General features: G+C 65.5%; 102 protein-coding genes, 1 pseudogene and 2 riboswitches (1 of these 105 cut by a window edge). Of the genes and pseudogenes, 27 read left to right on the top strand and 76 right to left on the bottom strand.

Translation table 11 applies throughout. The features are described from left to right. Positions 1-680 carry the 3' portion of a LysR substrate-binding domain-containing protein gene (locus VK98_RS01325; protein ID WP_048412310.1) on the top strand. 247 nt of this gene lie to the left of the window's left edge, so the window shows 680 of its 927 coding nt (coding positions 248-927); its start codon lies beyond the left edge, outside the window; its stop codon occupies positions 678-680. Positions 681-778: 98 nt separating this feature from the next. Here VK98_RS01325 and VK98_RS01320 read toward each other — a convergent pair whose 3' ends face one another. The 9 genes from VK98_RS01320 to VK98_RS01280 form a co-directional block, all read right to left on the bottom strand. Continuing rightward, complete coding sequence (locus VK98_RS01320) at positions 779-1,051, bottom strand: zinc ribbon domain-containing protein (protein ID WP_048412309.1); 273 nt, start codon at positions 1,049-1,051, stop codon at positions 779-781. Positions 1,052-1,061: 10 nt separating this feature from the next. Continuing rightward, on the bottom strand, positions 1,062-2,285 hold the full coding sequence (fmdA, locus tag VK98_RS01315; protein WP_048412308.1) for a formamidase: 1,224 nt from the start codon (positions 2,283-2,285) through the stop codon (positions 1,062-1,064). Between the two features lie 192 nt (positions 2,286-2,477). Continuing rightward, entirely contained in the window at positions 2,478-2,714 is a 237-nt protein-coding gene (locus VK98_RS01310) for a formate dehydrogenase subunit delta (RefSeq protein WP_048412307.1), read from the bottom strand. Continuing rightward, entirely contained in the window at positions 2,711-5,584 is a 2,874-nt protein-coding gene (fdhF, locus tag VK98_RS01305) for a formate dehydrogenase subunit alpha (RefSeq protein ID WP_048412306.1), read from the bottom strand. Before fdhF ends, VK98_RS01310 begins: the two co-directional genes overlap by 4 nt. Next, positions 5,581-7,149, bottom strand: a complete 1,569-nt coding sequence (locus VK98_RS01300; RefSeq protein WP_048412305.1) for an NADH-quinone oxidoreductase subunit NuoF — start codon at positions 7,147-7,149, stop codon at positions 5,581-5,583. The genes fdhF and VK98_RS01300 overlap by 4 nt, the downstream gene beginning before the upstream one ends. Continuing rightward, positions 7,143-7,628 carry a formate dehydrogenase subunit gamma gene (locus VK98_RS01295; protein WP_048412304.1) on the bottom strand — a complete coding sequence of 162 codons (486 nt, stop codon included), beginning with the start codon at positions 7,626-7,628 and terminating at the stop codon, positions 7,143-7,145. The genes VK98_RS01300 and VK98_RS01295 overlap by 7 nt, the downstream gene beginning before the upstream one ends. Before the next feature lie 39 nt (positions 7,629-7,667). Continuing rightward, positions 7,668-8,291 (bottom strand): hypothetical protein, encoded by a 624-nt coding sequence (locus VK98_RS01290; RefSeq protein WP_048412303.1) that lies wholly within the window; start codon positions 8,289-8,291, stop codon positions 7,668-7,670. 19 nt (positions 8,292-8,310) lie between these two features. Further along, complete coding sequence (gene fdhA / locus VK98_RS01285; RefSeq protein ID WP_048412302.1) at positions 8,311-9,504, bottom strand: formaldehyde dehydrogenase, glutathione-independent; 1,194 nt, start codon at positions 9,502-9,504, stop codon at positions 8,311-8,313. A gap of 302 nt (positions 9,505-9,806) precedes the next feature. Then, positions 9,807-10,745, bottom strand: coding sequence for a choline ABC transporter substrate-binding protein (locus tag VK98_RS01280; protein ID WP_048412301.1), 939 nt, complete (start codon positions 10,743-10,745; stop codon positions 9,807-9,809). Between VK98_RS01280 and VK98_RS23565 the strand changes: the two genes are divergently transcribed. Continuing rightward, positions 10,726-10,965 carry a hypothetical protein gene (locus tag VK98_RS23565; protein ID WP_156187722.1) on the top strand — a complete coding sequence of 80 codons (240 nt, stop codon included), beginning with the start codon at positions 10,726-10,728 and terminating at the stop codon, positions 10,963-10,965. The two genes, VK98_RS01280 and VK98_RS23565, sit on opposite strands and share 20 nt — an antisense overlap. Positions 10,966-10,973: 8 nt before the next feature. Here the strand turns inward: VK98_RS23565 and VK98_RS01275 are convergent, their stop codons facing one another. From VK98_RS01275 to VK98_RS01195, 17 genes are all read right to left on the bottom strand, one after another. After that, positions 10,974-11,960, bottom strand: coding sequence for a GlxA family transcriptional regulator (locus VK98_RS01275; protein ID WP_048412300.1), 987 nt, complete (start codon positions 11,958-11,960; stop codon positions 10,974-10,976). A gap of 182 nt (positions 11,961-12,142) precedes the next feature. Further along, positions 12,143-13,006, bottom strand: a complete 864-nt coding sequence (locus VK98_RS01270; RefSeq protein WP_048412299.1) for a proline/glycine betaine ABC transporter permease — start codon at positions 13,004-13,006, stop codon at positions 12,143-12,145. A gap of 80 nt (positions 13,007-13,086) precedes the next feature. Further along, entirely contained in the window at positions 13,087-14,133 is a 1,047-nt protein-coding gene (locus VK98_RS01265; RefSeq protein ID WP_048412298.1) for a glycine betaine/L-proline ABC transporter ATP-binding protein, read from the bottom strand. A gap of 470 nt (positions 14,134-14,603) precedes the next feature. After that, positions 14,604-15,725, bottom strand: a complete 1,122-nt coding sequence (locus tag VK98_RS01260; protein ID WP_231589185.1) for a hybrid-cluster NAD(P)-dependent oxidoreductase — start codon at positions 15,723-15,725, stop codon at positions 14,604-14,606. A gap of 1 nt (position 15,726) precedes the next feature. Further along, a complete protein-coding gene (locus tag VK98_RS01255; RefSeq protein ID WP_048412297.1) occupies positions 15,727-16,992 on the bottom strand; it encodes an aromatic ring-hydroxylating dioxygenase subunit alpha in 1,266 nt (421 codons plus the stop codon). 25 nt (positions 16,993-17,017) lie between these two features. Further along, entirely contained in the window at positions 17,018-17,788 is a 771-nt protein-coding gene (locus tag VK98_RS01250; protein ID WP_048412296.1) for a hypothetical protein, read from the bottom strand. Continuing rightward, on the bottom strand, positions 17,785-18,888 hold the full coding sequence (locus VK98_RS01245) for an electron transfer flavoprotein subunit alpha/FixB family protein (RefSeq protein ID WP_048412295.1): 1,104 nt from the start codon (positions 18,886-18,888) through the stop codon (positions 17,785-17,787). The genes VK98_RS01250 and VK98_RS01245 overlap by 4 nt, the downstream gene beginning before the upstream one ends. Then, positions 18,885-20,816 (bottom strand): DUF3483 domain-containing protein, encoded by a 1,932-nt coding sequence (locus tag VK98_RS01240; protein ID WP_048412294.1) that lies wholly within the window; start codon positions 20,814-20,816, stop codon positions 18,885-18,887. Before VK98_RS01240 ends, VK98_RS01245 begins: the two co-directional genes overlap by 4 nt. Before the next feature lies 1 nt (position 20,817). Next, positions 20,818-22,878 (bottom strand): NADH:flavin oxidoreductase, encoded by a 2,061-nt coding sequence (locus VK98_RS01235; RefSeq protein WP_048412293.1) that lies wholly within the window; start codon positions 22,876-22,878, stop codon positions 20,818-20,820. 64 nt (positions 22,879-22,942) lie between these two features. Further along, positions 22,943-23,476, bottom strand: coding sequence for a DUF5943 domain-containing protein (locus VK98_RS01230; RefSeq protein WP_048412292.1), 534 nt, complete (start codon positions 23,474-23,476; stop codon positions 22,943-22,945). Between the two features lie 179 nt (positions 23,477-23,655). After that, complete coding sequence (locus tag VK98_RS01225) at positions 23,656-24,504, bottom strand: glycine betaine ABC transporter substrate-binding protein (protein ID WP_048412291.1); 849 nt, start codon at positions 24,502-24,504, stop codon at positions 23,656-23,658. A 108-nt stretch (positions 24,505-24,612) separates the two neighbouring features. Further along, a complete protein-coding gene (locus tag VK98_RS01220; protein WP_048412290.1) occupies positions 24,613-25,674 on the bottom strand; it encodes a phosphorylcholine phosphatase in 1,062 nt (353 codons plus the stop codon). Positions 25,675-25,927: 253 nt separating this feature from the next. Next, entirely contained in the window at positions 25,928-26,896 is a 969-nt protein-coding gene (locus VK98_RS01215) for a dipeptidase (RefSeq protein ID WP_048412289.1), read from the bottom strand. A gap of 9 nt (positions 26,897-26,905) precedes the next feature. Then, positions 26,906-27,607, bottom strand: coding sequence for a sarcosine oxidase subunit gamma (locus VK98_RS01210; protein WP_048412288.1), 702 nt, complete (start codon positions 27,605-27,607; stop codon positions 26,906-26,908). Beyond that, the gene (locus tag VK98_RS01205; RefSeq protein WP_048412287.1) at positions 27,600-30,614 is read right to left on the bottom strand and encodes a sarcosine oxidase subunit alpha family protein; all 3,015 of its coding nucleotides are present in this window, start codon (positions 30,612-30,614) and stop codon (positions 27,600-27,602) included. The genes VK98_RS01210 and VK98_RS01205 overlap by 8 nt, the downstream gene beginning before the upstream one ends. Then, complete coding sequence (locus tag VK98_RS01200; RefSeq protein WP_048412286.1) at positions 30,611-30,907, bottom strand: sarcosine oxidase subunit delta; 297 nt, start codon at positions 30,905-30,907, stop codon at positions 30,611-30,613. Before VK98_RS01200 ends, VK98_RS01205 begins: the two co-directional genes overlap by 4 nt. An 11-nt stretch (positions 30,908-30,918) precedes the next feature. Continuing rightward, positions 30,919-32,172, bottom strand: coding sequence for a sarcosine oxidase subunit beta family protein (locus VK98_RS01195; protein WP_048412285.1), 1,254 nt, complete (start codon positions 32,170-32,172; stop codon positions 30,919-30,921). Positions 32,173-32,404: 232 nt separating this feature from the next. Between VK98_RS01195 and purU the strand changes: the two genes are divergently transcribed. The 5 genes from purU (at position 32,405) to VK98_RS01170 (ending at position 38,962) form a co-directional block, all read left to right on the top strand. Next, positions 32,405-33,271, top strand: a complete 867-nt coding sequence (purU, locus tag VK98_RS01190; protein ID WP_048412284.1) for a formyltetrahydrofolate deformylase — start codon at positions 32,405-32,407, stop codon at positions 33,269-33,271. Positions 33,272-33,510: 239 nt separating this feature from the next. Beyond that, positions 33,511-36,051: a DUF3141 domain-containing protein gene (locus tag VK98_RS01185; RefSeq protein ID WP_082158711.1), complete on the top strand. Its 2,541-nt coding sequence runs from the start codon at positions 33,511-33,513 to the stop codon at positions 36,049-36,051. Between the two features lie 136 nt (positions 36,052-36,187). Then, positions 36,188-36,274: riboswitch (glycine riboswitch) on the top strand. Position 36,275: 1 nt separating this feature from the next. Further along, positions 36,276-36,458, top strand: a riboswitch (glycine riboswitch). A 56-nt stretch (positions 36,459-36,514) separates the two neighbouring features. Continuing rightward, a complete protein-coding gene (locus tag VK98_RS01180) occupies positions 36,515-37,249 on the top strand; it encodes a trimeric intracellular cation channel family protein (protein ID WP_231589184.1) in 735 nt (244 codons plus the stop codon). Positions 37,250-37,606: 357 nt separating this feature from the next. After that, positions 37,607-38,452, top strand: a complete 846-nt coding sequence (locus tag VK98_RS01175) for an aminoglycoside 6-adenylyltransferase (RefSeq protein WP_048412283.1) — start codon at positions 37,607-37,609, stop codon at positions 38,450-38,452. A gap of 216 nt (positions 38,453-38,668) precedes the next feature. Further along, on the top strand, positions 38,669-38,962 hold the full coding sequence (locus VK98_RS01170) for a hypothetical protein (RefSeq protein ID WP_048412282.1): 294 nt from the start codon (positions 38,669-38,671) through the stop codon (positions 38,960-38,962). Positions 38,963-39,039: 77 nt separating this feature from the next. Here VK98_RS01170 and VK98_RS01165 read toward each other — a convergent pair whose 3' ends face one another. Then, positions 39,040-39,351 (bottom strand): hypothetical protein, encoded by a 312-nt coding sequence (locus VK98_RS01165; RefSeq protein WP_048412281.1) that lies wholly within the window; start codon positions 39,349-39,351, stop codon positions 39,040-39,042. A 370-nt stretch (positions 39,352-39,721) separates the two neighbouring features. Between VK98_RS01165 and VK98_RS01160 the strand changes: the two genes are divergently transcribed. Next, positions 39,722-40,159, top strand: a complete 438-nt coding sequence (locus tag VK98_RS01160; protein WP_048412280.1) for a hypothetical protein — start codon at positions 39,722-39,724, stop codon at positions 40,157-40,159. Positions 40,160-40,447: 288 nt separating this feature from the next. On the opposite strand, the gene VK98_RS22605 is transcribed toward VK98_RS01160, so the two are convergent. The 5 genes from VK98_RS22605 to VK98_RS23560 all read right to left on the bottom strand — a co-directional run bounded on the left by VK98_RS22605 (position 40,448) and on the right by VK98_RS23560 (position 45,734). Next, entirely contained in the window at positions 40,448-43,066 is a 2,619-nt protein-coding gene (locus VK98_RS22605) for a DUF29 family protein (RefSeq protein ID WP_082158710.1), read from the bottom strand. 387 nt (positions 43,067-43,453) lie between these two features. Next, on the bottom strand, positions 43,454-44,362 hold the full coding sequence (locus tag VK98_RS01150; RefSeq protein ID WP_048412279.1) for an alpha/beta hydrolase: 909 nt from the start codon (positions 44,360-44,362) through the stop codon (positions 43,454-43,456). 252 nt (positions 44,363-44,614) lie between these two features. After that, a complete protein-coding gene (locus VK98_RS01145) occupies positions 44,615-45,055 on the bottom strand; it encodes an RES family NAD+ phosphorylase (RefSeq protein ID WP_048412278.1) in 441 nt (146 codons plus the stop codon). Further along, entirely contained in the window at positions 45,052-45,516 is a 465-nt protein-coding gene (locus tag VK98_RS01140) for an antitoxin Xre/MbcA/ParS toxin-binding domain-containing protein (RefSeq protein ID WP_048412277.1), read from the bottom strand. The genes VK98_RS01145 and VK98_RS01140 overlap by 4 nt, the downstream gene beginning before the upstream one ends. Continuing rightward, positions 45,513-45,734 (bottom strand): hypothetical protein, encoded by a 222-nt coding sequence (locus VK98_RS23560; RefSeq protein ID WP_156187721.1) that lies wholly within the window; start codon positions 45,732-45,734, stop codon positions 45,513-45,515. Before VK98_RS23560 ends, VK98_RS01140 begins: the two co-directional genes overlap by 4 nt. A gap of 352 nt (positions 45,735-46,086) precedes the next feature. Here VK98_RS23560 and VK98_RS22600 point away from each other — a divergent pair, with 352 nt between their 5' ends. Beyond that, positions 46,087-47,736, top strand: coding sequence for a methyl-accepting chemotaxis protein (locus tag VK98_RS22600; RefSeq protein WP_053077163.1), 1,650 nt, complete (start codon positions 46,087-46,089; stop codon positions 47,734-47,736). A 125-nt stretch (positions 47,737-47,861) separates the two neighbouring features. Next, positions 47,862-48,407 carry a hypothetical protein gene (locus VK98_RS01130; RefSeq protein WP_053077162.1) on the top strand — a complete coding sequence of 182 codons (546 nt, stop codon included), beginning with the start codon at positions 47,862-47,864 and terminating at the stop codon, positions 48,405-48,407. Between the two features lie 46 nt (positions 48,408-48,453). Here VK98_RS01130 and VK98_RS01125 read toward each other — a convergent pair whose 3' ends face one another. From VK98_RS01125 to VK98_RS01105, 5 genes are all read right to left on the bottom strand, one after another. Next, positions 48,454-50,154: an ABC transporter ATP-binding protein gene (locus VK98_RS01125; protein ID WP_048412276.1), complete on the bottom strand. Its 1,701-nt coding sequence runs from the start codon at positions 50,152-50,154 to the stop codon at positions 48,454-48,456. Positions 50,155-50,170: 16 nt separating this feature from the next. Continuing rightward, a complete protein-coding gene (locus tag VK98_RS01120) occupies positions 50,171-51,235 on the bottom strand; it encodes an ABC transporter permease (RefSeq protein WP_048412275.1) in 1,065 nt (354 codons plus the stop codon). A 16-nt stretch (positions 51,236-51,251) separates the two neighbouring features. Then, entirely contained in the window at positions 51,252-52,193 is a 942-nt protein-coding gene (locus VK98_RS01115) for an ABC transporter permease (protein WP_048412274.1), read from the bottom strand. 54 nt (positions 52,194-52,247) lie between these two features. Then, positions 52,248-54,053: an ABC transporter substrate-binding protein gene (locus VK98_RS01110; protein ID WP_048412273.1), complete on the bottom strand. Its 1,806-nt coding sequence runs from the start codon at positions 54,051-54,053 to the stop codon at positions 52,248-52,250. 211 nt (positions 54,054-54,264) lie between these two features. Then, positions 54,265-55,098 carry an SDR family NAD(P)-dependent oxidoreductase gene (locus VK98_RS01105; RefSeq protein ID WP_048412272.1) on the bottom strand — a complete coding sequence of 278 codons (834 nt, stop codon included), beginning with the start codon at positions 55,096-55,098 and terminating at the stop codon, positions 54,265-54,267. Between the two features lie 240 nt (positions 55,099-55,338). On the opposite strand from VK98_RS01105, the pseudogene VK98_RS01100 reads away from it, so the two are divergent. The 4 genes and pseudogenes from VK98_RS01100 to VK98_RS01085 form a co-directional block, all read left to right on the top strand. Then, positions 55,339-55,587 (top strand): annotated as a pseudogene (locus tag VK98_RS01100) (exodeoxyribonuclease VII small subunit); the annotation flags it as partial. Beyond that, positions 55,577-56,473, top strand: a complete 897-nt coding sequence (locus VK98_RS01095; protein WP_048412270.1) for a polyprenyl synthetase family protein — start codon at positions 55,577-55,579, stop codon at positions 56,471-56,473. The pseudogene VK98_RS01100 and the gene VK98_RS01095, both read left to right, overlap by 11 nt. 13 nt (positions 56,474-56,486) lie before the next feature. Continuing rightward, positions 56,487-58,337 (top strand): 1-deoxy-D-xylulose-5-phosphate synthase, encoded by a 1,851-nt coding sequence (dxs, locus tag VK98_RS01090; RefSeq protein ID WP_048412269.1) that lies wholly within the window; start codon positions 56,487-56,489, stop codon positions 58,335-58,337. Between the two features lie 173 nt (positions 58,338-58,510). Then, entirely contained in the window at positions 58,511-59,320 is an 810-nt protein-coding gene (locus tag VK98_RS01085) for a hypothetical protein (RefSeq protein ID WP_048412268.1), read from the top strand. Between the two features lie 69 nt (positions 59,321-59,389). Here the strand turns inward: VK98_RS01085 and VK98_RS01080 are convergent, their stop codons facing one another. Then, positions 59,390-60,172 carry an alpha/beta fold hydrolase gene (locus tag VK98_RS01080; protein ID WP_048412267.1) on the bottom strand — a complete coding sequence of 261 codons (783 nt, stop codon included), beginning with the start codon at positions 60,170-60,172 and terminating at the stop codon, positions 59,390-59,392. A gap of 209 nt (positions 60,173-60,381) precedes the next feature. Here VK98_RS01080 and dsbD point away from each other — a divergent pair, with 209 nt between their 5' ends. The 3 genes from dsbD (at position 60,382) to VK98_RS01065 (ending at position 64,032) form a co-directional block, all read left to right on the top strand. Beyond that, positions 60,382-62,178 (top strand): protein-disulfide reductase DsbD, encoded by a 1,797-nt coding sequence (dsbD, locus tag VK98_RS01075; RefSeq protein WP_156187720.1) that lies wholly within the window; start codon positions 60,382-60,384, stop codon positions 62,176-62,178. 90 nt (positions 62,179-62,268) lie between these two features. Then, positions 62,269-63,381 carry an AI-2E family transporter gene (locus VK98_RS01070; protein ID WP_048412266.1) on the top strand — a complete coding sequence of 371 codons (1,113 nt, stop codon included), beginning with the start codon at positions 62,269-62,271 and terminating at the stop codon, positions 63,379-63,381. Between the two features lie 27 nt (positions 63,382-63,408). Next, entirely contained in the window at positions 63,409-64,032 is a 624-nt protein-coding gene (locus VK98_RS01065) for a LysE family translocator (protein ID WP_048412265.1), read from the top strand. Between the two features lie 204 nt (positions 64,033-64,236). Here the strand turns inward: VK98_RS01065 and VK98_RS01060 are convergent, their stop codons facing one another. The 21 genes from VK98_RS01060 to VK98_RS00960 form a co-directional block, all read right to left on the bottom strand. Further along, positions 64,237-64,572 carry a 2Fe-2S iron-sulfur cluster-binding protein gene (locus VK98_RS01060; protein ID WP_048412264.1) on the bottom strand — a complete coding sequence of 112 codons (336 nt, stop codon included), beginning with the start codon at positions 64,570-64,572 and terminating at the stop codon, positions 64,237-64,239. 3 nt (positions 64,573-64,575) lie between these two features. After that, the gene (gene glp, locus VK98_RS01055; RefSeq protein ID WP_048412263.1) at positions 64,576-65,769 is read right to left on the bottom strand and encodes a gephyrin-like molybdotransferase Glp; all 1,194 of its coding nucleotides are present in this window, start codon (positions 65,767-65,769) and stop codon (positions 64,576-64,578) included. Continuing rightward, positions 65,756-66,277 (bottom strand): molybdopterin-guanine dinucleotide biosynthesis protein B, encoded by a 522-nt coding sequence (mobB, locus tag VK98_RS01050; protein WP_304413548.1) that lies wholly within the window; start codon positions 66,275-66,277, stop codon positions 65,756-65,758. The genes glp and mobB overlap by 14 nt, the downstream gene beginning before the upstream one ends. A 220-nt stretch (positions 66,278-66,497) precedes the next feature. Then, positions 66,498-66,710 carry a hypothetical protein gene (locus tag VK98_RS01045; RefSeq protein WP_048411263.1) on the bottom strand — a complete coding sequence of 71 codons (213 nt, stop codon included), beginning with the start codon at positions 66,708-66,710 and terminating at the stop codon, positions 66,498-66,500. A gap of 57 nt (positions 66,711-66,767) precedes the next feature. Further along, positions 66,768-67,259 carry a DNA-deoxyinosine glycosylase gene (locus VK98_RS01040; RefSeq protein WP_048412262.1) on the bottom strand — a complete coding sequence of 164 codons (492 nt, stop codon included), beginning with the start codon at positions 67,257-67,259 and terminating at the stop codon, positions 66,768-66,770. Next, complete coding sequence (gene rnhB, locus VK98_RS01035) at positions 67,256-67,858, bottom strand: ribonuclease HII (protein WP_048412261.1); 603 nt, start codon at positions 67,856-67,858, stop codon at positions 67,256-67,258. Before rnhB ends, VK98_RS01040 begins: the two co-directional genes overlap by 4 nt. Beyond that, positions 67,855-69,027: a lipid-A-disaccharide synthase gene (gene lpxB / locus VK98_RS01030; RefSeq protein ID WP_048412260.1), complete on the bottom strand. Its 1,173-nt coding sequence runs from the start codon at positions 69,025-69,027 to the stop codon at positions 67,855-67,857. The genes rnhB and lpxB overlap by 4 nt, the downstream gene beginning before the upstream one ends. Before the next feature lie 5 nt (positions 69,028-69,032). After that, positions 69,033-69,809, bottom strand: coding sequence for an acyl-ACP--UDP-N-acetylglucosamine O-acyltransferase (gene lpxA, locus VK98_RS01025; RefSeq protein ID WP_048412332.1), 777 nt, complete (start codon positions 69,807-69,809; stop codon positions 69,033-69,035). 2 nt (positions 69,810-69,811) lie between these two features. Then, positions 69,812-70,264 carry a 3-hydroxyacyl-ACP dehydratase FabZ gene (fabZ, locus tag VK98_RS01020; RefSeq protein ID WP_019100286.1) on the bottom strand — a complete coding sequence of 151 codons (453 nt, stop codon included), beginning with the start codon at positions 70,262-70,264 and terminating at the stop codon, positions 69,812-69,814. After that, the gene (gene lpxD / locus VK98_RS01015; RefSeq protein WP_048412259.1) at positions 70,257-71,321 is read right to left on the bottom strand and encodes a UDP-3-O-(3-hydroxymyristoyl)glucosamine N-acyltransferase; all 1,065 of its coding nucleotides are present in this window, start codon (positions 71,319-71,321) and stop codon (positions 70,257-70,259) included. The genes fabZ and lpxD overlap by 8 nt, the downstream gene beginning before the upstream one ends. 251 nt (positions 71,322-71,572) lie before the next feature. Further along, complete coding sequence (locus tag VK98_RS01010) at positions 71,573-72,058, bottom strand: OmpH family outer membrane protein (protein WP_048412258.1); 486 nt, start codon at positions 72,056-72,058, stop codon at positions 71,573-71,575. Between the two features lie 18 nt (positions 72,059-72,076). Continuing rightward, positions 72,077-74,365, bottom strand: coding sequence for an outer membrane protein assembly factor BamA (gene bamA / locus VK98_RS01005; RefSeq protein ID WP_048412257.1), 2,289 nt, complete (start codon positions 74,363-74,365; stop codon positions 72,077-72,079). 9 nt (positions 74,366-74,374) lie between these two features. Further along, positions 74,375-75,718 carry an RIP metalloprotease RseP gene (gene rseP / locus VK98_RS01000; RefSeq protein WP_048412256.1) on the bottom strand — a complete coding sequence of 448 codons (1,344 nt, stop codon included), beginning with the start codon at positions 75,716-75,718 and terminating at the stop codon, positions 74,375-74,377. Further along, the gene (gene ispC / locus VK98_RS00995) at positions 75,712-76,896 is read right to left on the bottom strand and encodes a 1-deoxy-D-xylulose-5-phosphate reductoisomerase (protein ID WP_048412255.1); all 1,185 of its coding nucleotides are present in this window, start codon (positions 76,894-76,896) and stop codon (positions 75,712-75,714) included. The genes rseP and ispC overlap by 7 nt, the downstream gene beginning before the upstream one ends. Before the next feature lie 18 nt (positions 76,897-76,914). Further along, the gene (locus VK98_RS00990; protein ID WP_048412254.1) at positions 76,915-77,721 is read right to left on the bottom strand and encodes a phosphatidate cytidylyltransferase; all 807 of its coding nucleotides are present in this window, start codon (positions 77,719-77,721) and stop codon (positions 76,915-76,917) included. Between the two features lie 3 nt (positions 77,722-77,724). Beyond that, positions 77,725-78,414, bottom strand: coding sequence for a polyprenyl diphosphate synthase (gene uppS / locus VK98_RS00985; protein ID WP_231589187.1), 690 nt, complete (start codon positions 78,412-78,414; stop codon positions 77,725-77,727). Between the two features lie 79 nt (positions 78,415-78,493). Beyond that, a complete protein-coding gene (frr, locus tag VK98_RS00980) occupies positions 78,494-79,051 on the bottom strand; it encodes a ribosome recycling factor (RefSeq protein ID WP_019104407.1) in 558 nt (185 codons plus the stop codon). 76 nt (positions 79,052-79,127) lie between these two features. Beyond that, positions 79,128-79,847 carry a UMP kinase gene (gene pyrH / locus VK98_RS00975; protein WP_048412252.1) on the bottom strand — a complete coding sequence of 240 codons (720 nt, stop codon included), beginning with the start codon at positions 79,845-79,847 and terminating at the stop codon, positions 79,128-79,130. Positions 79,848-79,939: 92 nt separating this feature from the next. Continuing rightward, positions 79,940-80,806, bottom strand: coding sequence for a translation elongation factor Ts (gene tsf / locus VK98_RS00970; RefSeq protein ID WP_048412251.1), 867 nt, complete (start codon positions 80,804-80,806; stop codon positions 79,940-79,942). A gap of 69 nt (positions 80,807-80,875) precedes the next feature. Then, the gene (gene rpsB, locus VK98_RS00965; protein ID WP_048412250.1) at positions 80,876-81,604 is read right to left on the bottom strand and encodes a 30S ribosomal protein S2; all 729 of its coding nucleotides are present in this window, start codon (positions 81,602-81,604) and stop codon (positions 80,876-80,878) included. A gap of 145 nt (positions 81,605-81,749) precedes the next feature. After that, positions 81,750-81,941 (bottom strand): hypothetical protein, encoded by a 192-nt coding sequence (locus VK98_RS00960; protein ID WP_082158708.1) that lies wholly within the window; start codon positions 81,939-81,941, stop codon positions 81,750-81,752. A gap of 116 nt (positions 81,942-82,057) precedes the next feature. On the opposite strand from VK98_RS00960, the gene VK98_RS00955 reads away from it, so the two are divergent. Then, the gene (locus tag VK98_RS00955) at positions 82,058-83,095 is read left to right on the top strand and encodes a nitronate monooxygenase family protein (RefSeq protein WP_048412249.1); all 1,038 of its coding nucleotides are present in this window, start codon (positions 82,058-82,060) and stop codon (positions 83,093-83,095) included. A gap of 59 nt (positions 83,096-83,154) precedes the next feature. Here VK98_RS00955 and typA read toward each other — a convergent pair whose 3' ends face one another. Next, a complete protein-coding gene (gene typA, locus VK98_RS00950; RefSeq protein ID WP_048412248.1) occupies positions 83,155-84,975 on the bottom strand; it encodes a translational GTPase TypA in 1,821 nt (606 codons plus the stop codon). Between the two features lie 139 nt (positions 84,976-85,114). On the opposite strand from typA, the gene VK98_RS00945 reads away from it, so the two are divergent. After that, on the top strand, positions 85,115-85,993 hold the full coding sequence (locus VK98_RS00945; protein WP_048412247.1) for a hypothetical protein: 879 nt from the start codon (positions 85,115-85,117) through the stop codon (positions 85,991-85,993). A gap of 120 nt (positions 85,994-86,113) precedes the next feature. Further along, positions 86,114-87,421, top strand: coding sequence for a hypothetical protein (locus VK98_RS00940; protein ID WP_048412246.1), 1,308 nt, complete (start codon positions 86,114-86,116; stop codon positions 87,419-87,421). 218 nt (positions 87,422-87,639) lie between these two features. Here the strand turns inward: VK98_RS00940 and VK98_RS00935 are convergent, their stop codons facing one another. Then, complete coding sequence (locus VK98_RS00935) at positions 87,640-88,626, bottom strand: NAD(P)H-quinone oxidoreductase (RefSeq protein ID WP_048412245.1); 987 nt, start codon at positions 88,624-88,626, stop codon at positions 87,640-87,642. Between the two features lie 173 nt (positions 88,627-88,799). Between VK98_RS00935 and VK98_RS00930 the strand changes: the two genes are divergently transcribed. From VK98_RS00930 to efp, 6 genes are all read left to right on the top strand, one after another. Continuing rightward, the gene (locus tag VK98_RS00930; protein ID WP_048412244.1) at positions 88,800-89,465 is read left to right on the top strand and encodes a 7-cyano-7-deazaguanine/7-aminomethyl-7-deazaguanine transporter; all 666 of its coding nucleotides are present in this window, start codon (positions 88,800-88,802) and stop codon (positions 89,463-89,465) included. A gap of 88 nt (positions 89,466-89,553) precedes the next feature. After that, positions 89,554-91,989 carry a heavy metal translocating P-type ATPase gene (locus VK98_RS00925; protein ID WP_048412243.1) on the top strand — a complete coding sequence of 812 codons (2,436 nt, stop codon included), beginning with the start codon at positions 89,554-89,556 and terminating at the stop codon, positions 91,987-91,989. Continuing rightward, positions 91,989-92,171 carry a cbb3-type cytochrome oxidase assembly protein CcoS gene (ccoS, locus tag VK98_RS00920; protein ID WP_048412242.1) on the top strand — a complete coding sequence of 61 codons (183 nt, stop codon included), beginning with the start codon at positions 91,989-91,991 and terminating at the stop codon, positions 92,169-92,171. Before VK98_RS00925 ends, ccoS begins: the two co-directional genes overlap by 1 nt. Positions 92,172-92,453: 282 nt before the next feature. Continuing rightward, the gene (locus tag VK98_RS00915) at positions 92,454-93,755 is read left to right on the top strand and encodes a NupC/NupG family nucleoside CNT transporter (RefSeq protein ID WP_048412330.1); all 1,302 of its coding nucleotides are present in this window, start codon (positions 92,454-92,456) and stop codon (positions 93,753-93,755) included. Between the two features lie 278 nt (positions 93,756-94,033). Then, positions 94,034-95,179 carry an elongation factor P maturation arginine rhamnosyltransferase EarP gene (gene earP, locus VK98_RS00910; protein ID WP_048412241.1) on the top strand — a complete coding sequence of 382 codons (1,146 nt, stop codon included), beginning with the start codon at positions 94,034-94,036 and terminating at the stop codon, positions 95,177-95,179. Between the two features lie 62 nt (positions 95,180-95,241). Further along, on the top strand, positions 95,242-95,805 hold the full coding sequence (gene efp / locus VK98_RS00905; protein ID WP_048412240.1) for an elongation factor P: 564 nt from the start codon (positions 95,242-95,244) through the stop codon (positions 95,803-95,805). Between the two features lie 79 nt (positions 95,806-95,884). Here the strand turns inward: efp and VK98_RS00900 are convergent, their stop codons facing one another. The 15 genes from VK98_RS00900 to VK98_RS00835 form a co-directional block, all read right to left on the bottom strand. Beyond that, positions 95,885-96,817 (bottom strand): alpha/beta fold hydrolase, encoded by a 933-nt coding sequence (locus VK98_RS00900; protein WP_048412239.1) that lies wholly within the window; start codon positions 96,815-96,817, stop codon positions 95,885-95,887. A gap of 38 nt (positions 96,818-96,855) precedes the next feature. Then, on the bottom strand, positions 96,856-97,434 hold the full coding sequence (locus tag VK98_RS00895; RefSeq protein ID WP_048412238.1) for a uracil-DNA glycosylase family protein: 579 nt from the start codon (positions 97,432-97,434) through the stop codon (positions 96,856-96,858). 12 nt (positions 97,435-97,446) lie between these two features. Next, on the bottom strand, positions 97,447-98,610 hold the full coding sequence (gene zapE / locus VK98_RS00890) for a cell division protein ZapE (RefSeq protein ID WP_048412237.1): 1,164 nt from the start codon (positions 98,608-98,610) through the stop codon (positions 97,447-97,449). Between the two features lie 328 nt (positions 98,611-98,938). Continuing rightward, positions 98,939-99,562, bottom strand: coding sequence for a thiol:disulfide interchange protein DsbA/DsbL (locus VK98_RS00885; RefSeq protein WP_048412236.1), 624 nt, complete (start codon positions 99,560-99,562; stop codon positions 98,939-98,941). A 79-nt stretch (positions 99,563-99,641) separates the two neighbouring features. After that, entirely contained in the window at positions 99,642-99,974 is a 333-nt protein-coding gene (locus VK98_RS00880) for a hypothetical protein (RefSeq protein ID WP_048412235.1), read from the bottom strand. Between the two features lie 291 nt (positions 99,975-100,265). After that, the gene (locus VK98_RS00875; protein ID WP_156187719.1) at positions 100,266-100,577 is read right to left on the bottom strand and encodes a DUF1484 family protein; all 312 of its coding nucleotides are present in this window, start codon (positions 100,575-100,577) and stop codon (positions 100,266-100,268) included. Between the two features lie 11 nt (positions 100,578-100,588). Then, positions 100,589-101,920, bottom strand: a complete 1,332-nt coding sequence (locus tag VK98_RS00870; RefSeq protein ID WP_048412233.1) for an amidase — start codon at positions 101,918-101,920, stop codon at positions 100,589-100,591. A gap of 213 nt (positions 101,921-102,133) precedes the next feature. Beyond that, positions 102,134-102,424, bottom strand: a complete 291-nt coding sequence (locus VK98_RS00865; protein ID WP_048412232.1) for a hypothetical protein — start codon at positions 102,422-102,424, stop codon at positions 102,134-102,136. Between the two features lie 554 nt (positions 102,425-102,978). Continuing rightward, positions 102,979-103,692 carry a hypothetical protein gene (locus VK98_RS00860; RefSeq protein WP_048412231.1) on the bottom strand — a complete coding sequence of 238 codons (714 nt, stop codon included), beginning with the start codon at positions 103,690-103,692 and terminating at the stop codon, positions 102,979-102,981. A gap of 68 nt (positions 103,693-103,760) precedes the next feature. Further along, a complete protein-coding gene (locus VK98_RS23975) occupies positions 103,761-104,315 on the bottom strand; it encodes a hypothetical protein (protein WP_048412230.1) in 555 nt (184 codons plus the stop codon). A 14-nt stretch (positions 104,316-104,329) separates the two neighbouring features. Further along, complete coding sequence (locus VK98_RS00850) at positions 104,330-106,828, bottom strand: fimbria/pilus outer membrane usher protein (RefSeq protein WP_156187718.1); 2,499 nt, start codon at positions 106,826-106,828, stop codon at positions 104,330-104,332. Beyond that, entirely contained in the window at positions 106,829-107,539 is a 711-nt protein-coding gene (locus tag VK98_RS00845; RefSeq protein ID WP_048412229.1) for a fimbria/pilus chaperone family protein, read from the bottom strand. Between the two features lie 132 nt (positions 107,540-107,671). Continuing rightward, positions 107,672-108,352 carry a hypothetical protein gene (locus tag VK98_RS23555; RefSeq protein WP_156187717.1) on the bottom strand — a complete coding sequence of 227 codons (681 nt, stop codon included), beginning with the start codon at positions 108,350-108,352 and terminating at the stop codon, positions 107,672-107,674. A 153-nt stretch (positions 108,353-108,505) separates the two neighbouring features. Continuing rightward, positions 108,506-109,342, bottom strand: coding sequence for an alpha/beta hydrolase (locus tag VK98_RS00840; protein ID WP_197082925.1), 837 nt, complete (start codon positions 109,340-109,342; stop codon positions 108,506-108,508). Positions 109,343-109,609: 267 nt separating this feature from the next. After that, the gene (locus tag VK98_RS00835; RefSeq protein WP_048412228.1) at positions 109,610-110,242 is read right to left on the bottom strand and encodes a response regulator; all 633 of its coding nucleotides are present in this window, start codon (positions 110,240-110,242) and stop codon (positions 109,610-109,612) included. 115 nt (positions 110,243-110,357) lie between these two features. Between VK98_RS00835 and VK98_RS00830 the strand changes: the two genes are divergently transcribed. After that, a complete protein-coding gene (locus VK98_RS00830; RefSeq protein ID WP_082158704.1) occupies positions 110,358-113,309 on the top strand; it encodes an ATP-binding protein in 2,952 nt (983 codons plus the stop codon). Positions 113,310-113,476 lie beyond the last annotated feature (167 nt).

Genomic DNA, 113,476 nt, shown 5'->3' with positions numbered 1-113,476 from the left:
TCGCTCGCAGCAGCGCCGAGCCGCGCGGCCTGATCAAGGTCAGCTGCCCGGAACTGCTGTCCAAGACCCTGCTGGCCCCGGCGCTGCCCCGCTTCATGGCCCGCCACCCGCTGCTGCGGGTGCAGCTGGACTCCAGCAACCGACGGGTGGACTTGATAGAAGAAGGCGTGGACGTCGCCATTCGCGTGCGCAACGTGATAGAAGACAGCGCCAATCTGGTGGTGCGCCGGCTGGCCACCGCCCAGACCTCGCTGGTGGCCAGCCCGGCCTTGCTGGCCGAGCGCCCGGCTCCCAGGCATCCGGCCGACATGGCCGGCTGGCCGGCGCTGACCATGAGCCGCCCCGACGGCCGCGGCCAATGGGCCTTGCTGGACCAGGCCGGCCACGCCTACACCGTGCAGATAGACAGCCCGCGGCTGATGACCGACGACCTGATCGTGCTGCGCGACGCCGCCATCGCCGGCCTGGGCGTGGCCGCGCTGCCGGAACTGGTCTGTCACGAGGCGCTGCAGGCCGGCCAGTTGGTGCGGCTGCTGCCGGACTACGACATCCCCTGGGGCATTCTGCACGCCGCCTTCCCCACCCGCCGCGGCCTGCTGCCGGCGGTGCGCGCCTTCATCGACTTCCTCGCCAACGAGCTGATTCCGCCGGACCACCCGGTTTATCAGGTCGCGCCTTAGGCTCTGTCCAAGCGCCGACGCAACGCTGCATCGGGACGTGGTTAACTGCTCTTAGAGCCTGTTCAAAGTCTCGCGAGCTAAAGCGTTTGAACCGATGCTCAGCCCAGCATCCACGGCCGTCTCCCGGCGGCCGCCCCTCCGGACGGGCGCTCCCCGGCGGACGCCGCGCAGCCAGGATGATGACAGGCCCGCTCATTGCGCGCCGCGGCCCGGCTGGCCGCGCCCGGCAAGCTCAGCGCAGGCGCCGACAGCAGACGCTCCAGGCTGGACTGGCCGCAGCCGGGACAAACCGCCGGCTCGGCGCGTGCCGCCACCGCGCGCAGCAGCACGAAAGGACCGCAAACCGGACAACGGTATTCATAGCTTGGCATCGCGGCATCCTCAGTTCCGGTCATAAGACAGCGGCAACGGCACGCCGTCCAACGGCCGCCGTTGCGGCCCGCCGGCCTGCGGCCGGATGTCGAAATCGAAGATGTCCGTCGGCAACCACAAGGTGGCGCAGGCATTGGGCACGTCCACCACCCCGCTGATATGCCCCTGCACCGGCGCGCAGCCGAGAATGCTGTAGGCCTGGGCGCGCGAATAGCCGAACTTGCCCAGATACTCGATGGCGTTCAGACAGGCCTGGCGATAGGCCACTTGCACGTCCAGATAATGCTGGCCGCCATGCTCGTCCACCGACACCCCCTCGAAAATCAGGTAGTCGCCTTGCCGCGGCGTCAACGGGCTGGGCTGGAACACCGGGTTGCGGATACCGTAGGCCGCCACGCCGCCCTTGATCAGGTCCACCTTCAGATGAGCCCAGCCGGCCATCTCGATGGCGCCGCAAAAGGTGATTTCCCCGTCGCCCTGGCTGAAATGCAGATCGCCCACCGACAGGCCGGCGCCGTCGACGTAGACCGGCAGGAACACGCGGGCGCCGCGCGACAGATCCTTGATGTCGCAGTTGCCGCCATGCTCGCGCGGCGGCACCGTGCGCGCGGCTTCTTCCGCCGCCTCCCGCGCCGCCGCGCCGGCCAATTGCCCCAGATGGGCGCTGGAGGCGAAAGGCAGGTGGGCCACCGCGCGCGGATTGTCGCGCAGCAGCTCGGCCTCGCGCCGGTTCCATTCCCGCAGCAGCGGCCGGCTAGGCAGGCAGCCGATCAGCCCGGGATGGATCAATCCGGCGAAACGCACGCCGGGAATGTGGCGGCTGCGGGCGTAAAGCCCCTGGAAATCCCATACCGTCTTTTGCGCGTGCTGAAAGTGCTCGCTGAGGAAACCGCCGCCGTTGCTGCGCGAAAAAATGCCGTTGAAGCCCCATTGCCGTTCCGGCAAGGCGCCGATGTCCAGCAAATCCACCACCAGCAGGTCGCCGGGCTGCGCGCCGGACACGCCCACCGGGCCGGACAGGAAATGCACGGTGCTCAGGTCCAGGTCGCGGATGTCGTCGGCGCAATCGTCGTTGCGCACATAGCCTCCGGTCCAGTCGTAGCACTCCAGCACGAAATCGTCGCCGGGCCGCACCCAGCACGCCATCGGAATGTCCGGATGCCAGCGGTTGTGAATCTGCGGATTGTCGTACGGGGATTGATCGAGATCGATCTTGATCAGGGTGGTCGCCATGACGCTTGCTCCTGCACGGTCGGGGCCACGCGGGTCCCGATTGCGAATGCCCGCAACCGGCGGCCGCCGGTTACGGTCCGTCCCCGCGCCGATGGCGCTGACGCCACGGCAATCCGCGGCCTGCGCCGCTTGCTTTTCTTTGTCCGCCACCCACCCAGCCGGCAGGCGGCGCCAAGCCTCGTGAACCGCGACTTATCGCGCCGCCTTGCCGGGCACGTCCTCCAGACACGCCAGGGCCCGCGCCGCCAGCGGCGTCAAACCGCTGTCCCCGCCGGCGGCGCGCCAGTGCGCCAGCAGGCCTTCCCGCATCGCCGGCGTCCAGAAGCGCCGCAGATGCTGGGCGACTTCGGCCGCAGCGTCGTCGCCCTGCGCGTCCTCGAAGAAGCGCGCGATTTCGTTGGCCATCTTCACCAGCGGCTGCGGCCTCATTCCGCCTCGCTCCCCGCCCGCCTGGCGGCGGCCAGCAGCTTTTGCTGCTCGTCGCCGAAACCATGGAAGCGGCGCTGCCACTCCGACGGCCGCGCGGTCTTGTTCACTTCCACCGCGGTGACCTTGTACTCCGGACAGTTGGTGGCCCAATCCGAGTTGTCGGTGGTCACCACATTGGCGCCGGACTCCGGATGGTGAAAAGTGGTGTACACCACGCCCGGCGCCACCCGCTCCGTCACCTTGGCGCGCAAGGCGGTGTCGCCGGCGCGGCTGCGCACCGCCACCCAGTCGCCGTCGACGATGCCGCGGTCCTCGGCGTCGGTCGGATGGATTTCCAACCTGTCCTCGGCGTGCCAGACCCGGTTATCGGTGCGTCGCGTCTGCGCGCCGACATTGTACTGGCTGAGAATCCGCCCGGTGGTCAGCAGCAAGGGAAAACGCTTGCCGGCCCGCTCCGTCGTGGCCACGTAGCGGGTGAGCACGAAGCGCCCCAGCCCGCGGGAAAAACTGTCGACGTGCATCACCGGCGTGCCCTCGGGCGCCGCCTCGTTGCACGGCCATTGCAGGCTGCCCAGCCGGTCCAGCTTGTCGTAGCTGACTCCGGCGAAGCTGGGCGTCAGCCGCGCGATCTCGTCCATGATCTCGGACGGGTGCGCATAAGCCATCGGATAGCCCAGCGCCGCCGCCAGCGCCGCGGTCACCTCCCAGTCCGCCTTGCCAGCCAAGGGGCGCATTGCCCGACGCACCCGCGAGATGCGCCGCTCGGCATTGGTGAAGGTGCCGTCCTTTTCCAGGAAGGAGCTGCCCGGCAGGAAGACGTGGGCGTACTTGGCGGTTTCGTTCAGGAACAGATCCTGCACCACCACGCACTCCATCGCCGTCAGCGCGGCGGCCACGTGCTGGGTGTTGGGATCGCTCTGCGCGATATCCTCGCCCTGGCAGTACAGGCCCTTGAAACCGCCGTCCAGCGCCGCGTCCAGCATATTGGGAATCCGCAGCCCCGGCTCCGGCTGCAGCGAGACGCCCCAGTCCTCCTCGAAGCGCGCGCGCACGCCGTCGTCGGACACATGGCGGTAGCCGGGCAGCTCGTGCGGGAAGGAGCCCATGTCGCAGGAGCCTTGCACATTGTTCTGGCCGCGCAGCGGGTTGACGCCGACGCCGGCGCGGCCGAGGTTGCCGGTGGCCATGGCCAGGTTGGCGATGGCCATCACCGCGGTGCTGCCCTGGCTGTGCTCGGTGACGCCCAGGCCGTAGTAGATGGCGGCGTTGCCGCCGCCGGCGTACAGCCGCGCCGCCTCGCGGATCAGCGCCGCCGGCACGCCGCAGACTTCGGCGACGCGCTCCGGCGCGTTGTCCGGCTCGGCGGCGAAATCGCGCCAACGCCGGAAGGCCTCGGCCTCGCAGCGCCGGTCGATGAAGTCCTGATCCAGCAGCCCCTCGCTCACCACTACGTGGGCCAGCGCGTTGAGCACCGCCACATTGCTGCCGGGCCACAGCGCCAGGTGCAGCGCCGGCGCCGCGTGCGGCGAATCGGCCAGATCGATGCGGCGCGGGTCGACGACGATCAGCCGCGCGCCCTCGCGCAGCCGCCGCCGCAACAGCGAGCCGAACACCGGGTGGGCGTCGCTGGGATTGGCGCCTATCACCAGGATCACGTCCGCGCTCAGCGCCGAATCGAAATCCTGGGTGCCGGCGGATTCGCCCAGCGTCTGCTTGAGGCCGTAGCCGGTGGGCGAATGGCAGACGCGGGCGCAGGTGTCGATATTGTTGTTGCCGAAGGCGGCGCGCACCAGCTTCTGCACCAGATAGGTTTCCTCGTTGGTGCAGCGGCTGGAGCTGATGCCGCCGATGGCCTCGCGACCGTAGCGCGATTGCAGGCGGCGGAACTCGCTGGCCACATGCTCCAGCGCCTGCTCCCAGCTCACTTCCCGCCAGGGTTCGTGGATGCCGGCGCGCAGCATGGGTTTGACGATGCGGTCCGGGTGGGTGGCGTAGCCCCAGGCGAAGCGGCCCTTGACGCAGGAATGGCCGTGATTGGCGCGGCCGTCCCGGTCCGGCGTCATCCTCACCACCCGCTCGCCCTTGAGTTCGGCGCGGAAGCCGCAGCCCACGCCGCAATAGGCGCAGGTGGTCGCCACGCTGCGCTCGGGCTGCCCCAGTTCGACCACGCTTTTCTCCACCAGCGTGGCGGTGGGACAGGCTTGCACGCAGGCGCCGCAGGACACGCACTCCGAGCCGAGGAAATCCTCGCCGCCGGCGGCGCGGACGCGGGCATCGAAGCCGCGTCCGACGATGCTCAAAGCGAAAGTGCCCTGGGTTTCCTCGCAGGCGCGCACGCAGCGGTTGCAGACGATGCACTTGGCCGGATCGTAATCGAAATAAGGGTTGGACTCGTCCTTGGCCTCGGCCAGGTGGTTGGCGCCGGCCAGGCCGTAACGCACTTCGCGCAGCCCCACCTGGCCGGCCACGGTCTGCAGTTCGCAAGCGCCGTTGGCGGCGCAGCCCAGGCAATCCAAGGGGTGATCGGACACGTACAGCTCCATCACCCCGCGCCGCAGCCTGGCCAGCGCCTCGCTCTGGGTACGCACCGTCATGCCCGCGCTCACCGGCGTGGTGCAGGCGGCCGGATAGCCGCGCTGGCCTTCTATCTCCACCAGGCACATGCGACAGGAGCCGAACGGCTCCAGGCTGTCGGTGGCGCACAGCCTGGGCAGGCGCGCGCCCTGCAGCGCGGCGGCGCGCAGCACCGAGGTGCCGGCCGGCACGGTGATGTCGACGCCGTCTATGCTCAGGCTCACCGGCGCGCCCTCTCGCGCCGGCGTGCCCAGGTCCTCCGTCGGAACAAGCGTGGGGTCAAACTGGCAACTCATGGCGCCTCCTCCTCGACGATGGCCGGGTCCAGGCCGAAATCCGCGGGAAAGCCCCGCGCCGCGCTCAGCACCGGCAAGGGGGTCAAGCCGCCCAGCGCGCACAGCGAACCGTGCCGCATGGTCTCGCACAAATCGCGCAGCAAGGACCACTGCCGCCCTCGCTCCGCCGCGTCGCCGGCCGCCAGCAGCCGGTCTATCACCTCGACGCCGCGGGTGGAGCCGATGCGACAGGGCGTGCATTTGCCGCAGGACTCCTCAGCGCAAAACCGCATGGCGAAACGCGCCATGCGCGCCATGTCGACGCTGTCGTCGCACACCACCACCCCGCCGTGGCCCAGCATGGCGCCGACGGCGGCGAAGGCCTCGTAGTCCAGCGCGGTGTCGAACTGTTCCGGCCTCAGCCAGGCGCCCAAGGGCCCGCCCACCTGCGCCGCCTTGACCGGCCGGCCGCTGGCGCAGCCGCCGCCGTAGTCCTCGATCAACTCGCGCAGGCTCAGGCCGAAGCCGCGCTCCACCAGGCCGCCGCGCCGCACATTGCCGGCCAGCTGAAACGCCATGGTGCCGCGCGAGCGGCCGACGCCAAAGTCTCGATAAAACGGCGCGCCGCGGGCCAGGATGGTCGGCACCGAGGCCAGCGTCAGCACGTTGTGCACCAGGGTGGGACGGCCGAACAGGCCGCTGACCGCGGGCAGCGGCGGCTTGGCCCTGACTTCGCCGCGCCGGCCCTCCAGCGACTCCAGCATGGACGTTTCTTCGCCGCAGATATACGCGCCCGCGCCCAGGCGGACTTCCAGCTCCAGCTCGCGGCCGCTGCCCTGCAGATCGGGGCCCAGGTAGCCGCGCTGGCGGGCGATCGCCAGCGCCTGTTCCAGCGTCGCCGCCGCCGCCGCGTATTCGGAGCGAACATAGATGTAGCCGCGGCTCGCGCCCACCGCCAGCGCCGCGATGGTAATGCCCTCGATCAGCAGGAAGGGGTCGCCCTCCATCAGCATGCGGTCGGCGAAACTGCCGGAATCGCCTTCGTCGGCGTTGCATACCACGTATTTGCGGTCCGCCGCCGCCTCGCGGACGGTGCGCCATTTGAGGCCGGCGGGAAAGGCCGCGCCGCCGCGGCCGCGCAGGCCGGACTCCAGCACGCAGTCCAGCGCGCCCTCTTCGCCCAGCTCCAGCGCGTGGGACAGGCCGCGATAGCCGCCGTGGTCCAGATAATCGTCCAGCGACAGCGGCCGGGTCAGCCCGGCTCGCGCGAACAGCAAACGCTGCTGGCCGGCCAGATAGGGCAAGCTCTCCAGCAGGCCCAGCGCCAGCGGGTGCTTGCCGTCCGCGTGCAGCACGGCGCCCAGCACGCTGTCCGCCTGTTCCGCCGTCAGCGGGCCGAAGCCGACGCGGCCTTGCGGCGTGTCCAGTTCCAGCAAGGGTTCCAGCCAGTACAGGCCGCGCGAACTATTGCGCCGGATCTCCACTTCCAGGCCGCGTCGCGCCGCGGCGTCGGCCAGCGCCTGCGCGCTCAGGTCCGCGCCCACCGCCCGCGCCGCGGAATCACAGGGCAGATGGAAGCTCAGCATGCGCCGCCCTCCTCCAGACAGCCGGCCAGCAAGGCGTCCAACGCGGCGGCGTCGACGCGCGCGTGCAATTCGCCGTCCAGCAACAAGGCCGGCGCGCAGGCGCAGGCGCCCAGACAGTACACCGGCCGCAGTTCCAGGCCGCCGTCGGCGCTGCGGCCGGCGTCGTCCAGGCCGGTGCGCGCGCGCAGCCTTTGCGCCAGCGCCTCCGAGCCCATGCTCTGACAGGCCTCCGCCCGGCATAGCCGCAGCTCGTGGCGCGCCGGCGGCTCGCCGCGGAAATCATGGTAGAAGCTGAGCACGCCGCGCACCTCCGCCTGGCTCAGGCGGAAGGCGCGGGCGATGTCCGGCGTCGCCGCGTCCGGCACATGGCCCAACTCGTCCTGCACGGCGTGCAGCAAGGGCAGCAAACCGCCCGGCTGCGCTTGGTGATCCGATACCAGCGCGGCGATGCGCGACTGTTGTTCTGTAGTCAAGGGCATGGCGATTCCCAGTGAGTGCAAACAGGCCCCCTGCTTCGCTTACCTGATCTGCTCGGCCAGACGCAGCAGCCAAGCCGAATTATAGGTTTGCCGCGCATCGGGGCCGACCTCGTCCCATACTTTGAGGCTGTAAAGCTTTTGCCGGCTGGCCCAGCTCAGTTCGGACACCCGCTTGCCTGAGGGCGTGCTCCGGAGCTGAAAGCGGGCAGGATGGCCTCGCACGCACATGTTCATGTCTTCCCGCAGCGCCAGCACGCCGCCGCCGTCGGCGACGAAATCCCATTCGCTCAACACCAGCAACACGCCGTCGGGCCGGGTGAACACCCAGTCGAAGCTGCTCCAGGGCCCGCGCCGCTTCGGTCCCTGCGGCACGATGCCCTCGAGGCGGTAAGCGCTCAACTCGCTGGCGCTGAGGTCGCTGAGCCGGGATTCAGCATGCGCCCGAATCGCCTCGGGATTCAAGAGGCGGCTTCGGTAGGCCCCGTAGACCAGCGCGGCTTCGTCCTCCGGCGGAGTGACGTCGCTCGTCAAGGGCGTTGCCGGCAGCCCGGGACCCAGGCTCGCCCTGGGCGCCACAATGCGCTGCCCGGGCGCGATGCCGCCGGGCAACGGGCTGGTTGCGGACAGGTCCCAGGCATTCGCGTCCAGGACCAGGCCGCCCATCCCCAGCCAACAAAGCAGGCTAACGCAACTGCCCATGCGGATCGATGACGAATTTCTTCGGCGCGCCGCCGTCGAACTCGGCGTAGCCCCTGGGCGCGTTATCCAGGCTGATGATCTCCACGCCCACCACTTCGGCGATGGGGATGCGGTCCCACAAAATCGCCTGCATCAGCGCGCGGTTGTATTTCATCACCGGAGTCTGGCCGGTGAAGAAGCTGTGCGACTTGGCCCAGCCCAGGCCAAAGCGCACCGACAGGCTGCCCTGCTTGGCCGCCTCGTCCGCGGCGCCGGGGTCGTCGGTGACGTAGAGCCCGGGAATGCCGATGCGGCCGGCCTCGCGCGTCACTTCCATCAAGGCGTTGAGCACGGTGGCCGGAGCCTCCTGCCGCGAACCGGCGTGGCCGTGGCCGCGCGCCTCGAAACCGACGGCGTCGATCGCGCAATCCACTTCCGGCGCGCCCAGGATGGCGGCGATCTGCTCGCCCAGCGACGCGTCCAGCGACAGATCCGCGGTTTCAAAACCGACGGCGCGGGCGTGGGCCAGCCGCGCCGGGTTGACGTCGCCGACGATGACCACCGCCGCGCCCAGCAGGCGCGCGGAAGCCGCCGCCGCCAAGCCCACCGGGCCAGCGCCGGCCACGTAGACGGTGCTGCCCGGCCCGACGCCGGCCGACACCGCGCCGTGATAGCCGGTGGGCAGGATGTCGGACAGGCAGGTCAGGTCTCGGATCTTGGCCAGCGCCTGGTCCCGGTCCGGAAACTTCAGCAGGTTGAAGTCGGCGTAGGGCACCATCACGTATTCCGCCTGGCCGCCCACCCAGCCACCCATGTCGACATAGCCGTAAGCGCCGCCGGCCCGCGCCGGGTTCACCGACAGGCACACCCCGGTGTGCTGCTCCTTGCAGCAGCGGCAGCGGCCGCAGGCCACGTTGAACGGCACCGACACCAGATCGCCGATGCGCAGCGTTTCCACGTCGCCGCCGGCCTCGATCACCTCGCCGGTGATTTCATGCCCCAGCACCAGGCCGGCCGGCGCCGTGGTGCGGCCGCGCACCATATGCTGGTCCGAGCCGCAGATATTGGTGCTCAGCACCTTGAGAATGACGCCGTGGCCGAGCTTGCGCCCGGCCGGGGACGCCAGTTCCGGAAAGGGAATCGGCCGCACCTCCACCTGGCCCGGCGCCAGGTACACCACTCCGCGATTGCCTGTCATCACTGTCTCCTCGCTGCCGCGCCGGCACGGCCGGCGTTCCGGCCGCCGCCCGTCGTCACTGCCGGGCTCCAGCGGCATCTGTTCCCGATGCTAGGAAAAAACCCGCCGCCGGCCTTGAGTCAAAGCGACCTCTTTGCGATCAATCGCGCCATGCCGGCTCGGAACCGCTTCAAAGTCTCGCGAGCAAGGGCGAGACCAGGCGAGAGCCGCTGAGCAGGCGGCGTTTACAAGCGGCAAATGAGCAAAGCCGCAGCCGTTCGCAACGCCGTATCGCCAACGCACAGCCTCGCGTAAACAGGTTCTCAGCGCGCCAGCGCCTGGCCGACGACGCTCAGCCCCGGCCGGCCATCGAAAGTGTTGACCCCTGCCAGCCAGCCGGCCAGCGCGGCCGGATTCTTTTTCAGGTAATCCCGCGCCGCGGTCTCCGGCCTGATCTTGTCCATGATCGGCCCCATCACCCGGTTCTCCATATCGGTGCTGAAGCGCAGATTGCGCAGCAGCCGGCCGACATTGGGACAGCGCGCCTCGTAATCCGGCGGCACCGCGGTAAACACCTTCGCCGCGCCGAAATTGGGTCCGAACACCGCGTCGCCGCCGGACAGATAGCGCAGCTTGTGCCTGACGTTCATCGGATGCGGCTCCCAAGCCAGGAACACCATCCACTTTTTCTGACGCACCGCGCGTTCCAGTTCGGCCAGCATGCCGGCCTCGCTGGATTCCACCAGCCTGAAGCCGCCCAGCCCGTACTGCCGCGCGCGGATCATGCCGTCTATCAGCCGATTGCCGTCGTTGCCGGCTTCGATGCCGTAGATCTTGCCGTCCAGCTGCGCCTTGAAGCGGGCGATGTCCTTGAAATCGCGCAGGCCGGCGGCGGCGACGTAGTCCGGCACCGCCAGCGTGTACTTGGCCCCGGTCAGATTGGGCTCGGCCAGCACCTTGACCTGGCCCGCCTTGAGGAAGGGCTCGATCAGCGGCGTCATCGACGGGTTCCAATACCCCAGGAAGACGTCGATCTGCTTGCTCTTGAGGCCGGAAAACGCGATGGGCACCGAGGCGATGGTGGTGACCGGGCGATAGCCCAAGGCCTCCAGCACCACGCTGGCCAGCCCGGTGGTGACGGCGATGTCGGTCCAGCCCACGTCGACGAAACGCACATTGCGGCATGCGGCCGGCTCCTGGGCCAGCGCGCCGCCGCAGGCGGCCAGCAACAGCGCCGCGAACATGGCTTTGATTCTGTTCATGCATTCACTCCCCGGCAGCGAAGATGGCGAAAATCCGCGCGGCGGCCGCTGCCGCGCCGCGATGCGGCCGACCGTCGACAAGGCCTTAGAGCCTGTTCAAAATCTTGCGAGCAAGAGCGAGACAAGGCGAAAACGGCTGAGAAAGCGGAATGTACACGTGGTACATGAGCATTTCGAAGGGGTTTTCAACGCCGTATCGCCGCAGCGCAGCAGATTATGAACAGACTCTTAGGCGATCGCGCCCGCCGCCACCAGATATTGCTGTCGCTCGCGGCTGGGCGGGTAGCCGAACAGCCCGCGATAGGACTTGGAAAAATGCGAGGAGGACAGGAAGCCGCAGGCCACGGTGACCTCCATCACGCTCATATTGGTTTGCAACAGCAGTTCCCGCGCCCGGCGCAGGCGGAGATCCAGGTAGTACTGCGCCGGCGTGGTGCTCAGATAGCGCTTGAACAGCCGCTCCAGATGGCGCAGCGACACCCCCAGCTCCGCCGCCAGATGTTCCAGCGAGCGCGGGTTCTCGATATTGCTCTCCATCGACAGCGCGGCGTCCAGCAAGGCCTCGTGTCCGGTGCCGATGCGCGCCAGCAGCGGGATGTGCTGGCGGTCGCCGTCGTCGCGCAGCCGGTCCACGATGAATTGCACCGAGACATCGGCCGCCAGGCTCTTGCCGCCCTTGTGGCGGATCAGATGGCACATGAAGTCCAGCGGCGCGGTGCCGCCGCTACAGGTGAAGCGGTCCCGGTCCAGCACGAACAGGTCCGAGGTGAACTGGGTGCGGGGAAACTCCTCGCTGATGGACAGCAGGTTTTCCCAGTGGATGGCGCATCGGTAGCCGTTCAGCACCCCGGCCCGGGCCAGCGCGAAGGTGCCGGTGCAGATGGCGCCCAAGGGCACGCCCTGGGCGGCGAAGCGGCGGATCAGCGACTGCACCTTGTCGGTGGCCGCGTCGCGCACCTGGCAACCGCCGCAGACGATGAGCATGTCGTACTGCTGCGGACTGCCCGGCACCGCCACCGGCGACAGGCTCAGGCCGTTGCTGGCGCTGACCGGCTCGCCGTCCGCCGACAGCAGGCTCCAGCGGTACAATTTCTTGCGCGACAGGTAGTTGGCCATGCGCAGCGGCTCCACCGCGTTGGAGAACGCGATCATGGAGAATTGATCGAGCAGCAAAAAGGCGATATGCGACAACGAGGCGATCTGTTGCGGTCCCATCACGACCTCCAGGGTGTGCGTTGCAAGGAGTGTTGCCGGCTCCCAAGCTGCTCGCGGCCTGCCGCGCGCGGTGGAGCCTGATACGGTGAGTACGCCTTCGGAACTGCTCATGTGCCACTTGATCGAAGCCGCTTTCTCGGCGGTTCTTATCTCTCTCCGCTCGCGAACTGGCGAACAGGCTCTCAGCCGTCGGCCTCGGCGCCCGCCGCCGGCGCGCGGCCGAAGCTTTCGGTGATCCGGTCCAGGATGATGGCCAGCAGCACCACCGCCAGCCCGCTCTCGAAGCCCAGGCCCACGTCCAGCCGCTGGATGCTGGCCAAGACATCGTTGCCCAGGCCGCCGGCGCCCACCATGGACGCGATGATCACCATGGACAGCGCCATCATGATGGTCTGGTTGACGCCCGCCATGATGGACGGCAGCGCGATGGGCAGCTGCACCTTGAACAGCAGCTGCCAGGAGGTGCAGCCAAACGCGTTGCCGGCCTCCACCTGTTCCTTGTTCACTTGGCGGATGCCCAGGCTGGTCAGCCGCACCGCCGGCGGCACCGCGAACACCACGGTGGCCAGAATGCCCGGCACCCGCCCCAGTCCGAAGAACATTGCCGCGGGAATCAGATAAACGAAAGCCGGCATGGTCTGCATGAAGTCCAGCGCCGGACGCACCAAGGCGTTGACCAGCCGCCGGCGCGCGCAGCAGATGCCCACCGGCACCCCCAGCAGCAGGCTGACGCAGGTGGCGGACAAGGTCAGCGCCAGCGTGGAGACGGTCTGGCTCCAGAAGCCGGTGGCCCAGATCAGGCCCAGCGCGGCGCAGACGAAGACGGCGAACTTCCAGCCCAGCCGCCACAGGCCGACGCCGGCGAACAGGCCGGCCAGCGCCAGCGGCGGCACGCCCAGCAACAGCGCCTCCACCTGGGTGGCGAACCAGTCGATGCCGCCGCCGATGGCGTCGAAGGCGCCGGCGTTGTTTTCCAGCAGAAAGTGGATGATCTGGTTGACCCAGCTGCCTATCGGCAGCGGAGTCTGGGGACTGATCTCGGCCATGCGGCGTGTTCCTCGTCTCGCCGGACGCGCCCGGAACCGCGAAGGCCGTTCCGCCTCCGTGGCCGCGGCGCCCCTTGGGTTCAGTGATGGGCGGCCGCGCTCAGGCGGTGCTGGGACAGCTTGTTGAGCACGCTGCTGGGCGTGATCACCCCCAGACAGCGGCCGTCGTCGTCGCGCACCAGCAAGGGCTCGGTCTGGCCCAATAGCCGCTGCAACACGTCGGACAGGCTACAGGACGGCGCCACGTGCGGCGCGCCGTCGACGCGCGACGGCGACGCGGCTTCGATCAGGTCCTTGGCCTGCAGATAGCGCGAGGTGTCCACGCTCTTGAAGAAGTCGCGCACGTAATCGTCGGCCGGACGTTCGATGATTTCGCGCGGGCTGCCCACTTGCACCAGCCGGCCGCCCTCCATGATGGCGATGCGGCTGCCTATGCGCAGCGCCTCTTCCAGATCATGGGAAACGAAGACGATGGTGCGGCGCTGCTCGCGCTGCAATTGCAGCAGCAGGTCCTGCATCTCGGCGCGCTTGAGCGGATCCAGCGCCGAGAACGCCTCGTCCATCAGCATCAGCGAGGGGTTGACCGCCAGCGCGCGCACCAGGCCCACGCGCTGCTGCATGCCGCCGGAGAGTTCGTACGGGTGTTTGCCGGCAAACGGCGCCAGCCCCACTTGCTCCAGCACTTCCAGCGCCCGCGCCTCGCGCGCCTTGCGCGCGACGCCGGCGATTTCCAGGCCGAAGGCGGCGTTGTCCAACACCGTCCGGTGCGGCATCAGCGCAAAGCTCTGGAACACCATGCTCATGTCGCGGCGGCGCAGCGCCACCAGCTGCCTGGGCGTCAGCCGGGTCAGATCCTGGCCGTCCAGCAGGATTTGGCCGGCGCTCGGTTCCAGCAGACGGTTGATCAGGCGGATCAGCGTGGACTTACCGGAGCCGGACAAGCCCATCAGCACGAAGATTTCGCCGGCCTGCACCGAAAAGGACACGTCGTTGACGCCCACCACCGCCCCGGTGCGCCGGAACACTTCGTCCTTGCGTTCCCCGGCCCGCAGCAGGCGCATCACTTCCGCCGTCTTGCCGCCGAATACCTTGTAGAGATTCCTGACCTCGATCTTGCCCGACTGCATCCCTGTCTCCTTCGGCGCGGCCGCTGACGCGGCGACGGTGGATAAAGCGACGAATGTTTAATGTAAATCAAGGTTCACGATAGGAAGTAAGGGCTGCGCCAAATAACGGTATTCCGACAACAAGCCGTCTGAATCCGACATCCGCCCGCAAAACCAGCCGCTGCGGGCCTCATCGCCCGCTTTCATCGCCGCCGCGGTCCTTGCGGCGGCCGACAGTGTCGTAAAAAAACCGCAATCCGCCGCCCGCTGCGCAAAAAGCAAACGCCTGCCGCGGCCGGAGCGGGCAGGCGTGGAAGCGGAGCGGCGGCGAACGCGTTCTCTACGCCTCGCCAAAGTCTCGCGAGCGGGAGCGGAGTCAGATGAAAACCGCGGAGGAGGCGAAACGTAGTCGTGGCAGATAGCGTTTCGAAGCCTGACTCTCCGCGCCAGGCTCCACGACGCGCAGCAGATCGTAAACAGGTTCTCAGGGCCTAGCGGTCGATCACCAAATCGCTCAACGGCAAGCTGCAGCAAGGCAGGAAATAGCCCTGCTCCACTTCGCGCGGCCGGATGCCGCCCTGATGCCGCATGTCCACCCGCCCCTCCAGCAGGCGAGTCTTGCAGCTGCCGCACACACCGCGGGTGCAGGAGGACGGCAGCCGCATGCCCTGGGCCAGCGCCGCCGCCAACACCGTCTGCCCCGGCGCCACCGCCAACTCGTCCCCCATTTTGGCGAAACGAACCTTGAAGCCGCCGCCCTCGGCGCCGACCGGCGGCGTCCGCGCCGGCTGGTCCGGCTGCGCGGCGCCGAGTTCGGCGAAGCTGAAGCTTTCCTCGTGATAGCGGGCCATATCGAAACCGCACTGGCGCAACAGCTCGCGCACCGCGGCCATATAGGGCGCGGGGCCGCAGCAGAACACCTGGCGCGCGTGCAGGTCCGGCGCCAGGCGTTCGATCAGCGCCCGATCCAGCCGGCCGATCAGGCCGGCCCAGTCCGGCTCGCCCGTCCTGTGCTCGCAAATCACCGCCTGGCGGAAGCCGGGGTGGGCGCTGGCCAGCAGGCTCAGCTCCTTGCGGAACACGATGTCGCGCGGCGAGCGGGCGCTGTGCACGAACAGGATGTCGGCGTCGGCGGCCAGATCGGTCAACGCCCGGCTCATCGACATCAGCGGGGTGATGCCGCTGCCGGCGGACAAAAAAAGATACGGCGCGCCGGCGTGGCGCGCATAGCTGAATTCGCCGGCAGGCCCCAGCGCCCGCAGCGTCATCCCCGGCCGCAAATGCTCGTGCAGCCAGCCGGAGACGACGCCGCCGGGAATGCGCTTGACGGTGATGGACACCCGGTCCGGCCGGGTGGGCGTGGACGACAGCGTATAGCAGCGGTTGACCGCGACGCCGGCGATGTCCAGCTCCAGCGTGAGGAACTGGCCGGGCTGGTAGTGGAAACGACGCGGCGGCTCGGCGCGGAACACGAAGGTTTTCACGTCATGGGTTTCTTCCCGCGTCTGCACGCAGACGAGCGCGCTGTCTTCGCCGGCCCGCCACAGCGGCGGGTCGGCGGGCATTGGCCGATAATCCGGCTGGCCGGCCGGCTGCACATGGTCCGTGCTCACGTTATCCTCGCTCCAGGCCATGGCCCAGCCGCTGCACATACCAGTCGGTGAATTTTTCCACCAGCGCTTCGGTGTACGGCGAGTAAGGCCCGGGGCGATAAGCGGAACCGTTGACGCCGCGCTGCGACTCCTCCACCAGCCGGCGGTCCTGCAGATTGGTGGCCCGCCACACTCGGGTGAGGTTGTCCACCTCGTAGTCCACGCCCTCGACCGCGTCCTTGTGCACCAGCCAGCTGGTGCGCACCAGCGTGCTTTCCGCCGACAGCGGCAAGGCGGCGAAAGTAACGATGTGGTCGGCCATGAAATGGTGCCAGGAGTTGGGCTGGGTCCAGAACGACAGGCCGCCGGACGCCGGGTCGCGCAGCTCGCCCAGCAGCTTGCGGCAAGCCGCGCCGGTGTCCACGGTCTGGGACTGGCCCTTGCGGTCCAGCGGCATGCGCATGGCGCGATAGCCGGACGTCTCGGACAGGCGGTCGATTTCGGCCGACGGCAGCCCGCCGGCCTCCCAGCGCGCGTGGCTATCGGCGACGACGCGCTGGTAATCGGCCAGCCCGGCCGCCTGTTCCGCTCTGGGCGCGAAGCCGTAGCTATAGGCGTACAGCGAGACGGTCAGCTCCGGATGGTTGCTGGTGCAGTGATAGCACTCGCGGTTGTTCTCCATGGTCAGCTTCCAGTTGCCGGCCTCGACGATGTCCACCTGGGCCGCCACCTTGCAGTCGTCGATGCGGTGCGGCGCGAGATAAGGCGCCATCCGGCCCATCATCTCGTCGATGTCCTCCGGCGGCTGTTCGGCCAGACAGATGAACAGCAGCCCTTCCAGGTTTTTCAGCGCCACCGGCTTGAGGCTGTGATGCGAGGGGTCGAAACCGTCCGCCATGTGGTCGGCGAAGATCAGCCGGCCGGACAGATCGTAAGTCCATTGATGATAGGGGCAGACCAGATTGCCCACCGAGCCCTGGCGCTCGGCGCACAGCCGCGAGCCGCGGTGGCGGCAGACATTGTGAAAGGCCCGGACGGCCATGTCGTCGTCGCGCAGGATCAGGATGGGGTCGCGGCCCAGTTCCACGGTCAGGTAGTCGCCCGGCTCCGGTATTTCCGCGCTGACGCCGACGTAAATCCAGTGACGGCGGAAGATGTATTCGAGGTCGGCTTCGAACACCTGCGGCGAATGGTAGAACGGCGCCTCCAGGCTGAAGCCGGGTCGGCGGCGGGCCAGCAGTTCGCGCAGCGGGGCCGCGGAAGGAACGGAAATGACGCTGTGGGACATGTATCTCACCTCCAAGGCGGGCCGCTCAAAAATCGACGAGCTGATGTTGCCGCAGGTAATCCAGCACCGCTTGCGCTTTCTCGACGGAATCCCCCTGTTTTACGACGCGCCCGCCGCCGCCGGCCTCGCCGGCGATCGCCCCCAGCAGACGCTCCAGGCCGCTGCCGCGCTGCGCCGCCAGCGCCCGCGCGCGCCGCGCCGGCTCCAGCCTGGGCGCGGGCATGGGCGCCCCTGCCGCCGTCCGCCGCGTCAGCACGCCGCGCTGCAGGCCGGCCCAGGACCAGCGCGGCTCTGCGCCGTCCGGCCTGACGCTGGCCAGCAAGGGCGCCTGCGCCGCCAGCCGCCGCCGCCGGCCCTTGGCCAGGCCCTGCAGCGCCCGCCACTCCCCGTCCGCCTCGCTCAGTTCCAGCACCCCGGGCAGCAAGGGACGGTCCAGGCCTTCCGCCAGCAGATAGGGCAGCAGCGCCGACGCCTCGCCGCCGCCGGAGCGCTCGCCGCACAGAATCAGTTCGAAGCCGCCCAGGGCGGCGATCAGCGCCGGCGTCGGGTCGCTGTCCGCCGGCAAGTCCAGCACGGTGATGGCCGCCGCGCCCTGGGCCAGGTAGTCGGCCAGCGCGTCCTTGTCCGCGGCCCCGGCGTGCAGCACGACGAAGGCGCGGCCCAGGCGGCGCGCCAGCGCCAGCGCGGCCAGGTCGCCTGCGCCGGCGCAGGGCCGTCCGCTGACCGGATGCGCCGCCGGCGCCACCAACACCGCCGTTTTCGCTTCCGCGCCGGCGGCAAAGACTGTCTGGCTCATGAGCGCGCCTCCTTGCCTTCTCGCTCCAGCAAGGCCTGCAAGGCGTGGATGAAGGACTGGCAGTCGTCGATGACGCTCAGGTCCGCCCGTTTGACCATGGGCGCGGCCGCGTCCAGATTGACCGCGATCACGTGGCGACAGGCCTTGATGCCTTGCAAGTGCTGCACTGCGCCGGAGATGCCCAGCGCCAGATAGGCGCTGGCCTGCACGCTGCGGCCGGTGGCGCCCACTTGCTGCTCGCGGCGGAAGCGCCCGTCGTCCACCGCCACCCGCGACGCGCCCACCGCCGCGCCCATGGTTGCCGCCAGCCGCAGGAAGGCCGGCACGTCGCTGACCCCGTTGCCGGCGGCCAGAATCAGGTCCGCCTCCTCCAGCGCCAGCTGCGAGGCCGGGCTGACGACGCTGCCCAGGTCCCTCACCCGCTCCGCCGCCGCCTCCGCCGCGCCGGCCTGCCGGCGTCCCAGCCCGACGAAGGGCAGCCGGGCATCGGCGACGCCGCGCGCCAGCAACAGCGCCTCGGCGGGGGCGTGCACGCTGAAGCCCGCGCCCGGCCGGCGGCGGCGCGCGCCGTCGGCGGCGATTTCCACGATGTCGGTCAACACCGACAAGCGCTCGCGGCAGGCGAAGCGCCGGCCCAGGTCGGCGTCGTCGCCGCGGTCGGCGAACAGGATGTGACGCGGCGTTTCTTGCCGCCACAGCCGCCGCAGCAAGGCCAGCTTGGCCTCCGGCGCGAAGCCCGGGTCGGCCGGCGTCAGCGCGCGGTCCAGCGCCAGTTCGGCCAGTTCGGCGTCGGCGCAGCCGTCCATGCCGAACAAGACCGCCAGCACCTCCTCCCGCGGACCGGCCAACAGGGCGGCGGCGGCGATGGCCTCGCGCGCCGCCTCGTCCAGCTGGCCGCGTTCGGCGTGCGCCACCACCAGCACCCGGCCGTCGAACGGCCCGGCGCTGCGCAAGGGCTTGGCCGCCGCCATGCTTGCCGCGGGCGGCGCGTCGCGCCGGCCGCCGTCCTCGCCCAGCACGATGCGCTTGAGCCCGCCCGGCGAGCGCACCCAGGGCCGGCGCGGGTCCACCCGCGGCGCGGTTTGCGTCCTGCTCTTCATACCACCTCCCTCTCGACCGCGCCTTGCCCTTGCGCCGGCTCATGGCCGGCGTCCAGCAGGCGCTCCGCCACCAGTTCCGCCAATTCCACCACCTCCGCCCGCGCGCCGCCGACGCCTTCCAGCATCGCGGTGCAATTGGGACAGGCCACCGCCACGCGGTCGGCGCCGGCGGCGCGGACATCGTCCATGCGCATGTCCGGCACGCGGCGCGCCCCGGGAATATCGGTGAAGGCCGCGCCGCCGCCCCAGCCGCAACAGCGGGCGTCGCGGCCGGAACGCTCCATCTCCAGCACCTGGATGCCGATGCCGGCCAAAACGCGGCGCGGCGCGTCGTAAGCGTCGTTGTAGCGGCCGAGATAACAGGGATCGTGATAGCTCAGCGGCGCGGCCGAGGCGCGGGGCCGCACCCTGATCGCCCGCGTCTCCAGCAGTTGCGCCAGCAGCCGGCTGTGGTGCCAGACTTCGTAACGGCCGCCCAGCGCCGGATATTCATTGGCCAGGCAATGGAAGACATGCGGGTCCGGCGTGACGATGCGGGCGAAGCGATAGCGGGCCAGCGTGGCGATATTGGCTTGCGCCAGCCGCTGAAAACCGGCCTCGTCGCCCAGCCGGCGCGCCAGGTCGCCGCAGTCGCGCTCGGCCTCGCCCAGCGCCGCCACGCGCAGGCCGGCGGCCTTGAGCACGGTCAGCAAGGCGCGCAAGGCGCGCTGATAGCGCATGTCGAACGCGCCCTCGCCCGCCAGCAGCAGCCAATCGACGGCCTCGCCCTCGCGCAGCAAGGGCAGATCCAGATCCGCCGCCCAGTGGTAGCGGGCGCGCAGCGGATGGCCGCCGACGGTGTCGGTATGGCGCAGATTGGCCAGCGCCGCCGCGCCCTTGCCCGGCAGCTCGCCGCGCGCCAGGGTCAGATGCCGACGCAGATCGATCACCGCGTCGACGTGCTCGATCAGCATCGGGCAGCTTTCCACGCAGGCGCGGCAGGTGGTGCAGGACCACAAGGTGTCCGCCGCCAGCGCGCCGCCGACGATGTCCCGGTCCGCGCTCGCGGCCGCGGCCGCCGGCCGGCCCGGATGCGGGCTGCCGGCGTAGGCCGGGCCGCCGCCGCCCATCGCCGCCACCAAATCCTGGATCAGGCGCTTGGGGTTCAGCGGCTGGCCGGCGGCGAAGGCCGGACAGACGGCTTCGCACTTGCCGCATTGCACGCAGGCGTCGAAGGACAGCAGGCGGTTCCAGGCGAAATCGGCCGCCCGCGCCGCGCCCAGCTCGCCGGCGGCCAGGTTCAAGGGCTTCAGGTCGGCGGACTTGCCGGCGAAGCGCTCGGCGCGCGGGTGGAAGGCCAGGTGCAGCAAGCCGGCCACCGCGTGCTTCATCGGCCGGCCCAGGCCTATGCCCAGCGCCAGCTCCGCGCCGCCCAGCGTCAGCAGCAGCAGAGCGACCGCGGCCAGCCCTTGCCCGGCGGCGCTCAGCCAGAGCTCGCCGCCGGCCAGCGCCGCGGCCAGCAGCGCGCCCGAGGCGAAACAGGCCAGCAAGGCCGGCAATTGCTGCCACGCGCCCTGCGACAGCCGGGCCGGCGACGGGCGGCGGCGGGCGCGCATCAGCGCCGCGCCGGCCAGCATCAGCGCCGCCGCCGTCGCCAGCAGCAGATCCAGCCAGCGCTGGTGCAGCAACAGACCGTAATTGAGCGCGATCAGCAGCAGCGCCGCCGTTCCGCCGCCGGCCGCCGCCACGTGGGCGCGCGCCGCGGCCGGATCGCGGGCCACCACTCGGTGCAGATCGACGAAGTAGCGCCTGGGCGCGGCCAGCAGGCCGAGCCAGGACGCCGGCGCGGCGCGCCCCCGCCGCCACAGCCGCGCGCGCCGGAGCAGCCCGGCGGCCAGCAACAAGGCGCCCAGCCAGAACAGGCCGCTGAGAAGATGGGGAAAGCTCATGTCAGAAATCCTTGACCAGCCGCAGCGCGTCGTAGAGCGCGCCGTGGATATTGTGCATGGACACGCAATCGCCTACGCGGAACAGCAGGAACTCCCCGTCCTCCAGCGGCCAGTCCAGGCAGGGTTGCGGCTCGGCGGCGAACAGCGCCCGCACATCGGTCTGGCCGCGGTTCCTGGCCAGCGGCTTCAGTTGCCGGTACAAGGCGTCGTCGGGCAGCACGCCGTTGTCTATCACCACCAGGTCCACTTCCCGCTCTTCCAGCGCCTCGGTGTATTCATTGCGCAGCACGGCGATTTTCTTGTCGCCCTCGGCGTACACCCCTTCCAGCCAGACATTGGGGCTGGGAATGATGCCTTGCGCGTACAGCCGCCGGTAGAAGATGGGAAAGGTGGTGCCGCCGGTGTCCTCGCCCACTTTCACCTCCGGGGTGGCGATTTCCACCAGGCTGCCGCGGCTGGCCAGATAGTCGGCGACGCCGAAGCCGGCGTGGCCGCCCAGCGCGTCGTAGACCAGCACCTTGCCGGCCGGCTCCACCTGGCCGGACAGAATGTCCCAGCTGCTGACGGCCAGCCCCTCGGCCACGCCCCAGGCCGGCACCTGGCCGGTGTGCGGACGGCCGCCGGTGGCCAGCACCACGATGTCCGGCCGCTGGTCCATGATCATGGAGCGGTCCGCCGCCGCGCCCAGCCTGCGGTCCACCCCCAGACGCTGGATTTCCATGTCCAGCCAACGCACGATGCCGGCCATCTGTTCGCGCTGCGGCGCCCGGGCCGCCAGCAGGATCTGGCCGCCCACCTGCGGCTGGCGCTCGAACAGCACCACCTCGTGGCCGCGCTCGCGCGCCACCCGCGCCGCCTCCAGACCGGCCGGCCCGGCGCCCACCACCACGACCCGGCGCTGCCGCGGCGCCGGGGCGATGAGATGCGGCATGCTGGCCTCGCGGCTGGTGGCGGCGTTCTGGATGCACAGCACGTCCTGGCCGTAGTACTGGCGGTCTATGCAGTAGTTGGCGCCCACGCACTGGCGGATCTGGTCCTCCCTGCCGTCGCGGATCTTGATCACCAGGTGCGGATCGGCCATGTGGGCGCGGGTCATGCCCACCATGTCCACCATGCCGGCGGCCAGGATGCGCTCCGCCTGCACCGGGTCGCGGATGCTCTGCGCGTGCATCACCGGCACGCTGGACACCGCCTTGATGCCGGCGGCCAGGTGCACGAAAGGCTCCGGCGGCAAGGCCATAGGCGGCATGCAGTTGGCCAGGCTGTTGTGGGTGTCCGCGCCGGAGCCTATCACCGACAGGTAGTCGATCAATCCGGTTTCGGACATGCGGGCGGCGATCTCCTTGAGCATGTCGTGGCTGAGGCCGTCTTCGTGGAATTCGTCGCCGCACATGCGCAGGCCGACGCAGAAGTCCGCGCCCACCTCGGCGCGCACCGCCTGCAGCACCTCCATGCCGAAGCGCAGCCGGTTTTCCAGGCTGCCGCCCCATTCGTCGTCGCGCTGATTGGTGCGCGGGCTCCAGAACTGGTCGATCAGGTGCTGGTGGGCGGCGGCGATCTCGACGCCGTCCAGGCCGGCGGCCTTGACCCGCCGCGCCGCCAGCGCGAAATCGGCGATCACGCGGCGGATGTCCTCCACTTCCATGATCTTGGCGTTGCCGCGGTGCACCGGTTCGCGCACGCCCGAGGGGCTGAGCAGGTGCGGCCAGTGTTCGCCCTGGTAGCTGGAGCGCCGCCCCATATGGGTGGCCTGGATCATGATCTTGGCGCCGTGGCGGTGCATGGCCTCGGCCAGCCGCGCCAGCGGCTCGATCACCGCGTCGCTGGCCAGGTTCACCGATTTCCACCAGCTCTGCGGGCTGTCGATGGACACCGGGCTGGAGCCGCCGCAAATCGCCAACCCCAGCCCGCCCTTGGCTTTTTCCTCGTAATAGCGGATGTAGCGCTCCCCCGGCAGGCCGCCGGTTTCGGCGTAGACCTCGGCGTGGGCGGTGCTGACGATGCGGTTGCGCAAGGTCAGCCGGTTCAGGGTGATGGGTTCGAACAAGTGGGGGTAAGACATGGCCGGCTCCTAAGGGTCTGTTGACGTATGTTTTCCCCGCCGCGCTGACCGAGAAAAGTGCGCTCTACAAGGGGTGGACCGTGAACGCGCAATGCGGCGCGTCCTGCCCGGCGCACTGGCTTTCACGGCAAACGGTGCGGTAATCGCGCCCCAGGTCTTCCCCCACCCAGTCCATCGCGCCGGCGAACCAGCCGGCGAACAGATAGCAGGCCATGTGCTCGCTTTGCGGCGCGCCGGCCTCGCCCTGGGCCAGCACGAAACAGGAATGGTCCAGCCGGATGTGGGCGTTGCCGCTGGCGGCGTCGGCCTCCAGAAGGCGGAAACGGCCCCAACCGCGCAAGGACAGCCGGCTCAGGTAGTGCTCGAACACCGCCAGGCCGGACAGGCCGTGGGTGGCCGCCTCGCTGGCGCACCAGAAATGGGCGGAGCGATAACCGGCCTGGTAGAGCGCGTCCGCGTACTGGTGGCGGCCCAGCGCAGCCTCCATGGCCAGGTGGTTGTTGATGAAGAAATGGCGCGGCACGTACAGCATGGGCAGGCCGTTGGTGCGCCAGACGCCGCTGTCCGGGTCCACGTCGATGGGAAGTTGCGGTTGCATGCCGTTCTCCTGTGCAAGCCGGGCGCAGCCCGTCATTGCCGGCATGTTGCCGCAGCCCATCCCGAGCCGGAGCCGCGGGCGCGACCGGTTTTTGCCCATGGCCGACACCGCGCGGCGCGGACGCAAAAAAGGCGGACCGCGGTCCGCCAAGGGGAGGAAGAACATTGAGCACGCCCGACTCAGGGCGCCCATTCGGCCACCCGCGCCGGGTGGGCCTGCACCCAAGACGCCGCCGCCGCGGCCGGCTTGTCGCCGGTTTCCACCGCCAGCATCAGCGAACCGATTTCCTCCGGCCGCCAGCGGAAACGCTGCAGAAAGGCCAGCACCTGCGGCGCTTTGGCGCTGAGGCCGGGGTGGGCCACGCTGTTGACGTGCTCGGCCTCGCCGAACACCTTTTGCGGATCGTCGAGAAAGCGCAGCTTCCATTTGGCGAACATCCAGTGCGGCACCCAGCCGGTGACCACGATGGGCTTGCGGGCGTTGATCGCGCGCGCCAGCTCCGCCGTCATGCCCGGCCCGGAACTGGGCATCAGCGTCAAATTCAGCCGGTAGGCCTTGATCGCCTCTTCGGTCTTTTGCATCACCCCGGCGCCGGCGTCGATGCCGACGATGCGCCCCAGCAGCGCCGCCCGGGCGGCGTTGAGATCGCCGATGGCGCGCGCGGCGACATAGTCCGGCACCACCAGGCCGATGCGGGCGTCGGCGTAATTGGGCCCCAGGTCCAGCACCTTGCCCTTGAACTGCCGGTAATACGCGCCCTGGGTCACCGGCAGCCAGGCCGACAGCGTGGCGTCCAGATCGCCGCGCGCCACGCCCTGCCACATGATGCCGGCGGCCACCGGCACCAGCTCCACCGGGTGGCCCAGCCGGCCGCGAATGATCTGGGCCGCCACTTGAGTGGTGACCACGCTGTCGGCCCAGCCTTCGACGTAGCCGATCTTGATGACGGGCTTGCCGGGCGGGGCCTCCGCCGCCTGGGCCGGCGCGCACAAGAGCAGCAGGATGATGCAACACCATTGCCTCAACATATTTGCTTCCTCCCTTAAGAGCCTGTTTACGATCTGCTGCGCGTCGGCGATACCCGCTTGCCAGCGGCGTGAGAATGCCCATCCGCCCCATTCCGCGTCTTCCAGCGCTTATTGAATCTGCTCCGGCTTCACCACCAGCCAGTTGCGGTCCGCCGTCGCCGGCAGGCCCAGCTTGCGCTGCTGCCTGGCCGCTTCCCGGCTCCAGCTGCGGATCTGATCCCAATAGCCCGCTTTGCGGTCTACCCAGAGCCGCAAGCCGCCCTTGGCCGTGTCGACGCCGTTCAGCAGCATGTAGCCATCGGACTGCGGCGTGTCGCCGGCCACCAGCACCGGCTTGCGCCATTGGTCTATCCAGCCCAGCATGGTCCCGGCCTTGCCCTCGTACCAGGTCATGGGGTTCATCAGATAGGGGGTCAGCTCCAGGTCCAAATTGCGTTCCGGCTCATAGCCGCCGCGCTTGATCTGCAAACGCGAGGTGGTCAGCGCGCCGCTGCTTCGATCTTTCAGCAGCAGATTGACGCCCAGCACATTCTGCGGCGGCACCCGGTAGCCGTAACGCGGGTCGCTGGCCACCATACGCACCAGTTCTTCGCTGGCCGCGGTCATCACGTAGACGGCGATGCCGTTCTCCCGCAGCTTGGTGTAGAGCTCGACCATGCCGGTGAACACGCGCGGCGCCGGCACGCTGCCCTCCACCGGCTTGCCCTGATGGAAATACCTGACCGGCACCGGGGCGCCGCTGGCCATCAGCGCGTCTACCTGGGTCTTGAGTTGGCGCAGCGTCAGCCCGGAAAATACCTGCGCCGCCCAGGGGTAGCAGATCAGTTCGTCTATCTCGCACAGCCGCAGATAGTAGCTGTACAGGCTCTCCGGCCGGTCCGGCTCGTCGCGGAAGGGAATCAGTTTCAAAGACGGGTCCAGCCGCTCGCGGCTGAGCAAGCCCTTGGCTTCCATATAAGGCAGCAGCGCTTCTTCCAGATCGTAGCGGTAACTGGTGTTGTCCATGTCGAACACTGCGTATTCGCCCTTATGAGCATTGGCCTTGATCATGGCGTTCAGCCGTTCCGCGATCTTGGGCGGCCAGTGCTTCAGCTCGGTCTCCGCCGCCGCCGGCTGGGCCCAAAGCGCGGCCGACAACAACAAAGCCCCCAATACTTTAAGTTGCTTCATAAATCCTCCTGAATGTGCATCGGATGCGGTGGGCCCGCCTTGGAGCCTGTTCAAAGTCTGCTGCGCGTCGTGAAGCGTTGCACGGTGAGTACCAGCTCAAAATGCTCATGTACCACTCGTACATTCCGCTTTTTCGCTTGTTTTCGCCTTGTCTCGCCCTTGCTCGCGAGACTTTGAACGGATCTTAAGAAATACCCATGCGCCGCTTGCGCGCGAGGAGGCTCAACGCGGGATCAGGGCTGTGGCCAGGGGGCTAAGCCCCCCATACCTCGCCGAACACCCGCAACCAGTTCTCGCCCAGCACTTTGCGGATCTTGCGCTCAGGCCAGCCGGCCCGCTGCATCGCCGCGGTCAGATTGGGCGTTTCGCCTATGGTGCGAATGCCTTCCGGGTTGAGGATGGTGCCGAAATCGGTCAGCCGGCGATACCGGCCTTTGTCGTGGGTGATCCAGTCGAAGAAGCCCTGATCGTAGCCCTGGGTGAAGTCGGTGCCGTAGCCGACGCAGTCTTCGCCCACCAGCGCGATCACGTAATCCATCGCTTCCACGTAGTCGTCCACGGTGGCTTCGATGCCGCGGCGCAGAAAGGGCGGAAACATGGTGACGCCGATGAAGCCGCCGTGGTCGGCGATGAAGCGCAGCTCCTCGTCGCTCTTGTTGCGCGGATGCGGCTTGAGGCCCGAGGGCAGGCAATGGGAGTAACAGACCGGCTTTTTCGATTCCAGAACGGCTTCGCGCGAAGTCAGGCCGCCCACATGGGACAGGTCCACCATGATGCCAACGCGGTTCATTTCCGCAATGACTTCGCGGCCGAAGCCGGACAGGCCGCCGTCGCGTTCGTAACAGCCGGTGCCGATCAGGTTTTGCGTGTTGTAGCACAGCTGCACCACGCGCACGCCCATGTCGGCGAAGGCTTCGACGGACTCCAGCCTGTCCTCGAAGGCGTGAGCGTTCTGAAAACCCAGGATGACGCCGGTGCGGCCCTCCGCCTTGGCCCGACGGATATCCTCGACGCCGCGCACCAGGGTCAAGAGATCGCCGTGCTCGCGGATCAGCCCTTTCATCTCGGCGATATTGTTCACCGTGTCCTGAAAGCCCTCCCACACCGACACGGTGCAATTGGCGGCGCTCAAGCCGCCGCGGCGCATGTCCTCGAACACCGGCCGCGCCCATTTGGCGATGATCAGCCCGTCTATCACCAGCGCGTCTGCATGCAAATCCATTGCCGTCTCCTAAAGACCGTAAACACTCCCTGCCAGCGCCGCCGCCGGCGCCGCTTGCGCCAATTGCGCCCACAGCGGATGGCCGGCGTCCGCCGGCAGTTCGCACACGGCGAAGCCGTAAGGCCGCGCCGCGCGCCGCAACAGCAGCCAGACGTAGTCGGCGAAGCTGCGGCGGCACACCACGAACACGCCGTCGCCGTCCAGGCGCAGCACCTGAACCGCGGCCTTGCCCAGCAAGGTGCCGACGCCCTGGCCGGGGCGCAGCGCTTCGAAATCGTAAGCGCCCAGATGGCGCAGCACCGCCAGGTGCGGCTCGCCGCACAGGTAGACGGCGGTGAAGCCGCCGCTGACATCCAGCGCCTGGGCGAACACCCGCCGCTCGGCGAAACCCCGCTCCAGCGCCGGCAGCCAGGCGGCCAGCCGCTGGCGGCTGCTGATCAGCAGCCATTCGTCCGGCGACAGCCACAGCAGCGCGCCGCCCTCGCCCTGGCTCAAGGCCTTGGGCCGGCGCGGCGGCTCCAGGCCGGTGATCCGCGCCGTCAGTTCCAGGAAGCCGGCCTCGGCGCCGTCGCCGCGCAGCAGCGCGTAGCCCAGATTGGGCGCCTCATTGCCCCAGGCGCGGCTGTCGGCGCGGCGCGGTTCGGCCTCGTCCCGCAAGGCGAAACGATGCAAGGGCGATTCCAGCCAGGGCTTGAACGCGGACTCAGGCATGTTGACGCTCCCCTTCCTTGTCGACGAAAACCGCGGACGCCACCCGCGCCGGCTCGCAGCGGCCGCGCCACCACACTTGCACGGTGTCGCCTTCGCGGCGGCTGCCGTCCTTCAACACCGCCATGGCGATGGAGCGGCCCAGGCATTCGCTGTGATAGCTGGAGGTGACGTGACCCTGCATCGCCGCCGGCGCGGCGTCGTCGCGGTCGTTGAGGATTTGCGCGCCTTCCGGCAGCACCAGACGCGGGTCCTCCGTCAGCAAGCCGACCAGCTGCTTGCGGCCCGCGCCGGCGGTGTCGGCGCGCAACAAGGAGCGGCGGCCCAGGAAGCTGAACGGTTTTTTCATGCCCACCGCCCAACCCATGGCCAGATCGTTGGGGCTCATCGAGCCGTCGCTGTCCTGGCCGACGATGATGAAGCCCTTTTCAGCGCGCAATACATGCATGGCCTCGGTGCCGTAAGGCGTGATGCCGAATTCGGCCCCGGCCCGCATCACCTCTTCCCACAGATAGCGGCCGTAGCCGGCGTCCACATTGATTTCATAAGCCAGCTCGCCGGAAAAACTGATGCGGAACACCCGCGCCGGCACGCCGGCCACGGTGCCGACGCGGCCGTCCATGAAGGGGAAGGCCTGCGGGGCCAGGTCGATGTCGGCGCACAGCTTGCGCAGCACCGCCCGGCTTTGCGGGCCCACCAGCGCCGTGGTGGCCCAGTGGTCGGTGATGGAGCTCAGCCTCACCTTGAGCTCCGGCCATTCGGTCTGATGCCAACGCTCCAGCCAGCCGTAGACCCGCGCCGCGCCGCCGGTGGTGGTGGTCATGTGGAAATGGTCGTCCGCCAGGCAGGCGGTGACGCCGTCGTCCATCACCATGCCGTTTTCGTCCAGCATCAGGCCGTAGCGGCATTTGCCCGGCTCCAGCTTGCTCCAGGCGTTGCTGTAGACGCGGTTTAGAAATTCGCGCGCGTCCGGGCCGCGCACGTCGATCTTGCCCAGGGTGGAGGCGTCCATCGCCGCCACTCCCTGGCGCGCGGCGCGGCATTCGCGGCGCACCGCCGCGTGCAGGTCTTCGCCCGGCTGCGGGAAATACCAGGGCCGCAGCCACTGGCCCACCAGTTCGTATTCCGCGCCGCGCGCCGCGTGGCTGTCGTGCATGGCGGTGTAACGGCGCGGATCGAAAGTGTCTCCGACGTTGGCGCCGGCCAGCGCGCCGAAGCTGACCGGGGTGTAGGCCGGCCGGTAGGTGGTGGTGCCCACCTCGGCGATGGGCTTGCCCAGCGCCTCGGCGGCGATGGCGAAGCCGTTGACGTTGGACAGCTTGCCCTGATCGGTGCCGAAGCCCAGCGCGGTGTAGCGCTTGACGTGCTCGATGGAGCGATAGTTCTCGCGCACCGCCAGGTGGATGTCGGCGGCGGCCACGTCGTTCTGGTAATCGACGAAGGCCTTGGCGCCGACGCCTTCGCGCCGGCCGTCCGGCAGCCGGAAGATTTCGCGCGGCGCGGCGAGTTCCTCCGCCTCCACCCGCGGCGCGGCGCCCTGGCCGCCGGCGGCCAGGCCGAGCTGGGCCAGCATGGCGGCGTGGGTCTGGGCCAGGGCCTCGCCCAAGTCCCAACGCCCGGTGACCGCGCCGACGCAGGCGACGCCGGGCCGGCCCTCGTCCGGGCAGACAAAGGACAGGCAGTCCTGACGCCACAGCGGGCGGCCGCCGTTGTGGCAGAACAAATGCACGGTGGCGCTGAGCCCGCCGGAAGACAGCACCCCGTCCGCCTCCAGCCGCGGCCCCTTGCCGGCCACGCTCCGGCCGTCCGCGGCCAGCTTCACCAGTTCCGCGCCGCTGACGCCGGCGCCGCCGTTCACCCGGGCGATGCCGTAACCGGTCAGCAGCTCCACGCCGGCATTCCGCGCGGCGCGGCCGCGCCATGCCGCCGCGCCGTCGGGGCGAACGTCGGCCAGCGTCACCGCCACGCCGGACAGGGCCAGTTCCAGCGCCGCGTCGTAGGCGGCGTCGTTCTGGGTCTGCAACAGCAGCCGGCGCCCCACCGCCACGCCGTAGCGGTTCAGATAGCTGTGGCCGGCGGCGGCGGTCATCACCCCGGGCAGGTCGTTGTTGCCGAACACCAGCGGCCGTTCGATGGCGCCGCTGGCCAGCGCCAGCTGACGCGCGCGGATCTTGTGCAGTCGCTGGCGCGGCCGGTCCGGATCGCGCTCGGACGGCGGCAGATGGTCTTGCAGCAATTCCACCGCCAGCGCCAGATTGCCCTCGTGCAGCGCGAAAACGGTGGCGCGCGGCAGCAGCTGGACATTGGGCAGCGCCGCCAGCTCGCTCAGCCGTTGCCGCGCCCAGTCCATCGCCTCCAGGCCGTCGATGCGCTGCCGGCGCTCGCTCAGCAGCCAGCCGCCCATTTCCGCCTGCTCGTCCAGCAACAGCGTTTTCAGGCCGGCGCGCCCCGCCAGCGTGGCCGCCCACAAGCCGGCCGCGCCGCCGCCCACCACCAGCACGTCCACATGGTGGTGCAGGTGATCGTAATGCTCGGCATCCGGCAGCCGCGGCGCTTCGCCGTAGCCGGCGGCCTCGCGGATGCGCCGCTCGTAGAACGGCCAGGCGCTCGCCGGCCGCATGAAGGTCTTGTAATAAAAGCCCGGCGGCAGGAAGCGCTCCAACCTGCCCAGCGCGCCCTTGAGCCGCATGCCCCAGGAGGCGTCCCCCAGGCCGCTGCTGGCCTGCAAGCCCTGGTACAGCTCCACCTGGGTGGCCTTGAGGTCCGGCGTGCTCAAGGCTCCGCTCTCCAACTGGACCAGCGCGTTGGGCTCCTCCGCGCCGAAGCCGACGATGCCGCGCGGCCTGCCGTATTTGAAGCTGCGGCCCAGCAGCCGCACGCCGTTGGCCAGCAGCGCCGAGGCCAGGGTGTCGCCGGCGAAGCCGTGATAGGCCGCGCGGTCGAAGTTAAAGGCCAGCGGCCGATTGCGGTCGATGCGCTCGCCGGGGCGATGGATGCGATAGCCGCTCACGCCTGATCCTCCTGCCGATAGCGGGCCTTGCCCTCGGCCAGCGTCCAGCTGCCGGCGATCTCGTAACTGACGGTGTGGCGCCGGACGGCGAACACCTTGCGGCAGCCGGCGGCGTGCTGCCATTGCTCCCAATGCCAGCCGCGCGGGTTCTTGCGGCCAAACAGATAATCGCCCCAGGTCTCGTCGTCCACCTGCTCCGGCGCCGCCGGGCGGACGATGAAGGCCTCCCCGGCGTAGGCGAACTCCTCCTCCTCCCGCGCCTCCCCGCAGTGCGGGCAGTGAATCAGCAGCATAAGCCTCCCCCTCAATGGGCCACGGCGGCGGCGCCGTGCTCGTCTATCAAGCGGCCGGAGGCGAAGCGCTCCAGCGCAAAAGCCGCGTTCAACGGGTGCGGCTGGTCATTGGCGATGGTGTGGGCGAACACGTGGCCGGAACCGGGCGTGGCCTTGAAACCGCCGGTGCCCCAGCCGCAGTTGAAATACAGGCCCTTGATCCGGGTCTTGCCGATGATGGGACAGGCGTCCGGCGACACATCGACGATGCCGCCCCACTGCCGATTCATCCTCACCCGCGAAAAAGAGGGAAACAGCTCGATGATGGCCGCCGCCGTGTGTTCGATCACATGCGGGCTGCCGCGCTGGCCATAGCCCAGATAGCTGTCTATGCCGGCGCCTATCACCAGTTCGCCCTTGTCCGACTGGCTGATGTAGCCGTGCACCGCGCCGGACATCACCACCGTGTCCAGGCAGGGTTTCAGCGATTCGGAAACGAAAGCCTGCAGGGGGTGGCTCTCCAGCGGCAGCCGCAAGCCGGCCATCCGCGCCAGCACGGCGCTGTTGCCGGCGGCCACGCAGCCCACCTTGTCGGCGCGGATCTCGCCGCGCCCGGTTTGCACCCCGCGCACCCGGCCGTCCTCGATCAACAGGCCGGTGACCTCGCATTCCTCGATGATGTCCACGCCCAGCTCGCTGGCGGCGCGGGCGAAGCCCCAGGCCACCGCGTCATGGCGCGCCACCCCGCCGCGCGGCTGATAGCTGGCGCCCAGGATCGGGTAGCGGGCGTGTCCGCCGGTGGCGATCAAGGGCACCCGCTCCTTGATCTCCCGCGGCGACAGCAGCTCGGCGTCCACGCCGTTAAGCAGGTTGGCGTTGACCCGGCGCTCGATGTCGCGCATGTCCTGCAGGCTGTGGCCCAGGTTCATCACCCCGCGCTGGCTGAACATCACATTGAAGTTCAGCTCCTGGGACAGCCCCTCCCACAGCTTGAGCGCGTGCTCGTACAGCAGCGCGGATTCGTCCCACAGATAGTTGGAACGGATGATGGTGGTGTTGCGCGCGGTGTTGCCGCCGCCCAGATAGCCTTTTTCCAGCACCGCCACCTTGCGGATGCCGTGCACGCGGGCCAGGTAATAGGCGGTGGCCAGGCCGTGCCCGCCGCCGCCGACGATGATCACCTCGTAGTTTTTTTCAGGCTGCGGACTGCGCCAGGCCGGCTGCCAGCCCTGATGGTGGCTGAGTCCGTGCCGGATCAGGCTCCACAGCGAGTATCGGTTTGCCATCTGAGCTCCCGCTGCCGGGCCGCCATGGGCCCGCGCCGGTGATATCGGGGTTGAAGGAAGCCTCATTCTCAACGCGGCGCGGCCGGCGCATTTGGCTGAAAAGGACGGGCTCTTGCCCGCAGACGACACCGCGATGTCCGAAATCCACGCAAAGCGGACGCATCGTGAACAGCGCGCGAGCAGGGCCGCATCTAGATTGGGACGCCATGCCGCCCATCACAAGGAAACGCCCATGAACGCAGACCTCCCCTCCTATGTGCTCAGCTTCGCCTGCCGCAGCGCCTCCGGCCAGGTGGCCGGCTTCTCCGCGCTGCTGGAACAGCAAGGCTGCTATATCGACGAGCTGGCGGTGTTCGACGACGCCCGCAGTCAGCGCTTCTTCGTGCGCTGCGTATTCCACCCGCAGCTTCCGGACTTTGCCCCGGAACGGTTGAACGAGGGCATGGCGCGGATGGGCGGCCACTACCGCGACCTGCAATGGCAGCTGCACGACCGGCGCCAGCGCGCGCGGGTGCTGATCATGGTGTCCCGGCTGGATCACTGCCTGAACGACCTGCTCTACCGCCAGAAGATGGGCGATCTGGACATGACGGTGGCCGCCATCGTCTCCAACCACCGCGACCTCGCCCCCATCGCCGCGGCTTACGGCCTGCCCTTCCATCACCTGCCGGTCAGCGCGGACAACAAGCCGCAACAGGAGGCCGCGCTGCTGGCGTTGATGGAAGACTGCCGCGCGGAGCTGCTGGTGCTGGCCCGCTACATGCAGGTGCTGTCCAGCGCCGCGGCCGCCAGGCTGGCCGGCCGCGCCATCAACATCCACCACTCCTTCCTGCCGGGCTTCAAGGGCGCGCGGCCGTATCAGCAGGCGCACGAGCGCGGCGTCAAGCTGATAGGCGCCACCGCCCACTACATCACCGACGATCTGGACGAAGGCCCGATCATCGAACAAGTGGTGGAACGGGTGGACCACGCCTACAGCCCGGAGCAATTGCAGGCCGCCGGCCGGGACATGGAATGCCAGGCGCTGGCGCGCGCGGTGCGCTGCCATCTGGAGCGGCGCGTCTTCATCACCGAGCGGCGCACTGTGGTATTACGCTGACACTTGAGCGGCCAAGCGACTGTCCACGATCCGCCGCGCGTCGTCAGGCGTGATACGGTGGGTGCCCCTTCGAAATGCTCATGTACCACGGGTACATCGCGCTTTCTCAGCCGCAACGCCTTGTCTCGCTCTTGCTCGCGGGGACGTGAACAGGCTCTGACAGGAACTTTGTCTATTGCAATGCAACAAAAGCAGGGTACAGTAGACAGTTATCCGTCATACCAACCATGAGGTGCCGTATGTGGTCGCAAACAGCCGTCTGGTCCAAGCTTTTCTCCTCCAACCCTGTCGCCGACTACTGGCGCGACGCCTGCGAGCGCAGCATCCTCTACTGGGACGTGCTGCATGACCGCGGCGCGGACTACCTGAAACACGTGCAAAGCGGCAAACCGCCGGTATTGGTGTTCGACTACAAGATCATCCTGGACGGCCGCAGCCTGCCGGACCCGGCCAACTACGCGCTGGCCGCCATCCTGCCCCCGGCCGGCTGCCCGGCCACCAATCCGGCGCTGCGCCCCTTCGTGGTAATAGACCCGCGCGCCGGCCACGGCCCCGGCATCGGCGGCTTCAAGATGGACAGCGAGATCGGCATCGCGCTGCAACAGGGCCACCCCTGCTACTTCATCATGTTCTTCCCCCAGCCGGTGCCCAGCCAGACCATAGAAAGCGTCAGCCGCGCCGAATACGTCTTCCTCAGCAAGGTCAACGAACTGCACCCGGACAGCGACGGCAAGCCCTTCGTCATCGGCAACTGTCAGGGCGGCTGGGCCGTAGCCATGATCGCCTCGGTGGCGCCGGAACTGTTCGGCCCCATCCTGCTGGCCGGCACCCCGCTGTCCTACTGGGCCGGCGTCACCGGCAAAAACCCGATGCGCTACTCCGGCGGCATGCTGGGCGGCACCTGGACCGCCTCGCTGGCCGGCGACCTGGGCCACGGCAAGTTCGACGGCGCCCACCTAGTCAACAACTTTGAAAAGCTGGACCCGGCCAACACCCTGTGGAAGAAGCCCTACAATCTGTACGCCAAGGTGGACACCGAGCGCGAACGCTTCCTGGGCTTCGAACGCTGGTGGGGCGGTCACTACCTGTTGAACAAGCAGGAAATGGAATGGATCTCCCAGCAGCTGTTCGTCGGCAACCACCTGGTGGAAGGCAAGATCGTCAGCAGCGACCAGCACCGCGTGGACATGCGCAACATCCGCTCCCCCATCATCGTGTTCGCCTCCTGGGGCGACAACATCACCCCGCCGCAACAGGCGCTGAACTGGATACCGGACCTGTACGACAACGCGGACGACATCCGCGACAACGAACAAACCATCATCTACTGCCTGCACAATAAAGTGGGCCACCTCGGCATCTTCGTTTCCGCCGGCATCGCCAACCGCGAACACAGCGAATTCGCCAGCGCGCTGGACCTGATCGACGTGCTGGCCCCCGGCCTGTACGAAGCCGTCATCGAAGACGTGGCCCCCGGCACCCCGGGACAGGAATACATCAAGGGCCGCTACATCATCCGTTTCGAAGCGCGCGAAGTGGCCGACATCCTGGCGCTGGACGACGGCCGCGCGGACGAGCGCGCTTTCGAAGTGGTGCGCCGCGTCTCCGAAATCAACCAGGGCATCTACAACCGCTTCATCTCCCCGGCGCTGCAGGCCGTCAGCAGCGAAGCCGGCGCCCAATGCCAACGCCAGCTCAACCCGGCGCGGCTGGAACGCACGCTGATCTCCCCGTTCAACCCCTGGCTCAGCTGGCTCAAGCCCGCCGCCGAATACGTGCGCGCCCATCGCCAGCCGGTGAGCGCGGACAACCCGCTGTGGAAGCTGCAAGAACAATGGTCCGGCTGGATCGCCCAAAGCCTGGACCGCTGCCGCGATCTGCGCGACGCCGCCACCGAACACTGCTTCAAGGCCGTCTACGAATCCCCGTGGCTGGCCTCCGTTGTGGGCGTCCAGCCCGCGCGCGAGGCGCGCGCCGCCCGCAGCGACAGCTGGGACAAGCAGGAAAGGCTGCAACTCAAGCGCCAAGTGCTGGACCCCGCCTATGAAAGCGGCACCCTGGCCGACGGCTTCGTGCGTCTGCTCACCTATGTGGCGATTGGCCGCGGCATCATAGACGAGCGCCCGTTCAACGCCATCCGCCGCATCATGCACGACATCCGCCACGAACATCCGATGACCCTGATGCAGCTGAAGGAAGTCGCCCGCAAACAGGTCTTCCTGGTGCGGCTGGACGAGGCGCGCGCGCTGGCCGGCCTGCCCAAGCTGCTACCGGAAGAACACCGCCGCCGCCAGGCCTGGCAGCTGGCGCACGAGCTGCTGGCGCTGAGCGGCAATATCGCGCCGGAACAGCAGCAGCGGCTGGACCAAGTGGCCCACGCGCTGCAACTGGACACCCGCGCGCCGGCGGCCCCGGCCATCCTGCCGCCCGCCGAGCCGGCAATAGCGACAGCCGCAGCCGCTCCTGCCGCGGTCCCCGCCGCCCAGGCCAGCGCGCCGGCCAAGAAAGCGGCGACCCCGCGCAAACCGGCCGCCAAAGCCCCGGCCAAGACCACCGCCGGCAAGCCCAGCGCCGCCGCCAAACCCTCGCCGGCCGCCAAACCAGCCAGCGGCAAACCGGCGGCGGCCAAACCGGCCCCAAGCAAGCCCGCGGCGGCCAAAACCGCCAAAGCGGCCGCACCCAAAGCCAGCGTGGCCAAGGCCCCCGCAGCCAAAACCCCGGCCACGGGCAAACCCGCCGCCGGCAACGGCGCGACCAAGCCCAAAACGCCTAGCAACTAAGCATCAAGCAGCGCAAAAACGCCCGGACAGCCAAACCGCCGTCCGGGCGTTTTTGTGTCGATATCGCACTGCAACATTTTTGCCTCGCCCCATGTATACAGTCGTTGACTGAACAATACAGCAAACGCTAATATCCTTGCCTGCTGCGGGAGAGAGGGGCATGCGCCCCCGCCGAAGACGCAAACTCCCATAATCGCTCAGGCAACAGTACCGCAGCCCATGGATACCAGCCGATTGGAGAGAGGCCCTAAGCGCTCGTTCATCATCTGCTACGCTTCAGCAACAGCGCGTCAGATTATGCGACCGGCCCTTAGCCGCCCACCGAAGGGGCAAGTGACATCCGGCAAGGCCCGCACACCGGCCGCGCCCGTCATCTAACTCTCAGGTAAAAGGACAAGGGGAGAGGCAATGCCGGCAGCGTCGCGCCCATGCGCGGCCCGTCGGCCATGCTCAAGGAATGCCCATGTTCGAAACTCTCGCCCAGGCTGCGCGCCACCTGGCATGGCCCGCCCATTGCCAACCCATTTTCCCACCCGGCTTCGCCGCTCATCTCGGCGCCAGCCTGTTTGACCACTGCAACTACATGCTTACCCTGATCTATCTGATCGCCATCACCGCGGAAGCGATGACCGGCGCGCTCGCGGCCGGCCGCCGCAATATGGACATCTTCGGCGTTACCGTCATCGCCTTCCTCACCGCCCTGGGCGGCGGCACCGTGCGCGACATCGTGCTGGGCCGCTACCCGATAGGCTGGACCCAGCACCCGGAATACGTCGGCCTCGTCATCGCCGGCGGCCTGGCCGCCGTGTTCGTGGCCCGCTACATGAAACGCCTCAGCCGCGTCTTCCTGGTGCTGGACGCGCTGGGCCTGATCGCCTTCACCATCATAGGCTGCGGCGTGGCCCAGTCCATGGACTACCACCCAGTGGTGGTGGTGATGGCCGGCATGATCACCGGCATCGCCGGCGGCATCCTGCGCGACGTGCTGTGCAACCGCGTGCCGGTGGTGTTCCGCCAGGAGCTGTACGCCAGCGTCTCCTTCGCCGTGGCCCTGCTCTACCTGGGCCTGATCAAACTGGGCGTGCCGCATGACCTCAACGTGCTGGCCAGCTTCGCCGTCGGCCTCACCATCCGCCTGGCCGCCATCTGGCGCGAATGGCGGCTGCCGGTGTTCATGTATCGGCACGATCTGCATTAAGCGCGGCTAAGAACCCGTTTACGATCTGCTGCGCGTCGGCAGGATGGATAGAAAAGGGCGTTGAAAACTGCTTCGAAATGCTCATGTACCACTTGTACATTCCGCTTTCTCAGCGGTTTTCGCCTTGTCTCGCCTTAGCTCGCGAGATCGTAAACACGTTCTAAGACCCGCTAACAACACCCCTGATCCTGCGTTGCGCCTCCTGGTCGTACTACGGGTACTGCCTGCGTCGGCGCGCCTTGGCTCAGGCACGCTGCGCGGTTTTGTGAGCGGCTCTAAACCGGCAGGCCCCGCCTGCCGGAACTTTCCGGCCCGGCGGCGGCCTACCCGAACCCGCCCCCGCCGAAAGCACCCCGCATGTTGAGCCTTGCCCCGCAAAACCATCGTTTGCAAAGCGCCACCGCCTGGGCGCACAGCCGCCCGGACGTGGACGCGCTGATCCTCTCCGGCTCCTTTGCCCGCGACGACGGCAGCGTCGACATCCATTCCGATCTGGATTTGGAAATCATCAGCCCGGACCCGGCTGCGCTGGCCGCGGACGACGGCTGGCTGCGCGACATCGGCCCCCTGCTCACCGTGCTGCGCCTGGGCGAAGGCCAGGCCTGGCCCACCCGCCTGTCCATCTACGCCGACGGCGTCAAAATCGACTTCACCCTGGCCGGCCCCGCCCGGCTGCAAGCCATGCGCGAGCTTGGGCTGGACCCGCTGTACCAGCGCGGCTACCGCGTGCTGCTGGACAAAACCGGCGTGACCCAAGGCCTGCCCGCGCCGCAAGGCCGCCCCGCCGCACCGGCGCTGCCCAACGCTGAGCGGTTCCGCGAGCGAGTGGAGGAATTCTGGTTCGAGGCCTTTCACATCCCCAAATACCTGGTGCGCGGCGAGCTGTTTGTCGTCAAACACCGCGACTGGACCATGAAGGAACTGCTGCTGGAAATGCTGGAATGGCACGCCTACAGCCGCCCCGGCGCGGCGGCGGACTGCTGGCATATCGGCGCCCGGCTGCAACACTGGGCCGAGCCGGAACACTGGCAGGCGCTGCATCAGGTGTTTGGCCGCTTCGACGCCGCCGACGCCGAACGCGCCTTCCACGCCACCCTGCGGCTATACAGCCAAGCGGCGCGCGAAGTGGCCGCCCGCGCCGGCTTCGACTACCCGGAGGCGGTGGAGGCCGGCATTCGTGATTTGATCCGCTCCTCGTCCTAAACCAACGGTGGCGCGGCGGCCCCACACGTCGCGCCAGGCGGGGATGGTCCTTGGGCTTGACCTTTGGACATGGTTAGATAGAATTCCCTATCTTTTAGGCGTTCGCTTCCGTTCGCCTATCTTCCCAGCCACGCGCCTCCTCTCAACGGAAGCACGCCAGCCAAGCCATACCTCAAACCGCCACGCCCCGTGGCCAGAGACTTTGTCAGGAACAAGATGCGTATCCACGCCCTTCTGCTGCCGCTAGCGCTTTACAGTGCGGCTACCAGCGCAGATTCACTCTCCCCCTCCCACCCGGCGTTTACCCAAATCAACAAGGCCATGACGGATAGTTTTCGCATGCAGCAACAACTGATGCGAATGCCACCCCCGCCCGAAATGTTCAAGAGAGAGAAGCAGGAAGCGCCGCCGCTTCAGGACGGGGCGGAGGCAGTTGATCGCCGGCAGGCTGAATCTGCGAGTACGCCGCAACCGCAGCCAGGCCCTGATCAGCAGGCCGATAGCGATTAAAACCAGAGCGGGCTTAGCCCTGTCCCACTTGGCCGCCTCGACGCCGGCACAGGGCTAAAGCTGCTACAAACGGGCTGTTACAGCGGAGTGATCTCGCTGACCTCATGCTGAAACACATAAGGATCGGACAACAGTCCAAACTGCTCATCATCCGGATAAATGACAGCGATATGATAGTTGTCGCCGGCAAACGCCTTGACCGCCGCCAGGTCCTCCCAGTAAGTGGCCAAAAAGAAATGCATCCACTCCCCCTGCACTTCCTGACGGACAAACGCGCCTAAATTGCCCTTGATGCTTCTGGAGTGCTGGATGCCGGTTTGCTCCAAATGCGCGGCAAACCCCGCCTCATGCCACCGCGGCACACAGCCATGCCATGTTCTGACAATCATGTTCACGCTCCGTCTGAAATAGAACGATCGATTCTAGTCCGCCATAGCCGGCAACCCCAGCCGGCGTGTTCCGCTCCACATGCCGGCTGAAGCACAACCACCGCGCCTTGACCCTGCCCGCATAGTCGGCAACAATCCCCGCGTGCCGCAAAACACGGCACCGAGATTGGCATCTCGCAGCACGTCAACAGCAGGCATGTACGTTCACGTACATGCTTGTGCTTTGCCATGACCTGACGGCAGGTGCATGGTGGGAGAGCGCTATGCGCTCGCCGTTGACGTGTCGGTAATGCCAATCCCATCACGCGCCTGCCAAATCCTCTCTCGGATAGGCAGCTTGTTAATCTTGTTTCACCGCAGGAGTAACGACATGCCGCAATCCCCCTTCCCGCGCCGACGGCGCTACCGCACCCCTGGCCTCGAAACCCAGGAAATCCTGCTCCCCTTCGTCAGCCGCCTGCCCGGACGCACCTACCCGCACTACTGGCAAATGCCGCCGGCACCGCCCACCCCCGCCGAAGCCCACGCCTACGGCCGGGAATGCGCCGCCCACCTGCTGCAATGGTTCAAGGACAACCCGGCCTACGTGGGCCAGGGCCTGATCAGCCGCATCGCTCGCGACATTGACTTCAGCCTTACCGAGCAGCGCGGCTACTGGCTAGGCTTCTTCAACCATCTGGAGCTGCTGATCTCGCTCAGCGCGCGACGGATGAATGTCTACGCCTACACCGACCATCAACACCAGATGATGGACGCGCAGGTGGAGCGCTCCTTGCTGGAGCGACGGGTGTTGAAGAAGAGTAAGTAAAGGGAGACCCCCGGCGAGAGCCGGGGGTTTGGTGTTATGGGGTGGTTTGTCGGCCGAAGTAGACTGTCGATCTTCTCCTGTAGAATGGCTGCTATCGCCTCTGAAGAGACATTCATCGTTTCAGTGATCCTGCGGCATGTTTTTTCCGAGGAAGCTACCGTTCAACGTAGAGGCTAACCGAGAACTCATCGGCCAAAGCAGACATAAACGTTAGGACCATCCTGAGTGGGTGACCCAAAGTGGCACTCACCTGCCATTGCCCCCTGCAAAGCTACATGGTTTACGTACTCAATAGGGGGCAAATGGATCGGAAGGTGGTGTATCACGCCAGAGAGCGAAGTTATCTAAGGCAGGCACCTCTTCGACGTTCAATATTGCATTGCTTATGCCGATGTAACAGGCTTGGCGATCTGAAGCTACGTTCGGAAACGTCGACTCAAATACTGACGAAAAATCCCACGTTCCTCTTTCGAACCCCATGCTGAGTAAGCTTTTGAGGCGCCCTACACCATCACCTGGCTCATGCGCGGTCAGTTCCGAGTGCAAGCAACCATAAAGCAGTGCTTCGGCCAGAGCTTGAGTTGGGGAAGTAGGGAATGAGCTTGAGAGTTCGATAACACGACGAACCAACGATGGTACTTTCTTAACTGCATCAGCATCGCTTTTGGCTAAAAACAACGCGCACAAATTGCTGGTAGCAATCACGTCGTTCGGGTCGAGCTCCAGCGCCTTCAGGTACATTTCCTCGGCCTTGTCGTGATCCTTGCGCTTATTGGCCAGGAAGTTCGCGTAATTGCCGGTAGCGATCGCGTCGTTCGGGTCGAGCTCCAGCGCCTTCAGGTACATCACCTCGGCCTTGTCGTAATCCTTACGCTGATCGGTAAGGAAATTCGCGTAATTGCCGGTAGCGATCGCGTCGTTCGGGTCGAGCTCCAGCGCCTTCAGGTACATCGCCTCGGCCTTGTCGTAATCCTTACGCTGATCGGCCAGGAACGCCGCGTAATTGTCGGTAAAGATCGCGTCGTTCGGGGCGAGCTCCAGTACCTTCAGGTACATCGCCTCGGCCTTGTCGTAATCCTTGCGCTGATTAGCCAGGAAGTTCGCGTAATTGCCGGTAGCGATCGCGTCGTTCGGGTTGAGTTCCAGCGCCTTCAGGTACATCGCCTCGGCCTTGTCGTAATCCTTGCGCTTATTGGCCAGGAAATTCGCGTAATCGCCAGTAGCCATCTCGTCGTTCGGGTCGAGCTCCAGCGCCTTCAAGTACATCTCCTCGGCCTTGTCGTAATCCTTACGCTGATCGGTAAGGAAATTCGCGTAATTGCCGGTAGTCCTGTTCGGGTTGAGTTCCAGCGCCTTCAGGTACATCGCCTCGGCCTTGTCGTAGTCCTTGCGCTGATTGGCCAGTAAATTCGCGTAATTGCCGGTAGCAATCGCGTCGTTCGGGTCGAGCTCCAGCGCCTTCAGGTACAGCGCCTCGGCCTTGTCGTAATCCTTGTGCTGATTAGCCAGGAAGTTCGCGTAATTGCCGGTAGCGATCGCGGCGTTCGGGTCGAGCTCCAGCGCCTTCAGGTACATCGCCTCGGCCTTGTCGTAATCCTTGCGCTGATCGGTAAGGAAATTCGCGTAATTGCCGGTAGCGATCGCGTCGTTCGGGTCGAGCTCCAGCACCTTCAGGTACAGCGCCTCGGCCTTGTCGTAATCCTTGCGCTGATCGGCAAGGAACGTCGCGTAATTGCCGAGTAGCTCGGGACTATCGGGTAGGAACTCTAATGCTTGGCGATAAATGGTATCCCGTTTGTCTACATCATTTTCGGCTTGTGCTCGTAGCTCCCAACTCCACCACTTGCTATTATCGTGACTGGCTTCGGAAATCGACTGACGGGCTTTGTCTGTTGTCGGAGAGTGGCGTGATACGTCAGCTTTTGCTAACTGCTTAAGTAGATTTTCGGCTTGGGCTTGGTAGCGCTTTGCCCGTTCTCTTCCAAGGTTTTCAATGTTTTGGGCAATATTTTCGAGGTCGAACCCCTCGAAAAGCTTTTGAGCCAGTTGGACCAAAAATTCATCAAAACCAGCGATAGACACCAGAATCCCATTATGTTTGGCAATGATTTTCAAAATACTTTCTTTAGGTCGGTCTCCTTCGCGGTAACACCAGAACAGGCGACCGGGAATATGACCAGAAGGTAGCGCCTCAAGAAGCCCCATCAGGCTACCATCATTTCCACCGTAGCCGATTACCAGTGGGGTATAGTGTTGGAAGAGTCCCCTCAAGGCTTCTTCCCACCCTTTTTCGAGGACTTCTACACCGTTCTGATCATTTTTGGGATGAAGGTGTAAGTCTCGATGAATTTTTGCTACTAAAGGGCGAGGGAGCTGGGGACGAACAAAACCAGCTAGCGATTCATGGCCAACGATTAAGGGGTGCTGCAGCGCATGAATGGCTAGGGCATCAGCGACCAAATTGTCAAAATTGGTGGTAACGACAACTTTATGCCGGGTTCCGTCGAGGATTTTTGCTAGTACCGAGTAACCAAGACCAGGTTCGGCCTTTTCCATTGCGGCTTCCAGAGCGGCGTAGCCAGATTTCGGGTCCCCAGCAAAGCGAAGTTCGAATATTTTTGAGTAGTGCGTTGCGACATGAGCGAGTTGAAAGTTGTGGATGTTGAGCGCTTTTGCAGCCCAGGCTTCCAATGGCTCACTATTTTGATTCAAACACTTGCGGAGGTAGATTTCCTTAAGCCAAGTTTGAGCTAATGTGCTGCCCGCCGGTATCCCAGAGGTAACCGATGCACCTGCCCCAAGAATAAACGCAAGCGAGCGGTCTTGCATATCAGCATTCAGTTTCTGGATTTCGTCGAGCACACCTTCGGCTGACCATTCTTGTACTACGCTGTTCTTAGATGACATAGTTCTTGTGTTATGAGTTTTTTATGGGACCTGGCACCGAGTATCTAACTGTAGAATATTTAAAATATTCGAAGCCTATGCACGGCTCCACCAGAAGCGGATGACTGCTATTGGTCGACAGCCGTCATTTTAGCACCATGTCATTATTGACGACTAAGGCTGATTTCGAGACTTAGCGCAACTGCTACTAAGCCTCCCCACAACTTCGGTCCACCATACAAGCACCAGCAATAGTGGAACAGAGCAGATCATCATGTCGGCAACAATCAAAGGCAGTCCTAGCGGGAACATCCGGCAAACGCCTACATAGGAAGCAGGCCACTATAAACATAGGGGCAAGGCTAGTCGTTTCGCCACAGCCTCGCCCCGCCCTCCCATAACAACCCCTCACTCCCCCCGCTTAAGCTGCTCCAACATCTCCTGCCACAGCTCTCGGTACACCGGATTGCTGGCGCCTTCGCCATGTCCGGGGTTGTCGGCATTGGGGCGGCGTATCGGTTTGTTCAGCGCGAACTGGTGGTCCGCCGGGATGCGCATGGCGTTGTAGGAGAGTCGGATGGCCGAGGCGAAGTTTTCCTGCACATGATAGGTGCCGAACAATCTGTCCGGCGGCGTGGCGCCGGGGGAGGAGTACCAGGAGGCGATGCGGTTGTTGGCGCGCATGTCCCAGCCGCCGGAAAAGTCGATCACGCCTCGGACCGCCACGCGCTTGGCGATGTAGGCGGCCATGCCGCCGCCTTGGGATTGCCCGGACAGCACGACCTTGCTCCAGTCTATGGCTTGCTTGTCCAGATACTGTTCCCAACGGCCTTGGGGATCGGTCTTGGCCAGGTAGCGCAGCAGAGCGGCCAGCCGATGGACAATAGCGTCTTTGGGTTTGTCCTGGATCAGCGCGGTGGTGTTTTCGCCAAAGGCGCGCTTCTGGCGCAGTTGCTCCGCGCAGTCTGGGTTGGTCGCCAGCACCGGCCGGGTGCAGACTTGAGAAACCGCCGGCGTGTCGATGTAGGACAGGATTATGAAGCGGTAGCCCTGAGCCAGCGCGGTGTCGATAAAGGCCTGTTCTCCCACCACGGTGCGCGTGGTTTCGCCGCCGGTTCCGGGCAGGAAAACCAGCAACGGCGCCCGCCCGCCTCTCTCCGTTGAAAAAACGATGTGCGGCCCGCTGTTCGCCACGATCCGACCATCGGTGTCCGCGGGGAGAATGTCCTTGCGGACGGCGTCCGCCCATGCCGCCGTGGCGGTGCTAAGCAGCAATGCCGCCGCCGTCTTGCCGGCCCATTTGACCCAGTTTGTCATCGCATTCCTCGCATCTTGATAAGTGGATTGAATTGCCCCGACGGCCTGGGCTTGCATGAGCCCTTGGCTAATTTGCTCCGACTCTACTCGCGCTGCCCTGCGCGCAAAAGCGCGGCATGGCGGGTTTAGGTCAGGAGTTTGTTTACGATTGTTTCTACGGAAAAGTTTAAGGTCTCGCGAGCCAGCGCCAGACAAGGTGAGAACCGATGAGCATGCGGAATGCGCACGCGGGGAGACTGCCCTGGGACTGAATCAAGACCTCAGGCGCACATCCCAAGGCACGTCTCGCACGCTGAGTATCCGGCAGACGCCGGCGTCGGGATGGAGGGGGTTGAGCAAGTAGTTGTGGGCGTTGGGGGCCACCGCGCTGGGCACCTGCAGCGCGGCGGAGGCCTGGCGTTGCAGCCAGTGATGGCCCAGGCTCTGGGTGAGCGCGGGCTGCAGCGTCCAGTCCTCCGGCAGGCTGGCCTGGTCCAGCGTCTGAACCAGGCGGTCCGGCAGCTCCACTTGCAGCAAGGTGAAGGTGGCCGGCAGGATGGACACTTCCAGATGCACCAGCGCTTCCAGCATGGCGCTGGCCGGGTGGTCCGCCAGATAGACGATGGGCTGGCCGGCGGGGTGCCAGCGGCCGGGCCAGCGCAGCCCGCCCAGGCCGTTGAGGTCTGCGTAGCGGCTGATGCGCCAGACGATCACGCGGCGTAGCCTTCGTTGGCCTGGGCGATCAGTTGCTCCACCAGCCGCGCGCCGGGTTCGGTATGGGCCATGTCCAGCGGCGATTTGCCCTCAAAGCGATGCAGCGGCTTGCGCAGCCATTGGGCGGCGGCGTCCTTGTCGCCGAACAGCTCTTCCGCCAGCAGCAGCAGCTTGGCCACGCGCACGCCGCGTTCGGATTCCTCGGTGTTCAGCGTCTGGCCCTTCTTGATGCGATGGGACAGGGTGCGCGGCGGGATGACGAACTCCAGTTCGCCGCGGCTGAGGCCGGCGTCCACCAGGCGCTCCAGCATGCCGGTGTCCACGCCCAGTTCCACCACTTTGGCCACGTCGAAATCGTTGAGCATTTCCTGCCCCACCAACACGCTCAGTTCCTGCAACAGGCTGTGTTCTACCATGGGCGGGACCGGCGTCTCCGGCACGAATACTTGCAGCGCTTTCATGGTCCCTCCTTGTATTTGGCAATTTGCCCGTTAATTATCGGCATTTTGCTCAAACAAAACAAGGGCGTGGCTTGCCCGGCGGCGCCCAAGCCTTGCTCTAAATGCAACAACGCATGCAAACCGGATGCTTTGATTGCGCCGGCCTGATTTTTGACGTTTGAAAACGGCAATGCGGATTTTATGCCTTTTACATTGCTGTGGACATGAAAAAACCTCATATCGGCCCCATGCCCGGCCTTTGCCCCCCGCCTTGCCCCGCTTGGCCCGGCATACACCCTATGTTTCCGTTTTGCGATGCAAAAATAACCATTAGGACTATCGGTACGGCGTGAATTATGATTGCACCTATTCAATGAAGTCGCTCCGCTTCCCCTTCGTCACGAGGAGAGGCGCTGGCATTGAAACACTCCGTCGTTCCGGCCTGTGGGCCCATTCCTGATGTTCCAGAGTCCCGGCCAAGCTGGAGTCCATGCCAGCACGAAGCGCTGCGTCTTCACACATTGATGCAATCGCCAATTCATATGCGTTTGCTATGAAAAAAGATGAATATCAGCACCAATGGGGGGCATTATGTTAAGTCAATTCACGATTGGCCAGCGCATCGCCGCGCTGGCGGGCAGCTTGCTGTTTGCCGTGGCTTTGGTGGGCGGTTCCGGCTGGTGGTCCTTGAACCAGATGGATGGCGAGCTGACCTCGCTGTTTGACCAGAAAATCGCGTTCCGCTACCAGATGAACGCCATGCAGAGCAGCATGCTGCACATCCGCCAGGATGAGAAGAACATCTTCATCAGCATCGGCAACCCGGACAATTCGGACCAGAGCATCCAGACCAACAAGCAGTTGCTGGACAAGCACATCGCCGAGTTCAAGAACCAGGCCGGCGCCGCCAAGTCCATGGCCATGGCAGTGGATCACCAGAGAACCTTCGACAGCATGCTGACCGGCCTCTCCGGCTACGAGCAGGGCATGAACGGTCTGTACCAGAAGATCGCCAGCGGCGAGATCAGCCGGGCCAATGTCGGCGACGCCGGCATCGCGCCGTTCAAGCCCAAGCTGTACGAGGCGCGCGACGCGCTCAACAGCCTGAGCAAGCTGGCCGACGAGTCCGCGCAGGCCGCCGAGGACGCGCTGGCGGTCAGCATGAAGAACACCCGCAACATGATGCTGACCATCCTGGGCCTGGCTCTGGTGGTGGGCGTAGCCCTGGCCTTCGCCATCGTCCGCTCCATCACCCGCCCCTTGCAGGCCATGCAGCAGACCATGCGCCACGCGGCGGAGAAAAACGACCTGACGGTGACGGTGGATCAGACCGGCCGCGACGAGGTCAGCGAAACCGGCCGCGCGCTGGCGCAGCTGCTGGGCAATCTGCGCGCCTTCCTGCAGCAGACCCGCGAGGACGCCAAGCAGGTGAACGACACTGCCCATGCGCTGTCCGGCGTGTCCAAGCGCATTGCCGAGGCGTCCCAGGTGCAGACCGACGCGTCTTCGTCCACCGCCGCCGCGGTGGAGGAGATGACGGTGAGCATCAACCTGGTGGCCGAGCACGCGGTGGAAATGGCCGGCGAGGCCAAGAGCAGCATGAACGAGGCGGTGAGCGGCAGCGAGGTGGCCGGCCAGGCCGCGCAGCAGATGTCCGAGATCGCCAGCGTGATCAGCCGCTCCGAAACCATCATCATCGGCCTGAACCAGCGTTCCGATGAGATCGGCAACATCGTGGACGTGATTCACGACATCGCCGAGCAGACCAATCTGCTGGCCTTGAACGCGGCCATCGAGGCGGCGCGCGCCGGCGAAACCGGCCGCGGCTTCGCGGTGGTGGCGGACGAGGTGCGCAAGCTGGCCGAGCGCACCGCGCAGGCCACCGGCGAAATCTCCGAGAAGATCAAGGCGGTGCAAGGCGACACCACCACGGCGGTGGCCAGCATGCGCGAAGCCACCGAGCGGGTGGAGGCCGGCGTGGCGCTGAGCGGCACGCTGTCCGAGCGGCTGGCGCAGATCCGGGTGCTGTCCACCCGCCTGCTGGAGAAAACCAGCGAGATCGCCGAGGCGATGCGCGAGCAGAGCACGGCCAGCAACGACGCCGCCAAGAACGTGGAGCGCATCGCCAATATGGGCACGGAAAACGGCTTGTCGGTGGAGGAGTCCTCCGCGATGGCGCAGCAGTTGTCCGGCCTGGCGCATGGGCTGGATGCGGCGATCAACCGCTTCCGCGCCGATTAAAAACAAGAAGGCTCAAACCTTGAACGCCTTCTAAAACCCAGCCTCTCAAGCTTGAGGGCGCGTCCGGCTTGGTCCGGCCGCGCCCTCATGCCACAATCCGGGTTTTCGCCCGCCCTCTTCTCCACATGTCCGCCCTAGAACCGCTGTACGCGCCGTTCGCCGCCTCTCCCGCCGTGCTGCTGTGGCCGGCGCTGTTCCTGTTGCTGAGCCGCCAGTTGCGCCGCCGCGCGTGGTTCTGGCCCTATGTGGCGCTGTCGCTGCCGGGCACGGTGTTGCATGAACTCTGTCATTTTCTGGTGGGCTGGCTGCTGCGGGCGCGGCCCAGCCGCTTCAGCGTGTGGCCCAGCCGCCACGGCCGGCAACTGACGCTGGGCCAGGTGGGCTTCAGCCGGCTGACGTGGTGGAACGCGCTGCCCATAGGCATCGCGCCCCTGCTGTTGCTGCCGCTGGGCTGGGGCTTGCTGGCGCTGGCGGCGCGCTGGCCGTGGCTGAGCCCGGCTGCGGCCGGCCTGGGCTTTCTGGCGGCGCAGTGCTGGGACGGCTGCCTGCCCAGCAGCACGGACTTGAGCCACGCCGGCCGCTCCGCGCTGGCTTACGGCGCGCTGGCCTGCGGTTTGTTCGGCGCTTACGCGCTGCTGCATTACGGTTTCCGCGCGCTGGCCGGGCAATAAAAAACCGCCGGGAAACCGGCGGTTCTTAGTTGAGACAAACGCGGATTTAGGCCGGCGCCATTCCCACCCACCCCTGCGGGATCGACTCCAGCAGCTTACGGGTATAGCTCTGCCGCGGCTCGCGGTAGATCTGATCCGCATCCGCCTGCTCCACCACTTCGCCCTTATTCATCACCATCACCTGGTCGGAGATGTGTTTCACCACCGCCAGGTCGTGCGAGATGAACAGATAGGACAGGCCGTATTCGTCCTGCAGGTCTTGCAGCAGGTTCAGCACCTGCGCCTGCACCGACACGTCCAGCGCCGACACCGATTCGTCGCAGATCAGCACTTCCGGCTTCAAGGTCAGGCAGCGCGCAATCGCGATGCGCTGACGCTGGCCGCCGGAGAATTCGTGCGGGTATTTCTGCAGCGCCCCGGCCGGCATCCCCACCTTGTCCAGCAGTTCCTGCGCCAGCTTGCGCCGTTCGCCGCCGTCGCGGCCGATGCCGTGCAGCTGCATCGGTTCGCTCAGGATCTGCTCCACGGTGAAGCGCGGGTTCAGCGAGGCGTAGGGGTTCTGGAAGATGATCTGGATCCGCCGCTTGTAGGCATGGAAGGCCTTGGCGTCCATGCCCAGCAGGTCCTGGCCGTGGAACAGCGCCTGGCCGCCGCTGGCTTGGTGCAGCCGAACCAGGGTCAGCCCGACGGTGGTCTTGCCGGAGCCGGATTCGCCGACGATACCCAGGGTTTTACCCTTGGCCAGCTTGAAGGACACGTCCTTGACCGCGTGGAACTGGCGTTTGCCGAACAGGCCTTCGCGCACGTCGAAGGATTTGCAGAGTCCGCGCACGTCCAGGATGATTTCGTCGTCCGCCCGGTAGCCGCGCTCGCGCTGCGGCGGCTCCACATAGCCGCCCGGTTGCAGGAAGTCGTCGATCACCGCCAGCCGTTGCGGGCGCCGGTCCAGGTGCGGGCGGCAGGCCAGCAGCGCCTTGGTGTAGGCGTCCTGCGGCGCGTCGAAGATTTGCTGCACGCTGCCCTGTTCGCGGATTTCGCCGTGGCGCATGACGATGACTTCGTCGGCGAACTCGCCCACCACCCCCAGGTCGTGGGTGATGAACAGCACCGCCATATCGTGTTTCTTCTGCAGATCGGCGATCAGTTGCAGGATCTGCTTCTGGATGGTCACGTCCAGCGCGGTGGTGGGCTCGTCGGCAATCAGCAGCTTGGGTTCGCAGGCGATGGCCATCGCGATCATCACCCGCTGTTGCTGGCCGCCGGACAGCTGGTGCGGGTAGCTGTCCACCTTGCTTTCCGGTTCCGGCAGGCCCACTTCGCGCAACAGTTCGATCGCGCGCCGGCGCGCGGCGCGGCGGCCCAGCTTGGCGTGCAGCATCAGGGCTTCCATGATCTGCTCGCCGACGCTGAACACCGGGTTCAACGAGCTCATCGGCTCCTGGAAGATCATCGCGATGTCTTTGCCGCGCAGCGCGCGCATCTCGGCGCCGCCGGCTTTGAGCAGATCGCGTCCTTGCAGCAGGATCTGGCTGTCCGGGGAGATTTGGGCGTGCTGCGGCGACAGCAGGCGCATGATGGCCATCGAGGTCACCGATTTGCCGGAGCCGGATTCGCCCACCAGCGCCACCGTGCGCTTGGCCGGGATGTCGAAGCTGACGCCCTTGAGCGCCTGGAATTCGCCGCCGTTCTCCTGGCGGAACGCTACTTTGAGATTGCGCACCGACAGCAGGGTCTGGTTCTGAGTCATTGTGGTTCTCCCCCGCTCACTTCGCCGCCGCGCGCGGGTCCAGCGCGTCGCGCAGCGCATCGGTCAACATGCTGAAGGCAGTCACCAGGGTGGACATGAACACCACCACCATGGCCAGTTGCCACCAATAGCCCTGCAACAGCTCTTCCGGCACTTCCGCCAGCATGGAGCCCCAGCTCACCTGGCGCACGTCCACGCCGAAGCCTAGGAAGGACAGGATCACTTCGTACTTGATCAAGCCCACCATCAACAGCGAGAACTGCACCAGCAGCAGGTGAGAGACATTGGGCAGGATGTGGATGAACATGCGGCGGCTGTGGCTGGCGCCGATGGCGTCGGCGGCCTGCACGTATTCGCGCGAACGGTTCTTGATGAACTCGGCGCGCACCAGGCGGAAGGTGCCGGTCCAGCTGGTCAGCGACAGCACCAGGATGACGGTGGCGATGCCGCGCCCGGCCACGGCGGCGAAGGCGAGCAGCAGCAGCATGTCCGGCACCGAGGTGAACACGCTGTAGAACCACATCAGGAAATCGTCCACCTTGCGGCCAAAATAGCCGGCCATCGCGCCCAGCGAGGTGCCGATCAGGATGGACAGCAACGCGCCGAAGAAGCCCACCAGCAGCGAGGTGGCGGTGCCCTTGATCACTTTGTCCAGGATGTCGCGGCCGCGCTGATCCGCGCCGAAGGGCAGCGACGCCACTTTCTTCACCTCCGGCACCGCGTATTGGGCGGCGTGGGGGCGCGCGGCTTCCAGCCAGTCGTGGATGGGGTCTTCCGACGGTTTCAGCCGTTCGGTGGGCACGATGGCGCTGGACGGGCCGCCGGCGGCGGCCGGGGTGTCCTGCTGGCGGTATTGTTCCAGCAGCAGCGTGGGCGGCGCGTAGGAGGCGGCGATTTCGTCGTTCCAGCCGCGGCCGGCCAGATTGAGCCAGCCGGCGGCGGCCAGCAGCATGAAGGCGGCCACCACCCACAGGGAGACGAAGCCGATGCGGTCGCGCTTCAGGCGTTGCCAGCCCAAGGCCCACAGGCTGCGCGAGGGGGCGGCCGGCGGCGCGCCGGCAGTGTTTTGCAATGTTGTCATGTCTTGTGCTCCGCGCTCACTTGAGTTGCACGCGTGGATCGATCCACTTGTAGATGATGTCGGCCAGCAGGTTGAACACCATGGCGGCGGCGGCGATGGTCACGGTGATGGCCTTGATCACCGGGAAATCGCTCTTGTCCACCGCCATCAGCAGTTCATTGCCCATGCCGGGGATGCCGAAGAAGCGCTCCAGCAGCATCGAGCCCAGCACCAGGAAGGGCAAGGACATCATCACCGCGGTGACCACCGGGATCAGCGCGTTGCGCAGCACGTGCTTGAACAGCACGGTTTTTTCGGACAAGCCCTTGGCGCGCGCGGTGCGCACGTAGTCGTGGCCCAGTTCTTCCACCACGAAGCTGCGGTAGAAACGCACATTAGGCGCCAGCGACACCAGCATGCCCAGGATCAGCGGCAGCGGCACGTAGATCAGCAGGCTGCGCAGCAGGCTGTCGTCGTCCCAGCCCATCACCGGGAACCAGTCCAGTTTGAAGGCCAGCAGGTACTGGCCGACGATGATGTAGGCCAGCGAGCTGATGGACATGGCCACGGTGCAGATCAGCGTCACCAGGCGGTCGGTCAGGGTGCCGCGGTAGTAGGCCACGGCGATGGCGATGGGCAGCGCGGTCAGCAGTTCGAACACCAGCAAGGTGCCGGTCAGCGTCAGCGAGGGACCGATGCGCGAGGCCAGCGTGGCGGTGACGGATTGCTGGGTGGACCAGGAGGTGCCGAAGTCGAAGGTGGCCACTTGCTTGACGAAGAGCCAGAACTGCTCCGGCAAGGTCTTGTCCAGGCCCAGCTGGGCGCGGATATTGGCCATGATTTCCGGCGTCAGGCGTTTGCCGGCCAGGATGTAGGTGGGGTCTCCGCCCACCCAGTTGAACAGCACGAACACCAGCAGCATGACGCCGAACATCGTCGGCACCATCTGCCAGATTCGGCGAATGATGAAATTGAACATCTGGATCTCCAGAAGAGTCGGCGCGGCTGCGCCCCGGGTTATAAGACCGTTCCCTTAGCGGCGCTTACCTAGGTCGATGTCGACGTAGCGCCAGGACACGCCTATCGTGGCCAGCGGATGCGGTTTGTAACCCTTGAGATAGTCGTGGCTGACGACGTTTTCGAAGCGGGTCACGCCCAGCACATAGGGCTGGTAGGCGGCCACCACCCGGTTCATGCGGTCGAACAGCGCGTCGCGCTCCGGCCCGTTGGGCAGCACTTGCGACGCTTCATAAGCCTTGTCGAACTCCGGCCGGCTGAAGAACGGCAGGTTGCCGATGCCAATCTGCTTGGTCCACAGGCCGGTGACGAAATCGTCGCCGTCCGGAATGGCGGCGGAACCGCCCAAGGACCACATCTGCAGCTTGCCGGCGTAGGCGGCCTTGAGGTTTTCGTTCCACTTGGCCACTTTGAAGGTGACGCGCAGCTTCAGGCTGTCGAAGGCCTTCTGCCAGATCTGGTTGAACTGCTTGTCGAAGGCGCTGCCCTGGGTGGCCTGGGTGATCAGCAGCGGCTGGCCGTTGGGCTGCTGGCGGTAGCCGTCCGGGCCTATCTTGTAGCCGGCCTGGTCCAGCAAGGCGTTGGCCAGCGCCGGATCGAAGTCCGCCGCGCCGCGGAAGCGCGGATCGTTGCCCACCATGTTCAGGGGCACCAGGTTTTGCAGTTGGATGGCCTGGCCGCTGTACAGCAGTTTGATCACTTCCTGGCTGGGGTAGGCCATGGCGATGGCGCGGCGCAAGGCGATCTTTGGCTTGCCGTAGCCGCCCACCACCGGATCGCGCATATTGAAGAAAGCGTACGTCAGGTCCATGCCCAGATTGTGGTGCAGGCGGATGCCGCGCTGCGCCAGCGTCGGATTCAGGCTGGCCTGGAAGGGGTTGCCCGCGCTGCTGTGCACGGTGGACGGGATGGCGGACTTGGGCACGCCGGTGTAGTCGATCTGCTTGTTGAGGAAGGACAGCCAGCGCGGCTGCTCTTCTTCTATCACCTTGATGTCGATGCGGCCGATGACCGGCAGCGTCCTGCCGCGCAGTTGCTCGGCGATTTCGCGGTCCAGCGGCGGAGCGTCGGCGGCCGGCTCGTCGGAGAACACTTCCTTGCGGTAGCCGGGGTTGGCTTCCAGGATGATGCGGTTGCCCGGCTTCCACTCCTTCAGCAAGAACGGGCCGGTGCCCACCGGGTGGGCGTTGGTGTTGCTGTCGTAGGTTTCAATCACCTCGCGCGCCACCGCGCCGCTGAATTTGGCGGCCACGGTGTAGAGGAAGTTGTAATTGGGCTTTTTCAGCGTCAGCTGCAGGGTGTAGCGGTCCAGCGCCTTGATGCCTTCGATAGGCTTGTCGTAGTCGAAGCGCCCTTTCTTGCTGGCGGCGCTGCCCGCCTCCGCCAGCCCCAGCACGTAGTCGGTATAGGAGGTGGCGTTGGGCGAGCTGACCTTGGGGTCGGCGAAGCGCTTGATGCTGTAGGCGTAGTCCGCCGCAGTCAGCTCGCGCTTCTTGCCCTTGAAGGCCGGATCGTCGGCGAAATAGATGCCGGGCCGGACTTTGAAGGTGAACACCTTGCCGTCCGCCGAAATCTCCGGCAAGGCCTGGGCGGTGCCCGGCTTGAGCTTGACCGGCCGCGCCAGGTAGTCGTACCTGAGCAGGTTGTCGAAAATGTTCTCGATCACGCCCAGCGAATAGATGTCGCTCATCTTGGCCGGGTCGAAGCCGGTCTCGGGCGCCAGAAAGGCCACCCTCAACGTCTTGGTCATATCGGCCGCCTGCGCGGACGCGAACAGGCCCGCCCCGGCCAGCAGCAGGGGCAGCCATTTCAAGCGATTCATCTCGCTTACTCCTTTGTGTCACGGAGCCGGGAAACCCGGCGTCTCTATATTTGTTATGCCTGCTCCGGCATGAGGAAATGCCATGAGCAAGTGCCGTGACTGTAAAGCGAATCCGCAGGCTAGATCAACAAGAAACTATCAAAATGGCATCAAAGAAAAAACATGTCTATGCATAGAAAAACTCATGCTATGCCAAGGACTTGGCGTCGCCTCAGGTCGCCGCGCGCAATGCCCAGTCAAAACAACGGGTTGGCAACAGCCGGCGCAGCCACCAATACAGTTTGGTGGGGAAAGTCACCCGGTAGCGCGCCGCCGGCTTGGCCGCGGTGATGGCGCGGTGCACCGCCTCTGCCACCGCGCTGGCCGGCAGGGTGAACGGCGCGGCGTGCCCCTCTTTCTTCAGCCGCTCCAGTTGTTGCTGGTAGGCCTCGCGGTGGTGGCTGGCGTCTATGTCCACGTTTTTCAGGAAACGCGCCAGCGCGTTGGGGCGGAAACGGCTTTCAATCGGCCCCGGCTCCACCAGGGAGACATGGATGTCGGTGCCGTGCAGCTCGTGGCGCAGCGTGTCGCACAGGCCTTCCATCGCGAACTTGCTGGCGTTGTAGGCGCCGCGCCAACGCATGGCGGCGAAGCCGAGGATGGAGCTGTTGAACACGATGCGGCCGTGGCCCTGAGCGCGCATCACCTTGAGCGCGGCGTTGGTCAGCTCCCAGGGGCCGAACAGATTGGTCTCGAACTGCTCGCGCATCGCCGCGCGGCTGATGTCCTCCACCGCGCCCGGCTGGCCGAAACCGGCGTTGTTGAACAAGGCGTCAAGGCGCCCGCCGGCCATCTCCAGCGCCTGGGCCAGGCCGTCGCGGATGGAATCGGCGTCGTCCACGTCCAGCCGGATGCAGGCCATGCCCTCGCTGCGCAAGCGCTCCACGTCGGCGGCGGCGCGGCAGCTGGCGATCACGCGCCAGCCGCGCTGGGCCAGGATGACGGCGGTGTGGTAACCGATGCCGCTGGAGCAGCCGGTGATCAGAATGGATGGTTGCGAATGCATGCTGGCCCCTGTCGTTTTCAATTGGCGACACCCTACCGCAAATGCGGGCGGCGGGGAATTGTCCGCTAGGCGCGTTCCCTTTCCGCGCGCTTAGCATTCCAACGACATCCGCGCTTGCCGAAAGCGCTCAATCGCCTCTGTCGCCGCACCGGGGAATTGGACTAGAATGACGGCCTTAAAGAGCCGCCTGCGCCCACGCGACACCAACGGAACCCGCACGGCCCGGCCACCACAAAGCACAATAAGGAAAACGCCATGGCTAAAGCCAGCAAAGCGCCGGCCAGTTTCGAAACCGCACTGGCCCAACTGGAAGACATCATCCAGGCGATGGAAAGCGGCGACATGCCGCTGGAAACGGCGCTAGGCTCCTACAAGCAGGGCATAGAATTGATCAAGTTCTGCCAGACCAAATTGGCCGACGCGGAACAGCAGCTGAAAATCCTGGAAAACAACGAACTCAAACCACTGGAATTGTCCAATGGCCAATAAACCGTTCATGGCCTGGATGACCGAGATCCAGCAGCAGGTGGAAGGCGCGCTGGAGCGCCTGCTGCCCTCCGCTCAGCACACGCCGCAGCAACTGCATGAAGCAATGCGCTACGTCTGCCTGGGCGGCGGCAAGCGGGTGCGTCCGCTGTTGGTGTTCGCCGCCGGCGAACTGGTGGGCGCTTCGGCCGACAACCTGGCCCGCATCGGCTCCGCGCTGGAAATGGTCCACGTTTATTCGCTGGTGCACGACGACATGCCCTGCATGGACGACGACGTGCTGCGCCGCGGCAAGCCCACCTGTCACGTGGCTTACGACGAAGCCACCGCGCTCCTGGTGGGCGACGCGCTGCAAACCCACGCTTTCGACATGCTGAGCGTGCCGCTGCCGGAGGTAGCCCCCGCGGCTCAGCTCGCCATGGTCCACACCCTGGCCCGCGCCGCCGGCCACGCCGGCATGGCCGGCGGTCAGGCCATAGACCTGGCCAGCGTGGGCAAGGCGCTGAATCAGCCGGAACTGGAATACATGCATTTGCTGAAGACCGGCGCGCTGATCCGCGCGTCGGTGCTGCTAGGCGCGATGGCCGGCCGGCCGTTGAGCGAGGAGGAAACCGCCCGTCTGGACGTGTTCGCCAAACGCATGGGCCTGGCCTTTCAGGTGGTGGACGACGTGCTGGACTGCGAAGCGGACACCGCCACGCTGGGCAAGACCGCCGGCAAGGACGCCGCCCACGACAAGCCCACCTACGTCAGCCTGATGGGGCTGGCCGAGGCCAAGCAGTTTGCCCGCGACTTGCGCGACGAGGCGTTTGCCGCGCTGGAAGGATTTGGCGATTCCGCCCAACGATTGAAGGAACTGGCCGACTACATCGTCGCGCGCTCGTTCTGAGAAGCAGAAAACTATGTATCCCTTGCTCGAGACCATTGAAAGCCCCGCCGACCTGCGCAAGCTGTCGCGCCAGCAGCTTGCGCCGCTGGCCACGGAACTGCGCGACTTCCTGGTGGAAAGCGTCAGCAAGACCGGCGGCCACTTCGCCTCCAACCTGGGCAGCATTGAGCTGACCATCGCGCTGCACTATGTGTTCAACACCCCGGACGACCGCCTGGTGTGGGACGTGGGCCATCAGACCTACCCGCACAAGATCCTGACCGGCCGCCGCGAGCGCATGGGCAGCATGCGTCAGAAAGGCGGCCTGGCCGGCTTTCCCAAGCGCGACGAATCCGAATACGACACCTTCGGCGTCGGCCACTCCTCCACCTCCATCGGCGCGGCGCTGGGCATGGCGGTGGCGGCCAAGACCCAGGGCATAGAGCGCAAATGCGTGGCCGTCATCGGCGACGGCTCGATGACCGCCGGCCAGGCATTTGAAGCCCTGAACAACGCCGGCGCGATGGACACCGACCTGCTGGTGGTGCTCAACGACAACGAGATGTCGATCTCGCCCAATGTCGGCGCGCTGAACAACTACCTGGCCAAGCTGATGTCCGGCCGCTTCTACGCGGCGATGCGCGAAGGCTCCAGCAAGGTGCTGGGCATCGCCCCGCCGCTGAAGGAGATCGCCAGCAAGGTTGAAGAGCACGTCAAGGGCTTCTTCACCCCGGGCACCCTGTTCGAGGAATTCGGCTTCAACTACATCGGCCCGATCGACGGCCACGACGTGGACGTGCTGGTGGATACCCTGAGCAATATCCGCAGTCTCAAGGGCCCGCAGTTCCTGCACATCGTCACCAAGAAAGGCCACGGCTACAAGCTGGCGGAGAGCGACCCGGTCAAATACCACGGCGTCACCAAGTTCGACCCCAGCAACGGCCTGGCCAGCGGCAAGGGCGGCGGCAAGCCGCAATACACCCAGGTGTTCGGCGACTGGATCTGCGACATGGCCAAGCGCGACCCGCGCCTGGTGGGCATCACCCCGGCGATGCGCGAAGGCTCCGGCCTGGTGCGCTTCGAACAGGAACACGCGGACCGCTATTACGACGTGGCCATCGCCGAACAGCACGCGGTCACCTTCGCCGGCGGCCTGGCCTGCGACGGCGTCAAGCCGGTGGTGGCGATCTACTCCACCTTCCTGCAACGCGCTTACGATCAGCTGATCCACGACGTGGCGCTGCAAAACCTGCCGGTCTTGTTCGCCATCGACCGCGCCGGCCTGGTGGGCGCGGACGGCCCCACCCACGCGGGCGCCTTCGACCTGTCCTTCCTGCGCTGCATTCCCAATCTGACGGTGATGGCGCCGTCGGACGAGAACGAATGCCGCCAGATGCTCTACACCGGCTTCCAGATGAACAGCCCGGCCGCGGTGCGCTATCCGCGCGGTACCGGCCCCGGCGCCGAGATTCAGGCGGAGATGACGGCGCTGCCGCTGGGCAAGGGCCGGTTGCGCCGCCAGGGCGAAAAAGTGGCCATCCTCGCCTTCGGCAGCATGGTGACGCCGGCGCTGGCCGCCGCCGAGACGCTGAACGCCACCGTGGCCGACATGCGCTTCGTCAAGCCGCTGGACGCGGAACTGGTGTGCCGGCTGGCGGAGAGCCACGATCTGATCATCACCGTAGAAGAAAACGTGGTGATGGGCGGCGCCGGCTCGGCCTGTTTGGAGGCGATGCAGGCGATGGGCATCCTCAAACCGGTATTGCAACTGGGCCTGCCGGACGATTACGTGGAGCACGGCGACCCGGCCGGCATGCTGGCCGATTGCGGCCTGGACGCCGCCGGCATCGAGCGCAGCGTGCGCCAGCGGCTGGCGATGCTGTAAGCCTTACGCTTGTTCCAAGTCCAACGCCCGGCCCCGCCGGGCGTTTTGTTTTGACGGCGCGCCCGCGCCACAAACCGCGTTCAGCTTTTGTCAGCCGCGCCAATTTTCCATTGACATAGAATCCATTAGGTGCGCAACAGCGCCGCGCCATTCAACCGCCATGGAGTCATTCAATGTCAAATAATTGGGATTATATTGCCGAGTTTAAGAATGATATTGACGAACTGCTGGAGAAGATCAGGCAGCGCGCCGATGAATTGTCGCGGGCCAATCATCACATCATCGCCGCCGTAGCCGACGAGAAAGAAAATCCGGCCAAGGGCGTGGTGTTTTATGCGCCGGCCATCCAAGGCAATATCCAGAAGAACAATGCCGGCTGGAAGAAAATATATATAGAGGCCAAGCCCAAAGGCAACGATCAGGCCGCCTACAATGCGGAACTATTCGACAAGATTCGCCGCCAGTTGAACGACTTGACGCCGGCCCAGGCGTTCGGCGCCAAGCTCTTGCTGTCGGACAGCCAGGGCGGCAAGGCCACCATCACCCTGTTCTATCCCACCACCTACATCAAACCGCCCGTGCCGCAGACCCACTGGCTATACACCAGCTGCTTCGAGCCCTATATCGAAAACGTGGCCGACAAGCTGAGCTTCGCCCTGAATCACATCGACTCCAGCTTTTCCCTGCTGGCCTACTCCGACGAGGACGGCTCCGACGCCAAAGGCGTCATTTATCACAAACTGGGACTGGCCAACCCCGAGCTGGCCCATGTCGGTCATGCTTGGGCGCTGAAGAGCTACTCCACCAAGGCCGACGGCAAGTCCCAAGCCGACTACCAGGCCGAGCTGTTCGACAAGATCAAGACCGACCTGAACTCCCTGCCGGAACAGCATCTGCTGTTGGCCCAGCTGTTCTTGACCGACCGCACCAAAGGCAGAGCCCATATCGCCCTGCTCTACCCACAAGAGATCCGTCCCATCTAAGCCGCACGCCAAGCTCGCAAAAAAACGGAAGCCCCTGGGCTTCCGTTTTTTGTGCCGCCAGATCCCGGCTCAGGCCTCCAGCAGATCCAGAATGCGCCGCGCAGTTTCCTCCGGACGCTCCAGCGGAAACAGATGGCTACCCTGCTGCATTTGCACCTGGATATTGAAGTGCTTGCGCATGAAGCGCAGGTCCGCTGGTTTCAACACATCCGAACCGGTGCCGGCGATAAAGGTGGCCGGCACTTTCAATTGTCCGCGATAACGCGGAAAATCATGCGGCAGCGCGCAGTAGATCTCATGCTCGATCCGCGGCCGGAATTTGAGCTTGCGCCCGCCCTGGCCGTCGTCCACGGTGCCGTGCTCGGCGTAGTCGGCCAGGCAGTCCGGGTCGAAGCGGGCAAACATCGGCTTGCGGGCGAAGTAGTCGTGGACCATGGCCACCGACGCCCAGTTGTCGCGCCGCTTCAGGGTATTGCCGCCCGGGGTGACACGGTCGATGAAGCCCAGCTTCTTGGCCAGCCAGATGCCGCGCGAGCGGAACGGCCCCATCAGCGGCGAATCCAGGATCACGATGCGCTTGAACAGCTCCGGCCGGCGCAAGGCGGCGTAGAACATCAGGAAACCGCCCAGCGAATGGCCGACGCCGACGATGGGGCCCTGATAATGGCTTTCGATATGGGCGATGGTTTCCTCCACCAGGTGCGGCCAGCAGTCGGTGACCGGGTAAGCCGGGTCATGGCCGATGGCGTCGAGGAAGCCCACCTGGTGACGCTCGCCCAGCGCGGCCAGGAACTTGCGGTAAACCGAGGCCGGGAAACTGTTGGCATGAGCAAAGTGAATCGTTTCTCGCATGATGTATGGTGTTGCGCCCTAGTTTTTATATGAATATTCTATCTTACCGTTTGCCCGTTATTTGAATTTAATGCATATTGTTTTCGCATAGCAAGACGCGACGGCGACCAAACCCGTCGCCCTCCGCGCCCCGCCCGGCCGCCACGGAACCAATGCCAAGGCGCGCCGGTCATTCAAACGCTAAAGACCATAAACCATAGAGTCATCCCGTGCCAATCAACTTATCGCTACTCTCATCCCGGATCGTGGGCCTGCTCGCGGTCTCGCTGGCCTGCCTGGGCTTGAGCCTGCCCGCGCACGCCGTCAACCAGGACGATCTGCTGCCGGCCGAGCAAGCCTTCGCTGCCAAGGTGGAACGCGCCGGCGACCAGCTCAAGCTGACGCTGGACGTGGCCCCCGGCTACTACCTGTACCGCGACCGCACCCAGGTCAGCAGCCAGCCGGCCAATCTGGTGGGCGCGCCGCAGTTTCCGGCCGGCAAGGAAAAGAACGACCAGTACTTCGGCAAGCAGACCGTATTCATCGGCAAGAACGTGGTGACCGTGCCGCTGCAACCCAATGCGCCGGCCGAGTTCGAGCTGCAAGTGCGGCTGCAAGGCTGCGCCGACGCCGGCGTGTGCTACCCGCCCTACACCCACAAGCTCAAGGTGGGCGGCACGCCGGCCGCCGGCGGCAAGCTGGGAGAATGGCTGTCGGAGGCATCCCCGCAGGGAAAGTCCTCGGCCGGCAACAATGAGCTGGCAGCCCAGGGTTGGCTGACCACATTGGGCACCTTCTTGCTGGCGGGCATAGGCATGGCCTTCACCGCCTGCATGTATCCGCTGCTGCCCATCGTTTCCTCATTGATTGCCGGCCAGGGCGCCACCCTGACCCGCCGCCGCGGCTTCCTGCTGTCCTTCACCTATGTGCAGGGCCTGGCGCTGACTTACACCGTGGTCGGCGTCATCGCCGGCCTCACCGGCGCGCTGCTGACCGTGTGGCTGCAACAGCCGGCGGTGGTGCTGAGCGCCAGCGCGCTGATGGTGGTGTTCGCGCTGTCGATGTTCGATCTGTTCACCATCCAGCTGCCGTCGGCGCTGCAATCGCGGCTGGCCGACACCTCCAACCAGCTGTCCGGCGGCAAGTTCGCCACCGTGTTCGCCATGGGCGCGCTGTCGGCGCTGATCATCGGCCCCTGCGTCGCCCCGCCGCTGGCGCTGGCGCTGGGCTATATCGGCAGCACCGGCGACGCCGTGCTGGGCGGCGCGGCGCTGTACGCGATGGCGCTGGGCCTGGGCCTGCCGCTGATCCTGATCGGAACCTTCGGCGGCCACGTGCTGCCGCGCGCCGGCGGCTGGATGAAAACCGTCAAGGCCTGCTTCGGCGTGGTGATGCTGGGCCTGGCCATCTGGTTGGCCAGCCCCTTCCTGCCGGGCGCGCTGGTGATGCTGCTGTGGGCCCTGCTGCTGATAGGCAGCGCGGTGTCGCTGGGCGCGCTGGAAGCGCTGCCGGGCAAGGCCGGCGCGGCGCGGCGGCTGGGCAAGGCCGCCGGCGTGACGCTGCTGTTGATAGGCGCGGCGCAATTGGCCGGCCTGCTGGCCGGCGCGGACAACCCGCGCTATCCGCTGCGCTGGCTGGGCCAGGGCCAGGCGGAAGCCCGGGCCGAGGCCGTGTTCCAGCCAGCCGCCAGCAACGCCCAGCTGGACGCCTTGCTGGCCAAGGCCAAGGCCGAAGGCAAGCCGCTGCTGCTGGACTTCTACGCCGACTGGTGCGTGTCCTGCAAGGAGATGGAGGCGGAAACCTTCCCTGACCCGGCGGTCAGCCGCCAGATGCAGGGTTATCTGCTGGTCAAGGCCGACGTCACCGCCAACAACGCCGAGCACCAGGCGCTGCTCAAGCGCTTCGGCCTGTTCGGCCCGCCCGGCATCATCCTGTTCGACAAACTGGGACAGGAGGCGGACCGCGTGATCGGCTTCACCCCGGCGGAAGCCTTCGCCAAAACGCTGGCGGCGGCGAATCCGCAATAGCCGCAAGCGCCAATTGCATTCACGCCCATTGCATTGCAGAATCAGCGGGCCGATCGGAAGATCGGCCCGTTTTCATTTTCCGAGAGCCCCATGGCCATCAATAAAGCGTTCTCCAATGTCAGCATTCTGGCGGTGTTCCAGATCGCCATCATCGCCCTGCTGGTGGTCTCCTGCCTGCGCGTAATCCAACCCTTTCTCGGCGCCCTGACCTGGGCCTCCATCATCGCCATTTCCGCCTGGCCGCTGTACTGCCGGCTGCGGCTGAGGCTGGGCGACCGCCACAAGCTGGCCGCGCTGCTGATCGTGCTGGCCTTGGCCTTGGCGCTGGCCATCCCCATCGGCCTGATGGCGCTGACCCTGGCCGACACCCTGCCCCACCTGTCCGGCCTCACCCATGATCTGACCCAGCTGACGCTGCCCAATGCGCCGGCCTGGCTGGCCAATATCCCGGTGGTGGGCGAAAGCCTGCAAAAACTGTGGGGCAGCGTGCAAGCCGACCTGCCCGGCTTCTTCGAGAAAATCCGCCCGGCGGTGAACCAGGGCGCGTTGTGGCTGTTGTCCGGCGGCGCCAACCTCAGCCTGAGCCTGCTGGAAATCGTGCTGGCCATCATCGTGTCCGGCCTGCTGCTGATCAACGGCGACCGGCTGTGGGACACGGTGGAGCTGATCGTGATCAAGCTGGGCGGCGCGCCGGCCGGCGAGCTGCCGGACGTGATCGCCCGCACCATACGCAGCGTCACCACCGGCGTGGTGGGCACCGCGCTGGCGCAAACCATTCTGTGCGTGATCGGCCTCTTGATCGCAGGCGTGCCCGGCGCGCTGGTGCTGGGCTTCCTCTGCTTCATCGTCGCCGTCGCGCAGATGCCTACGCTGATCGTCTGGCTGCCGGCCGCCGCCTGGGTGTTTTACACCGGCCACACCGGCCTGGGCATTTTCCTGCTGGTCTGGGGCTTTTTGCTGATCAACACCATAGACAACATCCTGAAGCCCTTGCTGATCAGCCAGGGCGCGCAAATGCCGCTGTCGCTGATCTTCCTGGGCGTGATCGGCGGCCTGATCGCCTGGGGGGTGATAGGCCTGTTCATCGGCCCCACCCTGTTGGCGGTGGCGCTGACCATGCTGCGCCACTGGCTGCGCCCGGAGTGTCCGGAGCCCAAGGCCGGCGCGGCCGGGACAGGCTGCGAAGAACAGGCAGCGGAATAAAAACCAGACCTCAGGAGAGACCTTCCCATGACTTTCGCCACCCTGCTCGCCTTCGCCTTCATCATGTCAGTGGGCATTCTCACCCCGGGGCCGACGGTGTTGCTCGCGCTGAGCAACGGCTCCCGCTTCGGTCTGCGCTACGCGCTGTACGGCATGCTGGGCGCGGTGCTGGCCGACCTGTTGCTGGTGCTGCTGGTGGGCCTGGGTTTCGGCGCGCTGCTGGCGGCGTCCGAAACCCTGTTTCTGATCGTCAAATGGCTGGGGGTGGCGTTTCTCGCCTATGTCGGCCTGCAGATGTTGCGTTCCAAAGGCGGGCTGGTCTCGATGCACGACGCCGCGCGGCAGCCCTCGCGCTGGTCCGCCGTCGCCAAGAGCTTTTCCGTGGCCATGGGCAACCCCAAGTATTATTTCTTCATGTCCGCGCTGCTGCCGCAGTTCGTCGCGCCGGCCGAGGCCCAGCTGCCCCAGTACCTGGCGCTGGCGGCCGTGATCGTGGCGCTAGACGTGCTGGCGATGAGCGCTTACGCGCTGCTGGGGGCGAAATCGCTGCAGCTGTGGCGGGAAAACGGCGTCAAGTGGCTGAACCGCGTCAGCGGCGGCGCCTTGCTGGCCTTGGCGGGGTCGATCGCGCTGTACCGCAGGGGCTCTTGAGCGCCTAAGAGCCTGTTCAAAGTCTGCTGCGCTTCAGCGGGATGGATAGAAAGGGGCGTTGAAAACAAGCTCAAAATGCTCATGTACCACGAGTACATTCCGCTTTTTCGCTTGTTTTCGCCTTGTCTCGCCCTTGCTCGCGAGACTTTGAACAGGCTCCAAGGCAATAAGGCAAGGGCCCGTTCGGGCCCTTGTTGTTGACGCTCAAAACGCTGGACACTCCACTTCCCAGTCTTCCTCGCTCAAGTGCAGATGGCAGGCCAGCCGCCAAGGTCGCGCCTCGGTCCAGCATTCGCTGGCGGCCTGAGCGGCGTCGATGGCGCCGGCGCGCAGCAGCACATTGCGCTCCTTGCGGCTGGGCCGCTGCTCCGCCGCCGGCGTCGCCAGCCTCACCTTGCAGGTGCCGCAGGTGCCCTGGCCGCAACGCCAGTGCAAGGGCACGTCCGCCAGCCGCGCCAGGTCCAGCAGATTGTCGCCGGCCGCCGCCTGCTGTTCGCCGAGCAGCGCGCCGTTTTCATCGACGAAGCGGATGGTGGGCACGGCTCACTGCACCAGCGGCAGATAGGCCAGCAGGTCGCCGCGCGCCACGGTCTGGCCCGGCTCCAGCCGCACCAGGCCGTCGGCCCAGGCGCAGGACATCAGCACGCCGGAGCCTTGCTGCGGGTACAGTTCCAGCTGCCAGCGGCCGTCGACGCACACGCGCCGCACGCGGATGAATTCGCTGCGACGCGCATCCGGCCGAGTCCAGTCGAAGGCCGCCGGATACGGGCCTTCCGGCGCCAGCGCCGACACCGGCAGGCCGGCGCGCCGCTCCAGAAAGGCGCGCGCCAGCACCTGGAAGGTGACGAAGCCGGACACCGGGTTGCCCGGCAGGCCGATGAAGTCCGCCTGCCCCACCTTGCCGTAGGCCAGCGGCTTGCCCGGCTTGATCGCCAGCTTCCACAGGTCCAGCGAGCCCTCGGCCTCCACCGCGGCCTTGACGTGGTCTTCCTCGCCCACCGACACCCCGCCGCAGGTCATGATCACGTCGGCGGCGTCGGCGGCGTCGCGCAGCGCCTCGCGGGTGGCGCCCAGGGAGTCGCGGACGATGCCCAGATCGATCACCTCGCAGCCCAGGCGCATCAGCGCCGGCGCCAGCCAGTAGCGGTTGGAGTTGTAGATCTGGCCGGCGGCCAGCGGCCGGCCCGGCTCCACCAGTTCGTCGCCGGTGAAGAACACCGCCACCCGCAGCGGACGGCGCACCGTCAGCGTTTCCACGCCGATGGACGCGGCCAGGCCGATGTCGGCCGGGTTCAGCACCTTGCCGGCCGGCAGGATTTCCTGGCCAACGCGGATGTCTTCGCCGCGGCGGCGGATGTTCTGGCCGGCGCTGGCCGGCTGGCTGAAGCTGACCGTGCCGTCGGCCCCGGTTTCCGCCTGTTCCTGCATGATGACGGCGTCGGCGCCGGGTGGAATGGGCGCGCCGGTGAAGATGCGCGCCGCGCTGCCCGCGGCCAGCGCCTGCGGCACGCTGCCGGCCGGCACCCGCTGCGACACCGGCATCGCCGCGGACTGGTCGGCGGCGCGCAAGGCGTAGCCGTCCATCGCGCTGTTGTCGTGCGGCGGCACGTCCAAGGTGGCCAGCACGGGCTCGGCCAGCACGCGGCCGGCGGCGGCCAGCAGTTCGACTTGTTCGGTGGCGGCCAGCGGCTGGGCGCGTTGCAGCAGCCAGTCGCGGGCTTGTTCAAAGCTCAGCATGGGGCAGGTCCAATCGTGAAATCAGGAAGGCGGCGACGGCGTCGACGTCGTCGCGGTGAAACCAGGGGATGTCCAGCGTTTGCGGCAGATCGCCGACCACGGCCAGCACCTGCGGGTCGTCCGGGTGCAAGGCCGGCGCCGCCAAGGCGCTGTTGACCACTTCTATCTTGGGAATGGCTTCATGCTTGAAGCCTTCGGCCAGCGCCAGGTCGCAGGGGCCCAGCATGGCCAGATGGGCGGACAACGGCAGCTCGTTGCTGTCCGCCAGTTCCTCCACCAGCATGCGCCGGCGGGCCGAGGCCAGCAGCACTTGCGCCGCGCCGGCCTGACGATGGCGCCAGCTGTCCTTGCCCGGCGTGTCCCAGTCCACATCGTGGTGGGTGTGTTTGACCACGGCGACGCGCAGGCCGCGCGCCGTCAGCCGGGGAATCAGTTTTTCCAGCAAGGTGGTCTTGCCGCTGCCGGAATAGCCGGCGAAACCCAATACGCGCATGGCGCCGGCCCCCATAAAGATTCAGGCGGCCATGATAGCATGGCCGCCTGCGGGCTTGACTCCTACCAAAGAGCTAGCCGCCTAGAGCGTGTTTACGATCCTGCGAGCTAGAGCGAGACAAGGCGAAAACAGCGGAGAAAGCGGAGCGCACATACAGTACGTGAGCATTTCTAAGTTGTTTTCAACGCCCCTGTTTAATGGCCCCGCCGACACGCAGCAGATCGTAAACCGGCTCTTAGGCCGCGTGAGCGAGCTTGCCGGCCTGCTCCGGCGTCTCGAAGCGTTTCCAGTCGACGATCATCACCTGGGTCAGACCGCAGTCCACCGCCAGCTGCGCCTCGATTTCCTCCAGCACCTGATGGCAATGGATCACGCCGTTGATCACCACTTCGGCCCGGCGCATCACGCTGTCGTCCGGCGTGACAAACCATATGCAGTAATGGCCCATAATCGCTTCCCCCAGGTGGTTTCACAGTGAGCGCGGACGTTTTTTCGCCGCAGTCATCTACAAATATCGTCCCAGTTGCCGCCAAACTTCAAGTTTTCTGTCAAACGCCAGGGTATGCGCCGGGCTGGAAGACGGCAAGGCCAGAATGTCCAGCCCCAGTCCGTCCAGCTGTCCGGCCGCGCGCGCGGCGGTGGCGCCGTTGAAGGCGACTGCGCGCAGCCGCGGCAGGCTTTGCGCCAGTTCGCGCAGATCGTTGGCCTGCTGATCGCGGATGTCGGCGTCCAGGCTGCCGCGCCGCCGCGCGCTGGCGATCACGTCCCACAGCGCCACGCCGGCTTGTTGCAGCGCTTCCAGGCGCTCGGCGTAGGCCAGCTCGGCCAGCGGCCGGCCGGTGATCGCCTGCAGCAGCGGCCAGAATTGATTGCGGGGGTGGGCGTAGTACTGGCCGGCCTGCAAGGAGGCGTCGCCGGGCAAAGAGCCCAGCACCAGCACCCGGGCGTCCGGCCGCGCCACCGGCGGAAAGCAGGATTTGGCGGCCGCGCCGCTCAAAACAGCTGTCCCTGCTGACGCGCCAGCCAGGCCTTGACCGGGCCGAAGCTCTTGCGGTGGGCCGGCAAGGCGCCGTGCAGCTCCAGCGCGGCCAGGTGTTCGGCGGTGGGATAGCCCTTGTGGCGGGCGAAGCCGTATTGCGGATGCAGGGCGTCCAGCGCCACCAGCTCGGCGTCGCGCGCGGTCTTGGCCAGGATGGAGGCGGCGGAAATGGCCGCCACCTTGGCGTCGCCCTTGACGATGGCTTCGCCCGGCACCGGCAGCCCCTTGGGCACGCGGTTGCCGTCGATCAGCGCGCGCGTCGCCTGCGGCTGCAGGCCTTGCACCGCGCGCGTCATCGCCAGCATGGTGGCGTGCAGGATATTGAGCTTGTCGATTTCCTCGACGCTGGCGCTGGCGATGCACCAGGCCAGCGCGTCGCGCTTGATCAGCAGCGCCAGCTCGTCGCGGCGGGCCTCGCTCAGCACCTTGGAATCGGCCAGGCCGGCGATGGGCCGCGCCGGGTCCAGAATCACCGCGGCGGCGAACACCGCGCCGGCCAGCGGACCGCGGCCGGCTTCGTCGACGCCGGCGATCCGCTCCGGATCAAGCCCGCTCATTGCCGCCCCGCCACTTGCAGCACCGCGTCCGCCGCCAGCGCGGCGGTGTCCTGGCGCAAGGACTGATGCAGCTCGGTGAAGGTTTGCACCATCTCCCGCCGCGCGTCCTGATCCTCGTACAGCCTTTGCATCTCCGCCGCCAGCTTGGCCGGCGTGGCCTGCTTCTGCAGCAGCTCCGGCACCACGAAACGGCCGCACAGGATGTTGGGCAGGCCGACGTAAGGCAGCCGGATCTTGCGCTTGACCAGGCGGTAGCTCAAGGCGGACAGCTTGTAGCTGATCACCATGGGCTTCTTGGTCAGCGCCACCTCCAGCGTGGCGGTGCCGCTGGTGACCAGCACCGCGTCGCTGGCGATCATCGCCATCTGCGCGTGGCCGAACAGCTTGCGCAAAGGCAGATCCCAGCCCTTGTGGCGGCTCAGCATGCGGTCGAACAGCTCCATGGTGGGACGGGTGGCCAGCGGCACCAGGAACTGGGCGTCGGGATAGGTTTTCAGCAGCAGCTTGGCGGCTTCGATGTACAGCGGCGCCATGTGCTCCAGCTCGCCCACGCGGCTGCCCGGCATCAGGGTGAATATCGGCGCGCGCTGCGGCAGCCCCAGTTGTTCGCGCATCGCCTCCTGGTCCGGCCGCAGCGGGATCTCGCTGGCCAGCGGGTGGCCAACATAGGTGACCGGCACCCCGGCCTGACGATACAAGGCCGGCTCCATCGGAAACAGGCACAGCATGTGGCTGACGCTGCGGCCTATCTTCTGCACCCGCTCCGGCCGCCAGGCCCAGACCGAGGGGCTGACGTAGTGCACGGTGGGAATGCCGGCGCGCTTGAGCGCGGCCTCCAGGTCCAGGTTGAAGTCCGGCGCGTCGATGCCGATGAAAACGTCCGGCTTTTCCGCGATCAGGCGGTCGCGCAGGGTGCGACGGATGCGCAGCAGCTCCGGCAGACGCTTGAGCACCTCGGCGTAGCCCATCACCGCCAGCCGGCTTTGCGGCGCGTGGCTGACGAAGCCCCTGGCCTCCATCCGCGGGCCGCCGATGCCGGCGAACTCGATGTCGGGATGGCGCGCCAGCAGCGCGTCCATCAGGTGGGCGGCAAGAAGGTCGCCAGAGGCTTCCCCAGCCACCATGGCGACCTTCAGTGCCCGCTTGCTTTTAAACAAAGTGTCGGGCATGGATCTCAGCGAATGATGCCTCTGGCGGACTGGCCAAAGAAGCGGGTGAACGGAGCCAGTTCATCGTGGCCGGCGGCGGCCTCCTCCAGAATGGCGGCCTTGGCGTCTTCAAACGACAGGCCCTGGCGGTACAGCGTCTTGTAGGCGCCCCGCACCCGGCGGATCTGCTCGGCGCTGAAGCCGCGGCGCTTCATGCCTTCGGCGTTGATGCCGGAGGGCACCGCGCGGTTGCCGTGCGCCATCACGAACGGCGGCACGTCCTGGGCCACGGCGCTGGCGAAGGCGGTCATCGCATGCTCGCCGATGATGGCGAACTGGTGCACGCTGGTGAAGCCGCCCAGAATCACCCAGTCGCCCAGCTGCACATGACCGGCCAGGGTGGCGTTGTTGGCCAGGATCACGTTATTGCCCACCTGGCAGTCGTGCGCGACGTGCACATAGGCCATCACCCAGTTGTCGTTGCCGACTCGGGTCACGCCCACGTCCTGGGCGGTGCCGGTGTTGAAGGTGCAGAATTCGCGAATGGTGTTGTTGTCGCCGATTTCCAGTCGGGTCGGCTCGCCGGCGTACTTCTTGTCCTGCGGCTGGGCGCCCAGCGAGCAGAACTGGAAGATGCGGTTGTTCTTGCCGATGGAGGTATGGCCTTCGATCACCACGTGCGGGCCAACCCAGCTGCCGCTGCCGATGCTGACGTTGGGGCCGATGATGGAGTATGGACCGATCTCGACGTCGTCGGCGATCTGGGCCTTGGGGTCGACGATGGCGGTTGGATGGATGGCCATGATCACACCTCGCGCTTGGCGCACATGATTTCGGCTTCGCAAGCCAGTTGGCCGTCCACCAGCGCGCGGGCGGAATACTTGCCGATGCCGCGCTTGCTGGTGATCAGTTCCACTTCGAAGGTCAGCTGGTCGCCCGGCACCACCTGGCGCTTGAAGCGGGCGTTGTCGATGCCGACGAAGAAATACAGCTCGTTCTCGGCGCGCTCGCCCTGGCTGCGGATGGCCAGGATGCCGGCGGCCTGAGCCATCGCCTCGATGATCAGCACGCCCGGCATCACCGGGTATTGCTCGAAGTGGCCGACGAAGAACGGTTCGTTGATGGTGACGTTCTTCAGCGCCTTGATGCGCTTGTTTTCCTCGAATTCGGTGACACGGTCCACCAGCAGGAAAGGATAGCGATGCGGCAGATAGCGCATGATCTCGCGGACATCGATGGTGACGGCGTGTTCAGACATTGGGGGATTCCTCCTGATTCTTCATTTCTTTGAGCTCGCGCTCGAGCTGCTTGAGCCGCTTGGCCATATCGTCCAGATGACGGACGTGCACGGCGTTGGCCAGCCACTCTTTCATCGGTTGCAAGGGGTAAGACGAGGCGTAGGTGCCCGGCGTCTTGATCGACTTCGACACCAGGGTGCCGCCGCCGATATGGGTTTTGTCCGCTATTTCAATGTGGCCGACGAACATCGCCGCGCCGCCCACCGTGCAATAGGCGCCGATCTTGGCGCTGCCGGCGATGCCGACGCAGCCGGCGATGGCGGAATGCTCGCCGATCTGCACGTTGTGGGCGATCTGCACCAGATTGTCCACTTTGGCGCCCTTCCGGATCACGGTGTCCGCCATCGCGCCGCGGTCCACCGTGGTGTTGGCGCCGATTTCCACATCGTCCTCGATGATGACGCGGCCGGTTTGCGGAATTTTGAACCAGTGGTCCTTATCCCAGGCCAGGCCGAAGCCGTCGGCGCCGATCACGCTGCCGGAGTGCACGCCGACGCGGTTACCCAACACGCAGCCGTGGTAAAGGGTCACATTGGGATACAGCACCACGTCGTCGCCCAACACGCAGTCGTCGCCCACCACCACGCCCGGCAGCAGCCGGCAGCGCTCGCCGATGACCGCGTTGCGGCCGATGCTGACGTGCTCGCGCACTTCGGCGCTGGCCGCCACCCGCGCGCCCTCGCCCAGCACCGCGCTGGGGTGCACGCCGCCCTGCGCCTGCGGCTGCGGATGGAACAGCGCCGCCAGGCGGGCGAAATAGAGATAGGGATCGGCGGCGACAATCCAGGAGCGCTGGCCCCAGGCTTCGCCGCCTGCCAGTTCTTCCGCCATCTTGGGCGAAACGATTACCGCGCTGGCCTCGCTGTCGTCCAGCTGCTTGCGGTACTTGGGATTGGCCAGAAAGGCGATGTCGCCGACCGCGGCCGCTTCCAGCGGCGCCAGGCGGTCAACCGTCAGGTCCGGGCCGGCCAGTTCGCCGCCCAGCCTGCCGATAATGAATGAGAGGGTATAAGCCATCAAAAACGAAAGCCGACCTGGGGTCGGCTTGCTCCCGTAATGTGAGTTGGCGCGTCGCTAGCAGCGCGCGCATCCAGGGCGGCCGCCCAAAAGCTGTTTGCGATCCGCCGCGCGCCGCGGAGCATGGCGCGGCGGGCGCGCGTTCGAAACGCCCGTGCTCCGCATGGGCATTCCGCTTTCTCCGCCGCCGCGCCTGGCCTCGCTCCGGCCCGCGGGAGCGCAAACACGCTCCCAGCCGCCCCGCCCTGCCGTCAGCGGTCCAGTTCCTTCAGAACCTTGGGCGTCAGGTCGTACTTGGGGTTCACATACACCACGTCTTGCAGGATCAGGTCGTACTGCTCGCGCTCCGCCAGCTGCTTGAGCGCGCGGTTGGCCCGCTCCTGCACCGAGGCGAACTCCTCGTTGCGGCGCTGATTGAAGTCCTCGGACAGCTCGCGGCCCTTGGCCCGGTAATCCCGGTCCAGCGCCGCGTACTCGCGCTCGTAGCGCTTGCGGTCGTCAGAGTTCAGGCTGCTCTTGGCCAGCTGGGACTCCAGCTCCTTGGCGCGCGCTTCCATCTTCTTCAGCTCGTTGCGCCGCTCGGAGAACTCCTTGTCCAGGCGCTTCTGGATGGCGATCGCCGGCGCCGCCTCGCGGTAGATGCGCTCAGTGTTGACATAGCCCATTTTCAGCTCGGCCGCCTGGGCCGAGATGGCGGCTGCCGACAAAATAGCGGCCGCCCACAGCAATGCTTTCATATAACAACCCCGTCAATTTTAGAACACGGTACCCAGCTGGAATTGGAAGCGCTGGACTTTGTCGTTGTCCTTCTTCTTCAGCGGATTGGCGATACTGAATTTCATCGGACCGATCGGAGACAGCCAGGTCAGCGCCACGCCCGCGGAATAACGCACGCCGTCGCCGGCGGAGCTGCCCGGCACCGACGGATCCCACAGGGAACCGGCGTCGAAGAACAGGCTGGTGCGCACCGACTTATTGTCCTTCATTCCCGGGAAAGGGAACAGCACTTCGGCGTTGGCCACCGCCTTGCGGGTGCCGCCCAGGTAGTCGCCGTTGGTGTCGCGCGGGCCGATACTGCTGGTGTCGTAACCGCGCACCGAGCCCAGGCCACCCAGGTAGAAGTTCTGGAAGAACGGCAGGCGCGAGGTCTTGCCGTAACCGTCGGCGTAGCCCAGCTCGCCGTTCAGCATCAGCGTGAAGGTCTTGGTCAGCGGGAAGAACCAGGTCTGCTGGTGGGTCAGGCGGTAGTACTGCAGATCGCCGCCCGGCAGGCCGGCGTCCGCGCCCACCTTGATCACCGCGCCGCGAGTCGGCCACAGCGCGCTGTCGCGGGTGTCACGGCCCCAGCTGATGGTGCCCAGCAGCGTGTTGTTGTTGCTGCCGTACTGGTTGACGAAGTCCTTGTAGCGCTGCGGACTGTTGTCGTAGGTGCTGATCTTGGTGTTTTCCGCGCCGATGCTGAAGTTGATGCGGTCGTACTCGGTCACCGGCACGCCGAAACGCACCGCGCCGCCTATGGTGCTGGTCTTGTACGCGGAAATATTGGTCGCGTCCGGGTTGTAGACGCGGTTGTACAAGTCATAGCCCAGGCTGACGCCGTCCGGCGTGAAGTAGGGGTCGGTGAAGGACAGCGACAGGTTCTTGTTGACCTTGCCGGTGGACAGACCCAGCGACATGTACTTGCCGGAACCGAAGATATTGCTCTGCGACAGGTTGGCGGACAGCTGCACGCCCTCGCCCTGCACGAAGCCGATGCCGGCGGACACGCTGCCGGTGGAGCGCTCCTTCAGGCTGATGTTCATGTCCACCTGGTCGGCGGCGTCCGGCACCGCCGGGGTTTCGATGTTGACGTCTTCGAAATAGCCCAGCAGTTCCACGCGCTCCTTGCTGCGCTTGATCTTGTCCGCGCCGTAGGGCGCGCCTTCCAGCTGGCGCAGTTCGCGGCGGATCACTTCGTCGCGGGTCTTGGTGTTGCCGGCGATGTTGACGCGGCGCACATAGGTCTTGCGGCCCGGGTCCACGAAGAAGGTGAAGGCCACGGTCTGCTTGTCGTGATCGATGTCGGGCAACACGTTGACGTTGGCGAAGGCGTAGCCGGCCTGGCCCAGGCGATCGCTCAACGATTTCACCGACTCGGTGATGCGCTCGTTGTTGAAGGTGTCCCCGGCCTTGGCCTGGATCAGCTTGCGCAGATCCGCTTCCGGCACTTTGAGATCGCCGGCCAGCTTGATGTCGGAGATGGTGAACTTCTTGCCTTCGTGAATATTCACCGTCAGGAACATGTCCTGCTTGTCGGCGCTGATCGACACCTGGGTGGAGTCGATATTGAATTCCAGATAGCCCTGGTTCTGGTAGAAGGCCTTGAGCTTTTCCAGATCGCCGGTCAGCTTCTGCTTGGAGTACTGGTCGTCCTTGGTCACCCAGGACAGCCAGCCGCCGGTGGTCAGGCTGAACTGGTCTATCAGATCGGACTGCTTGAAGGCGCTGGCGCCGACGATGCGGATTTCCTTGATGCGCGCGGTCACGCCCTCGTTGATGTCCAGCGTCACCGCCACGCGGTTGCGTTCCAGCTTGGTCACCGACGGGGTCACTTCCACCGAGTACTTGCCGCGGCTGTAGTACTGGCGCTTGAGCTCCTGCACCGCGCCGTCCAGCAGCGCCTGATCGAAGATCAGCGATTCGGCGAAGCCGTTGTCCTTCAGCGCCTTTTTCAGCTGGTCCTTGCTGAATTCCTTGGCGCCGTTGATATTGAGCTGGCTGACCACCGGGCGCTCGGCCACGGCGACGATCACCACGCTGTCGCGCGATTCGATGCGCACATCGTTGAAGAAGCCGGTGGCGAACAAGGCCTTGATCGCCTCGTTGGCCTTCTGGTCGTTGAAGGTGTCGCCCACCTTGACCGGCAGGTAATTGAACACGGTGCCCGGCTCGGTGCGCTGCAGGCCCTCGACGCGGATATCCTTGATGACGAACGGATCAACAGCCCAGGCCATGGAGGCCGAAGTCAAGCCCAATACGGCTGCTGCAAGCAATTTCAATTTCATAGATCGGTTTTAACCCCCAAATAGGCGGCTGAAATCATTCAGCAAGGCAAACGCCATCAAAGACGCCAGCAAGATGAAGCCAATTTTTTGTCCGAACAATTGCGCCCGCTCACTGACGGGGCGACCTCTGATCAACTCCGCGACATAATACATTAAGTGCCCGCCATCCAGAACTGGAATCGGCAGCAGATTCAGCACGCCGATGCTGATGCTGATCAGCGCAAGGAACTCCAGATAAGGCGTCAGACCCTCGCGCGCGGTCTGACCGGCGACATTGGCGATGGTCAGCGGGCCGGAAAGATTATCCAGCGAAGCCTGGCCCATCAGCATGCGGCCCATGAACTTGACGCTCATCCAGCCGGTGTCCCAGGTCTTGGCCAAGGCGGCCAGACCGGCCTGCGCGGTCGAATAATGCTCGGTGTACAACAGCTGGCGTCCCCAGCCGGCGTCCGGCTGCGGCGCGGCGCCGATGCGCCCCACCACTTCGCCGTCCTGCTGATGCGCCTGCGGCCGCACCTTGATGCTCATGAATTCCGCGCCGCGCTGGATTTTCACGTCCAGGTCCCGGCCCGGGCTGTTGCGCACCTCGGCCACCCAGCCTTCCCAACTCGCCAGCGGCTTGCCGTTGAGCGCCAGCAGCTTGTCGCCCGGCTTCAGGCCGGCGCTTTGCGCGGCGCCGCCCTCTTCCAGCGCGCCTATCTCCGGCAGGAAGCGCCCCGGCGTCAGGCCGGTGCTGCCCTGTTGCATCGCGGTCACCGCCTTGTCGCCGAAGCGGGCCGGGTCGATGCGGCGTTCAGCGCGGACGCCGGCCGCGGTCTCCACCTGCACCACGGTGGCGTCCGGCGACATCGCCGCCTCCACCAGGGCGAGACGGATTTGCTGCCAGTTGGCCACCGGGCGGCCGGCCACGCTCAGTATCCGGTCGCCGGGGGCGAAGCCGGCCGCGGCGGCCGGGGTCTGCGCCACCACGGTGCCGACCAGGGGCTTGATCTGGGTCACGCCCTGCGCCATCACCACCCAGTACAGCAGCACCGCCAGCAGAAGATTGGCCAGCGGGCCGGCGGCGACGATGGCGATGCGCTTCAGCACATGCTGATTGTTGAAGGCTTGCGGGCGCTGCTCTTCCGGCACCGGGCCCTCGCGCTCGTCCAGCATGCGCACGTAGCCGCCCAGCGGAATCGGGCAGATCACCCACTCGGTGCCCTTGCGCCAATACGTCCACAGCGGCTTGCCGAAGCCGATGGAGAAGCGCAGCACCTTGACCCCGCACAAGCGGGCCACCCAATAGTGTCCCAGTTCGTGAAAGGTCACCAGCACGCCGATGGCGACCAGGAAGGCGAGCAGGGTCAGCATGCGGCCACCTGTTGCAGCGCGAAGGCGCGCGCTTCCTCATCCTTGGCCAGCAAGGCCTCGACCGAGTCGCTGCCCGCCAGGCTGACGCCGTCCAGCGCCGCGGACACCACCGCGGGAATGTCGATGAAACGCAGGCGACCATTCAGGAAGGCGTCCACCGCCACCTCGTTGGCGGCGTTCAGCACCGCCGGCGCGTCGCCGCCCAGGCGCAGCACGTCGAAAGCCAGCTTCAGACAGGGGAAGCGCTCCAGATCGGGCGCTTCGAAGGTCAGATTGGACAAGGAGAAGAAGTCCAGCGAGCCCACGCCGGCCTCGATGCGCTCCGGCCAGGCCAGCGCGCAGGCGATGGGCGTGCGCATGTCCGGCGAACCCAGCTGGGCCATCACCGAGCCGTCGCGATACTGCACCATGGAATGGATCACGCTTTGCGGGTGCACCACCACTTCGATGCGCTCCGGCGGCGCGGAAAACAGCCAGTGCGCCTCGATCACTTCCAGGCCCTTGTTCATCAGCGAGGCGGAATCGACGGAAATCTTGCGCCCCATCACCCAGTTGGGATGCCGGCAGGCGTCGTCCGGGGTGACGCGCAGCAAGTCCTCGGCCGAGGACTGGCGGAAGGGGCCGCCGGAAGCGGTGAGGATGATCTTGCGGATACCGGCGGCGTCCAGATTGCCGGCGTAGTCGTGCGGCAGCGATTGGAAGATGGCGCTGTGCTCGCTGTCCACCGGCAGCAGGGTCGCGCCGTGACGGCGCGCCGTATCCATGAACAGGCGGCCGGCCACCACCAGGGATTCCTTGTTGGCCAGCAGGATGCGCTTGCCGGCGCGCGCCGCCGCCATCGCGGACGGCAGGCCGGCGGCGCCGACGATGGCGGCCATCACCACCTCGGCCTCAGGCAGCGCAGCCACCTGAACCAGCGCGGCCGGGCCGTGCAGCACCTCGGCGTCCACGCCGGCCTCGGCCAAGCGTCCGCGCAAGGCGTCGGCGGACGCGGCGTCGCCGGTCACCACATAGGCCGGACGGAATTGCAGCGCCTGTTGGAACAGGCGATCCACCTGGCGGTTGCCGCTCAGCGCCACCACCCGGTAACGCTCCGGATGGCGCGCCACCACGTCCAGCGTATTGACGCCCACGCTGCCGGTGGCGCCGAGAACGACAATCCCTTGCGGTTTCGTCATTGAATAGAGTTCCTGCGGTTACATGCCGCCCAGAGCGCGCAGCGCGTTGCTGACGGCGAGGACGGCGATAAGACTGTCGATACGGTCATACACGCCGCCGTGACCGGGCAGCAGCCGGCTGCTGTCCTTGATGCCCGACGCGCGCTTGAACCAGGATTCCAGCAGGTCGCCCATCACGCTGACCGCGCTCAGCGGCAGCGCCAGCAGCAGCAAGGCCCAGATCGGCAGGCCGATGTCTATCCAGCCCAGATGATCCACCAGCGCCACGTACAGGGCCACGCAGATCACGCCGCCGTACACCCCTTCCCAACTCTTGCCCGGGCTGATGGACGGCGCCAGCTTGCGCCGGCCGAAGGCCTTGCCGGAGAAATAGGCGGCGATGTCCGCCACCCACACCAGGCCCATCACCGCCAGCAAGGCGAAGGCGTCCGCCTCGCCGGGCTGCGGCCGCCATTCCAGGAAGGCGAACCAGGCCGGCAGCATCAACAGCCAGCCCAGCAGCCAGGCCGCCAGCCCCTGGCGGATGCGCCAGCGCTTGGCCAGCCAGCACGGCACCAGCAACAGCCAGAAGGCCAAGGTCAGCGCGTGCTCCGCCGGGCCCAGCCGGTAATGGCTGAACCAGGCGGCCACGGCCAAGGCGCTGCTCGCGGCCAGGTACAGCCATTTGCCGGCGCCGGCCATGCCGGCCATGCGGCTGAACTCCCACAAGGCCAGCAGAATGATCAGCCAGGAAAAGCAGGCCCAGGCCTCGGCCGGAAACAGGAACAAGGCCGCCAGCATCAGCGGCAACAGCACCAAGGCCGTCAGAACGCGTGTCAGCAGCATGGCTCAGCGCCCGTCCCGGCGCAGATGCTCGGGCAGTTGTTCGCTGGTGCGCCCAAAGCGGCGCTCGCGGCACTGGTAGGAGCCGATGGCGGTTTCCAGCGCGGCGCGGTCGAAGTCCGGCCACAGCGTTTCGGTGAAATACAGCTCGGAATAAGCCAACTGCCACAGCAGGAAGTTGCTGATGCGCTGCTCGCCGCCGGTGCGAATGAACAAATCCGGCTCCGGCGCCCACGGCATCGACAGGCGCTGGCTCAGCGCCTCTTCGTCGATATGGGTGACGCCCTCGGCGATCAGGCCGTTGACCGCGCTGAGGATGTCCCAGCGGCCGCCGTAGTCGGCGGCGATGTTCAAGGCCAGGCCGTCGTTGCCGGCGGTCTTTTCCTCGGCGCGCAGAATGCGCTCCTGCAAATCCGCGCTGAAACGCTCGCGCGAACCCAATACCCGCAGGCGGATATTATTGCTGTGCAGCTTGCTCACCTCGTGCTCCAGCGCGCGGATGAACAGGTCCATCAGGAAGGACACCTCCTCCTGCGGACGCCGCCAGTTCTCGGTGGAGAAGGCGAACAGGGTCAGGCATTCGACCCCCAGCTCCTTGCAGGCTCCGACGATCTCGCGCACGGTGTCCAGGCCGCGCTTGTGGCCGGCCACCCGTGGCAGAAAACGCTTTTTGGCCCAGCGGCCGTTGCCATCCATGATGATGGCGATATGCCGCGGCACGGAACGCACCTCCGGCACATCCTTGGTAGAGCTTGCAAACAAGGTACGGCGCTCCTTAGACGGCCATCAGGTCGGCTTCCTTGGCGGCCAGGGCCTTGTCGATTTCGACGGTGTACTTGTCGGTCAGCTTCTGGATCTCATCCTGGCCGCGACGCTCGTCGTCCTCGGTAATGGCCTTGTCTTTAAGCAGGTTCTTGAATTCGTTGTTGGCGTCGCGGCGGATATTGCGCACGGCCACGCGCGCGCCCTCGGCCTCGCCGCGCACGACCTTGATCAGATCCTTGCGGCGCTCTTCGGTCAGCATCGGCATCGGCACGCGGATGATCTCGCCCATGGAGGCCGGATTCAGGCCTAGGTCGGAGTCGCGGATCGCTTTTTCGATCTTGGCCAGCATCGGCTTTTCCCAGGGTTGCACGCCAATGGTGCGCGCGTCCACCAGGGTCACGTTGGCCACCTGGCTGATGGGCACGTCGCTGCCATAGTAGTCCACCATGACATGATCAAGAATGCCGGTATGGGCGCGACCGGTGCGCACTTTGCTCAGGTCGGTCTTAAACGCTTCCAGCGACTTCTGCATTTTCTGCTCGGCCGATTTCTTGATGTCGTTAATCATGTCCACTCCAAATCGAAACTTAAAAAGACAAGGCGAAAACGGCCATTGCCGCTTTCGCCTTCAGCAATTTTCAAACTCAGCAGTGTACCAGCGTGCCTTCGTCTTCGCCAAGCACGACCCGGGTCAGCGCGCCGCTCTTGAAGATGCTGAACACCTTGATGTTCAGGTTCTGGTCGCGGCACAGCGCGAAGGCGGTGGCGTCCATCACTTTCAGGTTGCGCGAGATCGCCTCGTCGAAGGTCAGGGTCTGGTAACGTATCGCGTCCGGGTTCTTTTTCGGATCGTCGGTGTACACGCCGTCCACCTTGGTGGCTTTCAGCATGATGTCCACGTTCATTTCCATTCCGCGCAGCGCCGCGGCGGTGTCCGTGGTGAAGAAGGGGTTGCCGGTGCCGGCGGCGAAGATCACCACCTTGCCCTCTTCCAGGTATTGCATCGCCTTGCCGCGCACATAGGGCTCGGCGATCTGCTGCATGGTCAGCGCCGACTGCACCCGCGCGATCAACCCAGCCTTGGTCATCGCGTCCTTCAGCGCCAGCGCGTTCATCACCGTGGCCATCATGCCCATGTAGTCCGCGGTGGCGCGATCCATGCCCGCGGCCGCCGGCGCGACGCCGCGGAAGATGTTGCCGCCGCCGATCACCACGCCCACTTCCACGCCAAGCTCCACAACTTCCTTGATCTGACCGACGATCTGCTCGATCGTGGCACGGTTGATGCCATAGCTGTCATCGCCCATCAGGGCCTCGCCGGAAAGTTTCAGCAGGATGCGTTTATAGGCAGGAACTTGGCTCATGGTAACCTCGGTTTGGCTGGATATTCGGTTTTCAGTTTGCAAAACGGCACCCTGCAGGCAGGGTGCCGTCAATACGTCTCGCGACTGGGCGCTTACAGCTTGGCGGCTGCAGCCACTTCAGCGGCGTAGTCTACTACTTTCTTCTCAATGCCTTCGCCCACTACGAACATGGCGAACGCCTTGACCGAGGCTTTCTTCTCGGCCAACAGTTTTTCCACGGTCTGGTCCGGGTTCTTGACGAAGGGTTGGCCCATCAGGGTCACTTCGGCCAGGAATTTGTTGACGCGGCCTTCAACCATCTTGGCGACGATGTCGGCCGGCTTGCCGGATTCGGCGGCCTGAGCGGTGTAGATCTTGCGCTCTTGTTCCAGGATGTCGGCGGAAACCTGATCCTTGGACACGCAGATCGGCTTGGAAGCGGCGATGTGCATGGCCACGTCCTTGCCCACTTGCTCTTCGCCGACGAAGTCGACGATCACGCCGATCTTGGCGCCGTGCAGGTAGGTGGCGATCGCGCCTTCGGTCTGGTTGCGAACGAAACGACGGATGGTCATGTTCTCGCCCAGCTTGGCGATGGCGGCCTTGCGGATGTCTTCAACGGACTGGCCGTCGATTTCCACGGCGGACAGGGCTTCCACGTCGGCCGGGTTGGCTACGACCACAGCCTTGGCGGCGGCGGCGGCCAGGGCCAGGAAGGTCGGGTCCTTGGCAACGAAGTCGGTTTCGCAGTTGACTTCCACCAGGGCGCCAACGCCGCCTTCAACGAAGGAACCGATGATGCCTTCGGCAGCCACGCGGCCGGCCATCTTGGAAGCCTTGTTGCCGGACTTGATGCGCAGAATTTCTTCAGCCTTGGCGGCGTCGCCTTCGGCTTCCACCAGGGCTTTTTTGCATTCCATCATGCCGAGGCCGGTGGCCGCGCGCAGATCCGAAACCATTTTTGCGGTAATGTCCGCCATACTTCGTACTCCTGAATGATTTTGATTACGTGGGTCTAAAAAAAGGGGCTTACGCCCCTTTTCGTCTGCTTACTCGGCTTGAGCCGATTCAGCAGCCACGATCTCGTGCAGAGACTGGGCGCGACCTTCCAGCACCGCGTCGGCCATGCCGCGAGCGTACAGGCGGATGGCGCGGCTGGAGTCGTCGTTGCCCGGGATCACGTAATCGATGCCGTCCGGGGTGTTGTTGGTGTCAACAACGCCGATAACCGGGATACCCAGTTTCTTGGCTTCGACGATAGTGCCCTTCTGGTAACCAGTGTCGATAACGAAGATGGCGTCCGGCAGGCCCTTCATATCCTTGATGCCGCCCAGCGAACGCTCCAGCTTGTCGACTTCGCGTTGCAGGTCCAGCAGTTCTTTCTTGTTGTAACCGGTGTCGCCAGCGGATTCCAGGATGGCGCGCTTCTCTTCAAGACGCTTGATCGACTGCTTCACGGTCTTGTAGTTGGTCAGCATGCCGCCCAGCCAGCGGTGGTCAACAAACGGCATGCCGCAACGGGCAGCTTCTTCACGTACGATCTCACGAGCCTGACGCTTGGTGCCCACGAACATGATGGAACCTTTGTTGGCGGCCAGACGACGCACATATTCCTGGGCTTCCACGAACAGCGGCAGAGTCTTTTCCAGGTTGATGATGTGAATCTTGTTGCGGCTGCCGAAGATGTACTTGGCCATCTTCGGGTTCCAGAAGCGGGTTTGGTGGCCGAAGTGAACGCCGGCCTCAAGCATTTGACGCATGGTAACGTTGGTGGACATGCAAAAACTCCTTAAAGGGTTAAGCCTCCATCCGCGCAGACAACCTCGAAACGAGGCACCCTTTGGCGCGGATGTGCGTAATAGATGATTTTCCCCCGCCAGGATGGCAAGGGACGCGGGATTCTAACACCGGACGACGGAGCGCTCAAGCCTCGTCGCGCGCCTCGCGGGCTTTTTCACGCTGGCGGCGCAGTTTGCGCCGCGTCATCCGCGCCACAAAAAAGGTGGGCAACACGCCCAGGAAGAACAGCGTGGACAGCGAGGCCAGCACGCTGTGCTGCGTCACGGCCAGCATCAGCACCACGTAGAGCCAGCCCAGCAACACGATCATCAGCATATTTAAACAATCGTTTGAATTTTCCGGCAAAGCCGACAACAATGACAGCGCCGGGCTCGAAACCCATTCCGCCCGCCGCCATCGACAGACCCACATTGTAAAGCGAGCCCAGCCCCATGCAAACCGCCATCACCCGCCTGCTCGGCATTCAGCGCCCGCTGATCTGCCCCGGCATGAGCTATATCGCCACCCCGGAACTGGTGGCCGCCGTCGGCAACGCCGGCGGCCTGGGCATTCTCGCCACCGGCCCGCTGACGCCGGAGCAGACGCGGCAGGCCATCCGCCGCGTGCGCGAATTGAGCGACCGCCCCTTCGGCGTCGGCTGCACGCTGATGATGCCGGGCGCCAAGGAAAACGCCGCGGTCGCGCTGGAGGAGCGCGTGCCGGTGATCAACTTCTCGCTGGGCAAGGGCGACTGGCTGATCGAGCGCGCCCACGCCTACGGCGGCAAAGTGGTCGCCACCGTGGTGACCGAGAAACACGCGCGCTCGGCGCAGGCGTCCGGCGCCGACGCCCTGCTGGTCACCGGCCACGAGGCCGCCGCCCACGGCGGCGCCGTCACCTCGCTGACGCTGATCCCGGCCATCCGCCAGGCCAGCGCCCTGCCCATCATCGCCGCCGGCGGCTTCGCCGACGGTCAGGGCCTGATCGCCGCGCTGGCGCTGGGCGCCGACGCGGTGGCCATGGGCACGCGGCTGGCGATGACCCGGGAAAGCCCGGTGCACCAGCGCACCAAGGAAATGATCCGCCAGCGCGGCGTGGCCGACACCCTGTACTCCAAGAATTTCGACGGCCTGTGGTGCCGAGTGATGGACAGCCCCGCCGCACGCCAGGCCACGCGCAAGCCGCTGGGCCTGCTCGCCGCCGCCTGGCGCGCCAGCGCCGTCGCGCGCAAGCTGGGCATGCCCATCGCCAAAGTGGTGCTGGGCGGCCTGCTGAGCCAGCCGCAGGCGCTGCGCCAGCTGGCGCAGTTCGGCGCCGCCACCGAATCCATCCGCCTGGCAATAGAGGACGGCGACCACGACAAGGGCGTGCAGCTGATCGGCCAGGCCCAGGGCCTGATCGACGACGTGCCCGGCGTGGCCGAACTGTTCGAGCGCATCCTGGCCGAGGCGGACGCCTGTCGGCAAAGACTCGCCGCGCTAGACCACTGACCAATAAAAAAACCGCCGCCCCATCAAGGGTACGGCGGTTTTTGCCAAACCGGCGTCGATCAGGACGCGGCGTTGGCCTTGGCCATCTTGCGACGATCCGATTCGTTCAGGTAACGCTTGCGGATGCGGATGGACTTCGGCGTGATTTCCACCAGCTCGTCGTCGTCGATGAATTCAACGGCGGACTCCAGCGTCAGCTTGATCGGCGTGGTCAGACGCACGGCTTCGTCGGTGCCGGAGGCGCGCACGTTGGTCAGCTGCTTGCCCTTGACCGGGTTCACCACCAGATCGTTGTCGCGGCTGTGGATGCCGATGATCATGCCTTCGTACAGCTTCTCACCCGGGGCCGTGAACATGCGGCCGCGGTCTTCCAGCTTCCACAACGCGTAAGCCACCGCCTCGCCGTTCTCTTGCGAGATCAGCACGCCGTTGTGACGGCCCGGCATGTCCGGCTTGACCGGAGCGTAGTCGTCGAACACATGGCTCATCAGGCCGGTGCCGCGGGTCATGGTCATGAAGTCGGACTGGAAGCCGATCAGACCGCGCGCCGGAATATGGTATTCCAGGCGAGTGCGGCCGTTGCCGTCAGATTCCATATTGGTCAGTTCGCCGCGGCGACGACCGATTTCTTCCATCACGCCGCCCTGGTGATCGTCTTCCAGGTCAATGGTCAGGTTTTCGTACGGCTCGCACTTCTGGCCGTCGATTTCCTTGAACACTACGCGCGGCTTGGCCACGGCCATTTCAAAGCCTTCGCGACGCATGTTTTCCAGCAGAATGGTCAGGTGCAGTTCGCCGCGACCGGACACGCGGAACACGTCGGAGTCGCCGGTGTCTTCCACGCGCAGCGCCACATTGGTCAACAGCTCCTTGGTCAGGCGGTCGCGGATCTGACGCGAGGTCACGAACTTGCCCTCGGTACCGGCCAGCGGCGAGGAGTTCACCATGAAGTCCATGGTCAGCGTCGGCTCGTCCACGGACAGCATGGGCAGGCCTACCGGCTGCTCTTTGTCGCAGATGGTCACGCCGATGCCGATGTCTTCGATGCCGGAGATGATGATGATGTCGCCCGCTTCGGCTTCTTCAACCGGCACGCGGTCCAGGCCTTGATAGCCCAGCACCTGATTGATGCGGCCGGAAGCCACTTGATCGTCGTGGTTCATCACCACCACTTGCTGACCCGGCTTGATGCGGCCGTTCAGCACGCGGCCCACGCCCAGGCGGCCGGTGTAAGTGGAGTAGTCCAGCGCGGAAATCTGCAGCTGCAACGGCGCGTCGACACTGCCCGGAGGGGTCGGCACATGCTCGAGCACGGTGTTGAACAGCGGACGCATATTGTCGGACTCTTCTTCCAGCTCCAGCTTGGCGAAACCGTTCAGGCCGGAAGCGTAGATGATGGGGAAGTCCAGCTGTTCATCGGTCGCGCCCAGCTTGTCGAACAGGTCGAAAGTCTGATCCACCACCCAATCCGGACGCGCGCCCGGACGGTCCACCTTATTGATCACCACGATAGGGCGCAGACCCAGCGCCAGCGCTTTCTTGGTAACGAAACGGGTTTGCGGCATCGGGCCTTCTACGGCGTCAACCAGCAGCAGCACGCCGTCCACCATGCCCAACACGCGCTCAACTTCGCCGCCGAAGTCGGCGTGTCCCGGAGTGTCGACGATATTGATGTGCACGCCTTCGTATTCGATGGCGGTGTTCTTGGCCAGAATGGTGATGCCGCGTTCTTTTTCAAGATCGTTGCTGTCCATTACACGCTCGTCCACTTGCTGGTTCTCGCGGAAGGTACCGGATTGACGCAGCAGTTGGTCTACAAGCGTGGTCTTGCCATGGTCGACGTGGGCGATGATGGCGATATTGCGAATTTGTCGGGTCATTTTTGGAGGAGGATGGATACAGAAAAATCGCTGGATAATAGCACAAAAAACAGTCCCTACCAAAAATTCCGGCGGGCGACAAGCGTCTGGCTTTTGCGTACACTGCGCGGCAAACCGACTTTCGACGAGGAAACGCGCTATGTACGACTGGAACGCCTTATGGCATGAGCACGAGGCTTACCGCACCGGCTACGCCGTCCAGCACAATGACGCCAACCAGTTGGCCGAGGCGCTGTCCGCCAAGCTGATCAAGCCGGCGGCGGGCATCGACGACGTGGCCGTCTACGACAACGGCGAGCGCTATCTGCTGGCCGCCCACCAGGACGGCCTGCAATTGCTGGAAATCGCCAAGCGCAGCCTGTTCGACATCACGCTGCGCTTCGTCACCGAGGACGAAGAGCAGGACATCGCACCGCCCTACATCGAAATCCACGTCGACAACCTGGCCACTGAAGAACAGGCGGTCTGGCGCGCCGCGGTCAGCCGCGACGAGGAAGGCCGGATCTGGGTGGGCAAGCGCGCGCTGGACGAAGGCGTGGTGCCGGCCATGCCTTTCGACGAACTGTCCTTCACCGACGACGCCCGCTTCCGCGAAGAACTGACCCGCGTCTGGCACGAGGACCTGCCGCAACTGAAGCCGGCGCTGGAAGCCTGGTTCCAGCACGGCGCGCTGAGCTCTCCGGACGACGAGCCGGCCCACTACGGCGACGCCGCGCGGGTGCAGCAGATCTGCGACCGCTACGCCGAAATCGTGCGCCGCGAACAGGCGCTGCTGTCGCGCCAGTTCAGCGACCCGGAACTGCACCTGATCGCCCAGGTGCTGAAAGGCGTGCACTTCGACGACGACGCCGCCGCCTGCCGCGGCGTGTGGCTGGCGGTGGAGACCCGCATCATCGAAGAAGAGCTGGACCAGCAATGGAAGGTGGACGGGGAAAAACTCCTGACCAAGATGAAGGCGCTCAGCTACGCGCAGGAAGTGGCCTTGATAGAAGCGCTGTCGCCGTTGCCGTCCAACTGAACACCTGAAACCGGATCGCGGGTAAAATGCCCCCGATCCGAGCAATCACTCCAATATATCCAAGCGACCGGCCCCGCCAAGATGCGCCGCGCCGGCCCACATCGAGAAAGACTTAAAGACATGGCCCAAACCAGCGCCCTGAGACAGCTTCCGCAAAGCAATCTGTTCCGCCCCGGCGACGTCTTCGTCCTGTTCGGCGAACTGTTCGGCCGCGGCTACGCCAACGGCCTGATCAACGAAGCGCGCAAGGCCGGCATGGACATCATCGGAATGACCGTGGGCCGCCGCGACGAAAACAACCAGCTGCGCCCGCTCAACAAGGAAGAACTGGCCGCGGCCGAGGCCAATCTCGGCGGCCGCGTGATCAATGTGCCGCTGATGGCCGGCTTCGACCAGGACGGCGCGCCGACGCCGACCGAACTACTGGCCGCGCTGACCCTGAAAAGCTGGCAGGACGACAAGCTGGACTGGGAGCACATCGAACAATGCCGCCAGATCGGCGTGCAGCGCTTCAAGGACGGCGTCGCCCAGGCGATGGCCCAGCTGGACGGCATGATAGCCGACGGCCGCAATGTGTTCTTCGCCCACACCATGGCCGGCGGCATCCCCAAGGCCAAGGTGTTCCTGGCCATCGCCAACCGCGTCTACAAAGGCCGCGGCGAGCGCTTCCTGTCCACCCAGGCGCTGCTGGACAGCGATCTGGGCAAACTGATCCTGCAGAACTTCGACGAAGTCACCGCCAACACCTTCCAGCACCTGATAGACGGCAGCGCCGCGCTGCGCGGCCGGCTGGAAGCCGCCGGCGGCCAGGTGCGCTACACCGCCTACGGCTACCACGGCACCGAGATCCTGATCGACGGCGACTACCAGTGGCAGACCTACACCAACTACACCCAGGGCTACGCCAAGATGCGCCTGGAAAACGTCGCCCGCGCCGCCTGGGAACAAGGCGTCAAGGCTACGGTGTTCAACTGCCCGGAAATCCGCACCAACTCCTCGGACATCTTCGTCGGCGTGGAACTGCCGCTGCTGGCGCTGCTGCGCGCGCTGAAACGCGAGGACGGCGGCGCCTGGGCCGACGTGCAATGGCAGGCCTGCGCCGCGCTGCTGCAGGACGGCCATACGCTGGAAGAAGTGCTGGAGAAAATAGACGCGCTTAATAGCGGCGAGGTGATGCGCGGCTTCCGCAATTTCGAAGCCTGGCCGATGCCGAACAGCCCGGAACTGGCCGAGGTGATGATAGGCACCTCCGACGCCATCGTGGACCTGCACCAGGACAAGAAGGCGCTGATCACCGACCACCTGAGCAGCCTGGTGATCGACGCCACCGGCCCGCTGATGTTCCACGAAGCCGCCGCGCCGGCCGGCCCGGTGCTGTGGCTGAACCACGACATCATCGCGCGCCAGCTGAACCGGATGCACTCTTAAGAACCTGTTAACGATCTGCTGCGCGTTGTGGAGCATTACACGGTGAGTACACCCTCAAAATGCTCATGTACCAACCGTACATTCCGCTTTTTCGGTCGTTTTCGCCTTGTCTCGCTCTTGCTCGCGAGATCGTAAACACGTTCTAAGAAGCGGCCAGCCCCCTTCCCCAACGCAAAAGCGCGCCCATTCGGGCGCGCTTTTTTTCGTCCCAAACCCGCTCAGCCCGCCAGCACCGGAAACAGCGTCAACACCACCTTGCCCAGATTGCGGTTGGCCTCGACATAGGCGTGCGCGTCGGCCACCTGGGCCACGGGGTAGCTCGAATCCAGCGTCAGGCTCAGCCTGCCTTGCTCCAGCGCCGGCAAAATCCGGGCTTCCACCGCCCGCGCCAGGCGCGCCTTCACCTCCAGCGGCTGCGGCCGCAGCGTGGAGCCGATCAGCGAGATGCGCTTCATCAGCAACGCGCCCAGGTTCAGCTCCGCCTTGGCGCCGCCCAGCAGGCCGATATTGACCAGCCTCCCGTCCGGCTTCAAGGCCGACAGATTGTCGTTCAGATAGCTGGCGCCCACCGGGTCCAGCACCACGTCGGCGCCGCCCCAGTCCTTGACCAAGGCGCCGAAGGCCGGCGCTTGCCGGTAGTTGAACGCCTGCGCCGCGCCCAGTTGGCGGCAGAACGCCGCCTTCTCCTCGCTGCCCGCGCTGGCGAAGGCCTGCGCGCCCAACAGGCCGGCCAGCTGGATCGCCGCCGCGCCCACGCCGCTGGCGCCGGCGTGCACCAGCACGGTCTCGCCGGCCTGCAAGCCGGCCTTCTCCACCAGATTGAACCAGGCCGTCATCCAGGCCTCGGGCAGGCTGGCCGCCTCCACCCAGGACAGCCAGTCCGGCTTGGCGATGGCCAGCGCCTCGTCCAGCAGCGCGTATTCGGCGTAGCCGCCGCCGCCGATCAGGCCGAACACCGCGTCCCCGGGCCGGAAGCGCGAGTCCGCGTCCGCCTCCTCCACCACCCCGGCCACTTCCAGGCCCAGAATCGGGCTGGCGCCCGGCGGCGGCGGGTAATGCCCGGCCCGCTGCGCCAGGTCGGCGCGGTTGATCCCCGCGGCCATCACCCGCAGCAACAACTGCCCGGCGCCGCGAAGCGGCGGCGCGATCTCGTCCAACTGCAGGGTGTCGACTCCGCCCGGAGCCGACTGCACGACTGCCAACATACCCCCTCCTTTTACGCTCAAGCGCCTGATTAACAATGCGAAAATCCTTTGCCAAGCCGGACGCGGGCGAGTATCATTTTCGCCCTTGCCTCGATCCGCGCGCCGGACCCGACGCAATCACCGTCTCGCAACACTGGGTTCCCTCACCCCATCCAAATAAAAAGGCCGACATCATGTTTAGCTTTACCCACCAGCAGCGGCTGTCCGCGCTGCTGTGGCTGTCCCTGTTCCACATCGCCATCATCGCGTCCAGCAACTACCTGGTGCAACTGCCGATCACCGTGTTCGGCTTCCACACCACCTGGGGGGCGTTCACCTTCCCCTTCATCTTCCTGGCCACCGACCTGACCGTGCGCGTGTTCGGCGCGCCGCTGGCCCGCCGCATCATTTTCGCGGCGATGTTGCCGGCGCTGGCGATCTCCTATCTGATTTCCACGCTGTACTATCAGGGCGCCTGGCAAGGCGTCGCCGCGCTGACCAGCTTCAACCTGTTCGTCGCCCGCATCGCCGTCGCCAGCTTCGCCGCCTACGCGCTGGGCCAGATTCTGGACGTGCAGGTGTTCAACCGCCTGCGTCAGTTGAAAACCTGGTGGATCGCCCCGGCCTCGGCGATGTTGTTCGGCAATATCAGCGACACCCTGGCCTTCTTCTTCATCGCCTTCTACAAGAGCAGCGATCCGTTCATGGCCGCCAACTGGGTGGAAATCGCGCTGGTGGACTACAGCTTCAAGCTGCTGATCTGCCTGCTGTTCTTCCTGCCGATGTACGGCGTGATCCTGAACCGCATCCTGAAGCAACTGAGCTTGCGCGGCGTAGAACCGCAGCCGCGCGCGGCCTGAGAAACTCTCGGCAGGCGGGGGCCCGCGCGGCCTTGCCCCCCGCGCCTGCACAAGCAAAACGCGGCCGGATTGATTACAATCGGCCATCATGAGTGAAAACTGCTTCCACTGCGGCCTGCCGGTGCCGCCCGACGTCCAGTTCCCGGTCAAATACCGCGAAGTCGATCAGCCCACCTGCTGCGCCGGCTGCCAGGCGGTGGCGGTCACCATCATCCAGTCCGGCCTGTCCGATTATTACCAGCACCGCACCGAGGGCGCGCGCCAGGCCGAACCGGTGCCGCTCGAGTTGCTGGAGCAGATCAAACTCTACGATTCCGACGAGCTGCAGCGCAGCTTCGTGCGCTTTGAAGCGGAAAACCTGCGCGAAGCCTCGCTGATGCTGGAAGGCATCACCTGCGCCGCCTGCGTCTGGCTCAACGAGCAGCACATCCGCCAGCTGCCCGGCATCGTCAGCGTCGACATCAATTACAGCAATCACCGCGCCCGCGTGCGCTGGGACAACAGCCGGGTCCAATTGTCCGCCATCCTGGAGGCGGTCAGCGCCATCGGCTATCGCGCCCACCCCTACGACGCCGAGCGCCAGGAAGCGCTGAACCAGAAAGAGCGCAAGCAGGCGATCAACCGCCTGTGGGCGGCCGGCCTGTCCATGATGCAGGTGATGATGTACGCGGTGCCCATCTACCTGGCGCCGGACGGCGAGATTTCGCCGGACTTCCTGTGGCTGCTGCACTGGGCCAGCTTCATCCTGACCCTGCCGGTGGTGCTCTACTCCGCCGTGCCCTTCTACCGCGCCACCTGGCGCGACCTCAAGACCCGGCGCGTGGGCATGGACACCCCGGTGACCATAGGCATCCTCACCGCCTTTCTGTCCAGCTTCTGGGCCTTGATCAACAAGGTGGAGCACGGCGTCTATTTCGACTCGGTGTCGATGTTCGTGTTCCTGCTGTTGGGCGGCCGTTATCTGGAAGGCATTGCCCGGCGCAAGGCCGGCGAGGCCACCGAGAGCCTGGTCAAGCTGATTCCCGCCTTCGCCCACCGGCTGGCCGGCTGGCCGGACAATCGCCAAAGCGAGGAAACCACGGTGGCGCAACTGCGCCCCGGCGACGTGATCCTGGTCAAGCCCGGCGAAACCATTCCCTCCGACGGCGTGGTGCTGGACGGCCACAGCGCCAGCAACGAGGCGCTGCTGACCGGCGAAAGCCGCCCGGTGAGCAAGGACGCCGGCTCGGCGGTGATCGCCGGCAGCGTCAACGCCGCCAGCCCGCTGGTGGTGCGGGTGGAGCAGACCGGCCAGGACACCCGGCTGGCCGGCATCGTGCGACTGCTGGACCAGGCGCTGGCGGAAAAGCCGCGGCTGGCGGTGATCGCCGACCGCTTCGCCAGCTGGTTCGTCGCGCTGCTGCTGCTGGCCGCGGCCGGCACCTATATAGGCTGGCACTACATTGAACCGGACCGCGCGCTGTGGATCATGGTGGCGGTGCTGGTGATCTCCTGTCCCTGCGCGCTGTCGCTGGCCACCCCGGCGGCGCTGACCGCCGCCTCCGGCCACCTGGCGGCGCAGGGGGTGCTGACCACCCGCGGCCACGCGCTGGAGACCTTGCCCAAGATCAGCGACGTGGTCTTCGACAAGACCGGCACTCTGACCCATGGCGACATGCGGCTGCTGGACAGCTGGACCGCCCCCGGCCGCGACGCCGCGGCGGCGCTGGCGACGGCGGCGGCGCTGGAACAGGGCTCGGAGCATCCGGTGGCACGCGCGCTGCTGGCCGCCGCCGGCAACGGCCCGCATCAGGCGGCGGAAGCGCTGCGCAACCATCCGGGCCAGGGCGTGACCGGCCGGCTGGATGGCCGCGACTGGCGCATAGGCTCGCCGGAATTCATCGCCGCCCAATTGGGCGACTGCCCGCTGCCCGCCGCCGACTGGCACGGCGACAAGACCCTGATCGCGCTGGCGGACGACAGCCAACTGGTGGCGCTGTTCGCCATCGGCGACGCGGTGCGCGCCGACGCCGCGCCGCTGCTGCGCCAACTGAAGCAGCGCGGCCTGCGCGTGCACCTGCTCAGCGGCGACGGCGCCGGCGCGGTGAGCAGCCTGGCGCGCCAGCTGGACATCGACGCCCACATCGCCCGCGCCGCGCCGGAGGACAAGCTCGCCTACGTCGGCCGGCTGCAAGCCGCCGGCAAGCGCGTGCTGATGGTGGGCGACGGCATCAACGACGCGCCGGTGCTGGCCAAGGCCGACGTGTCCATCGCCATGGGCGGCGGCACCGACGTGGCGCGCGCCAGCGGCGACATGGTGCTGATAGGCGACCGGCTGGGGCTGATCGCCGACGCGTTCGAGCTGTCGCGCAAGACCTTGTCTGTGATACGTCAAAACCTGTGGTGGGCCGCCGCTTACAATATCGTGGCGCTGCCCTTGGCCGTCGCCGGCCACGTCACGCCGTGGATCGCCAGCCTGGGCATGGCGTCCAGCTCCCTCATCGTAGTCGGCAACGCCCTCCGACTGGTCAAACGGAAATCCTGATGGAAAGCCTGTATCTGCTCATTCCGCTCAGCCTGGTGCTGGCCTTCGTCATCGGCGGCATTTTCTGGTGGGCCACCCGCAACGGCCAGTTCGACGATATGGAAGGCCCAGCCCACCGCATCCTGATGGACGACGACAAGCCCAAGGACGGCGGCGACGACAATGCGCCGCGCGGCGACTAAACCCCCGCCCTTCCATGCAACCCCTCCCGGCGCCGCCCTCGCGCCGGGATTTTTTTGCCGCCGCGCGGCGCGCCCAGCTGTCCCGCCACGGCCGGAAATCTCACCCAAATCGAATAAAATCAAGGACAAAGCGCGGTTATCGCTTTCGTTCTCCGATTTTTGCTGTAAAATCGCGCACCTTGAGCAATATTAGCTAATCATCATCTAATAATCGTTGGATCCGCCTGGTTCGGCGCCTCGCGTCGGCTGGTCATCTTCCGCACCTTCATCTCAGGGTTGTTCGTGAATACCTTACAAGCTCTCGTCGGCATGTTGTTCCTGCTTGGCACCGCCTATGCGCTGTCTACCAATCGCAAAGCCATCAACTGGCGCATCGTGCTGATCGGTCTGATCATGCAAAGCACCTTGTTCCTGGTCATCAACTACGTGCCCGCCGCGCGCGCGGTGTTCGAAGCCTTCGGCTCCGGCTTCGCCAAAGTGCTGACCTTCTCCGGCGAAGGCGCCACCTTCGTGTTCGGCGACCTGGCCAAACCCAGCGGCAGCATGGGCTTCTTGTTCGCCTTCATGGTGCTGCCGGTCATCATCTTCTTCTCCGCCTTCAGCGCCCTGCTCTACCATCTGGGCATCCTGCAGCGCGTGGTGGCCGGCATGGCCTGGGTGATGAAGCGCAGCATGAAGCTGTCCGGCCCGGAAAGCCTGACCGTGGCCGGCAACATCTTCCTCGGCCAGACCGAGGCCCCGTTGCTGATCCGTCCCTATATCCAACACATGAGCCGCTCCGAGCTGGCCTGCGTGATGATTGCCGGCATGTCCACGCTGGCCGGCGGCGTATTGGCCGCCTATGTCGCCTTCCTCGGCGGCAGCGATCCGGCGGAACAGGCCAAGTTCGCCACCTATCTGCTGATGGCCTCCTTCATGAACGCGCCGGCCGCCGCGGTGTTCGCCAAGATCATCTACCCGGAAACCAACCGCGACCACGCCTCCAGCGACAAGCTGGACTACAGCCAGGACGACGATCAGGGCAGCTTCATCAACGCCATCGTCAACGGCGCGATGTCCGGCATGAAGATGGCCGCCGCGGTGGCCACCATCATCCTGGCCATCGTCTCCATGATCGCGCTGGCCAACTTCGTGGTGAAGGACGGCATCGGCGCGGCGCTGGGCGTCAACGAGATGATCAAGGCCTCCACCAACGGCGTGTTCGACGGCCTGACGCTGCAATACCTGTTCGGCCAAGCCTTCCGCGTGTTCGCCTTCATGATGGGCGTCAGCTGGCACGAAACCCTGGAAGTGGGCAGCCTGCTGGGCCAGAAGATCGTGGTCAACGAGTTCATCTCCTACCTGGACCTGGCCAAGATGAAGGCCGCCGGCACCCTGTCGCCGCAAGCCATCCTGATTTCCACCTTCGCGCTGTCCAGCTTCTCCAATTTCAGCTCGGTGGGCATCTGCGTCGCCGGCATCGGCGCGCTGGCGCCGTCGCGACAGAAGGAACTGGCCCAGATCGGCATGCGCGCGCTGGCCGCCGCGGTGATGGCGGGCTTCATGACCGCGACCACCGCCGGCCTGTGGATGTCCATCTTCTAAGAGCTTGTTTACGATCTGCTGCGCTGCGGCGATACGACGTTGAAAACCCCTTCGAAATGCTCATGTACAGTGTGTACACTCCGCTTTCTCAGCTGTTTTCGCCTTGTCTCGCTCTGGCTCGCGAGATCGTAAACAGGCTCTAACAGCGATCGCCGCGCGCAAAACGCCTGATGCTGCGTTGCGCCGACTTGCTTGCAACCCCGCGCTCCGGCGCGGGGTTTTTCATTAACCCGCGGCGGTGTGCTAAGCTGCCGCCATTTTCACGCGCGGCACCGCCAATGGAACGCAAACACTGGGATATTTTCTGCGCCGTGGTCGACAACTACGGCGACATCGGCGTCGCCTGGCGGCTGGCGCGCCGGCTGGCCCACGACTTCGGCCTGGAAGTGCGGCTGTGGGTGGACGACCTGGCCAGCTTCGCCCGCATCGCGCCGGAGCTGGACCCGGCCTTGCCGGCCCAGCGCCTGGCCGACATCGACATCCGCCACTGGCCGGCGGACGGCCCTCCGGACGATACCGTGCCCGCCGACGTGGTGATCGAAGCCTTCGGCTGCCGGCTGCCGGAGCGCTTTGAACAGGCGATGGCCGCCAAGGCGGTCAAGCCGGCATGGATCAATCTGGAATACCTGTCGGCGGAAGACTGGACCCGCGGCTGTCACCGCCAGCCCTCGCCGCACCCGCGCTTGCCATTGACCAAGCACTTCTTCTTTCCCGGCTTCGACGCCGACACCGGCGGCCTGATCTGCGAACAGGGCTTGCTCGACGTCCGCCGCCAATGGCAAGACGACGCGCTGGCGCGCCGCGCCTACTGGCAGCTGCTGGAGCTGCCGGAACCGGCGGCGGACGAATGGCGGGTCAGCCTGTTCGCCTATGAAAATCCGGCCGTCACCAGCCTGCTGGCCGCCTGGGCGCTGGGCGAGCGGCCAGTGACCTGCCTGCTGCCGGAAGGCAAGGCGCTGCCGGACGCGGCCCGCGTCTTCGGCTACCCGCTGCGCGCCGGCATGCTGGCGCGCCAGGGCCAGCTGACGGTCAAGGTGCTGCCGATGACCGACCAGGACAGCTACGACCTGCTGCTGTGGTCCTGCGACCTCAATCTGGTGCGCGGCGAAGACAGCTTCGTGCGCGCGCAATGGGCCGGCCGGCCGTTTCTGTGGCACATCTACCCGCAGGACGACGCAGCCCACCTGGCCAAGCTTGATGCCTTTTTGTCACAGTACGCCGCGGCGCTGCCCGCCGACGCGGCGCGGGCGCTGACGGCCGCCAGCCATGCCTGGAACCACGGCGCCGACATGGCCACCGCGTGGACGGAACTGGCCGCCTGGCTGCCCGCCTGGCGCGAGCACGCCGCCGTCTGGCCGGAAAAATTGCTGGCGGGCGGCGATCTGGGCGACAGACTGCTGCACTTTGTCCGGGAAATCGGCTAGAATACGCCGTTTTTCGGAAAGCTTTTTTTCCGACTTCAATCAAGAGTTTGGGACTTTTAGTAATGAAAACCGCACAAGAACTCCGCGCCGGCAACGTATTCATGGTAGGCAGCGACCCGATGGTCGTGCAAAAGGCTGAATTCAGCAAATCCGGCCGCAACGCCTCCGTTGTGAAAATGAAGATGAAGAACCTGTTGACCGGCGCCGGCAGCGAAGCCGTATACCGCGCCGACGACAAGTTCGACGTCATCGTGCTGGACCGCAAGGACTGCACCTACTCCTACTTCGCCGATCCGATGTACGTGTTCATGGACACCGAATTCAATCAGTACGAAGTGGAAGCCGACAACCTGGGCGACACGCTGAACTTCATCGTCGACGGCATGGAAGAAGTGTGCCAAGTGACCTTCTACGACGGCAAGGCCATCTCCGTTGAACTGCCGACCACCGTGGTTCGCGAAGTGGAATACACCGAACCGGCCGTGCGCGGCGACACCTCGGGCAAAGTGCTGAAGCCGGCTCGCCTGGTGGGCACCACCTTCGAAGTTCAGGTTCCGGCCTTCGTCAACACCGGCGAAAAGATCGAAATCGACACCCGCACCAACGAATTCAAGAAGCGCGCCTAAGCGCCCTCTTGCTTCGCAGTGCCCAAAGCCGCCCGGCGCCGATGCGCCGGGCGGCTTTTGTTTTGAGCGATGCCGGCCCTCAGCGCCCTGTCGTGGCCAACGCTTCGCCCTGCCCCGCCGGCAAGGCCCGCCGCCGCATAAAATCCAGCCACAGCTCCGCCACCTGGCGCGGCTGTTCCATCATCGGCAGATGGCCTACCCGCTCCAGCACCCGCTTTTCGCTGCCAGCGATGGCGGCGGCGAAGCAGTCCGCGTCCTCCACGTGCAGGATGCGGTCCTCGCGGCCCCAGACGATCAGCGTCGGCGCCTGGATGCCGGCCAGCAGCGGCCGCTGGTCCACGCTGTCGAACAAATCGTCGAAAATCTTGCGCTCCACCGCGGCGCGCTCCGCCTTGCGCGCCGCCGCCACCTCGATGGCGAAGCCGGGCACCCGCGGCGGCCGGTACATCGCCCAGTCCAGCATCGCCCGCACCCCGTCCGCGCTGCTCATGTCCAACATTGGGTTTTCCCCGCTGCGCTGCCACAGCTCGGCCATTTCACTGGCGCTGACGCCGGCGCCGGCGGCGTTGAGCAGGGTCAGGCTGGCCGCCGACTGCGGATAGCGCGCGGCGAAGTTGGCGGCGATGGCGCCGCCCATGGAGTTGCCGATCAGATGGACGCGCTCCGCGCCCCAGACCTCCAGAAAGGCATGCAGCCGGTCCGCCTGCGCCTCCACCCGGTAACTGATGTCCAGGCCGGACATGCTGTCGCCGTGACCGGGCAGATCCGGCGCGATCAGGCGCAAGGTCTTGGGCAGGCAGCGCGCCAGCATCGCCCAATGGTCTTTCTCCGCGCCGAAGCCGTGCAACATCACCACCACCGCCGCGCCGGCCGGCGCCGGACGCTCCAGCCAGCTCAGCTCGCCCTGCTCCAGGCGCCGCCGCCGCGGCCTCAGCCCGGCCCAGCGCCGTTGCTGGCGCACGCCCCAGTCAAACAACCATTGCTTGCCGTTCCAGATCCAGCGTCGCCACATTGCGGCCTCCTTGGAGAGAAATCGATGATGAACCGCGCTCAGCCCCGCAGCGCCTGCGCCACCCGCTGCCGCAAAGCCGGCAGCAACTCGGCCTCGAACCAGGGATGGCGGCGAAACCACAGCTGATTGCGCGGGCTGGGGTGGGGCAGCGGCAGCAGCGCCGGCCAGTGTTCGCGCCAACGCTCCACCGCCTCGGTCAGCCGCGGATAACGGCCCGGCAGATGGTAGCGCTGCGCGTACTGGCCCAGCAAAATCGTCAATTGCACATGCGGCAGGCCGTCCAGCAGGGGCTGACGCCAGGCGGCCGCGCATTGCGGCGGCGGCGGCAGGTCGCCGGACTTGCCGGTGCCGGGATAACAGAAAGCCATCGGCAGGATGGCGATGCGGGTCTCGTCGTAAAACACCGTCTTGTCCACGCCCAGCCAATCGCGCAGGCGCTCGCCGCTGGGGTCGTCGAACGGCAGGCCGGACGCGTGCACGCGCCGCCCCGGCGCCTGGCCGGCGATCAGGATGCGCGCGTCCGGATGCCATTGCAGCACCGGGCGCGGGCCATGCGGCAGGCTGTCCGCGCACAGCCGGCAGGCGCGCACTTGCCGCAGCAGGCCGGCGGCGTCCATGCGCGTCGCCGCTTACAGCACCACGCCGGCCGGCGGCTGGTCGTGGGTCTGGCCGACGGACTGGTGCGGCAGCTCCAGATAGCTGCGCGATTGCATCTCGGTCAGCCGGCTGGCGGTGCGGAAGAATTCGCCGGCCTGCACCCCCTCGGTGTACAGCTGTTCCGGCTCGGCGGCGGCGGAGGCCACCAGCTTGACGCGGTTATCGTAGAACACGTCCACCAGCCAGGTGAAGCGGCGGGCGATGGACGCCTCGCGCGCGGTGATCTTGGGAATGCCGCTGACGAAGACGGTATGGTATTCGGTGGCGATTTCCAGGTAATCGGTTTGCGCGCGCGGGCCGTCGCACAAGGCCGGGAAGTCGAACCAGATCGCCCCGGCGGCCAGGCGCTTGACCGGAATCTCGCGGCCCAGCACCTCGATGGAGCGCTTTTTCTGCTCCACGCCATGGCTCAGGCGCTGGAACAGCTGCTCCATCTTCTCCTCGCTGGCCGCGTCCGCCGGCACCATGAACAGCGGCTCTCGCGTCAATTCGCGCAGCCGGTAGTCGTTGCCGCCGTCCACGTTCAGCACTTTCAGCTCGCGCTTGATCAGGTCTATGGTGGGCAGGAAATTCTGCCGTTGCAGGCCGTTGGGATAGAGGCCGTCCGGCGCGTAATTGGAGGTGGTAACCAGCACCACGCCGCGCTCGAACAAGGCCGACAACAGCCGGCCCAGCATCATCGCGTCGGCTATGTCGCTGACGTGGAATTCATCGAAGCACAGCAGGCGGGTGTCGCGGGCGATCTTGTCGGCGTAGGCCAGCAGCGGGTCCTTGCTGCCGGCCAGCGCGCGCAGCTCGCGGTGCACCTCGGCCATGAAGTTGTGGAAATGAATGCGGCGCTTGCGGCGGTAAGGCACGCAGGCGTAGAAGGCGTCCATCAGAAAGCTCTTGCCGCGCCCCACCCCGCCCCAGAAATACAGGCCTTTGGGCACGTCCGGGCTGCGCAGGCTGCGCCCGAGGAAGCGGTTGCGCTTGTTCTTGAACTCCACCAGCTGGTGCCACAGCAGATCCAGTTCCTCGATCGCCGCGGCCTGGGCCGCGTCGTGGATGAAGCCGGGCTTTTCGCTGGCGGCCTGGTACCAGGCCTTGGGGCTGAGATGGGCGTTCCCATCCGGGGAGAAAGTATGCTGGGACATGGGCGGCGGAGTGTTCAAACGCTATGACGATACGGCCTGACATCATACCCCGTTTGCGCGCGCGGGCAAAAACGATGCGCCGCCCTTAGAGCCTGTTCAAAGTCTCGCGAGCAAGGGCGAGACAAGGCGTTGCGGCTGAGAAAGCGGAATGTACACGTGGTGCATGAGCATTTCAAAGTTGTACTCACCGTGTAACGCTCCACAACGCGCAGCCGATCGTAAACAGGTTCTTAGGCGGCGGCGTTGTCCAGGCACCGGTTCAATCTCCGCCGCGCTTCGCCGGGTCCTGCTCCGGCTCGCAAGGCTTTGCACCCGTCCTAAACCTGGCTCAGGCTTGACCGTTTCTTTGCGCGCGCACCTTGCTCAGCAAGGCGTCCAGCACTTTCCGCGTCTGCATGGGCTGAGCCGCGGCGATCACGTATTTGCCGTCCACCACCAGCATGGGCGTGCTGCTGATCCGGTAGTCCTTGGTGAACTTGGCGGCGGCCTCCACCTGGGCCTTGACCGCGAAGGAGCGATACACCGCCATGGTCTTGGCCGCGTCCACGCCCGGCTGGCGGCGCAGCCACTTCTCAAACTCCGCCTCGTTGCCCAGATGGACCTTATCGCGCTGCACCGCCTGGAACGCGGCGCCGTGCAGGCGCTCCGTCAAACCGGCCGCGCTCAAGGTGGCGAACACCCGCGCATACCCTTCCATCGGCTTGCCCCACACCACGTGCTTGCGCACCACGCGCACATCCGCCGGCTGAGTCTTCAGCCAGGCCGATATCGCGACGTCCTGAGCCTGGCAATAGCGGCAAGGATAGGAGAAAAACTCGGCCACCTCGATCTGGTCGCCGCTGGACACCGGATGCGGCTTGGGCAATACCAGGTAATCCTTGCCCACCGTGGGCTGCGCTTGCGCCGCGCCCAGCGCCAGAACAAACCAACACAACAGCAATAACGCTTTCATCGACATACACTCCATTGATTCCGCCGCCGGGCTTCGTCGCAGCGCGCGCCCCGCGTTCAAGGAAAGCGGGGAGGACGCATCAGGCCGTGGCCAGCAAAGTCGGCACCTCGGCCGGCTTTTCCACCTTGTTCAGCCTGGGCTCGGACTTGGCCGGACCGCGCAAGCGCTGCAACTCCTCCTTCAGCAGCTTGATTTCCTCTTGCAGCCTGTGACGCATGTCCGCCTCCGCCTTGCGCACGTCCAGGCTCAGCTTTTTCTCCATTTCCGTCGTCAGCTTCTCATCGAGAAACGACTCGTACTTTTTGAACAGCTCATCGCGGTAAACGTCCAACTGCAAGCGCAGCATGAGGTTTTCCTCCTCCATTTCGGCCAATTTGTGCTGGAACTGGGCGACATTCATATTGAAGTTCATGCTTTCTCCTAGCAGATGGCTCGCAAACGGCGCGATCAGCGCGTGCCGACAGGCCGGAGCGGGATTCCGGTTAAAAAAATATCCCTCTCCGCGCAGGGAGAGGGAGGCAAACATAATAGGTTTGCAATAGACACTAGGCAGCTCAACACCGGGGGATCGGCGTGAGACCCTATGCAACAGGACGCCGCATAAGATGGGCAAAGTATGCGCAAACGCGCCGCCGAAAAATATCTGACCAGTACGAAAAACCGGCGCCGCCGCGTTTTTTTTCCAACGCTGCGGCGCGGCGGCTCAGATCAGGCGATTGAGGCGGTTCAAGCCGCGTTTCAGGCGCTGCTGCACCGGCTCCAGCAGGGCCACTGCCTCCTCGCTGCTGAACAGCAAAGGCTCGTCGCGGCGCTGCAGCAACGTCAGGATGGCTTGCAGGCCGACATGGGCTGAGCGGATATCCATCAAGCCTTGCAACAGGCAAGCGTCCATTTCCGCGCACTGCTCGGCCATCTGGCGGCCAAGCAGGGACAAGGCGGTCCGGTCCGGTTGGGTGTCCAGCAGGTTCTGGTTCAGCTGCTTCAATTGCTCCATCACGGGCAATGGGACTTTCATCGTCGCTCTCCTTAGCGGTTCGCCAGCGCGCGCTCAATGCCGGCGGCCAGCTTCAGGATATGCGCGTCGCGGCCCTGCAAGCCGCATACGCCCAGGCCAATCTGGCCGGTCAGCGGCAGGCTGGCCGCGCAGCCATCCAATAGATTGATCACCGCGCTATTGCGCAGCGCCAGTTGGTTCAAGCGGCCGTAGGCGTCGTCGTCGTCCAGCTCCGCCAGCTTGGGCGGCAGAATCGCCACCGTGGGCATCAGCCAGGCGTCGGCCATGGACAGGCGATGCGCGGCGACGGCTTGCAGCGCCCGGCGCCGCTCCAGCAACTCCAGATAACGGACTGCGCTCTGACCGGCGCCCTGCCGCAAGCCTTGGGCGATGCGCGGGTCGTAGCTGTCGCCGCTCTCGCCCTCCAGCCGCTCCCGATGCCAGCGCCAGGCCTCGGCCGCCGCCAAGCCGCCCTGGGCGTCCATATCCGCAATCCACCCAAGCTCGGGAAAATCGAAACGGATGATGCGGGCCCCCGCCCGCGACAAACACGCCAGCGCGGCGTCGAAAGCCTGGGCCACGGTTGGGTCCGTCTGGTCGGCCAGATAGTCTTCCGTCACGTAGAGCCGGCGTTTTTTCACGTCGGGCGGCTGGCCGCTCGCATGGGCAGGCAGCCAGCCTCCGCTGAGCGCCGCGTCCAGGATGGCGCAGCAGGAGACCGAGCGCGCCAGCGTGCCGATGGAGTCCAGCGACGGCGACAAAGGCAGGCAACCCTGCATCGGCATCCGCCGCGCGGTGGCCTTGAAGCCGACCAGGCCGCAAAAGGCGGCGGGGATGCGCGCCGAACCGCCGGTATCGGACACCAGCGCGGCGGCGCTCAGCCCCAGAGCCACGCTGACCGCCGCGCCGGAACTGGAGCCGCCGGCCACGCGCTCCGGGTCGCCGGGGTTGCGCGGCGTGCCGTAATGCGGATTCAGGCCCAGGCCGGAATAGGCGAACTCGCTCATATTGGTGCGCCCCAACAGCACCGCCCCGGCCTGGCGCAGCTTGCTCACCGCCTCCGCGTCCAGGCCGGCCGGCGCAGAAGGCTTCAGCACCACGGAGCCGGCGGTGGTGACCGCGCCCTGGATATCGAAGCTGTCATTGACCGACAGGGGAATGCCGGCCAGAGGGGTGGAAAAACGCTTGCTTGCGTCGATACGCCGGGCGGCGGCCAGCGCGGCGTGGGCATGCACCTGGGTGAAGATCGCGCCCTCCGCGCCTTGATGCCCGGCAATGGCGTCCAGCGCCCCTTCCGTCAACGCCACGCTGCTGGTGTTGCCCAGCAGCAGATTCCTGTGCATCTGCATCACAGTGGGCTTCATGCGGTCTCCCCTGCTTTGAAGCCGCGGGCCCCCATCCCCTGCGGCTTCCCGACCGATGGCTGGCTGCGGCGCAGACCAAGCTGATGACATTCCGACATAGCGACCTCCTGGCTAAATGCGATGGATGACGAGAGCTCCCCGTTGGATGCGCGCAAGCGCGGCAGCCGCCTCTGGATGTCGGGCGGCGTCTGGTTTTAAAAACGGCCGGCGTGTTCAGCCTCGGCGTATCGTCTTGAAGTCGTCGTCGGCCTTGAGCTGGAAGGCTTGCAGGCGGGCGACGCAATCGTCCAGCGCCTCCAGCGACAGGCGCGCCAACAACTGCAAATGAGAGGAATCGTCACGGCGGCCGCTGGCCTGGATCGCCGTCAGCGTGGAGCGCAACACGGCGAAGCCGTTCAAGGCCAGGGCGCAGGCGTCCATGGTTTGGGACAACAGGTATTGCTGCTCTTGGCTGACGGCCGGGGAGGGTTTGGCGCAAGCGGCGAAGGAATTAGGGGGAGTCATCGCCGTCTCCAAATCCGCCTGGAAGCCTGCTCGGAGATGAGCAGGGGCGTGACAAGGCGGCAAGACCGGCTCCCTTGTTAAGACCGGCAGCCCCGAAAGGCTCCCTGCCACGCCCTGCTCAGATGCGGCGGCTGGAGGTGGTTTGGCTAAAGAAAGAAGGGAAAACAGTGGAGTCATTGCAGTCTCCAAGTCAGCTTTGGAAGCCTGCTCGGATACGAGCAGGAGCGTGACAAGGTGGCAAGACCGGTTCTCCGTGATGTCGACCGGCAGCCCCGAGAGGCTCCCTGCCACGCCCTGCTCAGATGCAGATGCGTGGCAACAGACGTGCAGCGCCCAAGTGGACGCAACATGACTGCGATCACGGAGATTGATAGGCTTGCCTGCCCGGCGCGGCGTTATTTGGCGCAGCGCGAGGCAAAGAGTACTGAGACGGGGGCGGAGCGTCAAGCCGGAGACGGCCGCCCGGACAGGCGGAAAGCGGGAGGGAAGGTTTAAAGAGCCTGTTCAAAGCCCGGCGAACCAAAGCGGGACTTTGAACAGGTTCTTGGCAAGCGTCAAATGGTGGACAGCAGCTTCAACACGGCGGCCGACAGCCTTTCCGCGCACAATCCGATGCCATGCTCGGGCGTGCCCTTATCCCGGCCTTGGCCGTCAATGATATTGCTGACCGCCCGCAAGACCAGCACCGGGGTGGAACCCACCCGTCGGGCGGCGCGCATCACGCCGGAGGACTCCATTTCAATCACGCCGCGGCCCAGTTCCAGCATTGCGGGAAACTTGTCGGCGGGCACCGGGAACTGATTGCTGCTGAAGATCAGCCCCGGCTTCACCCTGGGCAGGGCTTTCAGCTTCGCCAGCCAATAGGGATCCGCGTCCCACTCCGTTTCCAGCTGGCCATGCGTATTGCTGTTAAACAAGCAGGACTCAAACGGCGTGCCTTTCAGGATCTTGTCGATGCCGTAAAGATCCATCTGCACGACCTTGCTGCCGGCGACGACATCGCCGATCTCCCAGCCATCCCCCACCGCGCCCGAGGTCCCCAAAAACAAGACCAGGTCAATCTCGCGCTGCTGCAGCACCGCCAGCGTGGTCAAGGCGGCGTCTTCCGTGCCCACGCCGGTTTCGGCCAGGTAAAGCTGGTGGAGATTGTGTCTAAGGCTGCGACAGGACAAGGCGCCGAGCATGGGGTCCGGCGACCAGGTCGCGGACAGCTGTTGCGACAGGTGGGCGGATTCGGCGGGGAATGCCGACAATAGCAAGATGTTCATGTAGTGCCTCAATCGTAGGTGGTTTAACTGCGAAATCTCGCCGAGGATACGGCGAGTCCTTCCAATCCTTAGCCTGCGCCTTCCAGCAGCAAGCGCCCGCCGCTGTTCAAATGCTCCACATCGCGCGCGCGCAGCGCATCCACCGCCACCTGCGCGTCCACCCAGATTTGCGCGGTGAACAGCTTGCCGCGCGCCGGCTTGCCGTCCGCCACCGCCCATATTCTATGTTCGGCGTCCACGGCCACCTCCGCCGCGACAGGCTCCAACGCCGCCTGCTCGGTGCGCACGGCGGCCAGCAGCACCGGCTGGCCGTCCAGCTGCGCCGCGCCCATGCCCATCCGGTAATGGCCCTTGCCGTTCCACAGCGCCATGCCCTTGGCGGCCGGCTCCGCCTCCAGCCGCAGCCGGATGGCGCTTGGCGCCTCGCATTGGATGCTCAGCGTCATCCGTCGCTTGCCCAAGGCCAGCACCCCGGCCTGGGACCGCCCAAACTGGCCCTTGTTCAACACGCCGTAATCCAGTTGCTCGCCGCTCAAGCGCATCACGCAGTTGTCGGCCAACACGGCCTGGCACAAGAGCAGGCCGGCCAGACCGACCGTTGCCCGCTTAATCATCGACTTCATTCCTTGCTCCTCGCTCACGCTTCCGCCCGGCATACCGCGTCCAGCTGCTCGTAAAACACCTGCTCGTCCACCGTTTCCGGCAGCGCGAAATCCAGCTGACAACGGTTGCCGTTGGCCGTGGTCACGGTCAGCGTCTGCCCCGGCTCGGCATTGTCGAGAAAGACCTTGCCGCCTTCCACCACGGTGGTGACGAAACGATTGTCCGCCGTCAGCACCGATCCGCCGGCGCTCAGCGGCTGGCCCAAACCGTCCTTGACTTCCAGCAACACGCGGCGGGTCTGGAACACGTCGAATTCGACATGACGCACCGCGCCGCGGCTGACTTTCAGCTCCTTGTAACCGTTTTTCAGCTCCACCGTGCGCGGCAAGCTCTTCACGTCCACTTCCAAGCGGCTGACGTCGTAAGCCGTCAAATTTGGGATCACCGCGCGGCCGCCGGCGTCGGTCCACACCGCCCCGCCCGGCGTGTTGACCCGCACCCCGGACACCTTGCCAGTGGACAACACGCCGAAACTGTCCTGGATCTGCGCCGGTGACGCGGTAACTCCGTCGCGATGAAAGGCCAGGCCGCCGCTCAGCCCAGCGGAAAAATGACGGCCGGCGTAGTTCTGCCCCACGCCCAGCCGGGCGCTGGCGTAACGCGGCTGTACGTTGACATTGGCGCTCACCCCAGTACCGCGGCGGCTCTGTTCCGCGCTCAGTTGATAACCCCAATACTCGTTGACGGTTTCGCTGACCGAGGTATTCAGGCTGGTGTCGCCGCCGCTGCTGCGCACGGTGCTGTTGATGCGGCGTTTTTCCAACGGCAGGCTGAAGTTCAGATACCAGGCTTGATAACGACGGCCGTCAAAAGAGTTGCGGCCGTTCTCCACGTTCAGATTCAGCGACATCCGCTTGAAGGAGCGGCCCCAGCTGCCCAGCCAGCGGCTGCTGACATGCCCGTCGAAACTGCGGCTGGAGGAGTAGGACAGCCGGAAGCTGCCGGCGCGCTGATGGCTCCAGCCCAGAGAGGCGGAATACTGGGCGCGAGTGCGGCGCTTGCGCGCTTCGCCGGCCTGTTCTCGACCATAAGCCGTCATCGCCTCGCCCAGGTCGCGGTAGCCCTCGGATTGAAACGAGGCCGACAAGGACGCGCTCATCGCCTCGCTCATCCGCGTGCTCATCGCCCAGTTGGATTGATGACCGAACACGCCCTCTTCCCGCGCATGGGAGCTCACGCCGCGCACGCTCAAGCTGGTATCGGCGCTCAGGCCGACATCCGCCCCCAGGCCCAAGGCCTGATATTGCGGCGTGCCCAGCGCGCCCAGCGTCCCTTGCGCCCGCGCCCCCAGCGCCCAACTGCCGGAACCGGTCAACAGCAAGGGTTCCTCGCCGTCATCGGCAACATCGCGCAAACGGCCCATGGCCAGCGAATAGCCCAGCGGCGCGGCCGCATCCAAGCCCAGGCTTGCCGCCGGCACGGTGAAGCGCCGCTCGCCGCCGTCGCTCTCCGCCACCGTCACTTCCAGATCGACATGGCGGTTGTTGAGACGAAGGTTATCAAATGAAAACGGCCCGGCCGGCACTTGCGCAACATGGATCAACACCCCCGCCTGCCGCACCTCCACCCGCGCCACGCTATTGGCGATGCCCTCCACCCGCGCGCCGGGGCCGCCCTGCTCCAGGCCGCTCTCCGGCGTCCATTGCGCGCCCAGCAACTGGCCGGCGGCAAACAGCGGGCTGTCGACATTGATCACCCCCAATTGCAGACGCGCGCGCTGGGAGACAAAGGAGCGTTGGGCGTAAGCGCCCAGATCGCTAAACCGCCCTTGGCCGTTATTGGAGTAGTAGAACTGGCGGCTGCGCACAATCCAGTCGCCAACATTGACGCCGGCCTCGGTGTCCAGCGACAAGCTGCGGCTACCGCTGCCCAGACCTTGATAGCTGCTCGCGCTGAGGTCGTAGTTCAGCATGCCGCCGACGCCGCCGCTTTCCAGCTGAATCTCTTCTTGCGGCTGCGGCAGGATGGCCGCGGTGGGCACCAGCAAGGCCACCCGGTTCAGATTGGGGTTCAGCTGCACCTGGGTCTGCGGCCAAGCGCCGACAAAGTCGTAGCAACCCGGCGCCACCGAGACGCCCTCCGCCTCATCCGGCGGCGGCCCTTGCAAACGCGCCCGCTCCAGCAATGCAGGGCTGAAGCACAACTGGCCTTGCGCGTCGAACTCCGCCTCCACCTCGCCCAATGCCTCGCCATTGAGCGACAAACTCACTTGCTGACGCCCCTCGGCAAAGCGCGGCTTGCCGCGAAAATACTCGGCCAAGGCCGGGTCCAGTCCGCGCGCGCGTAAAATCTCAGCGTCGAACATCGCCTCGTCGGCCACTGCCGCGCCCAGCGCCAGCGACGGCGTCGCGCCCAAGGCCAACAGCAAGGCCGCCGTCAGCGGCCGGCGTTTCCAGGGCCTTGTCGGCAGCCGGGTGCCCGTCCACGCCTCCCCACGCCCGCAGTAGGCCGGGAGTTCATGCCAAAGCGCCAATTAGCCGGCCTTGACCGTCAACGGCGCGTCGTAGCTGTCCACGCTGAAGCCGTACAGAGTAGCCGGGTACAGCCTGACTGCCTCGGCCTCGACATCCGTAACCAGGAACGACAGTGTTTGCCCAGGCAACACATAACTACGCCCCAGTTGCACTGCGGTGCCCTGTGGCTGGAGATTCACTACTTGCGCCATCCTCACGACATAAGGACTGTCGTTTGTCAGTGTCAGCTGACCATCATTCAAGGACCATTTTAATAATTTCCACGGTTCTCGGTTTACCGGCAAGCCCTTGGGGTGAATCACCAACGGGAGGTTTTGCCGTACGGCAATCGCCACTTGCACACTATCCGAATTTGATTTTTGTGGTATCCCCTCAAAAATCACGCGTTTCAAACGCTGCGTTTGCAAAGGTTTTTTAAGCTGCAACATAAAGCGCACTTGCTGCCACTCCCCTGCCTCAACCCGAGCCACTGGCGGCGTCAACATCACCAACGGTTTCTCACCCTCATCCTCCGGCAGGTTTTCAATTTTTGAGTACAAAAGCAAGGGCTGCTTATCGGTATTTTGCAACAACATGGCACCAGCAACATCGGCTTCATTTAGCAGCAAGACCGAAGTCGCTGGCTGCATGCCCCCCGCCATACAATTAGCAACGACTCCAAATATAGCAATACACCAGCCCACTACTGCTCTTTTTCTCAACCTACTCATATTCACACTCTTTAAAACAACACCCCGGTACAAATCTATGCAACCCGGGGTGCCAAACCAGCCAGTGCAAAAGCATCCACCTATCAAAAACTAGATATTTATACACTAGCCAATAGAATTAAAAAACGACCATTAAAGGTAATGCAACTCCAATGTCGCCACTCCCTCGAACTCAGCCTTATCTTTCACCACCAGCTTTCTATCAATAAAAATAGAAGGCCTCACAGCAGAATGCCATTCCTTAAACCCAAGAGGAGTCGCTTCGACACCATCTTTCGCCATAGGGGCATAATAATATCCAGAGAAAACCTTATCTGAATTAGGCTCCTTCTTCCAAGAACCTACCTCCTTGTTCTCAGACCTAGCATAATCAGCTTTAACCAAGCTTTCCTCTTCGCCTACTATCACCTTATTATGATCATTCGAAACAGTAAAACGAAAATACCCTACCTTAGCATCCCCAATAAAACCTAAACCAAACCTGTCTTTATGCCCATCACCATGAACAGAGCCCGGATTATTATCGACAAACCTGACTGACATCTGTTGCACAGCATCGCACCTTACTTTAAAAGGCATATCGTCGCCCTTTCTTTCCAGGAAATCACCTTTCCCCTCTTGCAGGATCTTCGAATCAAACGCTCCAAAATCCTGAACCTCATTACCGTAAAAATCCACCACACAAGCCGCCGGCTCAATAGTGCCTTTTAAAATAAATTGCCCATGCGCCAATGGACCTTCTGACTTAGCCAAGCCTGCACAAAGCATAGTGAATGTAGCGGCAGCGCAAACCACAACTTTTGAACTCAACATAACAATCTCAATATAGAAACCAATAGGAACAATAACTGTACGCTTTTATTTCAACACAATATATCTGACCAGTACTAAATCAACAAAAATCATCCACTCCACGCAAAACATCACAGAAGCGCCTTATTCAAGAATCACAAGATTCAGCACCTCTTAAAAACCCTTAATTGCACCACCCCATGCAGGACTATCACGCCGATAACAACCATCATGATCACCCCCCTTCATAAACAACTTGGCTTTAGGCTGAGGACTGAGTTGATATAGGCGTTCGCCCAATTCCACCGGCACCACCTCGTCGCCAGAGCAATGGATGAATAGTTTCGGCGCGGCAATGACCGGCAATTTGGAATAGGAGGAGAAGTTATGGCGGATCAGCGCGTCAAACGGCAGCCATGGCGCGGTATAGGATTTGGCGATGTCCGCGACGGACAAGAAACCGCCGTCGATAATCACCCCGTCCACACCCAGCGACACCGCGGCCATGTCCATGGCGATGGCGCCGCCCAGGGAGTGGCCGTACACCAGATGCTTGGACGCCTCCGGCGACAGCTTCTTGAACGCTTGCCAGGCGGCCCTGGCGTCGGCATAGACCGAACGCTCCGAGGGCAAGAACCATGCGCCGCCGCCGTAGCCGCGGTAATCGATCGCCATCACCGCCAGACCCAGCCGGCGCAGGCTGAGGATCAAATCGATATCGGTGTGCAAGGTGCTGTCGTTGCCGTGCAGGAACAGCACCGCCGGCGCGGCGGGCGATTCGGCCGGCAGCCACCACGCATGCACCAGGCCGCCGCCCTCCGCCTTGGGAATCGGCAGCCAGGCTTCTTGGTAACGCACCCCGTAATCTTGCGGGGTTTTGCCGGTCTGATACGAAGGGCTGAGGATGAAATAGCGCTGCGCCAGCTCCCACAAGCTCATCGCCAGCAGGATGGCGGCCAACAGCGCCAGTATTTTCTTAAGCGCGCCACACTTTGCTACATCACAAGCCATCAAGAACACCAGCCTCAAAATAAAAGCCATCTCCGCCCAGCCTGGGCGAAATCCAACCTTGAAGCATAGCCTTGCTCAGAATGAGGGGATATTTGACCAGTACGAAATGCGCGCCCAGGCAGTACCAGTGGTGCGACAAGGAGGCTCAACGCAGGATCAGGGGTTTTGTTAGCCGGTCTTAGCGACGAGGAAGACAAATGAGGATGGCGGGAACCCTCAGCCGGAAAGCGGCACCAAGGAGGGTGCCGCGGGCGGAAAGGAAAAATGTCAGGACTTGAACAGCAACAAAAGATCGGCGTCGCGTTCCGCGCCCAGTTTGCGCATGGCGCTGGCTTTCTGGGTGCTGATGGTTTGCTTGCTGCGCTTGAGCTTGGCGGCGATGTCGTTCACCGTCAGGCCGGCGACGAAGAGCCTCACCACCTCGGCTTCGCGCGCGGTCAACGCGCGCTTGGCGGTGGATTGGGCCAGCCCGTCCGCCTCCAGCAAACGCTCCACCGCGGGAGAGTAGTACGGCGTTTTGGCCCTGGCGGCGTACAAGGCCGGCAGCAGGTGTTCGATGGCGTCCGATTTGCTCAGGATGCAGTGAATGCCCAGGCCGCGCAGCGAGCGCACCACCAGCGCGTTGTCCATCATGGTGAGCACCACGATGCCCAGCGTCGGATACAGGCGGCGCAAACGCTCGAACATGGCCGCACCGTCGCCGGACTCGCAGCCCGGCATGGAATAATCGGACACCAGCACATCGCAAGGCTGGCTGGCCAGCAAATCCCACAATGCGGTTGCGCTGCTTGCCTTGCCCGCCACGCGGACGGCGCGCCGGCTTTGCAACACATGCTCCAGGCCGCTGAGCACGGTGGGGTGGTCGTCCGCCAGCAATACCTTGATTTCCTCTGTCTCCATGTCGCTCACATAAAAATGATATTTATTGTCGAGAAACTCTATTTTTATAGATAAGCAAACATCCTGAGCGCGGTCAACTCCCCGCTCAGCAACTCCGCCACCGTCAAATCCACGCATGCCAGACTCACGCCCAAACTCATCCACCCTTCGTCCGCTCAGCCGCCTGCGCCGCATTCAGCGCGCCACGCTGTTTGGCGGCGGCATTGTCCTCTCGCTGGCGCTGCTGGCTTTGACCGCCCTGACTTTGTGGTCCTCCGGCAAAGCGATGCTGTCCGACCGGCAGCAGGTGTTCGACGCGGAAAACACCGCGCTGAAAGTCATCCTCCGGGGACACGCGATCGATCTCTACCATCAGGTCAGCCAGGCGGAGGCCAACTGGAAAGCCCAGATCAAGGCCAGCCCGGCGCTGGCGCGCCAGTTCGACGCCGACCAGGGCCAGGCCTGGCTGCCGGCCAGCTCCGGCCATCCCTTGGCGCTGGCCTTGGGCCCGCGCCCGGGGCTGCCGGCCGCCACCCGCTTAGGACCTTATCTGGCGCTGGCGGAACAAACGGTCGACACGCTGTGCGGCGGCGACTGCGAGTTGAGGAAGTCTGAAACCGCCTATCTGTACAGCCCGGACCGGCAGTTCCTGACGATAGCCTCGCCGCTGCTGTCTCCGCTGGCGCTGACCCCGCCCGGCGCAAGAGCCCGGCTGAGGCGGGAGGTGTTCACCGGCATGCCCAGCCCCGCCGTGCCGACGGCCAACGGCCAGACCAGCCGCAACCCGGCCTGGCTGGCCACCGCCGCCGCGCCGCTGACCGGCCGCCCCGCCATCCGCCTGGCGCAAACCGCCGTGGTCGACGGCATCCCCTTCGCCGTGTTCGCCCGGGACATCCGCATCGACACCTTGCTGAATACCTGGCGCCCGGACGTCAATGACGAAACCACCTTGCTCGCCAGCCCCTCGGACGCGTTCTATTTGGGCTTTGGCTATCAGGCGGCCCAGGGTTCGCAGCTGATCGCGACGCTGCGCAAAATGGCTTTGCCGGCGCTCAACGAAGCGGTGTCCGATCTCCAGTACCGCGACGGTCTGTTCATCCTGCGCGCCCGCCTGCCGGCGCCGGCCTGGATTCATATTCAGGTGTTTGCCTGGCATGCGCTGCTCAACGATCTGCGGCTGTCGCTGATCACCAACCTCAGCGCGTTGCTGTTTGCCCTGAGCTGTCTGTGGATTCTCATCCTGTTGCTGGACCGGAGAATCTTCAAACCCGCCTTCAGTAGCGCCCAGCGCATTTTCGAAAGCGAGAACCTGAACCGCATCATGGTGGATACCGCCCCCTCCGGCCTGACGCTGCTGTCCATCGCCGACGGCACCGTGCTGCTGGAAAACGAAGTGATGCGCCAGTGGGCGCGGCAGGGCTGCATCGCCCGCCCGCCGCTGCATCTGCAATTGCTGGACACCCACCAGACCGCGTCCCCGCTCGGCACCACGCCTTGCCACCGGGACATTCAGTTTGCGCTGGCGGACGGCAACGCCATGGAGCTGCACAGCACCACCATGGCCACGCGCTATCAGGGCATCCGGGTCCTGCTGTGCAATGTGGTGGACATCACCGCGCGCAAGGCGCTGGAGCGCCAGCTGGAAAGCGCGCGCCAAACCGCGGAAGCGGCCAGCCAGGCCAAGTCTTCCTTCGTGGCCATGGTCAGCCATGAAATCCGCACCCCGCTGCACGCCATCGTCAGCAGCCTGGACTTGCTCGGCCGCGCCCGGCTCGCCGCGCCGCAGCAGCAGCGCCTGGCCGTAGCCAAGCACTCGTCCCAGGCGCTGCTGGCCATCATCAACGACATCCTGGACCTGTCCAAGGTGGAGTCCGGGCTGATGAGCGTGGAGACCATTCCCTTCGATCTGGCCGCACTCGGCCATGAGGCCGCGGCCAGCATGGAGCCGCTGGCCCGCGCCAAGGGCCTGGAATTCTCCTGCATGATAGACGCGCAATTGGCGCCGGCTTATCTGGGCGACCCGGGCCGCGTCCGGCAAATCATGCTGAACCTGCTCGGCAACGCCATCAAGTTCACCCTCAGCGGCGAGGTGCAGCTGGAGATCTATCTGCAGGACGACAGCCGCGCCGACTCGCCGGTAATCATCGGCGTGAGCGACAGCGGCGTGGGCATTCCCGCCGAATACCACGACCAGGTGTTCACCGAATTCTCCCAGGCCGACGCCTCCATCACCCGCCGCTTCGGCGGCACCGGCCTGGGCCTGTCGCTCTGCAAGAAGCTGGCCGAGTTGCTGGCGGGAACGATTGAATTCACCTCCAGCCCCGGGGTGGGCAGCACCTTCGTCGTCACCCTGCCCTTGCCACCCTGCGCCGCCGCGCCTGTCGCGGCGCAGCCCGCCGTCTCTCCGGGCCCGGCCTCGCCGGCGGCCCGCATCCTGGTGGTGGACGACCACCCGGCAATCCGGGCGCTGATTCAGGACCAGCTGCGCGAGCTGGGCTACCAGGCGGACATCGCCGCCAACGGGGCCGCCGCGCTGGCGCTGGCCACCCGCCAGGATTACGCCTTGGTGCTGACTGATCTGAGCATGCCGGACATCAGCGGCTACAGTCTGGCCCAGGCCCTGCGCGACAACGGCTTCTCCGCGCCCATCGTCGCCATCACCGCGCACGCCGGCAACGCCGAACTGCCGCTCTGCGCGCAGGCCGGCATAGACGAGCTCATGCTCAAGCCCTTTACCCTGGAGGAGCTGGACGGCGTGATCCGCAAACACCTGGCGCTGCGCCCGGCCAGCGTTCGCCCGCCAGCCGGCCCCGCCGCGCCCTTGCCCGCCGCCCGGCGCGCAGAACTATTGAGCGCGCTGGACCACTCCATCCAGCTGATGCGGCAGGCGCTGGAACGGATGGACCAGCAAGTGTTGATGCAGCAATTGCACGCCACCAAGGGGGCTTTCGCCATGGCGGGACAAGCGCCGGTGGCGCAGTTGTGCGCGGAAATTGAACAGTTGGTCCAGGCCCGCCGACGCGAGGAAACCGGCATGCGGCTGGACAAGCTGGCGGAGCTGGCGCATGCGCGATTGGCCCAATCGTGAAAGCGCTATCGCCGCCTGGGCGGCATCGGCGACAATGGTCAAACGCTTAGAAGCTGTTTACGATCTGCTGCGCATCGGTAGAGACATTGTGCGATGAGTGCCCGCTTCGAAATGCTCATGTACCACGCGTACATTCCACTTTCTCAGCGGTTTTCGCCTTGTCTCGC

It is taken from the genome of Chromobacterium sp. LK11, from assembly GCF_001043705.1.
GTDB classification, from domain to species: domain Bacteria; phylum Pseudomonadota; class Gammaproteobacteria; order Burkholderiales; family Chromobacteriaceae; genus Chromobacterium; species Chromobacterium alkanivorans.
This window is presented reverse-complemented; position numbering and strand designations above follow the sequence as displayed.

Excerpts from the sequence above, each read along its gene's own strand:
- VK98_RS01320 (WP_048412309.1), bottom strand. The coding sequence starts at position 1,051 with ATGCCAAGCTATGAATACCGTTGTCCGGTTTGCGGTCCTTTCGTGCTG.
- fmdA (WP_048412308.1), bottom strand. The coding sequence starts at position 2,285 with ATGGCGACCACCCTGATCAAGATCGATCTCGATCAATCCCCGTACGAC.
- VK98_RS01310 (WP_048412307.1), bottom strand. The coding sequence starts at position 2,714 with ATGAGGCCGCAGCCGCTGGTGAAGATGGCCAACGAAATCGCGCGCTTC.
- fdhF (WP_048412306.1), bottom strand. The coding sequence starts at position 5,584 with ATGAGTTGCCAGTTTGACCCCACGCTTGTTCCGACGGAGGACCTGGGC.
- VK98_RS01300 (WP_048412305.1), bottom strand. The coding sequence starts at position 7,149 with ATGCTGAGCTTCCATCTGCCCTGTGATTCCGCGGCGCGGGCGGTGGGC.
- VK98_RS01295 (WP_048412304.1), bottom strand. The coding sequence starts at position 7,628 with ATGCCCTTGACTACAGAACAACAGTCGCGCATCGCCGCGCTGGTATCG.
- VK98_RS01290 (WP_048412303.1), bottom strand. The coding sequence starts at position 8,291 with ATGGGCGGCCTGGTCCTGGACGCGAATGCCTGGGACCTGTCCGCAACC.
- fdhA (WP_048412302.1), bottom strand. The coding sequence starts at position 9,504 with ATGACAGGCAATCGCGGAGTGGTGTACCTGGCGCCGGGCCAGGTGGAG.
- VK98_RS23565 (WP_156187722.1), top strand. The coding sequence starts at position 10,726 with ATGGCTTTGATTCTGTTCATGCATTCACTCCCCGGCAGCGAAGATGGC.
- VK98_RS01280 (WP_048412301.1), bottom strand. The coding sequence starts at position 10,745 with ATGAACAGAATCAAAGCCATGTTCGCGGCGCTGTTGCTGGCCGCCTGC.
- VK98_RS01275 (WP_048412300.1), bottom strand. The coding sequence starts at position 11,960 with ATGGGACCGCAACAGATCGCCTCGTTGTCGCATATCGCCTTTTTGCTG.
- VK98_RS01270 (WP_048412299.1), bottom strand. The coding sequence starts at position 13,006 with ATGGCCGAGATCAGTCCCCAGACTCCGCTGCCGATAGGCAGCTGGGTC.
- VK98_RS01265 (WP_048412298.1), bottom strand. The coding sequence starts at position 14,133 with ATGCAGTCGGGCAAGATCGAGGTCAGGAATCTCTACAAGGTATTCGGC.
- VK98_RS01255 (WP_048412297.1), bottom strand. The coding sequence starts at position 16,992 with ATGTCCCACAGCGTCATTTCCGTTCCTTCCGCGGCCCCGCTGCGCGAA.
- VK98_RS01250 (WP_048412296.1), bottom strand. The coding sequence starts at position 17,788 with ATGAGCCAGACAGTCTTTGCCGCCGGCGCGGAAGCGAAAACGGCGGTG.
- VK98_RS01245 (WP_048412295.1), bottom strand. The coding sequence starts at position 18,888 with ATGAAGAGCAGGACGCAAACCGCGCCGCGGGTGGACCCGCGCCGGCCC.
- VK98_RS01240 (WP_048412294.1), bottom strand. The coding sequence starts at position 20,816 with ATGAGCTTTCCCCATCTTCTCAGCGGCCTGTTCTGGCTGGGCGCCTTG.
- VK98_RS01235 (WP_048412293.1), bottom strand. The coding sequence starts at position 22,878 with ATGTCTTACCCCCACTTGTTCGAACCCATCACCCTGAACCGGCTGACC.
- VK98_RS01230 (WP_048412292.1), bottom strand. The coding sequence starts at position 23,476 with ATGCAACCGCAACTTCCCATCGACGTGGACCCGGACAGCGGCGTCTGG.
- VK98_RS01225 (WP_048412291.1), bottom strand. The coding sequence starts at position 24,504 with ATGTTGAGGCAATGGTGTTGCATCATCCTGCTGCTCTTGTGCGCGCCG.
- VK98_RS01220 (WP_048412290.1), bottom strand. The coding sequence starts at position 25,674 with ATGAAGCAACTTAAAGTATTGGGGGCTTTGTTGTTGTCGGCCGCGCTT.
- VK98_RS01215 (WP_048412289.1), bottom strand. The coding sequence starts at position 26,896 with ATGGATTTGCATGCAGACGCGCTGGTGATAGACGGGCTGATCATCGCC.
- VK98_RS01210 (WP_048412288.1), bottom strand. The coding sequence starts at position 27,607 with ATGCCTGAGTCCGCGTTCAAGCCCTGGCTGGAATCGCCCTTGCATCGT.
- VK98_RS01200 (WP_048412286.1), bottom strand. The coding sequence starts at position 30,907 with ATGCTGCTGATTCACTGCCCGCACTGCGGGGAGGCGCGGGAGGAGGAG.
- VK98_RS01195 (WP_048412285.1), bottom strand. The coding sequence starts at position 32,172 with ATGGCAAACCGATACTCGCTGTGGAGCCTGATCCGGCACGGACTCAGC.
- purU (WP_048412284.1), top strand. The coding sequence starts at position 32,405 with ATGAACGCAGACCTCCCCTCCTATGTGCTCAGCTTCGCCTGCCGCAGC.
- VK98_RS01185 (WP_082158711.1), top strand. The coding sequence starts at position 33,511 with ATGTGGTCGCAAACAGCCGTCTGGTCCAAGCTTTTCTCCTCCAACCCT.
- VK98_RS01180 (WP_231589184.1), top strand. The coding sequence starts at position 36,515 with ATGTTCGAAACTCTCGCCCAGGCTGCGCGCCACCTGGCATGGCCCGCC.
- VK98_RS01175 (WP_048412283.1), top strand. The coding sequence starts at position 37,607 with ATGTTGAGCCTTGCCCCGCAAAACCATCGTTTGCAAAGCGCCACCGCC.
- VK98_RS01170 (WP_048412282.1), top strand. The coding sequence starts at position 38,669 with ATGCGTATCCACGCCCTTCTGCTGCCGCTAGCGCTTTACAGTGCGGCT.
- VK98_RS01165 (WP_048412281.1), bottom strand. The coding sequence starts at position 39,351 with ATGATTGTCAGAACATGGCATGGCTGTGTGCCGCGGTGGCATGAGGCG.
- VK98_RS01160 (WP_048412280.1), top strand. The coding sequence starts at position 39,722 with ATGCCGCAATCCCCCTTCCCGCGCCGACGGCGCTACCGCACCCCTGGC.
- VK98_RS22605 (WP_082158710.1), bottom strand. The coding sequence starts at position 43,066 with ATGTCATCTAAGAACAGCGTAGTACAAGAATGGTCAGCCGAAGGTGTG.
- VK98_RS01150 (WP_048412279.1), bottom strand. The coding sequence starts at position 44,362 with ATGACAAACTGGGTCAAATGGGCCGGCAAGACGGCGGCGGCATTGCTG.
- VK98_RS01140 (WP_048412277.1), bottom strand. The coding sequence starts at position 45,516 with ATGAAAGCGCTGCAAGTATTCGTGCCGGAGACGCCGGTCCCGCCCATG.
- VK98_RS23560 (WP_156187721.1), bottom strand. The coding sequence starts at position 45,734 with ATGAGGTTTTTTCATGTCCACAGCAATGTAAAAGGCATAAAATCCGCA.
- VK98_RS22600 (WP_053077163.1), top strand. The coding sequence starts at position 46,087 with ATGTTAAGTCAATTCACGATTGGCCAGCGCATCGCCGCGCTGGCGGGC.
- VK98_RS01130 (WP_053077162.1), top strand. The coding sequence starts at position 47,862 with ATGTCCGCCCTAGAACCGCTGTACGCGCCGTTCGCCGCCTCTCCCGCC.
- VK98_RS01125 (WP_048412276.1), bottom strand. The coding sequence starts at position 50,154 with ATGACTCAGAACCAGACCCTGCTGTCGGTGCGCAATCTCAAAGTAGCG.
- VK98_RS01120 (WP_048412275.1), bottom strand. The coding sequence starts at position 51,235 with ATGACAACATTGCAAAACACTGCCGGCGCGCCGCCGGCCGCCCCCTCG.
- VK98_RS01115 (WP_048412274.1), bottom strand. The coding sequence starts at position 52,193 with ATGTTCAATTTCATCATTCGCCGAATCTGGCAGATGGTGCCGACGATG.
- VK98_RS01110 (WP_048412273.1), bottom strand. The coding sequence starts at position 54,053 with ATGAATCGCTTGAAATGGCTGCCCCTGCTGCTGGCCGGGGCGGGCCTG.
- VK98_RS01105 (WP_048412272.1), bottom strand. The coding sequence starts at position 55,098 with ATGCATTCGCAACCATCCATTCTGATCACCGGCTGCTCCAGCGGCATC.
- VK98_RS01095 (WP_048412270.1), top strand. The coding sequence starts at position 55,577 with ATGGCCAATAAACCGTTCATGGCCTGGATGACCGAGATCCAGCAGCAG.
- dxs (WP_048412269.1), top strand. The coding sequence starts at position 56,487 with ATGTATCCCTTGCTCGAGACCATTGAAAGCCCCGCCGACCTGCGCAAG.
- VK98_RS01085 (WP_048412268.1), top strand. The coding sequence starts at position 58,511 with ATGTCAAATAATTGGGATTATATTGCCGAGTTTAAGAATGATATTGAC.
- VK98_RS01080 (WP_048412267.1), bottom strand. The coding sequence starts at position 60,172 with ATGCGAGAAACGATTCACTTTGCTCATGCCAACAGTTTCCCGGCCTCG.
- VK98_RS01070 (WP_048412266.1), top strand. The coding sequence starts at position 62,269 with ATGGCCATCAATAAAGCGTTCTCCAATGTCAGCATTCTGGCGGTGTTC.
- VK98_RS01065 (WP_048412265.1), top strand. The coding sequence starts at position 63,409 with ATGACTTTCGCCACCCTGCTCGCCTTCGCCTTCATCATGTCAGTGGGC.
- glp (WP_048412263.1), bottom strand. The coding sequence starts at position 65,769 with ATGCTGAGCTTTGAACAAGCCCGCGACTGGCTGCTGCAACGCGCCCAG.
- mobB (WP_304413548.1), bottom strand. The coding sequence starts at position 66,277 with ATGGGGGCCGGCGCCATGCGCGTATTGGGTTTCGCCGGCTATTCCGGC.
- VK98_RS01045 (WP_048411263.1), bottom strand. The coding sequence starts at position 66,710 with ATGGGCCATTACTGCATATGGTTTGTCACGCCGGACGACAGCGTGATG.
- rnhB (WP_048412261.1), bottom strand. The coding sequence starts at position 67,858 with ATGAGCGGGCTTGATCCGGAGCGGATCGCCGGCGTCGACGAAGCCGGC.
- lpxB (WP_048412260.1), bottom strand. The coding sequence starts at position 69,027 with ATGCCCGACACTTTGTTTAAAAGCAAGCGGGCACTGAAGGTCGCCATG.
- lpxA (WP_048412332.1), bottom strand. The coding sequence starts at position 69,809 with ATGGCCATCCATCCAACCGCCATCGTCGACCCCAAGGCCCAGATCGCC.
- fabZ (WP_019100286.1), bottom strand. The coding sequence starts at position 70,264 with ATGTCTGAACACGCCGTCACCATCGATGTCCGCGAGATCATGCGCTAT.
- lpxD (WP_048412259.1), bottom strand. The coding sequence starts at position 71,321 with ATGGCTTATACCCTCTCATTCATTATCGGCAGGCTGGGCGGCGAACTG.
- VK98_RS01010 (WP_048412258.1), bottom strand. The coding sequence starts at position 72,058 with ATGAAAGCATTGCTGTGGGCGGCCGCTATTTTGTCGGCAGCCGCCATC.
- bamA (WP_048412257.1), bottom strand. The coding sequence starts at position 74,365 with ATGAAATTGAAATTGCTTGCAGCAGCCGTATTGGGCTTGACTTCGGCC.
- rseP (WP_048412256.1), bottom strand. The coding sequence starts at position 75,718 with ATGCTGACCCTGCTCGCCTTCCTGGTCGCCATCGGCGTGCTGGTGACC.
- ispC (WP_048412255.1), bottom strand. The coding sequence starts at position 76,896 with ATGACGAAACCGCAAGGGATTGTCGTTCTCGGCGCCACCGGCAGCGTG.
- VK98_RS00990 (WP_048412254.1), bottom strand. The coding sequence starts at position 77,721 with ATGCTGCTGACACGCGTTCTGACGGCCTTGGTGCTGTTGCCGCTGATG.
- uppS (WP_231589187.1), bottom strand. The coding sequence starts at position 78,414 with ATGGATGGCAACGGCCGCTGGGCCAAAAAGCGTTTTCTGCCACGGGTG.
- frr (WP_019104407.1), bottom strand. The coding sequence starts at position 79,051 with ATGATTAACGACATCAAGAAATCGGCCGAGCAGAAAATGCAGAAGTCG.
- pyrH (WP_048412252.1), bottom strand. The coding sequence starts at position 79,847 with ATGAGCCAAGTTCCTGCCTATAAACGCATCCTGCTGAAACTTTCCGGC.
- tsf (WP_048412251.1), bottom strand. The coding sequence starts at position 80,806 with ATGGCGGACATTACCGCAAAAATGGTTTCGGATCTGCGCGCGGCCACC.
- rpsB (WP_048412250.1), bottom strand. The coding sequence starts at position 81,604 with ATGTCCACCAACGTTACCATGCGTCAAATGCTTGAGGCCGGCGTTCAC.
- VK98_RS00960 (WP_082158708.1), bottom strand. The coding sequence starts at position 81,941 with ATGCTGATGATCGTGTTGCTGGGCTGGCTCTACGTGGTGCTGATGCTG.
- VK98_RS00955 (WP_048412249.1), top strand. The coding sequence starts at position 82,058 with ATGCAAACCGCCATCACCCGCCTGCTCGGCATTCAGCGCCCGCTGATC.
- typA (WP_048412248.1), bottom strand. The coding sequence starts at position 84,975 with ATGACCCGACAAATTCGCAATATCGCCATCATCGCCCACGTCGACCAT.
- VK98_RS00945 (WP_048412247.1), top strand. The coding sequence starts at position 85,115 with ATGTACGACTGGAACGCCTTATGGCATGAGCACGAGGCTTACCGCACC.
- VK98_RS00940 (WP_048412246.1), top strand. The coding sequence starts at position 86,114 with ATGGCCCAAACCAGCGCCCTGAGACAGCTTCCGCAAAGCAATCTGTTC.
- VK98_RS00935 (WP_048412245.1), bottom strand. The coding sequence starts at position 88,626 with ATGTTGGCAGTCGTGCAGTCGGCTCCGGGCGGAGTCGACACCCTGCAG.
- VK98_RS00930 (WP_048412244.1), top strand. The coding sequence starts at position 88,800 with ATGTTTAGCTTTACCCACCAGCAGCGGCTGTCCGCGCTGCTGTGGCTG.
- VK98_RS00925 (WP_048412243.1), top strand. The coding sequence starts at position 89,554 with ATGAGTGAAAACTGCTTCCACTGCGGCCTGCCGGTGCCGCCCGACGTC.
- ccoS (WP_048412242.1), top strand. The coding sequence starts at position 91,989 with ATGGAAAGCCTGTATCTGCTCATTCCGCTCAGCCTGGTGCTGGCCTTC.
- earP (WP_048412241.1), top strand. The coding sequence starts at position 94,034 with ATGGAACGCAAACACTGGGATATTTTCTGCGCCGTGGTCGACAACTAC.
- efp (WP_048412240.1), top strand. The coding sequence starts at position 95,242 with ATGAAAACCGCACAAGAACTCCGCGCCGGCAACGTATTCATGGTAGGC.
- VK98_RS00900 (WP_048412239.1), bottom strand. The coding sequence starts at position 96,817 with ATGTGGCGACGCTGGATCTGGAACGGCAAGCAATGGTTGTTTGACTGG.
- VK98_RS00895 (WP_048412238.1), bottom strand. The coding sequence starts at position 97,434 with ATGGACGCCGCCGGCCTGCTGCGGCAAGTGCGCGCCTGCCGGCTGTGC.
- zapE (WP_048412237.1), bottom strand. The coding sequence starts at position 98,610 with ATGTCCCAGCATACTTTCTCCCCGGATGGGAACGCCCATCTCAGCCCC.
- VK98_RS00885 (WP_048412236.1), bottom strand. The coding sequence starts at position 99,562 with ATGAAAGCGTTATTGCTGTTGTGTTGGTTTGTTCTGGCGCTGGGCGCG.
- VK98_RS00880 (WP_048412235.1), bottom strand. The coding sequence starts at position 99,974 with ATGAACTTCAATATGAATGTCGCCCAGTTCCAGCACAAATTGGCCGAA.
- VK98_RS00875 (WP_156187719.1), bottom strand. The coding sequence starts at position 100,577 with ATGAAAGTCCCATTGCCCGTGATGGAGCAATTGAAGCAGCTGAACCAG.
- VK98_RS00870 (WP_048412233.1), bottom strand. The coding sequence starts at position 101,920 with ATGAAGCCCACTGTGATGCAGATGCACAGGAATCTGCTGCTGGGCAAC.
- VK98_RS00865 (WP_048412232.1), bottom strand. The coding sequence starts at position 102,424 with ATGACTCCCCCTAATTCCTTCGCCGCTTGCGCCAAACCCTCCCCGGCC.
- VK98_RS00860 (WP_048412231.1), bottom strand. The coding sequence starts at position 103,692 with ATGAACATCTTGCTATTGTCGGCATTCCCCGCCGAATCCGCCCACCTG.
- VK98_RS23975 (WP_048412230.1), bottom strand. The coding sequence starts at position 104,315 with ATGAAGTCGATGATTAAGCGGGCAACGGTCGGTCTGGCCGGCCTGCTC.
- VK98_RS00845 (WP_048412229.1), bottom strand. The coding sequence starts at position 107,539 with ATGAGTAGGTTGAGAAAAAGAGCAGTAGTGGGCTGGTGTATTGCTATA.
- VK98_RS23555 (WP_156187717.1), bottom strand. The coding sequence starts at position 108,352 with ATGTTGAGTTCAAAAGTTGTGGTTTGCGCTGCCGCTACATTCACTATG.
- VK98_RS00840 (WP_197082925.1), bottom strand. The coding sequence starts at position 109,342 with ATGGCTTGTGATGTAGCAAAGTGTGGCGCGCTTAAGAAAATACTGGCG.
- VK98_RS00835 (WP_048412228.1), bottom strand. The coding sequence starts at position 110,242 with ATGGAGACAGAGGAAATCAAGGTATTGCTGGCGGACGACCACCCCACC.
- VK98_RS00830 (WP_082158704.1), top strand. The coding sequence starts at position 110,358 with ATGCCAGACTCACGCCCAAACTCATCCACCCTTCGTCCGCTCAGCCGC.